Raw genomic sequence first — 111086 nt, 5'->3', positions numbered from 1 at the left:
CCGCATCCCGACAAATTCGAGATGCGGCCGTTTCGTTTTGAACGATAATCGCGTGTTCCGATTCGTTCGCCGGAGTGTGACGTTGGCTTTCCGAAATTTCTTCCCTGCACGACGCGCAACGTGGATCGTTGCGCTGGCTGCCTGCGCGCACGCAGGCGCGGCCTGGTCCGCCGATGCGACCGCACCTGTCGCCGGTACGCGTCCGGCGGTCACGAGCTTGAGCGGCGGCGGGTCGCCGGCGGCATCGGCCGCGGTCGCGTCCGACGCGGCCGCGCAAGGCAACGTCGCCGAGCTGACGCAGATGCTGCACGACGGCCGGATCGTCGAGATGCGTACGACGTACAACGGGAGCTACGGCGCAAGCCTGATGTTCGATCCGCGCGAGATGACGTATTACGTCGCGCTGTTCCAGGACAAGAACCTGTGGCGCGTGATCCGTTCGCAGGAAAAGAATCGCGCGGAGATGGTGTACGCGAATTTCGTCCAGCAGACCGCCCAGCTTGCCGATATCGAGATCCGCCGGACCGAGTTGCAGGCACAGAAGGCATTTCTCGAACGCGTGATCGCGCTGCAGGCGAATCGTGCGCAGCAGTTGCAGGCCGACCTCAGTGTCGCGCGCAGCCAGCAGGCCGAAGTCGCGCAGCGGCAAAAGTCGGCGCAGGAGCAGGCCCAGGCGCTGCAGGTCGAGAAGCGGGCGGCGCAGTTGCAGTTGCGCGATCTGCAGGAGCAGGTGCGGCAGCTCGAGCGGCAGACCGAGACGGGGCTGCCCGTGCACAAGTAACGATTCGTCGAACGGACGGAGCGGGACGAGCGAAAACCCGGCGAAGCGACCTTCGCCGGGTTTTTTATTGCGCGGCGGTCAGTGCGCGAACGCGTCCGGCACGTCGGTCACGCGGCGGTGCGACAGTTGCGACGTCCAGTCGAAGCCGGCCGCGCCCGGGTGCGCCGGGCGAGCCGGCTGCGTGGCGCGCAGCGCGTTCGCCATGGCGATCAGCGTGGCCGGATCGTCGAGCGAGTCGCGCGTATCGCGCGTATCCGCCATGCGCGGCGGCTGGCCGGACCGCTCGTGAGCGTCGATGTCGGTCGCGCCGCGCGGGCGCGGCGCATGCACGATCGGCGGATGTGTCGCGAGCCGTGGCACGACCTGGGTGCGGGGCGGCGCCTCCGTCGTGCGCCGGTCGGTTGCCCGACGTGGCGAGGCAGGGACGCCGTGCCGTACGTCGGCCGTCGCTTGCGGATGAAGCGGTGCCGGGCGAAGCGCGACGCGGTGCGTGGCGGGTGGCGGCTCGCTCGTGCTTGCGACAGGCGTCGCCACGTCGCGCTGCGGGATGGCGCGCGTCAGCGCACCCGTCAACGCACCCGGTCGAGCCGCGGCGACATGGATGGTGCCAGCCGATCTCGTGACGTGATCGGGCGCACCGCCGGCCGCTTGAATCGCATCCGCGGAACCGAACCCCGGAGGTGGCTCGTACGTGCCGATCAGCCAGCCGATGACGCCGAGTGCGCCGATGCTCCAGCAGGCGGCATACGTCGCGCGCCGGTCGCGACGGCGGCGCGCCGGGGGGCGCCAGCGTCCGGCGGCGACCGCAGCCGGCGCGACGGGCGTACCGATCGGAGCGGGCGCCGATGTTGCCGCGGGCCACGGCTTCCATTGGCACGCGCGGTGCGGCCGGTCGACATCGATGCAGGACGTCGTCAGCGTCGCGACGCAGTTCCTGCCGGGCCGTGCGTCGGAAGCATCGGGGAATCGCCATTCGCGACCGAACGGCGGGACGTCATCGAGCGGGTGGATGCGAGGGCAGGCGAGCGCGCCTTCGACCGGGACAAGGGGCGATGGGGTCATGAAAGGGGTGTGCCGCGCGACACGGGCGACCGTGCCGGTGCGGCGCGGAAATGTCGTCGCAACGTGACATTGTGGTCAGCCGGCGAAGGCAGGTCGATCAGATCAATCTGATTCTTGTGTCCGTTTAGGGGCGACTTGTACGAGACGGATGCCGCGACGGCCGTGGCCGGGGCACTACAAGGCAAATGTCGGCCTGGCGTGGCATGATTCGCGAATCATGCCGGCGGCGTGTCGTTGCGCGTCGCGCCACCGGCGGGCAGCGATGCCCGGGCGCGCGGGCCCACCGTGTGCGTCGCGCATCGTCGGATTCATGGGGTGCGGTATTCGCGCCATCCAGCTGAGCGAGAAAACATGTCTACAGCGTCCCCTGCCATCGCGCAGGAATCGAAAGTCCGCACCGTCTTCCGGGTCGTCAGCGGCAACTTCCTGGAAATGTACGATTTCATGGTCTACGGGTATTACGCGTCGGCCATCGCGAAAACGTACTTTCCGAGCGGCAACGCGTTCGCGTCGCTGATGCTGTCGCTGTCGGTATTCGGCGCGGGCTTCCTGATGCGGCCGGTCGGCGCGATCGTGCTCGGCGCGTACATCGACCATCACGGCCGCCGCAAGGGGCTGATCCTGACGCTTGGGTTGATGGCGATCGGCACGCTCACGGTGGCCGCGATCCCGGGCTATGCGACGATCGGCGTGCTCGCGCCGGTGCTCGTGCTGCTCGGCCGGCTGCTGCAGGGCTTCTCGGCGGGCGTCGAGCTCGGCGGCGTGTCGGTCTATCTGTCGGAGATCGCGACGAAGGGGCACAAGGGGTTCTATACGTCGTGGCAGTCGGGCAGCCAGCAGGTGGCCGTCGTGTTCGCCGCGTTCGTCGGTGTCGTGCTGAACCGCGCGCTGCCGGCCGAGGAAATGACCACGTGGGGCTGGCGCATTCCGTTTCTGATCGGCTGCCTGATCGTGCCGTTCCTGTTCCTGATCCGCCGGTCGCTGAAGGAGACCGACGAATTCCTTGCGAAGCGTCACCGTCCGACGATGGGCGAGATCATGCGTTCGATGCTCGACAACTGGGGCGTCGTGGTGGCCGGCATGGGGATGGTGATCATGACGACGGTGTCGTTCTACATGATTACCGCTTATACGCCGACCTTCGGCAAGGAAGTGCTGCACCTGTCATCGCTCGACGCGCTCGTCGTGACCGTCTGCGTCGGAATCTCGAATCTCGTGTGGCTGCCGCTGTCCGGGGCGCTGTCCGACCGCGTCGGCCGCCGCCCGGTCCTGATCGCGTTCACCGTGCTGACGCTGGTGTCGGCTTACCCGGCCGTGCAGTGGCTCGTCGGCGATCCGTCGTTCCTGCGCCTGCTCGCGGTCGAGCTGTGGCTGTCGTTCCTGTACGCGTCCTACAACGGGGCGATGGTCGTCGCGCTCACCGAAGTGATGCCGGCCGACGTGCGTACGGCCGGCTTCTCGCTTGCCTACAGCCTCGCAACGACGATCGGCGGGTTCACGCCGGCGATCTCGACGCTGCTGATCCACCAGACGGGCAACAAGGCGGCGCCGGGACTGTGGTTGAGCGTGGCCGCGATCTGCGGCCTGATCGCGACGCTCGTGCTGTACCGCACGGCCGACGCGCGCAACCAGTACAAGTCGGCCTGACGGCGACCGGCATGGCGCGCGGCATCGGCCGCGCATCACATCGAGAAAGGGGGCGCGATGCGCTCCCTTTCTCGTTTGCGGTCAGGCTTCGCGGAGCAGGCCGGCCACCGCGGCCGCCACGTCGGCCCACGCGCTCGGCGCCGGCTGGCGGACGATGCGGGCGTGCGCATACCACGGGCAGTCGTCGCCGGTGAACCAGCGCCAGTCGGCCGCGAACGGCAGCATGACCCACAGCGGCTTGCCGAGCGCGCCCGCGAGGTGCGCGACAGCCGTGTCGATCGTGACGACGCCGTCGAGGCGCTCGATCAGCGCGGCCGTATCGGCAAAATCGTTCAGCCGGCCGTCGAGACGATGCACGCGCGGATGCGCGTCGACGCGCGCCCGTTCGTCGTCGTCGAGCGCGGGCTGCAGCACGATCCAGTCGATGTCCGGCAGCGCGAGCAGCGGCGCGAGCGCGTCGAACGGCATCGAGCGGTTTTCCTGCGCCTGCCGGCGCCCGGACCATGCGAGCCCGAACTTGCGTTTCGACTGCCCGCCGAGCGAGCCGCGAAAGCGCCGGCGGGCGCCGTCGGGTGCGTCGAGGTAGCGCGAGCCGACGATGTCTTCCGGTTGAAGCCCGAGCAGGAACGGCAGGCTCATCAGCGTGCAGGCGACGTCCGCGGCGGGCGGCTTCGCGGCGCCTTGCGGGACGAGCGTCACGCGCCAGCGCGACGCGGCCGGCGCCAGCAGCGCGACGAGTTCCGGCTGGACTTCGAGCACGACGCGCGCGCAGCGAGCGCGGGCCAGCGGCACGAAGCGGACGAACTGCAGCGTGTCGCCGAACCCCTGTTCCGCGCGGATCAGCAGCGCGCGCGAGGCGATCGGCTCGCCCTGCCAGCGCGGCAGCGCGCCGAGCGGCGTCGCGCCGGGCGTCTCGTGGCGCGCTTCGTAGGCGGGCAGGCCGCGCGTGAAGTCGCGCAGCGTCAGCAGCGTGACCGCACGGTGCAGCCGCGCGAGCGTGAGATCGGGCGCGACGCGCAGCGCCTGCTCGAATGCGCGCAGCGCCATCTCGTGCGCGCCGAGCGCGTGATGCGCGTTGCCGAGATTCAGCCATGCGAGCCCGAACGACGGATCGAGCCCGACGGCGCGCTCGTAGTACGGCAGCGCGTCGCGGTGGCGCCCCTGTGCGCAGAGCGCGTTCGCGAGCCCGAACAGCGCGAGCGGAAACGGCGGGTGCAGCGCGAGCGCGGCTTCGAATGCCGCGGCCGCCTCGGCATGCCGGCCGACCGCATCGAACGTGTTGCCGAGGTTGAAATGGGCGGCGACGAAACGGGGCTGCGCGGCGATCGCGGCCTGGAAGTGCGCGATCGCATCGTCGGCGCGCCCCATCGCGCTCAGCGCCATCCCGAGGTTGTTGTGCGCACCCGCATGCCCCGGCCGGAGCTCGAGCGCGCGACCGAACGCGGCGAGCGCGTCGTCGTGGCGGCCGAGCGCGTTCAGCGCGTTGCCGAGATTGTTGTGGATCGACGCGTCGTCGGGCGTGAGCCGCAGCGCGCGGCCGAACGCGTCGATCGCATCGTCGTGACGGTGCAGCGCCGCATACGCGTTGCCGAGGTTGTAATGCGCGAGCGGAAATTCGGGCGCGAGCGTGAGCGCGTTGCGAAACCGGTCGATCGCTTCGTCGACGCGGCCGAGCGCTTTCAGTGCGTTGCCGAGATTGAGCTGCAGCGCGGCATCGTCCGGACGCAGTGCGACGGCGCGACCGACGAGATCGGCTGCTTCGGCATGCTGGCCCTGCTGGTGCCGCAGTACGCCGAACAGGTGCAGCGCGTCGGCGTCGGCAGGGTTGGAGGCGAGCGCGTCGCGATAGCCGTGCTCGGCCTCGGCGAGGCGGCCCGCGCGGTGTGCGGCGTACGCCCGGTCGAATGCGGAATCCATGAGGCTAAAACTGGCGGAAAGCGCGTATTTTCCCACACCGCGCGACGGGGCCGCGTATCGGCCGGTTGGCATATGGCCCCGTCACGCGGAGCGGCGTAGACTTGCAGAGTCGCGTGTCATCGAGGTTTCCATGGCTGACACATTGCCCGATATCCCGCCCGTGCTGATCGTCGGCGCGGGGCCGACCGGCCTTGCCGCGGCGATGAGCCTCGCGCGGGCCCGCGTGCCGGTGCGCATCATCGACCGTCTCGTCGCGCCCGCGCCGTTTTCGCGTGCGATCGGCATCCAGGCGCGTACGCTCGAGCTGCTGGAGCAGCATCGCGCGGTCGAACCGTTTCTCGCGCTCGGCCATCGCGCGCATGCGGCCGAGCTGCATGCCGATGGCCGCGTGATCGCTCGGCTCGATTTCGATCCGCTGCAAACGCGTTATCCGTATCTGATGTTTCTCGACCAGAGCGTCACCGAGCGGCTGCTCGCCGAGCATCTGGCCGGAATGGGCGTGACCGTCGAACGCGGTACGACGCTGACGGCATGCGACGCGGGCGGCACGTCGCTCGACGTGACGCTGCACCGCGCCGACGGTCGCGACGAGTCGTTCGCCCCGTCGTACCTGATTGCGGCCGACGGCGCGCACAGCACGGTCAGGCATCTGCTCGGCCTGGGCTTTGCCGGGCATGCATTCGAGCAGACGTTCCTGCTGGCCGATTTCGCGGCGATACCCGACTGGCCGGACGAGGAGATCCACCTGTTCACGACGCCCGCCGGCATCGCGGGCCTGTTTCCGATGGGGGGCGGACGTTACCGGCTCGTCGCCGACCGGCCGCCCCGCAGCGACGCGTCGCCCGGCGCGCCGGCTCCGTCGCTCGAGGAGTGCGACGCGATCATTCGTGCGCGCGTCGGCGCATCGATCTCGCCAAGCGATCTCGCGTGGTCGTCGTATTTCCACCTGCACAGCCGGATGGTCGACCGGCTGCGTCACGGCCGCGTATTCTTCGCGGGCGACGCCGCGCACGTCCACAGCCCGGCCGGCGCGCAGGGCATGAACACCGGCATCCAGGAGGCGTTCAACCTCGGCTGGAAGCTCGCACGCGTCCTCGGCGCAGGCGCGCCGGAGCGGTTGCTCGACACGTATCACGCGGAGCGCCATCCGATCGAGCGCGACGTGTTGCGGCAGACCGGTTTCGTCACGCAGGTCGTCGAAGCCGAGCGCGGCGCGATGAAGCTGCTGCGCGATCACGTCGTGCCGCTGCTGGCGTCGTTCGGGCCGATGCGCGACGCGGTCAGGCGCACGGTGAGCGAGCTCGGCGTGCAGTACCGGAAGAGTCCGCTCACGCTCGAGCGCGTGCTCGACGGCGGCCCGCGCGCGGGCGAGCGTGCGCCCGACGCACTCGTGCACGTGCTCGACGGGCCGCTCGGCCGCGCGCCCGGCACGGCGCGGCTATACGATCTTCACGATCCGGCGAGCTTCACGCTGTTGCTGCTGGAAGAGCCGGTGGATACCGAGGCCGGCGAGGTGCCGTCGATCCCGGCCGATGCGCGGGCGCTCGTGCAGGGGCTCGAACGGATCATGCCGGAGGCGGTACGCGTGTGGCGTGTCGCCGACGCCGAAGGCGACGGGGTGGCGGGCCTCGCGCAGGAGTACGGCCGCTCGCGGCCGTCGTTCTATCTGCTGCGGCCCGACGGCTATGTGGCCGCGCGCGGGCGCACGGCAACCGACGCGAACGCGCTGCTGCGCCACTGCGAAAGCTGGTTCGCGGGCATGTCGGTGTCCGCGTAGCCGCGCGTTCAGGCGGGCACCGCGGCAGGAACGAGCGATGCGCGATGTGCGGCGATCGCATCGCGCACGATCGGCGCGGCGCGCTGTCCGGCCGCGCTCGACGGATCGTCGAGCGCGGCGAACAACGCGCGACGCATGCGCGGCTCCCAGAAGCGCCGGATATGCTCGGCGATGCCGGTCAGCGCTTCGTCTCGATCGGGCATCGATTCGAAGAAGGCGCCGATCTGGTTGGCCATGTCGATCAGGTGGTCGTGGTCCATGGCTGCCTCACTTGCCTGTCGTCGCGGCGGCCGGCGCGGCGGCGCGGCGCTCGAGCAGGTCGAGCTGCTCCGTGTTGAAGCGCGCATACGCGCGCTGCCAGTCGGACGGCTGCGCAACCGGCAGCACCTGCACGGCCGTGACCTTGTATTCGGGGCAGTTGGTCGCCCAGTCGGAGCTGTCCGTCGTGATCACGTTCGCGCCCGATTCGGGGAAGTGGAACGTGGTGTACACGACGCCCGGCTGCATGCGCTCCGTCACGAGCGCGCGCAGCACCGTCTGTCCCGCGCGCGATTCGATGCCGACCCAGTCGCCGGTGCGGATTCCGCGATCCTGTGCGTCGTGCGGATGGATCTCGAGGCGATCCTCTTCGTGCCACCGCACGTTCTCGGTCCGGCGCGTCTGCGCGCCGACGTTGTATTGCGACAGGATGCGGCCGGTCGTCAGGATCAGCGGATAGCGCTGCGTGACCTTCTCCGGCGTCGGAATGAACTTGGTGATCACGAACCGGCCCTTGCCGCGCACGAACTGGTCGATGTGCATGGTCGGCGTGCCTTCCGGCGCGTGTTCGTTGCACGGCCACTGGATGCTGCCGAGCGCGTCGAGCTTCTCGTACGACACGCCCGAGAAGGTCGGCGTGAGCCGTGCGATCTCGTCCATGATTTCCGACGGATGCGAGTAGTGCATGTCGTAGCCGAGCGCCCGCGACAGCAGCAGCGTGACTTCCCAGTCCGCGTAGCCGGCGAGCGGCGGCATCACCTTGCGCACGCGCGAGATGCGGCGCTCCGCGTTCGTGAACGTGCCGTCCTTCTCGAGGAAGGTCGAGCCCGGCAGCAGCACGTGCGCGTATTTGGCCGTCTCGTTCAGGAAGATGTCCTGCACGACGATGCATTCCATCGCCGACAGCGCGGCCGCCACGTGCTGTGTGTTCGGGTCCGACTGCACGATGTCCTCGCCCTGGCAGTAGAGCCCCTTGAAGCTGCCGTCGAGCGCCGCGTCGAACATGTTCGGGATGCGCAGCCCGGGCTCCGGCTGCAGCGTGGCCGACCAGGCTGCTTCGAACTGCGCGCGCACGGCGGCGTCGCCGATGTGGCGGTAGCCGGGCAGTTCGTGCGGGAACGAGCCCATGTCGCACGAACCCTGCACGTTGTTCTGGCCGCGCAGCGGATTGACGCCGACGCCTTCGCGGCCGACGTTGCCGGTCGCCATCGCGAGGTTCGCGATGCCCATCACCGTCGTCGAGCCCTGTGCGTGTTCGGTGACGCCCAGGCCGTAATAGATCGCGGCGTTGCCGCCTGTCGCGTAGAGGCGCGCGGCCTCGCGCACCCGCTCGGCCGGCACGCCCGTCACGTCCGCGGTCGCCTCGGGCGAATTGTCGGGCTGCGCGACGAAGTCGCGCCATTGCTCGAACGCGCGCGTGTCGCAGCGCTCGGCGACGAACGCGTCGGCCACCAACCCTTCGGTGACGATCACGTGCGCCAGCGCATTGACGATCGCGACGTTGGTGCCCGGGCGCAACTGCAGGTGATGCGTGGCCTTCACGTGCGGGCCGTCGACGACGTCGATGCGGCGCGGGTCGATCACGATCAGCTTCGCGCCTTCGCGCACGCGCCGCTTCAGCCGCGAGCCGAATACCGGGTGCCCGTCGGTCGGGTTCGCGCCCATCACGACGATCACGTCGGCCTGGCCGACCGATGCGAACGTCTGCGTGCCGGCCGATTCGCCGAGCGTCGTCTTGAGGCCATAGCCGGTCGGCGAGTGGCACACGCGTGCGCAGGTATCGACGTTGTTGTTGCCGAACGCGGCGCGCACGAGCTTCTGCACGAGATAGGTTTCCTCGTTCGTGCAGCGCGACGACGTGATGCCGCCGATCGAATCGCGGCCGTACTTCTGCTGCAGCTTGCGGAATTGCGTCGCCGCGTAGGTGAGGGCTTCGTCCCAGCTCACTTCGCGCCACGGGTCGGTGATCTTCTCGCGGATCATCGGCTTCGTGATGCGGTCCTTGTGCGTCGCGTAGCCCCACGCGAAGCGTCCCTTCACGCATGCGTGGCCTTCGTTCGCGAGGCCGTTCTTGTGCGGCGTCATGCGCACGACCTGCGTGCCCTTCATCTCGGCCTTGAACGAGCAGCCGACGCCGCAGTACGCGCAGGTCGTGACGACCGAGTGTTCGGCCTGGCCGAGCTGCACGACGGATTTTTCCTGCAGCGTGGCGGTCGGGCACGCGGCGACACACGCACCGCACGACACGCATTCCGACGCCATGAACGATTCGCTTTCGCCGGCGGCGACGCGCGATTCGAAGCCGCGCGCGGCGATCGTCAGCGCGAACGTGCCCTGCGTTTCCTCGCACGCGCGCACGCAGCGGTTGCAGACGATGCATTTGGACGGGTCGTACGTGAAGTACGGGTTCGATTCGTCCTTCGTGTCCTTCAGGTGATTCGCGCCGTCAAAGCCGTAGCGCACTTCGCGCAGGCCGACCACGCCCGCCATGTCCTGCAGCTCGCAGTCGCCGTTGGCCGGGCAGGTGAGGCAGTCGAGCGGGTGGTCGGAGATGTACAACTCCATCACGTTGCGGCGCAGCGACTGCAGCCGGTCCGATTGCGTGCGCACCTTCATCCCGGCTTCGGCGGGCGTCGTGCACGACGCCGGATAACCGCGCCGGCCCTCGATTTCGACGAGGCACAGGCGGCACGAGCCGAACGGTTCGAGCGAGTCGGTCGCGCACAGCTTCGGCACGTTGATGCCGGCTTCGATCGCCGCGCGCATCACCGACGTGCCGGCCGGCACCGTCACCGGCTGGCCGTCGATTTCGAGCGTGACGTCGGTATCGGCATGCCGTTGCGGCGTGCCGTAGTCGGTTTCGTCGAACGGATCGCGGGCGCGCGCCTGGGCGGCGCTCTTGCACGCGCATTGGCCCGAGCCGCAGCCGCCTTGGCGGACGTTGTTCGTGTCGAGGGACATGCAGGGCTCCTTCTGGGTCAGGCCGCGGCCTTGACCGGACCCGACGCGGCATCCTTGCCGGCGGCGAGCCCGAAATCTTCGGGGAAATGGTCGAGCGCGGACAGCACCGGGTACGGCGTCATGCCGCCCATCGCGCACAGCGAGCCGGCGAGCATCGTGTCGCACAGGTCGCGCAGCAGCGTGACCTGGCGCTCCGACGTATCGCCGTCGCGGATCCGTGCGATCGTCTCGACGCCGCGCGTCGAACCGATCCGGCAGGGCGTGCACTTGCCGCACGATTCGATCGCGCAGAACTTCATCGCGTATTCGGCCAGCTCGGCGAGATTCGACGTGTCGTCGTGCAGCACGATGCCGCCGTGGCCGACGACCGCGCCGATCGCCGTGTATGCCTCGTAATCGAGCGGCACGTCCCACTGGTGGTCGGGCAGGTAGGTGCCGAGCGGGCCGCCGACCTGCGCGGCGCGTGCCGCCCGGCCGGTGGCCGTGCCGCCGCCGAAGTCGAACAGCAGCTCGCGCAGCGTGACGCCGAACGCAAGCTCGACGAGGCCGCCGCGGCGGATGTTGCCTGCCAGCTGGAACGGCAGCGTGCCGCGCGAGCGGCCCATCCCGTAGTCGCGATAGAACGCGGCGCCGCGCGCGAAGATCACGGGCGCCGTCGCGAGCGTGATCACGTTGTTGATGACGGTCGGCTGGCCGAACAGGCCGGCGAGCGCGGGCAGCGGCGGCTTCGCGCGCACGACGCCGCGCTTGCCCTCGAGCGATTCGAGCAGCGCCGTTTCCTCGCCGCATACGTACGAGCCTGCGCCTTTCGCGACGTGCAGTTCGAACGCATGCGCGGAGCCGAGCACGTGTTCGCCGAGCCAGCCGGCTTCACGCGCGCGGACGATCGCCGCTTCGAGCGTGGCGATCGCGTGCGGGTATTCGCTGCGCACGTAGATGTAGCCAACCGTCGCGCCGGTGGCGACGCCCGCGATGATCATCCCTTCGATCAGGCAGTACGGGTCGCATTCCATCAGCAGGCGGTCGGAGAACGTGCCCGAATCGCCTTCGTCCGCGTTGCAGACGATGTATTTCTGCGCGGCGCGCGCTTGCCGCACGGTACGCCATTTGATGCCGGCCGGGAACGCCGCGCCGCCGCGGCCGCGCAGCCCCGACTCGATCAGCGTTTCGCATGCGGCATCGCCGCCGAGCGCCAGGACGTTCTTCAGGCCGACGAGGCCTTCGTGTCGCAGGTAGTCGTCGATCGACAGCGGATCGGTCAGGCCGATGCGCGCGAACGTGAGCCGCTGCTGGCGTGCGAGATAGGGCAGCGCGTCGACGAGGCCGACGCCGCTCGGATGCGTGCCGCCTTCGAGCCAGTTGGCGTCGAACAGGGCCGGCACGTCGGCGGCCGACAGGTTGGCATAGCCGACACGGCCGGCGGCCGTACCGACCTCGACGAGCGGCTCGAGCCACAGCAGCCCGCGCGAACCGTTGCGGACCAGTTCGATCGCGACGCCGCGCCGCTCCGCTTCGGCCACGATCGCGACGGCGAGCGCGTCGGCGCCGAGCGCCAGCGCGGACGAATCGCGCGGAACGTAGATGCGGGTGGTCATGCGGCCTCCGTCGTGTGGGCGACCGCGTCGGCCAGCAGGGCGTCGAACTTCTCCGGCGTGACCTTGGCGTGAAGTACCCCGTTGACCGTCATCGACGGCGATTGCGCGCACAGTCCGAGGCAGTAGACCGATTCGAGCGCGACGTCGGCCGGCGCGTGGGCCGCGGCGGCATCGCCGTGCGCCGCGTCGAACCGGCAGCCCGTGCGGGCTTGCGCGTGGGCGGCGAGCGTTTCGCAGCCCATGCTGCGGCACGCTTCGGCACGGCACATCTGGATCGTCACGCGGGCGGGCGGCGCGGTGCGGAAGTGGTGGTAGTAGGTCAGCACGCCGTGCACTTCCGCGCGCGACAGGTTCAGCGCCTTGGCGAGCGGCGCGACGCAGCCCGGCGGCACGTAGCCCGCGTCGTCCTGGATCGCGTGCAGGATCGCGACGAGCGAGCGGCCGGCGCGCGCATGGCGCTCGACGAGCGCGTCGGCCGCGGGGGAATTCGGGGACATCGCTTATGCTCCTCCAAAGTCTCATATGCGCTCGCAGTTCATATAGTGCGCATCGGGACTTCGTTCTGATTGATTTTGACCAACGATAAGCGGAAGATCTCGCCGTCGCAATAGGAAATCGGAGTGCATAATTGATTCGGATCGAATGCGACGCGTATCTGACCGTACGCGACACGGAAGGCCGCTCGGCCAGTCTGTCTGACGTCGCTCCGCTGCTGGAACTCGTGGCCGACACGGGCAGCATCGCGCAGGCCGCGCAAGCCAAGGGGCTGTCGTACCGGCATGCGTGGGGCATGCTGCGCGCGCTGGAGTCGTGTATCGGCGGGGAATTGATCGACACCGCGCGCGGCAAGGGTTCGACGTTGTCGGCGCTCGGGCAGGCGGTCGTCGATGCGCAGCGTCTGGCGCGCAGCCGCCTCGACGGAAACCTGCGCACGCTGGCGGCCGAGGTGGCCAGCGAGCTGAACCGGCGGCTCGCGCAGCGCGACGGCGCCGTGCGCATTCATGCGTCGCACGGCTACGCGGTGGCGACGCTCGTCTCCGCGCTCGTCGATGCGCAGGCGGCCGTCGACATCAAGTATCGCGAGAGCATCGAGGCCGTGCAGGCGCTCGCGCGCGGCGAATGCGACCTCGCCGGCTTCCATTTGCCGCGCGGCGCGTTTCGCGCGCAGTGCGCGCAGATCTACCGGCCCTGGCTCGACGACACGCGCCACGTGCTGATCCATCTGACGCGTCGCCAACAGGGGTTGTTCGTTGCGCGCGGCAATCCGAAGCAGGTCCGCGGGCTGGCTGATCTGGCACGCAACGACATCCGCTTCGTCAACCGCCAGCCGGGGTCCGGCACGCGCATGCTGCTGGATCTCGCGTTGCGCGCGATCGGCATCGACCCGGAGCGCATCGACGGCTACGCGTCGGCCGAACTCACGCATTCGGCGATCGCCGCGTTCGTCGCGAGCGGAATGGCCGATCTCGGCTTCGGCGTCGAGCCGGCCGCGCGTCACTTCGGGCTCGACTTCATCCCGATCGTCGACGAGGACTATTACTTCGCATGCGACCGCGCGCGGCTCGATGCGCGGCCGCTCGCCGACGTGCTGGCGCTGCTGCGCGACGCGCGTTTCGTCGAGCGCGTCGCGCATCTCGACGGGTACGACCCGGCCGCGTGCGGTGCGCTGGAGCGGATCGCGACCGGGCTGGCCGGCAGCGACGGCACGAGCATGCCGGACGGCAATACCCGGTAACGGGAACGCGATCGGACCGCGCTGCAGCAGTAGGGGATTTGCGCTACGCTTGCCGCTTGATCAACGTTCCAACAAGCACGCCGTTCAGGCGTCATCCCGCCATGAAATTTTCCGTTCCCCTTACCGCGGCAGCGTTGACCGCGGGGCTGCTGGTCGTCGCGTCGCCGTTTGCGTTCGCGCAGAATTCCCCGGGTGTGCCCGGCGGGATCCTGAGCGAACAGTTTCGCCTGAACGAACATCCGCAGATGCCGTTCGCGGCGTCGGCGCCGTCGCAGAAATACCAGAGCGGCAAGAAGTCGTCGTTGCGCCGCAAGGGCGACCTGGGCGACCCGAACGGCTGCAACCTGAAGTGCCCGATGGACACCCAGTAGCACGCGGGCAGGCGCTTCTACGCCGGAGGGCGGCGCTTGCCGCCTGCGCAGCGGTTTTCCAACGGACAGACGACTGCGCACGTTCCGGCCCGATCCTGCCTTGCTCGAGCCCCGCGAAGCCGGCCGCTTCGCGGGGCTCGGTCTTTTTCGGCGAACCTTGACGCAGTCGGGACGAACGAGGCGCCGTTCGCCCGCCTTGTCGCGCCGTCAGGGTGCTAGGGTTAACCCGTAAATCAGGAAGGATGTGTTCCTGAAACCTGCCTTATTCTTAAGCATTTGCCTACATAAACTTCGGTTTGTCGGCGCTGAACACGGTGTTCACCGCTCAATCAGACAAAATCTGGAGGTAGGTCATCATGAAGTCGCTCGTTCAAGCCATTGTCGTTGCTGCTGCACTCGTTGCCCCGGTCGTGTCGTTCGCCCAGTCGGGCTCGACGATCACCCGTGCGCAGGTTCGTGCCGAACTGGTTCAACTCCAGCGGGCCGGTTACAACTCCGCCCGCGGTGAAGATCCGCATTATCCGGAAGCGATCCAGGCCGCCACGGCGCGTATCGCGGAGCAGCAGCGTGCACTGGCACAAGCACAAGGTGTCGACGCCAGCGGCTACGGTGCGCAGGCGCAGGGCGCGTCGGCGTCGGGGTCGCGCGCGATGGGCGTGCGCCCGGCCAGCGCGGAAGAAATGAAGTCGCTGTATCGCGGCAGCTGAGCCGCACATGTCCGGTGCGGGCCGGCATAGGTGCCGCTGCGTCGTTCCGAAGCCCGACCACCGGGCAGCCGCTGCCCGACGCAACCGACGATGGCGCGGCCGCGGCAGCGCATCCGTCACCTCCTGCCGCCGCCACGGCGGCGGCATTCCGCCCGGCCCGCCCGTGGCTGGGCGCTTTTTCGCAAGGAGCGGGGCGTGTGCGTTTCGCCGGAAACAAAAAACCCCGCGGAGCAACGCTCGGCGGGGTCTTCGTTGCGAAACGTGGCGAACGTTTCGCGCGTATTTGGTGGAGGCGGCGGGAATCGAACCCGCGTCCAGAAGCGCTCCACGACTAGTTCTACATGTTTAGTCCAGTCTTTTGATTTAACCGCAGCGACGCGGACGAACACGCTGCACTACGGCGATTCGCTAGATTTTCGACCCTGGCGTCGCGACGCCGACAGGGCTTAACTGACGTAAATGACCTCTGGCGGTATTGCTACCGGTCTTGCGACACTAGCCCGTCAGTGAACTAGGCAGAGGACGGCGGCCCTTAGGCTGCCAGTGCGAACGTATCGTCGTTTGCAGTTACGATTTTCCCATTGATTAACGAGGTGACGGGTCCTCGACATGCCCTAGCCGCTTCACAACCCCTGTCGAAACCAGGTCGCCCCCGCGGATAAGATCAAACATTATAGCCCAACATCGCGCAGCAGGTCCCGCAGTTCCTGTGTCGTGTCGACGAGGTGCTGGGCCTGCCAGTCGGCCGGCGCGATGCCGTCGCCGCAATAGCCGTACGCGGCTGCCACGGTAGCCATGCCGGCGGCGCTGCCGGCCTGAATGTCGCGCAGGTCGTCGCCGACGTAGACGATGCGCGCGGGCGCGAGCGTCAGCTGGCCGGCCGCATGCAGCAGCGGGGCCGGATGCGGCTTCGGGTGCGGCGTTGTGTCGCCCCCGACGACGCAGGCGGCGCGCGGCGCGAGGCCGAGCAGGTCGACGAGCGGTGCCGTGAGCCGCATCGCCTTGTTCGTCACGATGCCCCAGCGCACGCCGCGCGCATCGAGCTCGTCGAGCACGTCGCCGATGCCGGGGAACAGTGTCGTCTGCACGCAGAGATCGGCCGCGTAGTTGGCCAGGAACTCGTCGCGCATCGCTTCGTAGCCGGGGGTGTGCGGATCGATGCCGAACGCGCCACCGAGCAGCCCGCGCGCGCCGGCCGAGGCGAGCGGCCTCAACACGTCGAGTGACGTTTCGGGCAGCCCGCGCTCGCGCTGCATCTTGTTGACGGCCGCCGCGAGGTCGGGCGCCGTGTCGGCGAGCGTGCCGTCCAGATCGAACAGGACCGCATCGCAGTGCAGCAGGCGCGGTGCGTCTGCGATCCGCGCGGTCGAAAGGGGAGTCGTCATGCCGATGGGAAGGTCACGCGCCGCGGCGGCACGCGACGAGGTAGTTGATGTCGGTGTCGTTCGACAGCGCGAAGCGCTTGCCGATCGGGTGATACGTGATGCCCTTGATCTCGACGATGTGCAGATCCGTTGCACGCACGAAGCCGGCCAGTTCCGACGGGCGGATGAAGCGCGCGTAATCGTGCGTACCCTTCGGCAGCATTTGCGCGATGTATTCCGCGCCGATCACGGCGAACAGGTAGGACTTCAGGTTGCGGTTCAGCGTCGAGAAGAATACCCAGCCACCCGGTTTCACGAGCGTCGCGCACGCGGCCACGATGTCGCTGGGCGACGGCACGTGCTCGAGCATTTCCATGCACGTGACGACGTCGTAGGTACCCGGTTCGCGCGCGGCGATCGCTTCGGCGGCGATCGCCTCGTAATCGACCGAAATGCCGCTTTCGAGGCTGTGCAGGTCGGCCACGCCGAGCGCCTCGGTCGACAGGTCGATGCCTTTCACCTGGGCGCCGAGCCCGGCCATCGATTCGGACAGGATGCCGCCGCCGCAGCCGATGTCGAGTGCACGTTTGCCGGCCAGGTGCGCATGCGCGTCGATCCAGCCGAGCCTGACCGGGTTCAGGTCGTGCAGCGGCTTGAATTCGGCATTCGGATCCCACCATCGGTGGGCGAGGTCGCTGAATTTCTGGAGTTCGTGCGGATCGGCGTTGGTCATGTCGGCAAACGGGCTACGAGAGGAGGGCGGTGCTTCGGTGCGTCAGCCCCGAGTATATAAGCGGGCGGACGACGAGGCCAGCGAGCGCCTGGACGGGCGTCAATGAAAAAGCCCCGCCGGAGCGGGGCTTTGAAGCAGTCGAAAACCGCGGCTTAGTTTGCCGGAACGGTCGTCTTCTGCACTTGCTGCGTACCGACCACTTCGACTTCCACGCGGCGGTCCGGTGCGAGGCAAGCGATGAGTTGCTTGCGGTTCTTCTGGTTGCAGCCCGTCGTGACCGGGTTGCGCTTGCCCTTGCCTTCCGTGTAGATCTTGTTGGCCGGCACACCCTTGCTGACCAGGTACGACTTCACGGCTTGCGCACGGCGCAGCGACAGACGGTCGTTGTACTTGTCCGAACCGATGCGGTCCGTGTAGCCCGTTGCGACGACCACTTCCGTGTTCATGCCTTCGATCTTCGAAGCCAGTTCGTCCAGCTTTTGCTTGCCCAGCGGCTTGAGCGTTGCCTTGTCGAAGTCGAACAGTGCGTCAGCTTGATACGTGATCTTCTGGCTCGTGATGGCCGGAGCGACCGGAGCGACCGGCGGCTGCGGTGCCTGGGCGACCAGTGCGCCATCGCACTTCGCGTTGGCGGTGGCCGGCGTCCAGAACGCATCGCGCCAGCAGAGCTCGTTCGTACCGTTCATCCACACCCATTCGCCCGTGCCGTTCACCCAGTTGTCATTGACGGCTTGACGCGACGCCGGCACCGACTGTGCCGAAGCGGATGCAGCCATAACTGCGGTAGCTGCAATGAACGCGAGCTTTGAAAGTTTATTCATATTTCTCCTCTCGAAATTGAGATTACCGCAGGTTTACTGCGAGCCTGTTGACGGTGACAAGTCATACATTGCTCGAAGTATAACATTGGTGCGGCACAAAAAACGCGGCACCGCTCTGTGTAGACTTCGAGCAGCGTCTAACTTTCAGTGCGTTGGCATTTTGCCATATCGTTCCCTTCCTACGAAAAAAAATCCTCCCCACCCCAAGATCGCTTCAACTTTGTGGTGCATGCGCAACACCGGCCTGCCGTAACTTTTAGAGATTGTCAAGAGCGTGGCGGCGAAATTGCGCGAATGCGTGCGGCTGTTTACTCGTGCGCGGGAAACGCGCGGCGATCGCCTGCGACGTCCGGTCGCGCGCGATTTCGGCGGATCCATGCGACTGCGGTTTTTGCTGTTTACATATAGAGGGGGAAGCGAATTGGCGGCTGATGGGCGCATGTTAGAATCTCGCGTTGCGTTGCGCATGCAGCGCCCACGCGAAAGGCGTTCGCCGTCTTCGCTCCGAAACGATACGGATACATGGATCAATTCGCCAAAGAGACCCTGCCCACCTCCCTAGAGGAGGAAATGCGCCGTTCGTATCTCGATTACGCGATGAGCGTGATCGTCGGACGTGCCCTCCCGGATGTCCGCGATGGCCTGAAGCCCGTGCACCGGCGCGTATTGTTCGCGATGCACGAACTGAACAACGACTGGAACCGCGCGTACAAGAAGTCGGCGCGTATCGTCGGTGACGTGATCGGTAAATACCACCCTCACGGCGATGCCGCGGTCTACGACACGATCGTGCGGATGGCGCAGGACTTCTCGCTGCGCTACATGCTGATCGACGGGCAGGGCAACTTCGGCTCGATCGACGGCGACAATGCCGCGGCGATGCGTTACACCGAAATTCGCATGGCGAAGATCGGTCACGAGCTGCTCGCCGACATCGACAAGGAAACCGTCGATTTCGAGCCGAACTACGACGGCAACGAAATGCAGCCGTCGGTCCTGCCGTCGCGCATTCCGAACCTGCTGATCAACGGCTCGTCGGGCATCGCGGTCGGTATGGCGACCAACATCCCGCCGCACAACCTGAACGAAGTCGTCGATGCGTGCCAGCACCTGCTCGGCAACCCGGAAGCGACGATCGACGAGCTGATCGAGATCATCCCGGCGCCGGATTTCCCGACGGCCGGCATCATCTACGGCGTCGCCGGCGTGCGCGACGGCTACCGCACCGGGCGCGGCCGCGTCGTGATGCGTGCGGCCACGCACTTCGAGGAAATCGATCGCGGCCAGCGGATGGCGATCATCGTCGACGAGTTGCCGTACCAGGTGAACAAGCGCTCGCTGCTCGAGCGGATCGCCGAGCTCGTCAACGAGAAGAAGCTCGAAGGCATTTCCGACATCCGCGACGAGTCCGACAAGAGCGGCATGCGTGTCGTGATCGAGCTCAAGCGCGGCGAAGTGCCGGAAGTGGTGCTGAACAACCTGTACAAGGCGACGCAGCTGCAGGACACGTTCGGCATGAACATGGTCGCGCTCGTCGACGGCCAGCCGAAGCTGCTGAACCTGAAGGAAATCCTGCAGTGCTTCCTGTCGCACCGACGCGAAGTGCTGACGCGCCGCACGATCTACGAACTGCGCAAGGCCCGCGAACGCGGCCACGTGCTCGAAGGTCTCGCGGTCGCGCTCGCGAACATCGACGAGTTCATCGCGATCATCAAGGCCGCGCCGACGCCGCCGATCGCGAAGCAGGAACTGATGGCCAAGCCGTGGGATTCGTCGCTCGTGCGCGAGATGCTGACGCGCGCCGAGAGCGAGAACGCGGCGGCCGGCGGCCGTTCCGCGTACCGTCCGGAAGGCCTGAACCCGGCGTTCGGGATGCAGGCCGACGGGCTGTACCGCCTGTCCGACACGCAGGCGCAGGAAATCCTGCAGATGCGCCTGCAGCGCCTGACCGGCCTCGAGCAGGACAAGATCATCGGCGAGTACCGCGACGTGATGGCACAGATCGCCGACCTGCTGGACATCCTCGCGCGCCCCGAGCGGATCACGACGATGATCGGCGAGGAACTGACCGCGGTGAAGGCCGAATTCGGCGACGCGCGCCGCTCGAGGATCGAACTGAACGCGACCGAGCTGAACACCGAGGATCTGATCACGCCGCAGGACATGGTCGTCACGATGTCGCATGCGGGCTACGTGAAGTCGCAGCCGCTGTCCGAGTACCGTGCGCAGAAGCGCGGCGGCCGCGGCAAGCAGGCGACGCAGATGAAGGAAGACGACTGGATCGAGACGCTGTTCATCGCGAACACGCACGACTACATCCTGTGCTTCTCGAACCGCGGCCGCGTGTACTGGGTCAAGGTCTACGAAGTGCCGCAGGGCTCGCGCAACTCGCGCGGGCGCCCGATCGTCAACATGTTCCCGCTGCAGGAAGGCGAGAAGATCAACGTCGTGCTGCCGGTCAAGGAATTCTCGGCCGACAAGTTCATCTTCATGGCGACGTCGCTCGGCACCGTGAAGAAGACGCCGCTCGAGGCATTCAGCCGCCCGATGAAGAAGGGCATCATCGCGGTCGGCCTCGACGACGGCGATTACCTGATCGGTGCGTCGATCACCGACGGCGCGCACGACGTGATGCTGTTCTCCGACGCCGGCAAGGCCGTGCGTTTCGACGAGAACGACGTGCGTCCGATGGGGCGCGAGGCGCGCGGCGTGCGCGGCATGCAGCTCGAGGACGGGCAGCAGGTCATCGCGATGCTGGTCGCGGGCAGCGAGGAGCAGACCGTGCTCACCGCGACCGAAAACGGCTACGGCAAGCGCACGCCGATCACCGAGTACACGCGCCATGGCCGCGGTACGAAGGGTATGATCGCGATCCAGACGTCCGAGCGCAACGGCAAGGTCGTGGCGGCCACGCTCGTCGACGCCGAGGATCAGATCATGCTGATCACGACGGCGGGCGTGTTGATTCGCACCCGTGTTTCCGAGATACGCGAGATGGGACGCGCCACGCAAGGTGTTACACTCATCAGTCTCGATGAGGGTACCAAGCTCTCTGGCCTGCAGCAGATCGCGGAGGCCGAAGAGGGAGAGGGCGAGGCCGACGAGGCGTCGGACGGCGAAGCCTGAAGAACGGATGAGACTCTGGCCGCCGCGGGCGAAAAGCGCCGCGGCCGGCGAGCAACCATTCATATTTCCAAAAGGGAGTGATGATGCAAAAGCAATTCAAGCAACTGGTCCTGCTGGCCGCACTGGTGCCGACGTTCGCGATGGCGCAGGCGCTGTCGAATTCCGCACCGGCTGCTCCGGCGGCAGCTGCGCCGATCGACGCCGACAAGAAGGCAGCGATCAAGGATCTGCTCGACGCGATCGACGCGCCGAAGCTCGTGTCGGCAATCGGCAACAGCGCCGAAATGCAGGCCAAGCAACTCGTGCCGGCCATCCTGTCGGACGCGCTGTCGGAAAACAAGACGCTGAACGACAAGCAGAAGCAGGCTGCCGTTCCGACGCTGCAGAAGAACGCGGTGCCGAAGCTGGTCGACGGCGCAGGCAAGGTGTTCGGCACGCAGCAGTTCCAGAGCGACGCGATGTCGGCTCAATACGACGCGTACGCGAAGTACTACAGCACGTCGGAGATCAAGGATCTGACGACGTTCTACAAGAGCCCGACGGGCCGCAAGTTCATCCAGGTCCAGGATCAGGTCGGTCGCGACGTGGTCAACGGCCTGATGCAGAAGTACATGCCGCAAGCGATCCAGGCAACGCGTACGCAGGCTGACAAGGAAGTCGCAGCAGTCAAGCCGGGCAAGTAAGCCGTCCGGGCGCGCCCCCGGCCGTCCGGCCGGGTTTGGCGGGAGCCTGACGACAGTGCGATAATGGCCGTTTGCGCGCGAGCGCAAGCGGCCATTTCTTTTCTGGCGCGTTCTGCCGGCGGCGAGCCGGTCGCGTCCCTCCCGAGGTTTTCACGATGCGCGTCTTTAATTTCTCCGCCGGCCCTGCGGCGATGCCCGAGGAAGTGCTGCGGCAAGCCGCCGACGAAATGCTCGACTGGCACGGCAGCGGCATGAGCGTGATGGAGATGAGCCATCGCGGCAAGGAGTTCATGTCGATCCACGAGGCCGCGCTGACCGACCTGCGCGATCTGCTCGGCGTGCCCGCGAGCCACCGGATCCTGTTCCTGCAGGGCGGCGGCATCGCGGAAAACGCGATCGTGCCGATGAACCTGCTCGGCTCGCGCAAGACGGCCGACTTCGTCGTGACGGGTTCGTGGTCGCAGAAATCGTTCGGCGAGGCGAAGAAGTTCTGCACGCCGCATCTTGCCGCGACCGGCAAGACGGAGGACGGCTTCACGCGTGCGCCCACGCGCGCCGAATGGCAGTTGTCGGACGATCCGGCCTACGTGCACCTGTGCACCAACGAGACGATCGACGGCGTCGAGACGTTCGAGATTCCCGATCTCGGCGACGTGCCGCTGGTCGCGGATGTCTCGTCGCACATCCTGTCGCGCCCGATGGACGTCGCGAAGTACGGCGTGCTGTTCGGCGGTGCGCAGAAGAACATCGGGATGGCCGGCGTGACGGTCGTGATCGTGCGCGAGGATCTGCTCGATCGCGCGCTGTCGATCTGCCCGTCCGCGTTCGAATGGAAGACCATCGCCGCGAACAACTCGCTGTACAACACGCCGCCCACCTACGCGATCTACATCGCGGGCCTCGTGTTCCAGTGGCTGAAGCGGCAGGGCGGCCTCGAAGCGATCGAGGCCCGCAATATCGAAAAGGCGAAGCTGCTCTACGACACGATCGACGCGAGCAGTTTCTATCTGAACAAGGTCGAGCCGGCAGCACGTTCGCGGATGAACGTGCCGTTTTTCCTGGCCGACGAAACGCGCAACGAAGACTTCCTTGCCGGCGCAAAGGCGCGCGGGCTGCTGCAGCTGAAGGGCCACAAGTCCGTCGGCGGCATGCGGGCGTCGATCTACAACGCGGTGCCGCTCGAGGGCGTGAAGGCGCTCGTCGAGTACATGAAGGACTTCGAGCAGCGCGGCGCCTGACGGCGGCGCTGTTCAAACAGCACGGCAAAACGCATGGACGACGAACTGAATTCCCGCCTGAAACCGCTGCGCGACCGCATCGACGCGATCGACGCGCAGCTGATCGCGCTCCTGAACCAGCGCGCCGCGGTGGCGCTCGAGGTGGGCGAGGTCAAGAAGCATTTCAACGCGCCGGTGTTCCGGCCGGAGCGCGAGCTGCAGGTGATCGCACGGCTGCAGGACATGAGCGCCGGGCCGCTCGCGAGCGAGCACATCAGCGCCATCTGGCGCGAGATCATGGCGGCGAGCCGCGCGCTCGAGCAGACGATCCACGTCGCGTTTCTCGGGCCGGTCGGCACGTATAGCGAACAGGCGATGTTCGAGTATTTCGGCCAGTCGATCGAAGGGCTGCCGTGTCCGTCGATCGACGAGGTGTTCCGCTCGGTCGAGGCCGGCGCGTCCGCGTTCGGCATCGCACCGGTCGAGAATTCGACCGAAGGCGCCGTGTCGCGCACGCTCGACCTGCTGCTGCAGACCCAACTGCTGATCAGCGGCGAGCTCGCGCTGCCGATCCATCACAACCTGCTGACGCAGAGCGGCACGCTCGACGGCGTGAAGCGTGTTTGCGCGCATGCGCAGGCGCTCGCGCAGTGCCAGCAGTGGCTCGCGGCGAATGCGCCGCAGCTCGAGCGGCAGGCGGTGGCGAGCAACGCGGAGGCCGCGCGCCTCGCGGCGGCCGATCCGACCGTTGCCGCGATCGCGGGCGACCGTGCGGCCGCGCATTACGGCCTGCAGATCGCGTTCTCGCTGATCCAGGACGATCCGCACAATCGCACGCGCTTCGTGATCGTCGGCAAGCAGCCGGCCGGCCCGAGCGGTCACGACCAGACGTCGCTGATCGTGTCGGTGAAGAACGAGCCGGGCGCCGTGTTCAAGCTGCTCGAGCCGCTCGCGCGGCACGGCGTGTCGATGACGCGCTTCGAGTCGCGTCCGGCGCGCGTCGGCACGTGGGAGTACTACTTCTACATCGACATCGAAGGGCACCGCGACGATGCGGCGGTGGCGGCCGCGCTGACGGAACTCGGCCAGAAGGCCGCGTTCCTGAAGATACTCGGTTCGTATCCGCGCGCACGCTGATACGCGGCGGCCCAGCGCCTGCTCGTGCAGGCGTGGCGGGCGGGCAGGGCAGGCCGGTCGGCGCTGTCGAAGGCGGGTTCGGGCGGTATCCGGCGCAGGTTGCGCCGGGTGCGGGCCCGTGGCCCGGAATCTGGAATTCCGCGTGCGGGGCGTCGTTTCGCGCGCGTAACTTGGCTCTTGTCGTGTCAGGCTTTGCATTCAACAAACTGGTCATCTTCGGCGTCGGCCTGATCGGCGGATCGCTGGCCCGCGCGCTGCGCGAGCGCGCGCCGGGCGGCGCGGGCGAGATCGTCGGCGTGGGCCGCTCGCGCGCATCGGTCGAGCGCGCGCTGTCGCTCGGCGTGATCGATCGCGCGGCGGCGCTCGACGACGACGCGCAGTTGCGCGACGCGCTCGCCGGCGCCGATCTCGTCTTGCTGGCCGCGCCCGTCGCGCAAACCGGCCCGTTGCTCGCGCGCATCGCGCCGTGGCTCGACGGCGCGACGATCGTCACCGATGCGGGCAGCACCAAGTCCGATGTCGTCGCGGCTGCGCGCGACACGCTCGGCGCGCGGATCGCGCAGTTCGTGCCGGGCCATCCGATCGCGGGGCGCGAGTCGAGCGGCGTCGAGGCCGCGTTGCCGGATCTGTACGTCGGCCGCAACGTCGTGCTGTGCCCGCTGCCGGAGAACGCGCCCGAAGCGGTGGCCCGGATCGACGCGATGTGGCGCGCGACCGGCGCCGACGTGCGCACGATGAGCACCGAACAGCACGATCGCGTCTTTGCGTCGATCAGCCATCTGCCGCACGTGCTGTCGTTCGCGCTCGTCGAGCAGATTCTCGGCGAGGCCGACGCGGAACTGAAATTCTCGTACGCGGCCGGCGGTTTCCGCGATTTCACGCGCATCGCGGCGTCGAGCCCGGAAATGTGGCGCGACGTGTGCGTCGCGAACCGCGCGGCGCTGCTCGACGAACTCGACGGCTACACGCGCGTGCTCACGCGGCTGCGCGCGGCGATCGACGCCGGCGACGGCGCGGCGCTCGAAGCCGTATTCACGCGCTCGCGCGCCGCACGCAAGGCATGGCAGGAACGCGGCGGCGCGCCCGCTGCCGAACCGGTCAAGAAATAACAGGACGATTCCCATGGACTACCTCGATCTCGGCCCGTACTCCAGCGCATCGGGCACCGTGCGCCTGCCCGGCTCGAAGAGCATTTCGAACCGCGTGCTGCTGCTCGCGGCGCTCGCCGAAGGCGACACGACGATCACCAACCTGCTCGACTCCGACGACACGCGCGTGATGCTCGACGCACTCGGCAAGCTCGGCGTGAAGCTCGCGCGCGACGGCGACACCTGTGTCGTCACCGGCACGCGCGGCGCGTTCACCGCGAAGACGGCCGACCTGTTCCTCGGCAACGCGGGCACGGCCGTCCGGCCGCTGACCGCGGCGCTCGCGGTGAACGGCGGCGACTATCGCGTGCACGGCGTGCCGCGCATGCACGAGCGGCCGATCGGCGATCTCGTCGACGGTCTGCGCCAGATCGGCGCGCAGATCGACTACGAATTGAACGAAGGCTACCCGCCGCTTCGGATCAAATCCGCGACGATCTCGGTCGACGCGCCGATCCGCGTGCGCGGCGACGTGTCGAGCCAGTTCCTCACCGCGCTCCTGATGACGCTGCCGCTCGTGAAGGCGAAGGACGGCCACACCGTCGTCGAAGTCGACGGCGAGCTGATCTCGAAGCCGTACATCGACATCACGATCCGGCTGATGGCGCGCTTCGGCGTGACCGTCGAGCGCGACGGCTGGCAGCGTTTCGTGGTACCGGCCGGCGTCCGCTACCGCTCGCCGGGGCGGATCATGGTCGAGGGCGATGCGTCGTCCGCGTCGTACTTTCTCGCGGCCGGCGCGCTGGGCGGCGGGCCGCTGCGGGTCGAGGGCGTGGGGCGCGCGAGCATCCAGGGCGACGTCGGCTTCGCGAATGCGCTGATGCAGATGGGCGCGAACGTGACGATGGGCGACGACTGGATCGACGTGCGCGGCATCGGCCACGATCACGGCAAGCTCGAACCGATCGACATGGACTTCAACCTGATTCCGGACGCGGCGATGACGATCGCGGTCGCGGCGCTGTTTGCGAACGGCACGAGTACGCTGCGCAACATCGCGAGCTGGCGCGTGAAGGAGACCGACCGCATCGCCGCGATGGCGACCGAGCTGCGCAAGGTCGGCGCGACTGTCGAGGAAGGCCCCGACTATCTCGTCGTCACGCCGCCGGAAAAGCTCACGCCGAACGCGGCGATCGATACGTACGACGATCACCGGATGGCGATGTGCTTCTCGCTCGTCAGCCTGGGCGGCGTGCCCGTGCGGATCAACGATCCGAAGTGCGTCGGCAAGACGTTCCCCGACTATTTCGACCGCTTCGCCGCGCTCGCCAAAGCCTGACCGATTGTTCCGATGAAATCGACCCGACCTTTTCACCCGACTCCCGTCATCACGATCGACGGCCCGACCGCTTCCGGCAAGGGCACCGTCGCGGCGCTCGTGGCCGCGCACCTCGGCTTTCACCTGCTCGACAGCGGCGCGCTGTACCGGCTCGCGGCGCTCGCGAGCGTGCGCTACGGCATCGCCGCGGAGGACATCGACGCGCTGGTGAAGCTGATCGACGACCTGCACATCACGTTCCGTGAAGGTTGCGCGCAGCTCGACGGCGTGGACGTGTCGAACGACATTCGTGCCGAAGCGGTCGGCAACCGCGCGTCGGCCATCGCCGTGCACGGCCCCGTGCGCACCGCGCTCGTCGCGCGCCAGCGCGCGTTCCGCAAGACGCCGGGCCTCGTGGCGGACGGGCGCGACATGGGCACGGTGATCTTCCCGGACGCCGTGCTGAAGGTGTTCCTGACGGCCAGCGCGGAGGCGCGCGCGGCCAGGCGGCATAAGCAATTGATGCAAAAAGGTTTTTCTGCTAATATAGATGACTTGCTCCGGGATCTTCGTGAACGTGACGCGCGCGACAGCAATCGCGCGGCCGCGCCGCTGAAGCCTGCGGCAGATGCCAAGCTGCTCGATACGTCGGCACTTTCGGTCGATGAAGCGGTCGACCAGGTGCTGCAGTGGTACCGGGCGCTCGGCCAGCCAGCCTGAGAAGGCGGGCAGCGGTAGGTGCTTCGCGTCGCAAGCGCGGAGCGTGTTTCGAACCCTTAACCCCGTGTGGTCCTCGATCTGGCCCTTTCAGCCTGCCATTCCGGCCGGCGTGGCACAGCGAGCCATGCACAATCAGATTTTTATGTCCGACCTGCAAACCTCCAACCCGAATACCGAATCCTTTGCGGCTCTGTTCGAAGAGTCGCTGACCCGCCAAGACATGCGCGCCGGCGAAGTGATCTCCGCCGAAGTCGTGCGCGTCGACCACAACTTCGTGGTCGTCAATGCAGGCCTGAAGTCCGAGGCTTACATTCCGATCGAGGAATTCCTGAACGATCAGGGCGAGGTTGAGGTGCAGTCGGGCGATTTCGTGTCCGTCGCGATCGACGCACTCGAAAACGGCTACGGCGACACGATCCTGTCGCGCGACAAGGCGAAGCGCCTTGCATCGTGGCTGTCGCTGGAAAAGGCGCTCGACAACAACGAGCTCGTCACCGGCACCATCACCGGCAAGGTGAAGGGCGGCATGACCGTGATGGTCAACGGCATCCGCGCGTTCCTGCCGGGTTCGCTGGTCGACACGCGTCCGGTCAAGGACACGACCCCGTACGAAGGCAAGACGCTCGAGTTCCGCGTGATCAAGCTCGATCGCAAGCGTAACAACGTCGTGCTGTCGCGTCGTGCAGTGATCGAGGCAACGCAAGGCGAAGAGCGCGCGAAGCTGCTCGAGACGCTGAAGGAAGGCGCGATCGTCAACGGCGTGGTCAAGAACATCACCGACTACGGCGCGTTCGTCGACCTCGGCGGCATCGACGGCCTGCTGCACATCACCGACATCGCATGGCGTCGTGTGCGTCACCCGAGCGAAGTCCTGTCGGTTGGCCAGGAAGTCACCGCGAAGATCCTCAAGTTCGACCAAGAGAAGAACCGCGTCTCGCTGGGCATCAAGCAACTGGGCGACGATCCGTGGGAAGGCATCTCGCGCCGTTACCCGTCGGGCACGCGCCTGTTCGGCAAGGTCACGAACATCACCGACTACGGCGCATTCGTCGAAGTGGAATCGGGCATCGAAGGCCTCGTCCACGTGTCGGAAATGGACTGGACCAACAAGAACGTTGCGCCGTCGAAGGTTGTCCAGCTGGGCGACGAAGTCGAAGTCATGGTCCTCGAGATCGACGAAGACCGTCGTCGTATCAGCCTCGGCATGAAGCAGTGCAAGCCGAATCCGTGGGATGACTTCAGCCGCAACTTCAAGAAGGGCGACAAGATCACGGGCGCAATCAAGTCGATCACCGACTTCGGCGTGTTCATCGGTCTGCCGGGCGGCATCGACGGCCTGGTCCACCTGTCGGACCTGTCGTGGAGCGAAGCCGGCGAAGAAGCCGTTCGCAAGTACAAGAAGGGCGACGAAGTCGAAGCCATCGTGCTCGGTATCGACGTCGAGAAGGAGCGCATTTCGCTCGGCATCAAGCAACTCGAAGGCGACCCGTTCAGCAACTACGTTGCAATGAACGACAAGGGCTCGATCGTCGACGGCGTCGTGAAGACGGTCGATGCGAAGGGTGCGGTCGTCACGCTGACGGGCGACGTCGAAGGCTACCTGCGCGCATCGGAAATCTCGCAGGATCGCGTCGAAGACGCACGCAACGTGCTGAAGGAAGGCGACAAGGTCAACGCGATGGTGATCAACATCGATCGCAAGTCGCGCGGCATCAACCTGTCGATCAAGGCGAAGGATTCGGCCGAACAACAGGAAGCGATCCGCGGCCTGCAGTCGGACTCCAGCGCTGCTGCGACCGGTACGACCAACCTCGGCGCGCTGCTGAAGGCGAAGCTCGACGGCCAGAACCAGTAAGCCTTACGAGGTCTGCTGAAGTATGACCAAATCCGAGTTGGTCGCGCAGCTGGCATCGCGATTTCCGCAACTTGTCCTCAAGGATGCGGATTTCGCGGTGAAAACGATGCTCGATGCGATGTCCGACGCCCTGGCGAAAGGGCATCGCATTGAAATTCGGGGTTTCGGCAGCTTTGGCCTCAATCGTCGCCCGGCGCGCGTCGGACGCAACCCGAAGTCGGGGGAGAAAGTGCAGGTGCCCGAGAAGTTCGTGCCGCACTTCAAGCCCGGCAAGGAATTGCGCGAACGCGTCGACGGCCGCGCCGGTGAACCGCTGAAGGCTGACGATCCGGACGACGAGCGTTGAGCGTCGTTCGGTGCGCCCGGAACCTGTCCGGCGAAGGCTGAAAAGAAAAGCGCCCCTTGCGGGCGCTTTTTTCATTTCCGGCCACCGACGCGCAACCCGGCGCACAGGATCTGCGCAGCCGCGGAAACGCTTCCTTTACAATACGGGTCGATTCGGTGCGACGAAGGGGAGTCGCGCGCCGCGGCAAACCTCAACAAAGAGAGGGCTTCATGAAGTTTATCGTCTGGCTGATCCGGGTATTGGTGTTCGTCCTGCTGCTGGTGCTCGCGCTGGCCAATACACAAACCGCGACGCTGAATTTCGTTGCCGGCTACGCCTGGCAAGCGCCGCTGATCCTGATCGGCCTGGCATTCTTCGCCGTGGGGCTGCTGGCCGGCCTGCTGTCCGCGCTGCCTTCGATCTTCCGGCTGCGCCTCGAGAACGGGCGTTTGAAGCGCGATCTGCGTGCGGCGCGCGAAACGCCCGCCGTCATCGATCAGCCGCCGATGCCGCCCGTCATTTAACACGGACGCCGCGCGATCATCGCGCGGTTTTCGTCTCTGCTTCGATATTTCGCATGGATCTGGATTTCTGGTGGTTGCTCGCGATTCCGGTCGCGTTCGCGCTCGGGTGGGCGGCGTCCCGCTATGACCTGAAGAATCTCCTGTCGGAGAGCGCCAACCTGCCGCGCTCGTATTTTCGCGGCCTGAATTTTCTGTTGAACGAACAACCCGACAAGGCGATCGATGCGTTCATCGAGGTCGCCAAGCTCGATCCCGAGACGGTCGAGCTGCACTTCGCCCTCGGCAACCTGTTTCGCCGTCGCGGCGAGACCGACCGCGCGATCCGCGTGCATCAGAACCTGCTGAGCCGCACCGACCTGCCCGTCAACGAGCGCGACCACGCGCTGTACGAGCTGGGGCAGGATTTCCTGAAAGCCGGCTTGCTGGATCGCGCCGAGGAGGCGTTCCACAAGCTCGCGGACGGCGACTACGCACTGGGCGCCCAGCGGGCGCTGCTGACGATCTACGAGATCGAGAAGGACTGGAACAAGTCGATCGATACGGCAAAACGCATCGAATCGATGAGCGACAAGCCGCTCAGCACGGAAATTGCGCAGTTTCACTGCGAGCTCGCGCAGGACGCGCTGCAGCGCAAGAATGCCGCCGCGGCGGCCGAACAATTGCGCCTTGCGCTGACCGTGAATCCGCAGAACGTCCGTGCGACGGTCCTGTCCGGCGACGCGGCGGAAGCGGCGGGCGACCACGCGGCTGCGATCGAGCACTGGAAGCGCGTCGAGGCGCAGAACCCGGCGTATCTGCCGCTCGTCGCCGACAAGCTGATGAAGGCGTACGTCGCGCTCGGCAGGAACGTCGAAGGCGCCGAGCTGCTGATGGGGTACGTCGATCGCTATCCGTCGAACGACCTGCTCGACATCGCCTATCAGCATATCGCCGGGTTGCGCGGCCAGGATGCGGCGCACACGCTCGCGCGCACGCAGATGGAAAAGTCGCCGAACCTGTCGGGGATGCTGCACCTGCTCGATGCACAGATCGCGGCGGCCGACGAACCGCGCCGTAAGGAACTTGAAATGATGCGTGCGCTGATCAAGCAGCGTACGAAAAATCTGCCACGGTATACGTGCCAGAATTGCGGTTTCCGGGCACGGCTCTTCTATTGGCAGTGCCCCGGATGCAGCGGCTGGGAAACCTATGCGCCGCGCCGCGTCGAACCTGCGATGCCGGGCTGATCCCGGCATGCGGGGCCAACGCGCTGCGGTTGCCGCCGGGCTCGTCCCGGCGGCCAAGTTAGTCAATTACCGGGAAGTACCGGAACATCTATGAAAATCACCATCATCGGCACCGGCTACGTCGGCCTCGTCACGGGCGCCTGCCTCGCGGAGATCGGTCACGACGTCTTCTGCCTCGACGTCGATCCGCGCAAGATCGACATCCTGAACAACGGCGGGATGCCGATTCACGAACCGGGGCTGCTGGACATCATCGCGCGCAACCGCACGGCCGGGCGCCTGCGTTTCTCGACCGACATCGAGGCGAGCGTCGCGCACGGCGAGATCCAGTTCATCGCGGTCGGCACGCCGCCCGACGAGGACGGCTCGGCCGACCTGCAATACGTGCTCGAGGCCGCGCGCAACATCGGCCGCCACATGACGGGTTTCAAGGTGATCGTCGACAAGTCGACGGTGCCGGTCGGCACCGCGCAGCGCGTGCGCGGCGTGGTCGACGACGCGCTTGCCGCGCGCGGGCTCGCGGGCAGCGTCGCGCATCGCTTCTCGGTCGTATCGAACCCGGAATTCCTGAAGGAAGGCGCCGCGGTCGAGGACTTCATGCGTCCGGACCGGATCATCATCGGCGTCGACGACGATGAAACCGGCACGATCGCGCGCGAGAAGATGAAGAAGCTCTACGCGCCGTTCAACCGCAACCACGAGCGCACGATTTACATGGACGTGCGTTCGGCCGAATTCGCGAAGTATGCGGCGAACGCGATGCTCGCGACGCGCATCTCGTTCATGAACGAGATGTCGAATCTCGCCGACAAGGTCGGCGCCGACATCGAGGCCGTGCGCCGCGGGATCGGCTCCGATCCGCGCATCGGCTATCACTTCCTGTACGCAGGCGTCGGCTACGGCGGCTCGTGCTTCCCGAAGGACGTGCAGGCGCTGATCCGCACCGCGGGCGAGAACGGCCAGCCGCTGCGCATCCTGGAGGCCGTCGAGGCCGCCAACCATGCGCAGAAGGATGTGCTGATCGGCAAGATCGAGCAGCGCTTCGGCGCCGACCTGACGGGCCGCGAGTTCGCGGTCTGGGGCCTCGCGTTCAAGCCAAACACCGACGACATGCGCGAGGCGCCGAGCCGCCGCTTGATCGCCGCGCTGCTCGAACGCGGTGCGACGGTGCGCGCGTATGATCCGGTGGCGGTCGATGAAGCGCGGCGCGTGTTCGCGCTGGATCTCGGCGACGATGCGGACGCACTGGCGCGGCTGCATCTCGTCGACACGCAGGACGTTGCGGTCACGGGCGCCGACGCACTGGTGATCGTTACCGAATGGAAGGAATTCCGCAGCCCCGATTTCACGCGCCTGAAGGCCGAACTGAAGGCGCCGGTGATCTTCGACGGGCGCAACCTGTACGAGCCGGATGCGATGGCCGAGCTGGGCATCGACTACTACGCGATCGGCCGGCCGTATGTCGATCCCCAGTCGTCCTCCCGTGGCTGAACGTACGATGAATACTCTTCGCGAAGTCGTTCCGGTGCCGCGCGAGCAGCTCGCGCGCTCGCGTGTGCTCGTCGTCGGCGACGTGATGCTCGACCGTTACTGGTTCGGCAACGTCGATCGCATTTCGCCTGAAGCGCCGGTGCCGGTCGTGCACGTGCAGCGTCAGGAGGAGCGGCTCGGCGGCGCGGCCAACGTCGCGCGCAATGCCGTGACGCTCGGCGGCCAGGCCGGGCTGCTGTGCGTCGTCGGTTGCGACGAACCCGGCGAGCGGATCGTCGAGCTGCTCGGCAGCAGCGGCGTGACGCCGCATCTCGAGCGCGATCCGGCCCTGCCGACCACGATCAAGCTGCGCGTGCTCGCGCGCCAGCAGCAACTGCTGCGCGTCGACTTCGAGGCGATGCCGACGCACGAGGTGCTGCTCGCGGGGCTCGCACGTTTCGACGTGCTGCTGCCGCAGCACGACGTCGTGCTGATGTCGGATTACGCCAAAGGCGGCCTCACGCACGTCACGACGATGATCGAGAAGGCGCGCGCGGCCGGCAAGGCGGTGCTGGTCGACCCGAAGGGCGACGACTGGGCGCGCTATCGCGGCGCATCGCTGATCACGCCGAATCGCGCGGAACTGCGCGAGGTCGTCGGGCAGTGGAAATCGGAAGACGACCTGCGCGCGCGCGTCGCGAATCTGCGCGCGGAGCTCGACATCGACGCGCTGCTGCTCACGCGTTCGGAAGAGGGAATGACGCTTTTTTCCGCGGGCGGCGAACTGCATGCGCCGGCGCTCGCGCGCGAAGTGTTCGACGTATCGGGCGCGGGTGACACGGTGATCGCGACGGTCGCGACGATGCTCGGCGCCGGTGTGCCGCTCGTCGACGCCGTGGTGCTCGCGAATCGCGCGGCAGGCATCGTGGTCGGCAAGCTCGGCACGGCCACGGTGGATTACGACGAACTGTTTCACTGAGCGCATCCGGCGGCGCGACGAGCGCGCCGCGCGGGTGGCTCGCACTTTTCAGGCAGGACGATCATGACCCTCATCGTCACCGGCGCGGCCGGTTTTATCGGCGCGAACATCGTCAAGGCGCTCAACGAGCGTGGCGAGACGCGCATCATCGCGGTCGACAACCTGACGCGCGCGGACAAGTTCCGCAATCTCGTCGATTGCGAGATCGACGACTATCTCGACAAGACCGAATTCGTCGAACGCTTCGCGCGCGGCGATTTCGGCAAGGTGCGCGCGGTGTTCCACGAAGGCGCCTGTTCGGACACGATGGAAACCGACGGCCGTTACATGATGGACAACAATTTCCGCTACAGCCGCGCGGTGCTCGATACCTGCCTCGCGCAGGGCACGCAGTTCCTGTACGCATCGTCGGCCGCGATCTACGGCGGCTCGACGCGTTTCGTCGAGACGCGCGACGTCGAGGCGCCGCTGAACGTGTACGGCTACTCGAAGTTCCTGTTCGACCAGGTGATCCGCCGCGTGCTGCCGAGCGCGAAGAGCCAGATCGCGGGCTTCCGCTATTTCAACGTGTACGGCCCGCGCGAGACGCACAAGGGCCGCATGGCGTCGGTCGCGTTCCACAACTTCAACCAGTTCCGCGCGGAAGGCAAGGTGAAGCTGTTCGGCGAGTACAACGGTTATGCACCGGGCGAGCAGACGCGCGATTTCGTGTCGGTCGAGGACGTGACGAAGGTGAACCTGTTCTTCTTCGATCATCCGGAGAAGTCGGGCATCTTCAATCTCGGCACGGGCCGCGCGCAGCCGTTCAACGATATCGCGTCGACGGTCGTCAACACGCTGCGCGCGCTGGACAACCAGCCGCCGCTGACGCTTGCGCAGCAGGTCGAGCAGGGGTTGATCGAATACGTGCCGTTCCCCGATGCGCTGCGCGGCAAGTACCAGTGCTTCACGCAGGCCGATCAGACGAAACTGCGCGCGGCCGGCTACGACGCACCGTTCCTGACCGTGCAGGAAGGCGTCGACCGCTACGTGCGTTGGCTATCCGGCCAGGTTTAAACCGGCGCGTTGCATCGATAGACTGGGTCTCACGGTCGGCAGCCGCCGGCCGTTTTTCTTCGGAGATCCAGCACATGATCAGAAAATGGTTTGCCGCAGCGGTCATGCTCGGCGCAGTGGCGTCGGCCTGGGCGGCCGTCGACGTCAACACCGCGAACGAGGATGCGCTCGTCGGCATCAAGGGCATCGGCCCGGCGAGGGCGAAGGCGATTCTCGACGAGCGCGGCGCACGCGGTCCGTTCAGGAATGCCGACGATCTCGCCACGCGCGTGAAGGGCATGGGCGGGCACACCGTCGAGCGGCTTCAGCAGGAAGGGTTGACGATCGGTGCGGCGGCCGGCACGAGCGCCACGCCGTCGGCCGCGGCCAAACCGGCGGCCGCGAAGCCTGCCGCCGCGCCGGCCCGCACCGCGCAGAAATAACGCATCGAGCAACCGACAAAGCGCTCCTTCAGCCGCCGTCGTCGCGACGGCTTCCCGCGGCATGCCGCGGGTTTTTTGCGTGGTGACGCGTGCGCGGCGAGCGCGAATCGGGCGGCACGCGTATTCCATCGTCGCAATGGGGTTGCCGGCGCGCGGGCCGGTGCTGGTTTACAATCGATCGGTTGATCGGCCTCGCACTCACGGTATACCCATGGCTTACAAAACTATCGAAGACACGATCGGCAATACGCCGCTCGTGCAACTGGTCCGCCTGCCGGACGACGAAATTCGCGCCCGCAACAACGTGCTGCTCGCGAAGCTCGAGGGCAACAATCCGGCCGGTTCCGTGAAGGATCGCCCGGCGCTGTCGATGATCAGCAAGGCCGAAGCGCGCGGGCGCATCAAGCCGGGCGATACGCTGATCGAGGCGACGAGCGGCAACACGGGCATCGCGCTCGCGATGGCCGCGGCCATCCGCGGCTACAAGATGGTGCTGATCATGCCGGAGGATCTGTCGGTCGAGCGCCGCCAGAGCATGGCGGCCTACGGTGCCGAAATCATCCTGACGCCGGTGAAGGGCGGAATGGAGCTGGCGCGCGACCTCGCGGAGCAGATGCAGCGCGAAGGCAAGGGCGTGATCCTCGACCAGTTCGGCAATCCCGACAATCCCATCGCGCACTACGAAGGAACGGGGCCGGAGATCTGGCGCGATACCGAGGGGCGCATCACGCACTTCGTGTCCGCGATGGGCACGACGGGCACGATCATGGGCACGTCGCGCTACCTGAAGGAACAGAATCCGGCGATCGAGATCATCGGTGCGCAGCCGGAAGACGGCTCGCGTATTCCGGGCATTCGCAAGTGGCCGGAAGCGTACATGCCGACCATCTTCGATCGCAGCCGCATCGATCGCGTCGAGAGCGTGAGCCAGGCTGCGTCGGAAACGATGACGCGCCGGCTCGCGGCGGTCGAAGGCATTTTCGCGGGCATTTCGTCGGGCGGCGCATGTGAAGTCGCGATGCGCATCGCGCGTCAGGTCGAGAACGCGACGATCGTGTTCATCGTCTGCGATCGCGGCGACCGCTACCTGTCCACGGGCGTGTTTCCCGCCTGACGGAGAGCGGGGCGCGATTCGCGCATCGATAAAAAAGCGCCGCGTTCTGAGAACTGCGGCGCTTTTTCTTTGGGCGGCCAGCGCTTACTGCGGCTGCTCGTCGGCAGCGGCCGGTGGCAGCGCGCCAGTCGCCTCCATCTGCGCTTTCACGGCTTCGCCGAGCTGGTACACGGTGAGTGCGTAGAAGAAGCTGCGGTTGTAGCGCGTGAGCACATAGAAGTTCTTCAGGCCGAGCATGTATTCGGTCGCGCGCCCCGGCGACGGCAGGTCGACCACGGTCACCGGCGTGCCGGCCTCGGTCGTGATGTTGACCGACGGCTCGTTCAGCGTCATGCCCGCGCGCAGCAGTTGCGACAGCGCCCAGTGCGGTTCGGGTTGGCCGTCGGCGGCGGCCTGTGCGATGCCCAGGCTGCCCGTGTCGGGCGTGATCTGCCAGACCACCGGGCGGTCGGTTTCCCAGCCGTGCTGCTTCAGGTAGTTCGCGACGCTGCCGATCGCATCGACAGGACTGCTGCGCAGATCGACATGGCCCGTGCCGTCGAAGTCGACCGCATATTCGCGGATGCTGCTCGGCAGGAATTGCGGAATCCCGATCGCGCCGGTGTACGAACCAAGCACCGTGGTCGGGTCGAGCTGGTTGTCGCGGGTCCAGACCAGGAAGTCCTCGAGGTTCTTGCGGAACGTGGCCTGGCGGCTGTCGCGATTCGGCGTGTCCGGGTAGTCGAACGTCAGTGTGGTCAGCGCGTCGAGCACGCGGAAATTGCCCATGTAGCGGCCGTAGATGGTCTCGACGCCGATGATGCCGACGATCACCTCGGGCGGCACGCCGAACTGCTCGGACGCGCGTTGCAGCGCGGCCTGGTTCGCCTTCCAGAACTTCACGCCCGCGTTGATGCGGATCGGCTCGATGAAGCGCGAGCGATAGACGCGCCAGTTCTTGACCGTCGGCGCCGGCGCCGGCTTCACGAGCTTGACGGCCGTTGCCGAATAGCTGATGCGCGAGAACAGCGCATGCAGGCTCGTCGAATCGAAGCCGTTGCGGCTCACCATCTCGTCGATGAACGCGTCGACCTTCGCGTTGTTCGCGTAACGCTGCGGAACGATTTCCTCTTCGAAGGTCTGGCCTTGCGGTGTCGGCTGCTGCGGCTGGCCCTGGGCGACGAGCGTGCCGGGCTTCGCCGGCTGCGTCTGCGCCGCGACAGGCGCGGTGCCGAGGGCCGTGGCGATGGCAGCGACGACGAGCGGCGCGCGAACACGGAACAGCGCGGAGAGAAGGACGGCAGGCTTGCTGGAATTCATGTCGAAGCGGGCGGACAGGGCGATTGTGTTCGGCGCAGTATACCCGACGCATCCGGCGCGCCGGGCCGAAGCGGGCCCCCGTTGTGGTAAGTTAGCGGCGAATTCGCGGCAGACGATGGACATCATTGAGGGAGACCTGCGGCGTACCGTGCGCCGCGGATGACAGCTTATGGCAACCGCTTTCTACACGCACCCCGATTGCATGCTGCACGAAATGGGGGAATGGCATCCGGAATGTCCGGCCCGCCTGTCGGCGATCCAGGATCAGCTGATTGCGAGCCGCATCGACGACCTGATCGTGCACGAGACCGCACCGTTTGCGAGCGAGGTCGCGCTGGGCCGCGTGCATACGCAGGCGCACATCGACTACATCCGCGGCATGACGCCGGTCGACGGCTACGTCGAGATCGATCCCGATACGCTGATGAATCGCGACACGTGGCGCGCGGCACTGCGCGCGGCCGGCGCCGCGATCGCGGCGACCGACGCGGTGATCGAAGGCCGCTATGCGAATGCGTTCTGCGGCGTCCGTCCACCCGGTCACCATGCGGAGCCCGCGCGCGCGATGGGCTTTTGCTTCTTCAACAACGTCGCGATCGCCGCGCGGCATGCGCTCGACGTACACGGCATCGAGCGGGTCGCGATCGTCGATTTCGACGTGCACCACGGCAACGGCACCGAGGCCGCGTTCGCGAACGACGAGCGCGTGCTGATGTGCAGCTTCTTCCAGCATCCGCTGTATCCGTTCTCGGGCGTCGATCATCAGGCGCCGAACATGGTCAACCTGCCGATGCCCGCGCGCAGCAACGGGATGGCGATCCGCGAAGCCGTCGACATGTTCTGGCTGCCGCGCCTCGACGCGTTCAAGCCGCAGATGCTGTTCGTGTCGGCCGGCTTCGACGCGCATCGCGAGGACGACATCGGCAATCTCGGCCTCGTCGAGGCCGACTTCGAGTGGCTGACCGCGCAGATCGTCGACGTGGCGCGCCGCCATGCGCAGGGCCGCATCGTCAGCTGCCTCGAAGGCGGCTACAACCTGTCCGCGCTCGGGCGCAGCGTCGTCGCGCACCTGCGCGTGCTGGCCGGGATCTGACGCTCGCTCGACCGGCCGGGCCGGGCGCGCTCAGCGCACCGGCACGCGCGCGTGAATCCACGCGATCAGCGCGTCGATCACGCGATCGCGCTCGAGATCGTTCATCGTTTCGTGGAAGCCGCCTTCGTACAGCGTCAGCGTGCGGTCCGGCGAGCCGACGTGCGCGCCGAACGCGCGGCTGCCGTCGGGTTCGGTCAGCTTGTCGTCGGTGCCGTGATAGACGAGCACCGGTACGCGCAGCGCGCCGCGACCGTGTTCGATGCGCGTCATCGCGTCGAGAATCTCCGCGCCGGTGCGGGCGGGCACCGCGCCGTGATGCACGAGCGGATCGGCGCGGTTGGCCGCGACGATGGCCGGATCGCGCGACAGCAGGGCCGCATCGATCCTGATCGCGGGGAAAGTGGGCCACACGCGGCTGATGACGCGGCTGACCGCGAGCATCCAGCGCGGCACGTCGCGCCCCGGCGCGAGCGCCGGACTCGACAGCACGAGGCCCGTCAGCGCGTGACCGCGGGCCGGTGCACGTTCGATCGCGTAGAGCGCCGCGACCGCGCCGCCCATGCTGTGCCCCATCAGGAACAGCGGCGCGTCGCCACGCGCGGCTTCGGCGACCAGCGCATCCGCATCGTTCAGGTAGTCGTCGAAGCGGTCCGCCCACGCGCGCTTGCCGGGCGACTGGCCATGCCCGCGCAGATCGATCGCCAGCACGTCGATGCCGGCCGCGTTCAGCCGGCCGGCGAGCGCGGCATAGCGGCCCGCATGTTCGGCGAGGCCGTGCACCAGCGCGATCGTCGCGCGCGACGGCGCGGTGCCGTCGCCGGCCGGCCAGCGGTACGACGCCAGTTCGACCCCGTCCGCGGTACGCAGCCGGCCCATCTTCGGCGCGGGCGCTGGAGGTGCCGATGCCGCGGTGTCGGCTGCGTCGGCCGGCGTGGTGGTGGTGCTCATCTGGCGTGTCCCCTGTTCGTTGGCATGCGTGTTCCGGATCATAGTCGCGGCATTCTCGCGATGGCCCAGCGGGGTTCCTCTAATTTCGTCCGGTTATGAAAAGATCGAAATCGATTATTAAGGGGAATGAGGGGTTTGCGGTAAAATCGTCGGTTATTCCAGATGCATCGGCGGCCGACTGGCGGGCCAACTCGCCGGCCGGCCGCCGTTTTGTTTACATGATCGAATTACGCAATCTCTCGCAGCGTTTCCCCGGCCCGGGCGGCTGGGTCGAAGCGCTGCGCAACGTCAACCTGACGATCCCGCAAGGCGAGGTGTTCGGCATCATCGGCCGAAGCGGCGCCGGCAAGAGCACGCTCGTGCGCACCATCAACCTGCTCACGCGGCCGACCGAAGGCAACGTCGTCGTCGGCGGGCGCGATCTGATGCTGCTGTCGGCGAGCGCGCTGCGCGAGGCGCGCCGCGAGATCGGCATGATCTTCCAGCACTTCAACCTGCTGTCGTCGCGCACGGTGTTCGACAACGTCGCGCTGCCGCTCGAGCTGGCCGGCGCGAGCCGTGCCGACATCGAGGCGGCCGTGCTGCCGCTGCTCGACCTCGTCGGGCTGTCCGCACAGAAGGATCGCTATCCGGCGCAGATCAGCGGCGGGCAGAAGCAGCGCGTCGGTATCGCCCGCGCGCTCGCGAGCAAGCCCAAGGTGCTGCTGTCGGACGAAGCGACCTCCGCGCTCGATCCCGAGACGACGCGCTCGATCCTCGACCTGCTCAAGCGCATCAACCGCGAACTCGGCCTGACGATCGTGCTGATCACGCACCAGATGGAAGTGATCAAGCAGGTCTGCGATCGCGTGGCGGTGCTCGATGCGGGGCGCGTGGTCGAGGAAGGCCGCGTGATCGACGTGTTCCTGCAGCCGCATCACGAAGTGACGCGCGCGCTGATCGGCGACGTGATCGCGCAGGAACTGCCGCCCGCGCTGAAGGCGCGCGTGGCCGAGCGGCTGAAGACGGGCAGCGGGCATCTGCTGCGGCTCGCATTCACGGGCTCGGGTGTCGACCAGCCGATCCTGTCGGAGACGATCCGCCGGTACGAACTCGATTTCAACATCCTGCATGGCCAGATCGACGAGATCCAGGGGCAGGCATTCGGTTCGCTCGCGGTGCTCGCCGGCGGCGAGCCGGGCAAGGTCGGGCAGGCGCTCGCGTTCCTGCGCGAGCAAGGTGTGGTGGTAGAGGAGCTTTCGTATGTTGAGTGAGATGTTCGATATGTTCGTGCAGTCGTTCTGGGAGACGCTGATCATGGTCGGCATCTCCGGGGCGGTCGGCGCGCTCGTCGGCCTGCCGCTCGGCGTGCTGCTCTACCTGACCGACCGCCAGGGCGTGCTGCAGAACCTCGCGGTGAATCGCGTGCTCGGCGGCATCGTGAACGCGGTCCGCTCGACGCCGTTCATCATCCTGCTGGTCGCGGTGATTCCGTTCACGCGGCTCGTCACCGGTTCGTCGATCGGCACGGCCGCGGCGGTCGTGCCGCTGACGCTCGCGGCCGCGCCGTTCATCGCGCGTCTCGTCGAAACGGCGCTGCGCGAAGTCGACCGCGGGCTGATCGAGGCCGCGCAATCGATGGGCGCGACCACGTCGCAGATCGTGTTCAAGGTGCTGTTGCCCGAATCGCTGCCGGGCGTCGTCGCCGGTCTGACGATCACGTTCGTGTCGCTGGTCGGCTATTCGGCGATGGCCGGTGCGATCGGCGGCGGCGGGCTCGGCGATCTCGGGATCCGCTACGGCTACCAGCGTTATCTGCCGGAAGTGATGTGGACGGTCGTCGCGATCCTGATCGTGTTCGTGCAGATCGTGCAATCGTTCGGCGACTGGCTGGTGCGCCGGCTGAGCCACAAATAAGACCACACCGATCCGATAGGGGAGAGACGATGCAACGACGCTTCATGCTGAAATTCGCGGCGGCGCTGGGTGCGGCCGCGCTGTTCGCGGGCGCGCACGCGCAGGCCGAAACCATCAAGGTAGGCGTGACGGGCGGCCCGCACGCGCAAATCATGGAAGTGGTCAAGAAAGTCGCGGCGAAGGAGGGGCTCGAGATCCGCATCGTCGAATTCTCCGATTACGTGCAGCCGAACGCCGCGCTCGCGTCGGGCGACCTCGACGCGAACAGCTATCAGCACGATCCGTATCTGCAGGCGCAGGTGAAGGATCGCGGCTACAAGCTGATCAAGGTCGCGGATACCGTCACGTTCCCGATGGGCATCTATTCGAAGCGCGTGAAGTCGCTGGCCGAGCTGAAGCCGGGCGCGCGCGTCGCGGTGCCGAACGATCCGACCAACGGCGGCCGCGCGCTGCTGTTGCTGCAGAAGCAGGGACTGCTGAAGCTGCGCGCGGATGCGGGGCTGAAGGCCACGCCGCTCGATATCGTCGACAATCCGCGCAAGCTGAAGATCGTCGAACTCGACGCGGCGCAGATTCCGCGTTCGCTCGGCGACGTCGACGCGGCCGCGATCAACACCAACTACGCGATGGAAGCGGGGTTGAAACCGAAGCAGGACGCGATCGCGATCGAGGGCCCGAGCGGCCCGTACGCGAACATCCTCGCGATCCGCGAGGCCGACCGGAACAAGCCGTGGGTCGCCAGGCTGATCGCGGCCTATCACTCGGCCGACGTGAAGCAGTTCATCGAAGGCAAGTTCGGCGGCGCGGTCATCGCCGCCTGGTAACGGCCGGAGCACGGACGCCCGGCGGGATTAGAGTCGATGATCGAAAACCCGGGCTTTGCGTCCGGGTTTTTTCTCTTTTAAAATAGAACGACCGTTCGCTATCATTGGCGCGTCGCCGAGAAGCGGTATCCTCGACAACCATGATGGTTGGATCCCGCCTGGCCGCGCAGTCATGAGGCCTCGCTATAAAATGGCCTCTGGTCGTATTCGTAACTTTGGAGCGTGTGCATGAAAATCCTGGTGCCAGTGAAAAGAGTGGTCGATTACAACGTGAAGGTCCGCGTGAAGTCGGACAACACGGGCGTCGACATCGCGAACGTGAAGATGTCGATGAACCCGTTCGACGAAATCGCCGTTGAAGAAGCCGTGCGCCTGAAGGAAGCGGGCGTCGCGACCGAAGTGATCGCGGTGTCGGTGGGCGTCACGCAGGCGCAGGAAACGCTGCGTACGGCACTCGCGATCGGCGCGGATCGCGCGATCCTCGTCGAATCGAACGACAGCGTCGAGCCGCTGGCCGTCGCGAAGATTCTGAAGGCGCTGGTCGACAAGGAGCAGCCGCAGCTGGTGATCCTCGGCAAGCAGGCGATCGACGACGATTCGAACCAGACCGGCCAGATGCTGGCCGCACTCGCAGGCCTGCCGCAAGCGACGTTCGCGTCGAAGGTGACGATCGCCGACGGCCGTGCGACGGTTGCACGCGAAGTCGACGGCGGCGCGGAAACGCTGTCGCTGACGCTGCCGGCGGTCGTGACGACCGACCTGCGCCTGAACGAGCCGCGCTACGTGACGCTGCCGAACATCATGAAGGCGAAGAAGAAGCCGCTCGAAACGGTGAAGCCGGAAGACCTCGGCGTGGACGTCACGCCGCGTCTGAAGACGCTGAAGGTGGCCGAGCCGCCGAAGCGCGCGGCCGGCGTGAAGGTGCCGGACGTGAAGACGCTGGTCGAGAAGCTGAAGACCGAAGCCAAGGTGCTGTAAGAGGGAGCGCAAAGAAATGACGATTCTGGTGATTGCAGAACACGACAACGCGTCGATCAAGGCCGCGACGCTGAACACGGTGGCGGCGGCCGCGAAGATCGGCGGCGACATCCACGTGCTGGTCGCGGGCCACAACGCGCAAGCGGCTGCCGATGCGGCTGCGAAGATCGCAGGTGTGTCGAAGGTGCTGCTGGCCGACGCGCCGCAACTGGCCGAAGGCCTGGCGGAAAACGTCGAAGCGACCGCGCTGAACATCGCGAAGGATTACTCGCACATCCTCGCGCCGGCGACGGCCTACGGCAAGAACGTCGCGCCGCGCATCGCCGCGAAGCTGGACGTCGCGCAGATCTCGGACATCACGGCGGTCGATTCGGCCGACACGTTCGAGCGCCCGATCTACGCGGGCAACGCGATCGCGACGGTGCAGTCGAGCGACCCGATCAAGGTCATCACGGTGCGTGCGACGGGTTTCGATCCGGTGGCAGCGGAAGGCGGCAGCGCGGCGGTCGAGAAGATCGAAGCGGCGGCCGACGCCGGCAAGTCGCAGTTCGTGAGCCGCGAAGTGACGAAGCTGGACCGTCCGGAACTGACGTCGGCGAGCATCATCGTGTCGGGCGGCCGCGGTCTGGGTAGCGGCGAGAACTACACGAAAGTGCTGGAGCCGCTGGCCGACAAGCTGTCGGCGGCACTCGGCGCATCGCGCGCGGCAGTCGACGCCGGCTACGTGCCGAACGACTACCAGGTCGGCCAGACCGGCAAGATCGTCGCGCCGCAGCTGTACATCGCGGTCGGCATCTCGGGAGCGATCCAGCATCTGGCCGGCATGAAGGATTCGAAGGTGATCGTCGCGATCAACAAGGATCCCGAAGCACCGATCTTCAGCGTGGCCGATTACGGCCTCGTCGGCGATCTGTTCTCGCTCGTGCCGGAGCTCGTGAACGAACTCGGCTGACACGGCGTGACGCTTCGGCGGTAAGCACGGCAGAAGGGGCGCGATGAGCGCCCCTTTTTGTTGCGTCATCGCTGAAGAGTGGCGGGTGTCGTTCGCCGAGAGGGTGCGCGATCGTACCGCGCCATGCGGAACGCATCGTCGGCCACGCGCGACTGGCAGCGCCGATTCGCTCGACGGGCGACAACTGCATGCCCCCGTTGCCTGAAGCCTCGTGCCGAGCCGCCGCTCGCAGTCGTACTTGCGCTCGCCGAAGTGACAAAGGCGCCCTCGGGCGCCTTTGTCAGTGCTGCGACCGGCCCGCATCGCCGCGAGCCGGTCCGATTCAAGCGTAAGCCGGGCGCGTCTGGCCGGGCACGTCCTTCAGGTAGCGATGCACCGACAGGTCGTCGGCCTGGATCGCCGGCTTCTTGCCCGAGATCAGGTCGGCGAGCAGTTGGCCCGACCCGCACGACATCGTCCAGCCGAGCGTGCCGTGGCCGGTGTTCAGGAACAGGTTCGACACCGGCGTGCGGCCGACGATCGGCGTGCCGTCCGGCGTCATCGGGCGCAGGCCGGTCCAGAACGTGGCCTTCGACGTGTCGCCACCGCCCGGGAACAGGTCGTTCACGCACATTTCGAGCGTTTCGCGGCGCGCCGCGCGCAGGTTCTTGTCGAAGCCGACGATCTCGGCCATGCCGCCCACGCGGATGCGCTGGTCGAAACGCGTGATCGCGATCTTGTACGTTTCGTCGAGCACCGTCGATACGGGGGCGGCCGCCTCGTTGACGATCGGCGCGGTGATCGAATAGCCCTTCAGCGGATAGACGGGAATCTTCATCAGGTTCGCGATGAAGTTCGTCGAGTACGAGCCGAGCGCGACGACGTATGCATCGGCGCGCACCGTCTCGCTGCCGCACTGCACGCCGGCGATCTTGCCGCCGGCGATCGCGAGCGCGTCGATCGGCGTGTTGTAGCGGAATTTCACGCCGAGCGATTCGGCGAGCGCGGCGAGGCGCGTCGTGAACAGCTGGCAATCGCCGGTTTCGTCGCCCGGCAGGCGCAGGCCGCCCGTCAGCTTGTGCGAGACGGCGGCGAGGGCCGGCTCGGCGTGCTTGAGCTCGACCGGCGACAGCAGTTCGAACGGCACGTTCGCTTCCTGCAGCACCGCGATGTCCTTCGCCGCGCCGTCGAGCTGCTGCTGCGTGCGGAACAGTTGCAGCGTGCCGCCCGTGCGACCTTCGTACTGGATGCCGGTGTCGGCGCGCAACGCCTGCAGGCAATCGCGGCTGTATTCGGCGAGGCGCACCATGCGGCCCTTGTTGACCGCATAGCGTTCGGCCGTGCAGTTGCGCAGCATCTGCCACATCCACTGGAGCTGGAAGCGCGTGCCGTCGAGGCGGATCGCGAGCGGCGCGTGCTTCTCGAACATCCACTTGACGGCCTTCAGCGGCACGCCGGGCGCGGCCCACGGCGCGGCATAGCCGGGCGAGATCTGGCCTGCGTTCGCGAAGCTCGTCTCGAGCGCCGGGCCGGCTTCCCGGTCGATCACCGTGACTTCATGGCCGGCGCGCGCGAGGTAATACGCGCTTGCCACGCCCACCACACCGCTGCCCAGAATGACGACTCGCATAGCTGCTCCAGATCGAAGGAATCAGGTCGAGGCCGGACGCACCCGCGGCTCCGTGTAACCTCTAGCTGATCTAGTTTTTTGCGCTATGGTATTGTCGAATGTGTAGGTTTTGTTATCGTATTTTTTCGGTTTTCAGCAGAAACAAATGAGAACGCAACGTCAGCCCGTACGCTCGCTCGACAAGCTCGACCGGCGCATCCTGAAACTGCTTCAGGACGATGGCCGGATGGCGATGAAAGATCTCGCGGAACAGGTCGGACTGACCGTCACGCCGTGCATCGAGCGCGTGCGGCGCATGGAGCGCGACGGCGTGATCACCGGCTATCACGCGCGGGTCGACCCGGGCCAGTTGGGGGCCGCGCTGCTGGTGTTCGTCGAGATCACGCTCGGCCACAAGGGCGGCAACATGTTCGAGCAATTCCGCCGGGAAGTGATGAAGATCGACGAGGTGCTCGAATGCCATCTCGTGTCCGGCGATTTCGACTACCTGATCAAGGCGCGGATCGGCGAGATGGCCGACTACCGGAAACTGCTCGGCGACATCCTGCTGCAGTTGCCCGGCGCCGTGCAGTCGAAGAGCTATGTCGTGATGGAGGAAATCAAGGAGACCCTGACGATCTCCGTCGGCGAGTGACGTGCCGGCGGCCCGTGTGTCGGGCCCTTTATCCCGCCCTTGGCATGCTGCGCCCAATACTGTATAAATGTACAGTATTGGGCGCAGGCGAATGGGTGGGCACATGGACGATCGGTCCGACAACGAATTTCCGGTAGCGCCGCCCGTGCCCCGCAAGGGGCGCGGTGCGGTCGACAACCTGCAGGGGCGATACGAAATCGCGCAGCGCGAAGCGGTGGACGACGGCTGGACGCACGAGTCCGACGATGCCGATTTCCCCGCACCGCTGCGTACGCAGGTATTCGAGGAACGGGCGAAGAGCATCCTGACGCGCAACCAGTCGCCCGATATTCCGTTCAGCGTGTCGCTCAATCCGTATCGCGGCTGCGAGCACGGTTGTATCTACTGCTTCGCGCGGCCGACGCACAGCTATCTCGGGCTGTCGCCCGGGCTCGATTTCGAAAGTCGCATCTACGCGAAGGTGAACGCGGCCGAACTGCTGGAGCGCGAGATCTCGCGCAAGCGCTACGTACCCGAGCCGATCGCGCTCGGGGTCAACACCGACGCATACCAACCGGTCGAGCGCGACCTGCGCATCACGCGCAGCGTGATCCAGGTGATGCACGATCGTGGGCTGCCGTTCGCGGCGATCACGAAATCGTCGCTGATCGAGCGCGATCTCGACCTGCTCGCGCCGATGGCCGAACGCGGGCAGGTCATGGCGGCGGTCACGATCACGACGCTCGATGCCGAGCTCGCGCGCACGCTGGAGCCGCGCGCGGCCACCCCGGCGCGGCGGTTGCGCACGATCCGCGCGCTGCGCGAGGCGGGCGTGCCGGTCGGCGTGAGCATCGCACCCGTGATTCCGTTCGTCACCGAGCCCGACATGGAGCGCGTGCTGGAGGCGTGCGCGGAAGCCGGTGCCACGCATGCGAGCTACATCATCCTGCGGTTGCCGTGGGAGGTCTCGCCGCTGTTCAAGCACTGGCTTGCCGCGCATTTTCCCGATCGTGCGGAGCGCGTGATGAACCGCGTGCGCGACATGCGCGGCGGCAAGGATTACGACTCGGATTTCTCGAAACGAATGAAGGGCGAGGGGATCTGGGCCGACCTCTTGCGGCAGCGCTTTCGCCAGGCCGTCAAGCGCCTCGGGTTGAACGAGCGCACGAACGGCATTCTCGACCTGTCGCGGTTCAGCGGTGCGCCGGCTGCCGAGGTGCCGGCGCCGCGTGTTGCGGTTCGTGCCGCCGGCGCGAAGTCGCGCGACGACATGCAATTGAACCTGTTCTGACCGGCGAGCGGTGCGGTTGCCGGTGTGCCGTATTGGCCACGCTTACTGCGAAATCTGCTTGGCCGCTTCGACCTGCGATTCGAAGTACGTCTGGAACGACAGTGCAAGTGCGGTCATCAGCAGGAACGCGCCGATCAGCAGCGAGAAGATCACGACGAAGATCACGGTCCAGCCCGACTGGCTGTGCTTGCCGGTGTCCGCATTGAATTGCGCATCCCATTTTTCGTCGGGGCGCAGCCCGTAGACGAGTGCGGCGAGGAATGCCGCCAGCAGCGAGATGGCGCCGGGTACCGCGAGCCACCAGCCGAGGCCGGCGCTGCGCTGGGTGGCGGCGAGCAGGAGGAAGCCCGGGATACCGACGATCGTCGCGAGCAGGTGCGCCCAGCCGTACACGTCGCGAAAGCCGTACAGATAGAAGCGGTGCGCGCCGATCGATCCGAGCAGGAATGCGAGGGCGGCGGTGAGCGTCTTGGAGCGGAAGCGGCGGGGCGATGCAGTGCTGCTGGACATGGATGGCGGCGTATTGTCGTTGGCATGGGCGGGGCCGGCAGGCCCGCGCGGGCGCGCGGCCCGGCACGCATTCTACGATGCCCGGTCGGGCCGGGTCATCCGCCGCCTGCGTCAAGGTGCCGCATAGGTGACGCGGTAGATCGCGCCCGCATAATCGTCGCTGACGAGCAGCGAGCCGTCGGGCAGCGGCAGTACATCGGCCGGGCGTCCCCATACGGTGCCGTCGGGGCGCAGCCAGCCTGTGACGAACGGCATCTGGCGTGCGTGGCTGCCGTCGGCCGAGACGACGACGCGCATCACGCGGTAGCCGACCTTCGTGCTCCGGTTCCACGAGCCGTGTTCGGCAATGAAGACGTTATTGCGATACGGCGCCGGAAACATCGATCCGGTATAGAAGCGCATCCCGAGCGCCGCGACGTGCGCGCCGAGTTTCAGGACGGGCGGCACATAACGGCGGCAGACGTCGGCGCCGCCGAATTCGGGGTCGGGCGTATCGCCGCCGTGGCAGTATGGGAAGCCGAAGTCGAGGCCGGCGCGCGGCGCACGGTTCAGCTTGTCGTCGGGCACGTCGTCGCCCATCATGTCGCGCCCGTTGTCGGTGAACCACAGCTCGCCCGAATCGGGATGCCATGCAAAGCCGACCGTATTGCGTATGCCGCGGGCGACCACTTCGCGCCCGCTGCCGTCGGCGTTCATCCGCGCGATGATCGCGTAGCGGCCGCGATCGGCAAGGCAGACGTTGCACGGCGCGCCGGTCGGCACGTACAGCTTGCCGTCGGGGCCGAACGCGATGAATTTCCAGCCGTGATGGTGGTCGGTCGGCAACGCGTCGGTCACGACGACCGGTGCGGGCGGTCTGGCGAGCCGGTCGTCGATATGATCGAGGCGCACGATGCGCGACACGGCGGATATATAGAGGGCGCCATCGCGATAGGCGACGCCGACCGGCATGTCGAGCCCGGACGCGATCACGTAGCTTGCCGTGATCCGACCCTCGCGCATCACGAATGCATGGACCCGGCCATCCCGTGTGCCGACATACAGAATGCCGCGCGGCGACCACGCCATTTCGCGTGCGGCCGGTACGGCGTCGGTCAGCACGTCCACATGAAAGCCGGGCGGCACGATGAGCTCGTTCACCGACAGCGGCGCGGCAAGCACCGGTGCGGACACGACGCAGGCAAGGGCGGCAAGCAGCGCCGCGAATGGACGTGGGGCGCGGCGTATCGGGGCGGCGCGAAAGGGCGGCATGACGGTCGGGAACGTCCTGGATACGACGATTGTAGGCCCGGCGGACGGGCCGTCCGCGGTTTTTTGCGCGTAAGTGTTTGTTGTACCTCTGGTTTCCGGCTATAATCGCGTGTTTCAGTAGTTTCGAACCCGGTTTTCCCGAAGGACATCATATGGTTATCATCCGTCTGGCTCGTGGCGGCTCGAAGAAGCGCCCGTTCTACAACATCGTTGCTACCGATTCGCGCAACCGTCGTGACGGCCGCTTCATCGAGCGCGTCGGCTTCTACAACCCGGTCGCCACGAAGGGCGAATCGCTGCGTATCGCTCAGGATCGCCTGACGTACTGGCAAGGCGTTGGCGCGCAACTGTCGCCGACCGTCCAGCGTCTCGTGAAGGAAGCGCAAAAGGCGCAACCGGCTGCCTGACATGGCACGGTGTGCCGGTCGTGCCGGCTGTGAGGTGCATTGATGGCGGGTCACGATTCCGGTAATGCAAGGCGCGGGCGTGCGTCATTCGGCGCATTCGTCCGCAAGCCGGTCGAGCGCGACACGATCGCGAACGCCGGCCAGGCTGCCGAACAAGGCGGTCCTGAAGCGACGCAAGCCTGGCCCGACGATGCCGTCGAGGTCGGGGCAGTGGTCGACGCCTACGGCCTGAAAGGCTGGATCAAGGTGGCGACGCATGCCGATGCCGGTCGCGGTGGCGACGCGCTGCTCAACGCGCGTCGCTGGTGGCTGGAACGCGGTGCGGAGCGGCTTTCCGTCCGCATCATGCAGTCGAAGACGCACAGCGACACGGTCGTTGCGCAACCCGCGGGCGTCAGCGACCGCGATGCTGCGCTGTCCATGCGCGGCTTTCGCGTGTTCGTGCGCCGGGAAGATTTCCCGGCACTGGCCGCGGACGAATTCTATTGGGTCGACCTGATCGGTCTCGATGTCGTCAACGAGCAATCGGTGGCGCTCGGGAAGGTGAGCGGGATGATCGACAACGGCGTGCATTCGATCATGCGTGTCGAGTATCCGGCAACCGGCAAAGACGGTCAGCCGACCACCGACGAGCGGTTGATTCCGTTCGTCGGCGTATACGTCAAAACGGTGGATCAGGCGGCGCGTCGCATCGTCGTCGACTGGGAAGCCGATTACTGAAATGAACCAGGTTCCCGAGCGCGCGGTGCAGTTCGACGTCGTCACGCTCTTTCCCGAGATGTTCCGTGCGCTGACCGACTGGGGAATCACCAGCCGGGCCGTCAAGCAGGGGCGCTTCGGGCTGCGCACCTGGAACCCGCGTGATTTCACGACGGACAACTACCGCACGGTCGACGATCGTCCGTACGGCGGCGGTCCGGGCATGGTGATGCTGGCCAGGCCGCTCGAAGCCGCGATCGACGCCGCGAAAGCGGCGCAGGCGGAGCAGGGTATCGCGAGTACGCGGGTCGTGATGATGTCGCCGCAAGGCGCGCCGCTCACGCATGAGCGTGCGGTGCGGATGGCGCAGGAACCCGGCGTCGTCGTGCTGTGCGGCCGTTACGAGGCGATCGACCAGCGCCTGCTCGATCGTTGCGTCGACGAGGAAATCAGCCTCGGCGATTTCGTGCTGTCGGGCGGCGAGCTGCCGGCGATGGCGATGATGGATGCCGTCGTGCGCCTGTTGCCCGGCGTGCTGAACGATGCGCAGTCGGCGGTGCAGGACAGCTTCGCCGACGGGCTGCTCGACTGTCCGCATTACACGCGCCCCGAGGAGTATGAGGGGGTGCGCGTGCCGGACGTGCTGCTCGGCGGGCATCATGCCGAGATCGAGAAGTGGCGGCGCCAGGAAGCATTGAGGAATACACTGCGGAAGCGGCCGGACCTGATCGTCCGGGCGCGCCGCGAGAAGTTGCTGAGCCGGGCCGACGAGGCGTGGCTTGCGAACCTCGCACGCGAAGCGAAGGACGCCTCCTGAGGCGGTTTCGCGGGCGGGAAATGGCGGTGCCGTGCATGCGTGCGCGGCGCCTGATGTGAATCCATCCTCTATCGGGGCCGGGCCTGGAAGCAGGCGGGTGCAAACGCCGACAAGATGGCATAAGGAGTCAGTAATGAATCTGATCGCAAAACTTGAGCAGGAAGAGATCGAGCGCGCGCTCGCCGGCAAGACGATTCCCGATTTCGCCCCGGGCGACACGGTGATCGTGAACGTGAACGTGGTTGAAGGTAACCGCAAGCGCGTTCAGGCGTACGAAGGCGTCGTGATCGCAAAGCGCAACCGTGGCCTGAACTCGAACTTCATCGTCCGCAAGATCTCGTCGGGCGAAGGCGTCGAGCGTACGTTCCAGACGTACTCGCCGCTGCTGGCGAGCATCGTCGTGAAGCGTCGCGGCGATGTGCGTCGTGCGAAGCTGTACTACCTGCGCGAGCGTTCGGGCAAGTCGGCTCGTATCAAGGAAAAGCTGGTGTCGAAGGATCGCGCCGCAGCAGCTTCCCAAGAGTAAGAGCTGTAAGGAAAAAGCACCCAACCGGGTGCTTTTTTCATTCTGGCGCGACAATATGCTCGATACGACACGAACCCGAGAGCCCCATTGAATCGCCGCCCCATCATCGATCCCGAAGTATTGCCGGTCGAAGGCACCGGTGCCGGCCTGCCTGTCATCGATGCCCGGCTGATGACGCCGTCCGGCCTGCGCGAACGTTTCGCGCGCACGCTCGAATGGAGCGTCGAGCCCGGCGAGGCGAGACTGCAGGAAGGCATCGATCCGCGTAGCGCGGCCGTCCTCGTGCCGCTCGTCGTCCGCGAGTCCGGCCTCACCGTGCTGCTGACGCAACGCGCCGATCACCTGAACGACCACGCCGGACAGATCAGCTTTCCCGGCGGCCGCCGCGAGCCGTACGATCGCGACGCGATCGCCACTGCGTTACGCGAGGCAAAGGAGGAGATCGGGCTGGCCGCCGAGCGTGTCGAGATTCTCGGTGCGCTGCCCGACTACCTGACCGGCACGGGTTTCTGCGTGACGCCGGTGGTCGGCCTCGTGCATCCGCCGTTCACCGTGCAGGCAGACACGTTCGAAGTGGCCGAGATTTTCGAAGTGCCGCTCGCGTTCGTGATGGATCCCGCGAACCATCAGGTCCGCGTGTTCCGGTGGGAAGGCGGCGAGCGTCGTTTTTTTGCCATGCCCTACCCGAATGGCGAAGCGGGCGGGCATTACTTCATCTGGGGCGCAACTGCCGGCATGTTTCGCAATCTGTATCGCTTCTTGGCCGCCGGCTAGGCGGGCGCGCCGGGCGGTGCGTGCGAGCGGCTGCCGGGCAACCGCGCCGGCAGCCATGCGCGGCTGACGCTGTGCTATCGTTATGCAAAAAATGACATAACTCCGAAGACGGCGCCACGCATGACTTTCTTTTCGGTTCTCCTCGCCCTCATCATCGAACAGGTCCGCGCGTTGTCGCCGAGCAATCCGGTGTTCGCGCTGTTCCAGTTTCATGCGGAAACCGTCGCGCATGGCCTCGACGCCGGCAAGCAGAAGCACGGCCTGCTCGCATGGCTGGCGGTCGTGCTGCCGTGGGTGCTGATCGTCGCGCTGATCTATTTCCTGCTGTACAAGGTGAGCTTCGTGCTCGCGTTCATCTGGAACGTCGTGGTCGTGTATTTCACGCTCGGCTTCCGTCAGTTCAGCCACTACTTCACCGATATCCATCTCGCGCTCAACAACGACGACGTGCCGCGCGCGCGCGAAATTCTGCACGAGTGGACGGGCATCGACACGGTCGACATGCCGGTCGGCGAAATCGTTCGCCATACGCTGATTCATGCGGTCGTCGCGTCGCATCGCCACGTATTCGGCGTGTTCTTCTGGTACGTGCTGCCGATCGGCCCGGCCGGCGCCGTGCTGTACCGAATTTCCGAATACCTGGCGCGCAGCTGGTCGACGCCGGGCGACGATCGTACGGCCGCATTCTCGACGTTCGCGCAGCGCGCGTTCTTCGTGATCGACTGGATTCCGTCGCGGCTGACGGCGCTCGGTTTCGCGATCGTCGGCAATTTCGAGGATGCGATCTACGCGTGGCGCAATCACACGCGCCAGTGGCCCGACCCGAACGACGGCGTATTGCTGGCCGCCGGCAGCGGAGCGCTTGGCGCGCGTCTCGCCGGGCCGCTCGCGGAACCGTCGAGCCTCGACGCGCTGGCGGTCGGCGACAGCGGTCCGTTGACGGTTGGCGACGATTGCACGCCGCGCACGCTGCAGTCGGCGGTCGGCCTCGTATGGCGCGCGGTGATCCTGTGGATGATCCTGCTGCTGATGTTGACGCTCGCCGTCTGGGTATCGTGACGGGGTAGCGCAGGACCCGATGAAAGCAAAGGCCGGCTGGATGCCGGCCTTTTTTGCTGTGCGGTCAGTCGTCGCGGGGATCGCGCACGGCGCCGCATTGCCAGCACGCGGTGAATTGCGCTTCGAGCGCTTCGCCGCACTGCCGGCAGCGCCAGGGTGCCGCGCCGGCCGACGGGCCGTGCGACGCGGCATCGAGCAGCCGGCGGGCGAGCGCGTCGTCGCGTTCGTCGTCGAGCCACAGCTCGGGCGTACATGCATCGGCGGGCAGGCCGCCGAGCGCGCCGGTCGCGTAGCAGTTGTGTAGCTCGCAACCGATGCCGGCCACCTGGAGCACGTTGGCCCAATGCTGCGCGGTCGCGAGGTCGGGTGCCTTGAAACGCATCGCGGCTCCTGTCGATGAGGGCCGGCCTGGCGCCGGCAGGCCGTCGCGCGTGGCGCGATCAGCGTACGATCTGGCTCGCCTCGTGCACGAGCTGCGCGTAGAGCGCGTGCCGCGACGGCGCGATGCGGCCGTCGGCGACGGCTTCGAGGATCGCGCAGCCGGGCTCGTGCAGATGATGGCAATTATAGAAACGGCAGTCCGCGAGCAGCGGCCGGAATTCCGGAAACGCGCGCTCGAGGCGGCCTTCGGTCAGGTGGTAGAGGCCGAATTCCTGGAAGCCCGGCGAATCGATCAGCGCACCGCCGCCTTCCAGCGGGTACAGGCGCGTGAACGTCGTCGTGTGACGGCCGCTGTTGAGCGCGGCCGAAATCTCGCGGGTCGCGGCTTCCGCGTCGGGCACGAGCAGGTTCACGAGCGTCGACTTGCCCATCCCGGACTGGCCGAGGAGGATCGTCGAATGCCCGGCGAGGTACGGCATCAACTGCGCGCGCGCGTCGTCCGGCGCGCCTTTCACCGACAGCTCGAGCACGTCGTAGCCGAGTGCGCGGTACGGCGCGAGGCGCTCGCGTGCGACCGGCAGCGCGGCCTCGACGTCGATCTTGTTCAGCACGACGAGCGGCTTCAGCTCGTTCGCTTCGGCGGCGATCAGCGCGCGGCCGAGCAGGTCCTCGCTGAAATAGGGTTCGGTCGCGAGCACGATCAGCAACTGGTCGAGGTTCGCCGCGAACAGCTTCGACTTGAACTGGTCGGAGCGATACAGCAGGTTGCGCCGCTCGCCGATCTCCACGATCACGCCCTGGTCGGCCGACGCGAGTTCGTACGAGACGCGGTCGCCGACCGCGATGTCGCTCTTCTTGCCGCGCGGAAAGCATTGCAGCATCGGGCCGCCGTCGTCGGGTGCGACGATGTAGTGGCGGCCGTGCGCCGCGATCACGCGGCCTTCGGCCCGTTGCGCGCCGGACGCGCGCGGGGCCGGCTTGCGGGAGGTCGGCCGGCTCATGCGTGCTGCAGCAGGCGGTCGATCCGCTGCGACGCGGGCGGATGCGAGTAGTAGAAGGCCGTGTAGACGGGGTCGGGCGTCAGCGTCGACGCGTTGTCCTCGTAGAGTTTCACGAGCGCGCTGACGAGATCCTGCGCGTCGGTCTGGCTGGCCGCGAACGCGTCGGCCTCGAATTCGTGCTTGCGCGACGTGAGGCTGCTGAACGGCGTCGCGAAGAACAGGAAGACCGGGATCGCAAGGAAGAACAGGACGAGCGCGGCGCCCGCGTTGCTCGAGTCGAGCGACGGCGTGACGCCGAGCCCCGTATAGAACCACGTGCGTTGCGCGAGCCAGCCGAGCAGCGCGAGCAGCACGACGCTCAGCACGAACGACACGAGCATCCGCTTCATCACGTGGCGGCGCTTGAAATGGCCGAGTTCGTGCGCGAGCACGGCTTCGATCTCCTGGCCGGACAGGCGCGCGAGCAGCGTGTCGAAGAAGACGATCCGCTTCGATGCGCCGAAGCCCGTGAAGTACGCGTTGCCGTGCGCGGAGCGGCGGCTGCCGTCCATCACGAACAGGCCCTTCGCCGCGAAGCCGCAGCGCTTCATCAATGACTCGATGCGCGCGCGCAGCGCGTCGTCCTTCAGCGGCTCGAACTTGTTGAAGAGCGGCGCGATGAACGTCGGGTAGATGAGCAGCACGAGCATCTGGAACGCGACCCACACGATCCAGGTCCACAGCCACCACAGGCTGCCGGCCTGGGTCATCAGCCACAGCACGACGAACAGCAGCGGCAGGCCGAGCGCGGCGCCGAGCAGCGCATTTTTCAGCATGTCGGTGAAGAACAGGCGCTTGGTCATCCGGTTGAAGCCGAAGCGCTGCTCGATGCCGAACTGGCGGTAATACTCGAACGGCACGTCGATCACGCTGGTGATCACGAGCACCGCGGCGACGAGGGCGACCTGCTGCCCGTAGCCGCGGCCGAGCCAGCCGGTTAGCAGCGTGTCGAGCGCGCCGACGCCGCCGAGCAGCGTGAGGCCGACCAGCACGGCCGCGCTGACGACGATCTCGAGCATCGTGAGCCGGGTGCGCTCGACCGTGTAGTCGGCCGCGCGCTGGTGGGCGGTCAGCGGGATGGTGGCGCTGAATTGCGCGGGCACGCCGTTGCGGTGCGCGGCGACGAAGCGGATCTGCCGCGACGCGAGCCACAGCTTGGTGACGACCATCGCGAGGACGGCGAACGCGAACAGCAGGGTGAACGAAAAGGGTGACATCGAAGGCGCCAAAGGGTTCTATGCGAGAATTATATGTTCTTGCGGACCGGCCCCGCTGATGCGATGCCGCCGCCCGGGCGGTGCCGCATCGGCGATGCCCGCTCCGCCATTTTCCAGGATGAATCATGACCGATACCGCCGCTTCCGCCAGCCAGCCCGCGCTCGTGCGCAACGAGTTGAACCTCGTCTGGCTCGACATGGAGATGACGGGCCTCGACCCGGATAACGACCGCATCATCGAGATCGCGGTCGTCGTGACCAATTCCACGCTCGACATCGCCGTCGAGGGCCCGGTATTCGCGATCCACCAGAGCGACGAGACGCTCGCGAAGATGGACGACTGGAACAAGTCGACGCATGGCCGCTCGGGCCTGATCGACCGCGTGCGCGCCTCGACCGTGACCGAGGCGGAGGCCGCCGCGCAGTTGCAGGCGTTCCTCGCGCAGTACGTGCCGCCCGGCAAGTCGCCGATGTGCGGCAACTCGATTTGCCAGGACCGCCGCTTCATGGCGCGCTGGATGCCGGAATTCGAGCGATTCTTCCACTACCGCAACCTCGACGTCAGCACGCTCAAGGAGCTCTGCCGCCGGTGGCAGCCGGCCATCTACAAGGGGTTCCAGAAGCGGGCGATGCACACGGCGCTCGCGGACATCCACGAGTCGATCGACGAGCTGAAGTATTACCGCGAGCATTTCCTGATTCCGGCCGCGTCGGTGTCGGCAGGCGAGTCCGCGCCGGCCGCCTGAGCGGGCCGGCACGCGCGCAGCGCCCGGCAAACGCGTTCAGCGCCGCGCGCTTTTCGGCCGGAACGCCGCGACCACCGCGGCGTCGGTCTCGATATACGGGCCGCCGATCAGGTCGATGCAGTAGGGCACCGCCGCGAAGATGCCGGGCACGGTCGACTTGCCGTCGGCGTCGCGCAGCCCTTCCAGCGTTTCCCGGATCGACTTCGGCTGGCCGGGCAGGTTGATGATCAGCGCCGCATGGTCGGCCGTTTCGCGGATCACCGCGACTTGCCGCGACAGGATCGCGGTCGGCACGAAATTCAGGCTGATCTGCCGCATCTGTTCGCCGAATCCCGGCATTTCCTTCGTCGCCACGGCCAGCGTGGCTTCCGGCGTCACGTCGCGGCGTGCGGGGCCGGTGCCGCCCGTCGTCAGCACGAGGTCGCAGCCGGCGACGTCGACGAGCTCGGTCAGCGTGGCCGAGATCGTCGGCGCGTCGTCCTGGATCAGGCGCGTTTGCGCGCGCCACGGCGAAACCAGCGCGCCGGCAAGCCATTCCTGCAGCGCCGGAATGCCCTTGTCCTCGTAGACCCCCGTGCTCGCGCGGTCGCTGATCGACACGAGGCCGACCAGGAGCTCGTCCGGGTGGTTACGCTTCGTCGTCATGGTCGTCTCCGGCATCGTCGGCCGCTTCGTCGTCGCTGTCGGACGCGCCGCCCGCCGCCTTGATCCACTGGAACAGCTCGCGGAAATAGCGCGGCGGCTTGCCTTGCTGCGCTTCCTTGCGTGCGTTGCGGATCAGCGTGCGGCCTTCCTGGATGTCGGCGTCGGGGTGCTGGCGCAGGAATTCGGTCAGCGCGTCGTCGCTCGCGAGCAACTGTTCGCGCGTGCGCTCGATCCAGTGCAGGCGGGCCGTCGCGGCCTTGTTCACGCCGCGTTGCGCGTCGAGCGCGGTGCGCAGCGCGGCCGTTTCTTCGTCGGTCAGCGAGCGCATCACGCGGCCGACGTACTGGAGCTGGCGGCGCTTGCCTTCGTGATCGGTGATCCGGCGCGCCTCGCGCACCGCGTCCGCGAGGTCTTCCGGCATCGGCATGCGCTTGAGCGCGTCCTTCGGCAGGTCGACGAGCGCCTGGCCGAGTTCCTGCAGCGCGTGCATTTCGCGCTTCAACTGGGATTTGCTGGGGCGATCGTAGCCATTGTCGTCGTCCTCGACGGCAGGTTCGATCGGCTGGATTCGGGTTTTGCGTGTCATGGGCCGCATTGTATCGCGGCGCGGACACCCCAAGCTTGTCTGTGTCCGGCCCCGGACCTTGCTATGATCGCGGGATACGCAACATTTTGACCATGCGGGCGCCCGCCCGCCACCGGATACCAAGACGATGGCAGCCAATCTCGACGTACAAGCGCGCTATTTCCCGCACACGCAGGACCAGCTCAAGGAAATCGCATCGGACATCCTTCGCCATGCGAAGGCGCTCGGCGCGACGGACGCCGCGACCGAAATCTCCGAGGGCGACGGCCTGTCGGTGTCGGTGCGCCGCGGCGAAGTGGAAACGATCGAGCACAACCGCGACAAGATGGTCGGCGTGACCGTGTTCATCGGCAAGAAGCGCGGCAACGCGAGCACGTCGGATTTCTCGCCGGCCGCGATCAAGGATACCGTCGCCGCCGCCTACAACATCGCGCGCTTCACCGCCGAGGACGAGGCGGCCGGCCTCGCCGAGGCCGAGCTGCTCGAAACCGACCCGCGCGACCTCGATCTGTACCACCCGTGGGCGCTGAGCGCCGACGAGGCCGTCGAGTTCGCCCGCCGCGCGGAAGACGCCGCGTTCGCGGTCAGCCCGCAGATCCGCAATTCGGAAGGCGCAAGCGTGTCGGCGCAGCACTCGCAGTTCGTGCTCGCGACATCGCGCGGCTTCCTCGCCGGCTATCCGTACTCGCGCCACTACATCGCGTGCGCGCCGATCGCGGGCAGCGGCCGTCACATGCAGCGCGACGACTGGTATTCGTCGAAGCGCAGCGCGATCGATCTCGCCGCGCCGGAAGCGGTGGGCCGTTACGCGGCCGAACGCGCGCTCGCGCGAATGGGCGCGCGCCGTCTCGACACGCGCAAGGTGCCCGTGCTGTTCGAGGCGCCGCTCGCGGCCGGCCTGCTCGGCGCATTCGTGCAGGCGGTGAGCGGCGGCGCGCTGTATCGCAAGACGTCGTTTCTCGTCGACAGTCTCGGCAAGCCGGTGTTCGCGCCGCACGTCCAGGTGGTCGAGGATCCGCACGTGCCGCGCGCGATGGGCAGCGCGCCGTTCGACGAGGAAGGCGTGCGCACGCGCGCGCGCAGCGTCGTGAAGGACGGCGTCGTCGAAGGCTATTTCCTGTCGACCTATTCGGCACGCAAGCTCGGCACGCAAACCACCGGCAACGCGGGCGGCTCGCACAACCTCGCGCTGCGCAGCTCGAACACGCAGCCGGGCGACGACTTCGACGCGATGCTGAAGAAGCTCGGCACGGGCCTGCTGCTGACCGAGCTGATGGGGCAGGGCGTGAACTACGTGACGGGCGACTATTCGCGCGGCGCGGCTGGCTTCTGGGTGGAGAACGGCGTGATCCAGTATCCGGTCGAGGAAATCACCGTCGCCAGCACGCTGCAGGAGATGTTCCGCCATATCGTTGCGATCGGTGCGGATTCGATCGTGCGCGGCACGAAGGAAACCGGCTCGGTGCTGATCGAGCAGATGACGATCGCAGGGCAGTAAGCCATGCGCGGCGCAGGCCGCCAGGAAACGAAAAAGCCCGACCGGCGCAAACCGGTCGGGCTTTTTTCATCGCGCGCGCAAGCCGTCAGCCGCGCTTGCGCGTGTAGACGACGAACGCATAGCCGAACGTGTTCGGCGCGGCAGCCTGATGCGCGTCGCGCGAGATTTCCTGCCAGTGCGCGGCGTCGGGCGCCGGAAACGACGCGTCGCCCTCGAAGTCGGCGTCGATCTCGGTGACGATCAGCTTGTCGGCGAGCGTCAGGCCTTCCGCATAGAGTTGCGCACCGCCGAGCAGGAATGCCTCCGGCACGCCGTCGCGCGCGGCGAGCGCCAGCGCGTCGGCGAGCGACGTGACGGTGTCACAGCCTTCGAAACGTCGCGTGGCGTCGCGCGTGACGACGATATTGCGGCGCCCCGGCAGAGGCCGGCCGATCGACTCGTGGGTCTTGCGGCCCATCACGATCGGCGCGCCCATCGTCGTGCGCTTGAAGAACGCGAGATCCTCGGGAAGTTTCCAGGGCAACTGGTTGTCGCGGCCGATGATGCCGTTGCGGGCACGCGCGACGATCAGGGTCAACGTCGTCATGAAGGTGGGGGAGGAAGGAAAACGGAATGGGGCCGATTTTACCGGAACGGCGGCGCGCACCGGATGCCCCGGGCTCACATGCGCGCCGGCACTGCTCGTGCGGTGCGCCGTGCGCCGCGACGCGTGATGCCTCCGCGTCGCGACGAGCGTCCGAATAAAAAGAGTGCCCGCCGGGGGACGGAGCACCAAAACCCGTTGTATCGCCGATCGGCGATACCGGTTCCGATCGATGGCATCCCGTTCGACCGGATCGTCATTTCAATATGCAATCCTGATTGATCGGAGCGAATGAGGCTCACGGGTGCGTATCGGCTTGCGCGCTGCGCGCCGGCGCATGCCGCATCTCGGCCGGTTGCGGCGCCGGGAGCGGCATCGGCAGGTGGGGCGGCGGGATCTCGTCCCACAGCGTCACGGAGGCTTTGCCGGCCGATAGTGGTTGCGGTGCCGACACGGTGACGATGCCGAGCCCGTTGCCGTGCTGCATGCTTGGCGCATCGGCGGCAAGCAGCATGGCGCGCTCCGACCGCATGTCTTCGTCCGCGCATGCCGGTGCGGGCGGGCCGGCGGCCGAGAGCACAAGCATCATCGACGCGAAAGAAAGTAAACGATGTTTTCGCATGGTGAATGCCTCCGATCGTTTCCGTATTCAGCGAAATGCATGCCACCGTACCGGGACCGTTGACGCCATTGCGATTCGTGCTCGAGCGTTGCGAATAGTGAGCGAAAACGCTCGAAAATGTTTCAGGCGTGAAACGAGGGGGCTCGGGAATACTGCTGATTCAACCGATACGCTTCAAGGATGAAAATCGGCGCGTGTGTTGATGACGAAACCCTTTGCTGCGCATGTGCTATGTGCAGAGGATTGATGTGCATCGACCTCCTGAGCGATTCGGCCGCATCGCCATCGGCACTGAAACGGGTTTGTCGTATTCGGTGCCTATAACCAAGCTGTGTTGATCAAAAAAACTGGACGCGAGATAAGCGCCATCATGCGAGGCCATGTCGTTGCCGCGCATCGGCATGGCGAATCGAGCCACCTTGGGCTGACCCGATTCGATCCTTTTGCACGTGACCTGACGCGTGCGGCAATCGTTAGACGGTTGATGAACGGGGTGAGCATATGGGAGCCGATCAGCGGCACGTGATCTACTATTCGCGCGAACCGAACGACGCGTTGCGCGGCCATTTCGACGAATGCGGCTGGCGCGTCGATCTTGCCGAGACCGTGCGCGACGTGCGGCGCGTCGTGCAGCACGGCGTGGCGACCGCCGGCCTGCTCGATTTCTCGCCGGGCTTCAAGCCGTCGGATCTGCGCGAACTCGAATCCTGCCTGAGCATCCACCACATCGGCTGGATCGCGGCGACGCGGCGCGGCCAGTTGCAGGACGCGACGCTGCGCCATCTCATTCGCGACTATTGCTTCGACTACCTGACGATGCCGTACGAAACGGCACGAATCGTCGAGACCGTCGGCCATGCGCACGGCATGGTCGCACTGACCGATCCCGTTGCGCCGCCCGTCGGCGCCGGGCGCAGCGAAGGCGAGATGGTCGGCACCTGCGATGCGATGCTCGGGCTCTTCAGGACGATCCGCCGTGTCGCGGCGACCGACGCGCCGGTGTTCATCTCCGGCGAGTCGGGCACGGGCAAGGAGCTGACGGCGGTCGCGATTCACGAGCGTTCGTCGCGCGCGCACGAGCCGTTCATCGCGATCAATTGCGGGGCGATACCGCCGACGCTGCTGCAGGCCGAACTGTTCGGCTATGAACGCGGCGCGTTCACCGGCGCGAACCAGCGCAAGATCGGCCGCGTCGAGGCGGCCAACGGCGGCACGCTGTTTCTCGACGAGATCGGCGATCTGCCGCTCGAAAGCCAGGCGAGCCTGTTGCGCTTTCTGCAGGAAGGCAAGATCGAACGGCTCGGCGCGCACGTGTCGGTGCCGGTCGACGTACGCGTGATCTGCGCGACGCACGTGGACATGGAAGCGGCGCTGCGCGAAGGGCGCTTTCGCGAGGACCTGTTTCACCGGCTGTGCGTGCTGAAGATCGAGGAGCCGCCGCTGCGCGCGCGCGGCAAGGACATCGAGGTGCTCGCGCGCCACATGCTCGAGCGCTTCAAGGGCGATGCGCATCGCCGCCTGCGCGGTTTTTCGCCTGACGCGGTCGCGTCGCTGTACGGCTATTCGTGGCCGGGCAACGTGCGCGAGCTGATCAACCGCGTGCGCCGCGCGATCGTGATGTCGGAAGGCCGGATGATCACGGCGGCCGATCTCGAACTGAACGACTATGCGATGCTCGCGCCGGTGTCGTTGCTGGAGGCGCGCGAGGCGGCCGAGCGGCAGGCGATCGAGCAGGCGCTGCTGCGCCATCGCGGCCGTTTTGCGGATGCGGCGCGCGAACTGGGCGTCTCGCGCGTCACGCTCTACCGGCTGATGTGCGCGCACGGCATGCGCGACCGCGGCGACACGCTGGGAGGGTTTTCGGCACCGTTGCCGGAGCTGCCGCGGCACGCTTGCTAAAATTGGCGGGTACGGCCGCCCTCGCGGCCGAAGGAACCCGCATGAAACAGTATCTCGATCTCGTTCGTACCATTCTCGATACCGGCACCTGGCAGGAGAACCGCACGGGGATCCGCACCATCAGCATGCCGGGCGCGATGCTGCGCTTCGACCTGCAGCAAGGCTTCCCGGCCGTGACGACCAAGAAGCTCGCGTTCAAGTCCGCGATCGGCGAGCTGGTCGGCTTCCTGCGCGCGTCGCGCAGCGCGGCCGATTTCCGTGCGCTCGGCTGCAAGGTGTGGGATGCGAACGCGAACGAGAACGCGCAGTGGCTGGCTAACCCGTATCGCCAGGGCGTCGACGATCTCGGCGACGTATACGGCGTGCAATGGCGCCAGTGGCCGGGCTACAAGGTTCTCGACGCGAGCGCCGACGCGCAGATCGCCGATGCGACGCGTCGCGGCTTCCGGATCGTCACGCGGTTCGACGAGGACGGCGCGCCGAAGGTGCTGCTGTACAAGGCGATCGATCAACTGCGCCAGTGCCTCGACACGATCATGGAGAACCCGTCCGATCGCCGCATCCTGTTTCATGCGTGGAATCCGGCCGTGCTCGACCAGATCGCGCTGCCCGCGTGCCATCTGCTGTACCAGTTCCTGCCGAACGCGACGAAGCGCGAGATCTCGCTGTGCCTGTACATCCGCAGCAACGACGTCGGCCTCGGCACGCCGTTCAACCTGACGGAAGGGGCCGCGCTGCTGTCGCTCGTCGGCCGGCTGACGGGCTACACGCCGCGCTGGTTCACGTACTTCATCGGCGACGCGCACATCTACGAGAACCAGCTCGACATGCTGCAGCAGCAGCTCACGCGCGAGCCGTACGAAAGCCCGCGGCTCGAGATTGCCGAGCGCGTGCCCGAGTACGCGAAGACGGGTGTCTATGCACCTGAATGGCTGGAGCAGGTCGAGCCGTCCGATTTCTCGCTCGTCGGCTACCGGCACCATGAGCCGTTGACCGCACCGATGGCGGTCTGATCGCGCGGCCCGGCGCCGCGCGGTTTCATCGATGCGCATCCAAAAAAGCCCGACCGGCTGATACCGGTCGGGCTTTTTGTTTCATGTTTGCGGCACTTACTGTCGATGCCGCTCTTCGTGGCCGCCCGGCGGCGGGTTGCTCGGGTGCGGCGACTCGACGTGCGGCGCCGGCTGCGGCCGTGGTTCCATCCGCGGGGCGGGCATCGACGGACGCGGTTCCATGCGCGGCGCCGGTTGCGGATGCGGCTCCATGCGCGGCGCCTGCGGCTGCGGACGCGGCATGTCGTGCACGGCAGGCGCCGGCGGACGGTACTCGTTCACGCGCGGCGGCGCGACTTCGCGATGCGGCGCCGGCTGAGCGAAGTCCGGGCGCGGTTGCGGCGCGGGGGCGGCCCGTTCCGATTGCGGCAGCGGCTGCGTGTGCCGGGCTGGCGTCGGGAAATCGGGGCGCGGACGCGGTTGCGGAATCTGCGCGGTATGGTCGGGCTGCGGCTGCGGCTGCGGCTGCGTGCGCGGCGCGTCGTTGCGGCCGCCGGGCTGTGCACTCTGCGGTGCCGGCGCGCCGCCCGGATGCGGCACCGCGGCGCTGCGCACCGGCGGCAGCGCATTCTGTCCCGCCGCGTGCAGCGCGGTGGGTGGCGCGGCGCGTTGACGTTCCATCGGCGTGTGCGGCTGCATCCACGCGGGCGACGGCGTGTTGGCTGCGTGCGCATTCCCGGCCCCCGACGGCACGTCGTTCGCGCCCGGCGGATGGGGGACGCCGTTGCCGGGCGCGAACGCCTGATGCGGCATCGGGTTGCCGGGGGCCTGCGGCGTACCGCCATTGGCGAAACGCGGCGCGTTGGGGCTTTCGCCGTTCGCCGGCCGCGCGACATTCGGCATGCCCGGCATCGGTGCGCCCGGCCGACCCGCCTGCTCGCCGGGCGGCTGGCCTTCGCGCGGCGCGCGGGCCGGCTGCACGACCGGACCGTGCGGATTCACGAGCTGCACGTTGTGCATTGCCCAGGCGCCGCCGCCCGGCTTGCCCGCGACCCGGACCGGGCGAGCCGTGTAGTCGGCCGGCACGTTCGTCTTCACGACGGGCGCGCCGGCGCCCGGTACGCGCCCGCCTTGCTGCGCGAGGTGCGCGGCGGCCTGGTCGCGATACGCGGCCGGCACGGCCGGATTGCGCGTCGCGACGTACGGGTGCTGCGCGATCGCCGCCGGCGGGCGATAGCTGGCCGTGCGCAGGCCGCCGGTGAAGCTCTGGCGCACCGGCGCGATGCCGGGCGTGCCGGGCACGACGTGCGCGTTGCGCCATTGCTGCGGATCCACGTGCTGCGAGAAGTGCGCGACCGGCTGGCCGTGCACGAACGCGGACGCCGGCACGGCCGTGATCGCGTGCGGCGCGCGGAAGTTCACGTACGTCTTGTTGATGTTGGTGATATTGGTGATGTTCGTCACGTTCACGGTCTTGTTCACGTTGACGTTGTTCACCACGATGTTGCGATTGACGCGGTCGTAGTAGTGCGGGCTCCAGCCGCCCCAGCTGGGGTGCCACGGCTCGCCCGGGCCGAGCGCGAACCATGCGCAGCCTGCCGCGGCGACGCCGCCGACCGTGAGCGCGACGCTCCAGTCGGACCCGCCGCCGCCGCCGCCCACGAACGCGACGAGCGCCGGCGCGTAGACGGGCGGCTGGCTGACGACCATCGGGCCCGGCACCCATGCCCAGCTGTCGTCCACGTAAGCCCAGCGGCCGTAGTGATACGGCGCGAAGCCCCACGGCGCGTCGTCGACCCAGGTCCAGCCCCACGGCGCCTGCCAGATCCAGTGACCGTCGTGATACGGCGCCCAGTCGGCCGGCGTGTCGTTCGGCACCCAGACGGCGCCGTAATTGGGGGTTTCGCGCCACGTGCCGTTCGCGTCGAGATCCTGGTAGCCGGGCATGTCGCGGGACACGTAGCGGGCCGACACCGAGCGTTCTTCGGCCGCGTCGCGGCTCGCGGCCCACTGGTCGAGCGGGTCGGGGCCCGGTGCGGCCGATTGCTGCGCGACCTGCAGGTCGGTGCCGGTGAACACGACCTGCTGCCCGGGCGACAGCGGGTACTGTCCGTTGCTGCCGTAGACGGTCGCGCTGCCGCTGCGCACCGTCACCGTCGTGCTCGCGCCGTTCGGGGCGACGTCGACGCGATAGTCGCCGGGGGCCGTGATGCCGAGCGCGAGGTTCGGCGTGTCGATCTCGTACGATCCGCCGGGCGGCAGCGCGCGCACGTGCGTCGACACGGTGCCGAGCCCCACTTTCAACTGCGTCGTCGTGTCGTCGAGGTTCAGCACCGACAGGCTCGTCGATTCGCCGAGCCGCACCGCGGTCGAGCCGATGTGCAGCTCCGAGCGCGCGCCGGCATCGTTCCAGAGCTGGTCGCCGGTGGTCAGCGGCCGGTTCACCGCCGCATACGACCAGGTATCGGTGCCGGCCGGTTCGGTCGTCACGGCGCCCGACAGGTAATTGAGCCGCGCGACGCGGCCGGGCGGGTCGCCGCCCGATTGCCGTGCCGCGGCCGTATTCGGCGGCGCGTCGGCCGATTGCGCGAAGACGGGCGGCAGCGCCGCCAGCGCGACGAACGCGAGCAGCGTGTAGCGGGCGGTGCGCTTGAGCGTGAACAGGGTGGCCATGGTGAGCGTCATCGTTGTGATCGCGGCGCGTCGATTCGTGCCGTCCAGTTCACAATATCCGCTTGGCCTGTTTCAAGGCACGGTGTTTTGTAAGTCGAATGGCACGCGATGTAACAAAACCTGTCCATCGCGCGCCGTTGTCGTGCCGCTGCAATGCCGGCGTCAAGCGGACGTAAGCCACGCGTCGAAAACCTGCTGCCCGGGCACCGTGACGCGCAGCACGCGCGGGCGGGCGGTGCGCTCGATCCAGCCCTGTGCGCAGAAGCTTTCGAGCAGCGCCGCGCCGAGTGCGCCGCCGAGATGCGAGCGCCGCTCGCTCCAGTCGAGACAGCCGCACGCAAAGCGGCGTCGGCGCGTGCGCTGCTGCGCGACGTCGATGCCCCATTGCGCGAGTGCCTGCGTGCCGAGCTCGGTGGTCTCGATCGCGTCGCCGTCGGCGAGCAGCCAGCCGCGCGCGGTGAGCCCGTCGAAGATACGCACCGCCAGCTCGCCGGCCATATGGTCGTAGCAGGTACGTGCATAGCGCAGCTCGGCCGGGACCGTGCGCGACGGCGGCGGAACCGGGCGATGCGGCGCGGCCGCGCGGGCGACGTTCGCGAGCGCTTCGAGCGCGGCGGCGATGTCGGCCGACGCGATGCGGTAGTAGCGATGCCGGCCGCGCACGTCGAGCGCCAGCAGGCCGCCCTCGGTCAGGCGGGCGAGGTGCGCGCTGGCGGCGGACGGCGACAGTCCCGCGATCATCGTCAGTTCGCCGGCCGGTCGCGCGCTGCCGTCCATCAGCACCCACAGCATCGCGGCGCGGCCGGGATCGGCGATCAGTGCGGCGATGCGGCTCAGGCCCGGAAAATGGTGGTCGTCTTGATCGGTCATCGTCGTGTCTCGTCGAGCGGGATGAGCGGTAGTGTAGTCGGTGCGGGCATTCGATGTTTCGCTTCCGGATGAAATGTCGGATGCACCGGCGCCGTCCCGGCGCGGACCGGCCTGCGGGCCGTCGCGGGGTACGCGTAGAATGGCCGCGAGCGGCGGCAGCGGGCCGCCGCATGTGACGCGATGCAACGATGAAGACGATTTTCTGTATGTTGGCCGCCGCGCTGGTGTGCGCGGCCTGTGCGTCCGGCGGCGGCGCGGGCGCGACCGGCGAACGCGGCGGCAGTATCGAGATGTACGGGACGATCGATCAGGGCATCACGGTGCGCCGCTGACCGGCGCCGATCCGCGGGCGAGCCGGCATGACTGCCGGAGCCCCGTCACGCGGGGCTTGCCGCGACGCGTTGCCGCACTGCAACGTATAATGGCCCGATCACAGCGCCCCCGCCGCCTGGAGCCAGAACAATGCCCCCATCGTCCCCCGTGCCGGCCGCCCTCGACCGCACCGAAACCGTATTCCGCTTCCTTGCCGAGCCTTCGTCCGTGAACTTCGGCGGCAAGGTGCATGGCGGCGCGCTGATGAAGTGGATCGACGAGGTCGCGTATGCATGTGCGGCCGTCTGGTCGAGCCGCTATTGCGTGACGGTCAGCGTCGGCAACATCCGTTTCCAGCGTCCGATCCTGGTCGGCAATCTGGTCGAGCTGAAGGCGCGCGTCGTCGCGACGGGCCGCACCAGCATGCACATCCACGTGTCGGTGCACGCCGGCGATCCGAAGGGCGGCGTGCTGCGTCAGACGACCGATTGCCTCGTCGTGTTCGTCGCGGTCGACGAGAACGGCAATCCGGTGCCGGTGCCGCCGTTCGTGCCCGAAACCGACGAGCAGCGGGTGCTCGCGAAATATGCGGCCGACGTGCGGGCCGCGCTCGACAAGATCGTCGAGATGAAGCCGGAAGAAGTCGCGAAGGGCACCGTCTGAGTGCCGCGGGCGCCGCGCTCGTCGCGCGGCGCCCGTCGTCCTGCCGTTACCGCGTCCCGATCATCTGCTCGGGGCGCACCCATGCATCGAATTCCGCCTCGGTCAGGTAGCCGAGCGCGAGCGCGGCCGCCTTCAGCGTCGTGCCTTCCTTGTGCGCCTTCTTCGCGATCTGCGCGGACTTGTCGTAGCCGATGTGCGGATTGAGCGCCGTCACGAGCATCAGCGATTCGTTCAGCAGCAGGTCGATCCGCGCGCGGTTCGGCTCGATGCCCACCGCGCAGTGATCGTTGAAGCTCTGCGCGCCGTCGGCGAGCAGCCGCACCGACTGCAGCACGTTGTGCGCGATCATCGGCCGGAACACGTTCAGCTCGAAATTGCCGCTCGCGCCGCCGACGTTGACCGCGACGTCGTTGCCGAACACCTGGCAGCACAGCATCGTCACGGCTTCCGACTGCGTCGGGTTCACCTTGCCCGGCATGATCGAGCTGCCCGGCTCGTTTTCCGGAATCGACAGTTCGCCGAGCCCGCAGCGCGGCCCGCTCGCGAGCCAGCGCACGTCGTTCGCGATCTTCATCAGGCCGGCCGCGACCGTCTTCAGCGCGCCGTGCGCGAAGACGAGCGCATCGGCGGCGGCCATCACCTCGAACTTGCTCGGCGCCGTCACGAACGGCAGCTTCGCGAGCCGGCCGATTTCGTCGGCCACGCGCACCGCGAACTCCGGATGCGCATTCAGCCCCGTGCCGACCGCGGTGCCGCCGAGCGCGAGCTCGTACAGGTGCGGCAGCGCCGATTCGACGTGACGGATGCCCTGGTCGAGCTGCGCGACATAGCCGGAGAACTCCTGGCCGAGCGTGAGCGGCGTGGCGTCCTGCAGGTGCGTGCGGCCGATCTTCACGATGTCGGCGAACGCCTTCGATTTCGCGTCGAGCGTCGCGCGCAGCGTACGCAGCGCCGGCAGCAGGTGATTGACGATCGCGTACGCGGCCGCGACGTGCATCGCGGTCGGGAACACGTCGTTCGACGACTGGCCGCGGTTCACGTCGTCGTTCGGATGAACCTTGCGCGCTTCGCCGCGCTCGCCGCCCATCAGCTCGCTCGCGCGATTCGCGATCACCTCGTTGAGGTTCATGTTGGTCTGCGTGCCGGAGCCCGTCTGCCACACCGCGAGCGGGAATTCGCGCGGATGCTTGCCGGCGATGATCTCGTCGGCGGCTTCGATGATCGCGCGCGCCTTGTCGTCGGCGAGCACGCCGAGCGACTGGTTGACGGCCGCCGCGGCGCGCTTGACGATCGCGAGCGCGTGGATCAGCTCGGGCGACTGCTTCTCCGTCGAGATCCGGAAATTCTGCAGCGAGCGCTCGGTCTGCGCGCCCCAGAGCCGGTCGGCCGGCACGGCGATCTCGCCGAACGTGTCGCGTTCCATCCGAACTGCTTCATTCATGATGCACTCCTCCGGGAAAGGGGAAAGGCCGCGCGACGTCGCGCGGCGTCAGGCGTAATCAGCGTATCGTGAGTCAGTCGCGCCGCTCGCGCGGCGTCTCGGGGTGTTAGACCGACAAGCATAGCGCCGGCCGCGATTTCGCGTCGTGTGACGCCGGGGGCCCGTTCCTAGCGCGCCGCCGCGATGAGCGAGGCGGTCTTGCGGTGAAAGCGCCATGCCATCAGCGCGGCGACGCTCGCGAGCCCGGCCGCGAGCCCCCACCACAGGCCGCGCGCGCCCAGACCCGCGTGGAATGCGAACCAGTAGCCGGTCGGGAAGCCGATGCCCCAGTAGCCGAAGGTCGCCGCGAGCATCGGGATGCGCGTGTCCTTCAGGCCGCGCAGCGCACCGGACCCGACGGTCTGCATCCCGTCGACGATCTGGAACACCGCGGCGATGCCGAGCAGCGACGCGGCGAGCGACACCGTGGCCGCGTTGGCGGGGTCGTCGAGGTGCAGGTACAGGCCGACGATCGTATGCGGCGCGACGATCATCACGAGGCCCGACAGCGACATGAAGCCGACGCCGAGCGCGAGCGCGACGAAGCCCGCGTGCCGCGCGGCGACGGGCGAGCCCGCGCCGATCCAGTAGCCGACGCGAACATTGGCCGCCTGGCCGATCGCGAGCGGCACCATGAACGATACCGACGCGACGTTCAGCGCGATCTGGTGCGCGGCGAGCGACGTCGCGCCCAGCACGCCGACCGTCAGGCCGGTGGCGAGGAACAGCGTCGATTCGACTCCGTACGTGATCGCGACCGGCCAGCCGATGCCGATCAGCTCGCCCATCACGGGCAGCTTCGGGCGCGCGGCGGTCACGAAATGACGGAAGCGCTGCCGGCCGTGCAGCAGCCAGATGAGGGCGAGTGCGGTGAGCCAGATCGTGATCGTCGTCGCGACGGCCGAGCCGAGAAAGCCGAGGCGCGGCAGCCCGAATGCGCCGTGGATCAGCCCGTAGTTCAGCACGCCGTTGACGCCGACGCCGCCGATCGACACCCACAACAGCCGTCGCGCGGCGCCGATCGCCGGCAGGAACGCGCGCATCAGCCCGACGCCGATCAGGCTGCCGAGCGCCGCGAAGCGCAGGATGCCCGTGTATTCGCCGACGTGATGCGCGAGCAGCGGTGGCTCGTGGAACATCAGCAGGATCGGTTCGGCGAGCGACAGCGCGACGATGGCCGGAATCGCGAGCAGCACGGACAGCGCGAAGCCCGTCCAGTAGATGTGCGGCACGCGATGCTCGGCCCGCGCGCCGCGCGCATGCGCGACGCTCACGCTGACCGACGACAGCACGCCTTGCAGGATCGTCACGATGACGAAGAAGAAGTTCGCGCCGAGCCCGCCGGCGGCGAGCGAATCGGGGCCGAGCGAACCGAGCAGCACCGTGTCGGTGACGCTCATCGCCATCTGGGACAGTTGCGCGATCGCGAGCGGGGCGGCGAGGCGCGCGGTATCGGCGGCATGACTGGACAGGGACGGCGGCGCGACGGCCGTCCGCGTAAGACCGGAATGCGACATGGAATGGGCGCTCGCACGGGTGCGGGCCCGCGCGCGATGTATTTATTTTGAGAGACGGCTAGCTTACGGCTTTATTCGTACCGTGTCGAACGCGCGCGCCGATGGCCATGTCAGGGGCAGGGGAACCCTCCAGGGCCCTATGCCTCGCGTACCGCGATGCGCGTGTCGCCGAACAGCACGACCTGGCCCGCGCGAATCTTGCAGGTCTTGCGAAGTTCGACCGCGCCGTCGACTTTCACGGCGCCGGACGCGACGATCAGCTTCGCGGTGCCGCCGCTGTCCGCGAGGCCGGTGATCTTGAGAAGGTTGTGCAGCTCGACGTATTCGCCGGTCAGCGTGAAATCCAGATTGGGCATGACGAGGAAGGTGCGCGACGCGCAGGAGGAAACGCTCCGCATCATACGGCACCGCGGGCGGGCACGCGAGCGCGGCCGGCCGCCGGCGGATGTAAAGGACTGTGAGCGATTCGTCAGCAAATGAAACGGTGGGTAACAGTCTGAGAGATCGGCGAACCGGTCGCGCCGGCCGCCGGTCTTCTGTCGTACCTGCCGCGTGTTGCGGCGGGGGACGCGACGGGCCGCATCACGGCGGTTCGAGCGCACAACTTCTCGAGGAGAATTGCCATGTCCAAGATTCGTACGATGCTGATCGGTGCCGCGCTGACGGCGTTCGCCACTTCGGCCGCATTCGCCCAGACGGGCACGACGGCGCAAGGTGCCGCCGGTGCCGGCGTGCAGGCGCAGACGCCGGCGGCAGGGGCCGGCGCAGGCGTGCAGGGCGGCGCAGGCGCGAACGCGTCGGGCAATGCGGCGGGCGGTGCGACCGATGCGGTCGGCGCGGCAGCCGATGGCGCGAAGGATACGACGTCGTCGGCCGTCCATTCGACCAAGAAGCATACGAAGCATGCGGCGAAATCGGCCAAGGGCCATGCGGGTTCGGCCAAGGCGAAGGCCGACGAGGCGGCCGAAGGCGGTGCATCGGTCGGCGCGCAGGGCGGTGCGTCGGCCCAGGGCGCCACGCAGTAAGCGGCGCCCGGCGCCGTCGCGACGCTCGCCTTCCGAGGGCGCGTCGCGACGGGCGATCGTCCGAAGGCCCGGTTCGCTTTATGCGAACCGGGCCGTTTTCGTGGGGGATGCGTTCAGCGGGACGGGCGCGCGGTCACGGCCGGCGCGGGCCTTGCCCTTGTCCCTGCCCCTGGGCCGGCCGCACGGCGGCCGGTGTGAACACGCTGCGCAGCCACGCGGCGAGCCGCGCGAACACGTCGTACGGTTCCTCGACGAAGATCTCCGGCTTCAGCAGCCGCAGGTATTCCATGATCTGCTGCGCCTCCTGCTTCTGGAACGAGCCGTGCGCGAGGCCGAGCCGCAGCAGCCCGCGCAGCTCGCCGAGCTTGTCGCGCGCGGTGCTGCCGACGCTCATCTCGCACGCGAGCTTGGCCTCGTAGATCCGCTGTCGCAGCGATTCCGCGAGCCGCCACGCAGGCGTCTGCATCACTTCCTCGAGCGTCTGGATGTCTTGCGCCGCGCCCTTGATCTGCGACGCGAGCGGGTCGATCAGCGACGCGTCGCCCTGCGCTTCGGCGACGATCGCCTTCGCCCAGTCGCGGCATGCCTTCGCGAGTTCGTCGGGCGTCCATTCGGAGCGCGACGCGAAGCCGAAGCCGAATTCGCCGGCCTGTCGCATCAGGATCGCGACGACGTCCGGAAATTCCTTGTCGAGCGTGCGCTTGGCCCACGCGTACTGGCCGCCCTGCAGCATCCGCTGCACGGCGTGCTCGGTCAGCGGCACCATGTTGTCGAGCAGCTTGGCGCGCAGGAAATCCTCGAACGACGGCGTCGCGAATTGCGGGTCGAGTTTCAGCGACACGCGGACGAACGCGTCGTAGTCCTTGCGCAGGGACTCGAGTGTGTCGTCCTTGAGGGAAAGCGTGATCTGGCCCATGAATCGTCTCGATGGCGGCCCGCGCAAGCCGGCGCCGGCGCGGCGCACCGGGGCGGGCGCGGCATCGACGGACCGGTGCGCGCCGAGGCCGGTGGCGGGTCTTCACCCGCTATATCGGCGCGCCGGGCGGAAACTTGAGCGCGGTCGGCCGAGCGCGTGCTCAGGCCGGCAGCCAGTGCGGGAGGACGACCCCTTGCCACAGGAAGAACACCACGAGCCCGGCGGCGATCGTCACGAGCGGGCGGCGGGTCGCGGCCGACACGAGCACGGCCGCGAGCGCGCCGACGAGCTGCGGATTGCGCCAGGTCAGCTCGGCCGTGCCGCCGTGCGGCGAGACCGTCATCGGCACGATGATCGCGGTCAGCACGGTGACCGGCACGAAGCCGAGCGCGGTCCGCACGAGCGGCGGGAACGTCAGCCGCTCGCCGAACAGGAACAGCGTCGAGCGGATCGCGTACGTGATGACGGCCATGCCGAGGATCAACAGTGCGTAGCTCACGATGCGGCCTCCGGGCGCGAGCCGGCACGCGTGCGATCGTGCAGCAGCGTGAGCGCCACCCCGATCGCGACGCCGGCGGCGACCGCGCCGAGCAGCCCGAGCTTGTACGGCCAGCCCTGCCAGAAGTACGCGAGCGTGCCGGCCGTGGCGGCCGCCGCGAAATAGCGCAGCGTGCCGAGCTGCGGGACGACGATCGCGATGAAGGTCGCCGCCATCGCGAAATCGAGGCCGAGCGACTGCAAGCCCGGGAACGCCGCGCCGAAGCCGATGCCCGCGAGCGTCCAGACCTGCCAGTTCAGGTACATCGCGAGCCCCGAGCCGAAAAAGTAGTGGGGGCCGATCGTGCCGGGCGGGTAGTGCCGGTAGTGTCCGTATGCGACCGCGAACACCTCGTCGGTCATCAACGCGCCGAGCGTCGCGCGCCAGCGCAGCGGCAGATGCGCGACGTAGGGCGCGAGCGTCGCGCTGTACAGCAGGTGGCGCAGGTTCACGATCAGTGTCGTGGCGAGCACGACGACGAAACTCGCGCTGCCGGCGATCAGGCCGAGCGCGATGAACTGCGCGGAGCCCGCGAACACGGCGAGCGACATCAGTGCGCCGTGCCATGCGGCGAGCGGGCCGCCGCCGATAAGCGTGCCGAAAATCACGCCGAACGGTGCGGCGCCGACCATCATCGGAATCGTGTCGCGCGCGCCGTCGAGCCATTCGTTGAGCGGGCGGCGCGGGGGTGATGCGGGTGTCTTGTTCAAGAAGCGCTCCTCCATGCGCTGGAGGATAGCGGGCCGATGGCGGGCCGGCTTGTATGTTCTTGCGCTCGCCGCGCCGGTGCCTGAGTTCGAATGCCGGTGGCGCGGGTCGCGGCGTGGCGGACGGCCGCGGGAAGCCGCGCGTCAGCTCGCCTGCCAGCGCCCGGGCGGCACGCCGAACATCCGTTTGAAATGCCGGGTGAAATGGCTCTGGTCGACGAAGCCGCTGGCCGCCGCGACTTCGGCGACGGGCACGCCCGCGCGCAGCGGCGCCAGCGCACGCTGCAGCCGCAGCTGGTTGCGCCACGCATGCGGCGGCATGCCGGTCGTTCGCGTGAACAGGCGCGCCGCGTGAAACGGCGACAGGCCCGCCGCCTGCGCGACGTCGTCGAGCGTCACCGTGGACATCAGGTCGGCGGCGAGCCGTTCGCGCATCGCGTCGACGCGCGGTTCGTCGGCCGCGAGCCGCACCGGCTGCGGCCGCGCGTCGGCGTGGCGCGCGATCAGCGTCGACAGCGCGTCGAGCATCGCGGTTTCGGCGGCGAGCGGATCGTAGACGCGCGGCGCGCCGGTGGCCGGGGCGCCGGCCGCTGGTTCTCCGGCCGTCCGATCATCGGTCGGCTGCCGCGGCGCCTGCGCACGCGATGACAGCGCGGGCTCGCTGCCGGCTTCCAGCATCCGGTGCGCCCGCGTGAGCCGGGCCGCGAGATCGGGGTCGCGGATCACGTCGGGGGCAAACCACGGCGCATCCTGCGGGCGGCCCGCGATTGCGCTGGCGAGGCCGCGGATGAATTCGACCGGCATGTAGCTGACGCGATAGCACCAGCCCTCGTCGGTCGCACGCGAGCCCGTGTGCACTTCGCCGGGATTGATCACGGGCACGGTGCCGGTTTCGGCGACATGGCCGGTCCCGCGATAGGTGAAGCGTTCCGCGCCTTCGAGAATCACGGGGATCGTGTATGCGTCGTGCCAGTGGGGCGCGAACGTGTGATCGCGATAGGTGGCCGTGAGCAGATCCGCGTTCGGCACGAGCGGCGTGCGCCAGTAGCGTGCGGAATCGGGAAGGCGGGTGACGGGCATGATCGGGCGCGGGAGCGGTCGAACCGACAGTGTATCGCTCGCGCGCCCGGCGAGTGCGGGCTTACTTGAGCGGAATCGTCGTGCCGGCCGGCATCGGCACCGCGGTCACCGCGTTCTTCGGGCTGCCGCTGACGATACGGTCGCTGTAGGTCAGGTAGACGATCGTGTTGCGTTTCTTGTCGACCACGCGCACGACGTGCAGCGTCTTGAAGATGAACGACATGCGTTCGCTGAAGACGTCGGTCTGCTGCTTGAGCGGTTCCTTGAAGCTGATCGGGCCGACCTGCCGGCACGCGATCGACGCTTCGCTCGGATCCTCGGCGACGCCGAGCGTGCCCTTGATCCCGCCGGTGCGGGCGCGCGACACGTAGCAGGTCACGCCATTCACGACCGGATCGTCATAGGCCTCGACGACCACGCGGTCGGAGCCCGTGACGCGGAAATGGGTGTTGACGCTGCCGACTTCCTCCGCACGCGCGAACGGGGCCGCGGCGAATGCGCAGAGCAGGAGGGCAACGGGGGTGAGACGGGGGAGGCGATGCTTCATCGACGGAACCGGATGCGAATGCGGGACGGAAACTCTAGCATGCGCATGACCGGGCCACGAGAAGCAAAAGGAAGGATAGGTGGCCGGAAAAACAAAAGGCCCGTCGAATGACGGGCCTTTCGCTATCTGGCTCCCCGACCTGGGCTCGAACCAGGGACCTACGGATTAACAGTCCGGCGCTCTACCGACTGAGCTATCGGGGAATAAATCGGTACATCTGCGTGTTGTCTGTTCCAACAAAAAACCCGTCCACTTTCAACGGGCCTTTGCGTTTTTGGCTCCCCGACCTGGGCTCGAACCAGGGACCTACGGATTAACAGTCCGGCGCTCTACCGACTGAGCTATCGGGGAACAAACAAGCAACAGCAGAGAAACGAGATTGTATGGAGTGTTCGCTAACCTGTCAACACTTTGGAGCCGCGGCGCATAAAAATTTTTTGCGGCCGCCGCGCGATCAGCGCTCGAGCAGGTGCAGCTTGTCCTGCACGTCCTTCCACTCGTCCGCGTCGGCCGGCGCCGGCTTGGTCTTCGTGATCGACGGCCAGTTCTTCGCCAGCTCGGCGTTCAACGCGGTGAACTGCTGCTGGTCGCCCGGAACGTCTTCTTCGGCATAGATCGCATTGGTCGGGCACTCGGCGACGCACACGGCGCAGTCGATGCACTCGTCCGGATCGATGGCGAGAAAGTTGGGACCTTCACGGAAGCAATCCACCGGGCACACATCCACGCAATCCGTGTACTTGCACTTGATGCAGCCTTCGGTCACAACGTGAGTCATTAAAACGCTCCTGCTTGGCGGTATATATGGGGTGGCGTTTGCGCCAAAAGCGGCATTGTAACTGAAGCGCAAAACCCGCATGACGTGGTCGGCTATCCGGCTTATATCGTTTCGTGATTAGTTTATGGGATGCGCAACGCGGATACCCGCACACCGGGCACCGGCGCGACGCCGCAGGGCGGCGGGGCGGTTTCACGATGGTCCGGCCCGCATTCGGGTAACATGATCGACAGACCGGGCGGCGCGCGGTGCGCCGGGGCCCGGTCACGATATTGGCGGTACCGTCATCATGATCATCACTTCGCTGCTGGACACGGATCTCTACAAGTTCACGATGATGCAGGTCGTCCTGCATCACTTCCCCGCTGCCAACGTCGAATACCGTTTCCGGTGCCGCACGCCCGGCGTCGATCTCGTGCCGTACATCGACGAGATTCGCGACGAGGTGCGCGGCCTGTGCTCGCTGCGCTTTTCCGACGTCGAACTCGACTACCTGCGGCGGATGCGCTTCATCAAGAGCGACTTCGTCGACTTCCTCGCGCTGTTCCACCTGAACGAGAAATACATCTCGGTCACGCCGTCGCCGAAGGGCAACGGCGAGATCGACATCGTGATCGAGGGGCCGTGGCTGCATACGATCCTGTTCGAGATCCCGGTGCTCGCGATCGTCAACGAAGTCTATTTCCGCAACACGCAGCGCGAGCCCGACTATCGAGAAGGCCGCGAACGGCTGCGCGAGAAGATCAAGCTGCTCGGCGCGAAGCCCGAATTCGCCGACTGCAAGATCGCCGACTACGGCACGCGCCGACGCTTCTCGAAGGTCTGGCACGAGGAAGTCGCGCTCACGCTGCGCGACGGGCTCGGCCCGCAGTTCGCGGGCACGAGCAACGTGCTGTACGCGATGAAGCACGGCATCACGCCGCTCGGCACGATGGCGCACGAGTACCTGCAGGCGTGCCAGGCACTCGGCCCGCGGCTGCGCGATTCGCAGATCTACGGCTTCGAGATGTGGGCGAAGGAATATCGCGGCGACCTCGGGATTGCGCTGTCGGACGTCTACGGCATGGATGCGTTCCTGAACGACTTCGACATGTACTTCTGCAAGCTGTTCGACGGCGCGCGCCACGATTCGGGCGATCCGTTCGACTGGGGCGAGCGGATGCTGCGCCATTACGAGGCGAACCGGTGCGATCCGCGCACCAAGGTGCTCGTGTTCTCGGATGCGCTCGACATCCCGAAGGTCATGCAGCTGTACGAACGGTTCCGCGGCCGCTGCAAGCTCGCGTTCGGCGTCGGCACCAACCTCACCAACGATCTCGGCTACGTGCCGCTGCAGATCGTGATCAAGATGGTTCGCTGCAACGGCCAGCCGGTCGCGAAGCTGTCCGATTCGCCGGGCAAGAGCATGTGCGACGACAAGGCGTATCTCGCGTACCTGCGGCAGGTGTTCGGCATCGCGCAGCCGGTCGAGGAAGACGCGTCGAAGTAGGCGTCGGCCGTTCGGCCGAAGGTGCGTCGCAGCAGGAGCGGCCGGTATAATCCGACGTATTGCACGCCAACGTCACGAGGACCGTTCATGGACACTTCCGCTGCCCGTCGCCAGATCCTCGCACGCATCCGCGCGGCGCAGGGGCGCGCGGCCGAACCCGATGCAGCGGAGCGCGACGGCGTCGCCGACTATCTCGCCCGTCATCCGCAGGGCCCGCGTCCGCCGGCGCCGGCCGATCTCGTCGCCGCTTTCGTCGACGAAGCGGGGCGCCTGTCCACCACGGTCGACGAAGTCGCGACACTGGCCGACGTGCCCGCCGCCGCTGCCCGCTATCTCGCCGCTCATGGCCTGCCGACGCAGGCCGTCGCATGGCGCACGCTGGCCGATTTCGACTGGGCCGGCGCCGGCCTGTCGGTCGAGTGCCGCAAGCCGCGCGACGGCGATCTCGTCGGCCTGACCGGCTGCTTCTGCGCGACCGCCGAGACGGGCTCGCTGGTATTGCTGTCCGGCCCCGACACTGACGCATCGACCGGCCTGCTGCCGGAAACCCACATCGCGATCGTGCCGGCGTCGCGCATCGTCGCCGGTCATGAAGACGCGTTCGCGCTGATTCGCGCGGAGCGCGGCGAACTGCCGCGCGCAGTCAATTTCGTGTCGGGCCCGTCGCGCACGGGCGACATCGAGCAAACGATCATTCTGGGCGCACACGGTCCGTACCGCGTGCACGCGATCGTCGTAAGGGGCGCCTGACGCGCCCGCTGCATTCACGCTCTACTCGAACAAGGAAGATCTGCATGAAACGACATGCCGCCTGGGCGGGCATGGCGTCGGGAATCGCGCTTGGCGCTGCTCCCGCGCTCGCATCGGCCGCCACGCTCGACGGTGCCTCGCTGTCCGCGCTCTGGGGCATCCCGTTCGCCGGGATCCTGCTGTCCATCGCGCTGTTCCCGCTCGTGGCCCCCGTGTTCTGGCATCACCACTTCGGCAAGATCGCGGCCGGCTGGGCAATCGTGTTCCTGGCGCCGTTCGCGGTCGCGTTCGGCGCCGGCGCCGCGTTCGGCACGCTCGTGCATGCGCTGCTCGAGGAATACATTCCGTTCATCGTGCTGCTCACCGCACTCTACACGGTCGCGGGCGGCATCTGCGTGAACGGCAATCTGCACGGCTCGCCGAAGCTCAATACCGCGATCCTCGCGCTCGGCACGCTGCTCGCGAGCGTGATGGGCACGACGGGCGCCGCGATGCTGCTGATCCGGCCGCTGCTGCGCGCCAACGACAACCGCAAGCACGTCGTGCACGTCGTGATCTTCTTCATCTTCCTCGTCGCGAACGCGGGCGGCTCGCTGTCGCCGCTCGGCGATCCGCCGCTGTTCCTCGGCTTCCTGAACGGCGTGAGCTTCTTCTGGACGACCACGCATCTCGCGCTGCCGATGCTGTTCATCTGCGTGGTACTGCTGACGCTGTTCTTCGCGCTCGATACGTACTTTTACCGGAAGGGCGGCGAGGAGCGGCCGGCCGCGCTCGATCCGACGCCCGACGGCGCGGCGCTGTCGATCGACGGCAAGATCAACTTCGTGCTGCTCGCGGCCGTGATCGCGCTCGTGCTGATGAGCGGCGTGTGGAAGCCGGGCATAACGTTCGACGTGTGGGGCACGCACGTCGCGCTGCAGAATCTCGTGCGCGACGTCGCGCTCGTGGCGGTGACGCTCGCGTCGCTCGCGCTGACGCCGCGTTCCGCGCGCGAGGGCAACGCGTTCAACTGGGCGCCGATCGAGGAAGTCGCGAAGCTGTTCGCGGGCATCTTCGTGACGATCGCGCCGGTGATCGTGATCCTGCGCGCGGGCGCAGGCGGTGCATTCGCGCAGATCGTCCACCTCGTCACGGGCCCCGACGGCAAGCCGATCGACGCGATGTACTTCTGGGCGACGGGCATCCTGTCGTCGTTTCTCGACAATGCGCCGACCTATCTCGTGTTCTTCAACCTCGCGGGCGGCGACGCGCAGGCGCTGATGACGACCGGCGCGTCGACGCTCGCGGCGATTTCCGCCGGCGCGGTATTCATGGGCGCGAACAGCTATATCGGCAACGCGCCGAACTTCATGGTGAAGGCGATCGCCGAATCGCGCGGCGTGAAGATGCCGAGCTTCTTTGCGTACGTCGGCTGGGCGCTCGTCGTGCTGATACCGGTATTCCTGCTGACGTCGTGGCTTTTCTTCACGGCGTAAGCTGACGATTTTCAACCCCGAGCGGGCGATCCACGCGGCGCATGGCGCGCCGCGATCCGTCCGCGGCATGCGGAGATGGCGATGCAGAAGATCCTGGTCGCGCGTCCGATCTTTCCGGACGTGATCGAGCGGCTCAAGCAGTATTTCGAAGTCGACTGGAACGACGGCGACGCGCTCGCGCCCGATGCGCTCGCCGCGCGTCTGGCCGACAAGGACGGCGCGCTGACGGCCGGCGACCCGGTCGGCGCGGCCACGCTCGCGGCGGCGCCGCGCCTGCGCGTCGTGGCGAACATGGCGGTCGGCTACAACAACTTCGACATGGCCGCGTTCAACGCGGCGAACGTCCTCGGCACCAACACGCCGGACGTGCTGAACGAATCGACCGCCGATTTCGGCTGGGCGCTGATGATGGCCGCCGCACGCCGGATCGCCGAATCCGAACACTGGCTGCGCGCCGGTCACTGGCAGAAGTGGGCGTACGACGGCTTCCTCGGCGCCGACATCCACGGCTCGACGCTCGGCGTCATCGGCATGGGCCGCATCGGCCAGGCGCTCGCGCGCCGCGCGCGCGGCTTCGGGATGCAGGTGATCTATCACAACCGCTCGCGGGTCGCGCCCGAGATCGAGGCCGAACTGAGTGCCGAATACGTGTCGAAGGATGCGCTGCTCGCGCGCGCCGATCATGTCGTGCTCGTGCTGCCGTACACGAAGGAGAACCATCACACGATCGGCGCGGCCGAGCTCGCGAAGATGAAACCCACGGCGACGCTGACCAACATCGCGCGCGGCGGAATCGTCGACGATGCGGCGCTGGCCGTCGCGCTGCGCGACGGGACGATCGCCGCGGCCGGTCTCGACGTGTACGAGGGCGAGCCGAGCGTGCATCCGGCGCTGCTCGAGGTGCCGAACGTCGTGCTGACGCCGCATATCGCGAGCGCGACCGAAAAGACCCGCCGCGCGATGGCGAACCTCGCCGCAGACAACCTGATCGCCGCGCTGGGCGAGGGGCCGCGTGCGGGGCAGCCGCCGAATCCGATCAACCCTGACGTGATCGGGAAGCCGCGCGCATGACGATGACGTTGTTGCTGGCGGCGGTCGTCGTGCTGGCCGTCGCGCTCGCGGTGGCGATCGTCGCGCTCGTGCGCGGCGGCGGCCGCCATGACGATGCGGCCGTGCTCGGCGACCAGATCGAGGACGCCGCGCATGCGCAGGCGCGGGCGGTCGAGCGGCTCGAACGCGAATTGCGCGGCGAGATCGTCGAAAGCGCACGCGGCTCGCGTACCGAGCTGGCCGGCAGCTTCGCCCAGTTGCAGCAGACGCTCGCCGCGCAACTGACGAGTGTGGCGACCGTGCAGAACAACCAGATCGAGGGATTCGCGCAGCAACTCGGCAAGCTCGTCGCCGGCAATGCGCAGCAGTTCGACGCGATGCGCGAGAGCCTGCAGCGGCAGGCCCAGCAGGCGCGCGAGGAACAGACGGGCGCGCTGCGGCTGTTCGGCGACACGTTGCACCGGCAGCTCACGCAACTGACCGAGGCGAACGACCGGCGGATCGGCGAAGTGCGTGCGACGCTCGAGCAACGGCTGAAGGAAATCGAGACGAATAATGCGGCCAAGCTCGAGGAGATGCGCCGCACCGTCGACGAGAAGTTGCACGCGACGCTCGAGCAGCGGCTCGGCGAATCGTTCAAGCTCGTGTCGGACCGGCTCGAGCAGGTGCATCGCGGGCTCGGCGAGATGCAGACGCTCGCGGCCGGCGTCGGCGACCTGAAGAAGGTGCTGACCAACGTGAAGACGCGCGGCACCTGGGGCGAAGTGCAGCTCGAGGCGCTGCTCGAACAGATGCTGACGCCCGACCAGTACGCGAAGAACGTCGCGACGGTGCCGAAGAGCACCGAGCGCGTCGAATTCGCGATCCGGCTGCCGGGGCGCGACGCCGGCACGCGCGACGCGTCGCCGGTGTGGCTGCCGATCGACGCGAAATTCCCGCGCGAAGACTACGAGCGGTTGATCGACGCGCAGGAGCGTGCCGATGCGCTGGCGGTCGAGGAGGCGGCGCGCGCGCTCGAAGCGCGGGTGCGGATGGAAGCGCGCACGATCGCCGAGAAGTACGTCGCGCCGCCGCACACGACCGATTTCGCGCTGCTGTTCCTGCCGACCGAAGGGCTCTATGCGGAGATCCTGCGCCGCCCGGGGCTGACCGACCTGCTGCAGCGCGACTATCGCGTGACGGTCGCGGGGCCGACCACGCTCACCGCGTTGCTGAACAGCTTGCAGATGGGGTTCCGCACGCTCGCGATCGAGCAGCGCTCGAGCGAGGTATGGCAGGTGCTCGGTGCGGTCAAGACGGAGTTCGGCAAGTTCGGCGACGTGCTCGCGCGTACGAAGGCGCAGCTCGAAACGGTCACGCGCTCGATCGAGTCCGCCGAGCAGCGCACGCGCGTGATGAGCCGCAAGCTGAAGCAGGTCGAGGCGCTGCCGGGCGACACGGCGGCCGGGCTGCTCGGCGCGGAAGGGGCCGAAGGCGCCGATGCGGACGATGCGTGACGCGCGTGGCCGGTAGCCGTCGGACGAGAAAACGGGCGCCGCGGCGCCCGTTTCCTTTGCGGCGATACCCGGCGCGGCCGGCCCGCGCTCAATGCGCGGCGAGCGTGTCCAGTGCGTCGCCCGTCACGCGCACGATGCGCCACTCCGGCAGCACGGTCGCGCCCATCTTCTCGTAGAAATCGATCGCCGGCTGGTTCCAGTCGAGGACCGACCATTCGAAGCGCCCGCAACGACGCTCGACGGCGAGTGCCGCGAGATGGCGCAGCATCGCGGTGCCCAGGCCCGTGCCGCGCTGCGACGGCTGCACGTACAGATCCTCGAGGTAGAGCCCGCGGCGGCCGAGGAACGTCGAATAGTTGTGGAAGAACAGCGCGTACGCGACGATCGCGCCGTCGCGTTCGGCCACCAGCGCTTCGGCAGCCGGGTGCGCGCCGAACAGTGCGTCGGCGAGATCGGCCTCGGTCGCGACGAACAGCGCGGTGAGCTTTTCGAACTCGGCCAGTTCGCGCATCAGCGCGAGGATCGCGCCGACGTCGCGCGCTTCGGCCGCGCGGATCAGCGGCGTGCCGCTCACGCTTCCTCCGGCGGATCGGACAGCACGATCTCGATGCCGCCGAAACGCGACGCGACCCAGTTGTACGCGTGGCACGCGATCCACAGCAGCACGAAACCGAGGATTGCGTTCAGCAGCAGCGCGCTCAGGATCGTGCTCAGTTCGACCATCCCGTAGCGGATATACGCGACCAGAATGCCGAGCAGCACGATCGGCACGCTGAACGTCAGGTAGACGAGAATCAGCGCTTTCGCGGTCTGCCCCGCGGCGATCGACGAGATTTGTTTCTTCATGTGTGGATTGCCCCCGTAGAGATATACCGATTGGAATTCAGGCCAGGCCGTCGAGCGGCAGGATGTCGACCGGGGCGCCCGCGTCGACTGCCGCGGTATCGTGGCCCAGGACGATGAAACAGTTGGCGGCGGCAAGGCCGCTCAGCGACGCGGAGCTTTGCGAGCCGGCCGGCGCGACGTGCCATTGGCCGTCGACGGCGCGCGTCGCGATGCCGCGCAGGTATTCGGTGCGGCCGGGACGCTTCTTCAGCGCATGTGTGCTGAGCGCCGTGTACATGGCCGGCGGCGGCGTCCGTGCCCCGGCCAGTGTCAGCAGCGCGGGGCGCACGATCGCAAGGAGCGTCACGGCGGACGCGACCGGATTGCCGGGCAAGCCGAAGAACAGCGCGTGGCCGGTGCCGTCGGCCGCGCGTGCGAGCGTGCCGCACGCGAGCGGCCGGCCGGGCCGCAGCGCGAGGCTCGCGAACGTCACGTCGCCGAGCCGCGCCATCACGTCGCGCGTGAAATCGGCTTCGCCGACCGAGACGCCGCCCGACGTGATGACCGCATCGGCTTGCGCGGCGATCGCGTCGCGCAAGGCGGCTTCGAGCGCGACCGGATCGTCCCGGACGATGCCGAGATCGATCGCGTCCACGTGCAGCCGTTCGAGCATCGCGATCAGCATCCCGCGATTGCTGTCGTACAGCGCGCCGCGGCCGAGCGGTTCGCCGGGCTCGCGCAACTCGTCGCCGGTCGAGAACACGGCGACGCGCACACGCCGGCGCACCGTGACGTCGGTGACGCCGAACGACGCAAGCAGGCCGAGATCGGACGGCCGCAGGATGCGGCCCGCGGCGAGCGCACAGGCGCCGCGCGCACAGGCGCCGCGCGCGAGATCCTCGCCGGCCTTGCGGCAGTTTGCGCCGCGCGCAACGTCGTGCGCGGCGAAGCGGATCGTGTCGCCATCGACGCGCACGCGTTCCTGCGGAATCACCGTGTCGCATCCGGCCGGCATCGGCGCGCCCGTCATGATGCGCACGCATGCGCCGGCTGCCACGGCGCCGTCGAACGGATGGCCGGCGAACGCGGTGCCGGCGACCGGCATCGCGACCTCGCCCTGCGGCGACGCGAGTGCGGCGGCGCCGTCGAACGCATAGCCGTCCATGGCCGAGTTGTCGTAGGCGGGGATATCGAACGGCGCGCTCACGTCGGCCGCGAGCACACGGTCGAGCGCATCGCGCAACGTGACCGTGTCGCACGCGTCGACGGGCACCGCGAAGCGGCACGCGAGCGCCTGCGCGTCGGCGAGCGACAGCGGCGCCTCGGGGTCGGGTGCGGGTCGGGAAGCGGGCGAGGATTGCGTGATCATCAGTCGGACTGCGCCGCAAGGCGTATCGGGTTCGTGGCCGGTGGCGCGAGGAGGGTGCCGGGGCGCGGGTTTCGCGTGTGGCGGGCGCCGGGCGGGAACGGCACGGCGCCGTCAGCGGCGGGCCAGCGCGGCGAGTTCCTGCCAGGAGTTGGCATTGTAAAACGCACGCTCGTCGCGAAACTCGACTTCGACCGTCTTGTGGCGTGCGTACCACGCACGTACCTTGCGGTCGCCGGCCGCGAGCCGGGCAGCCAGATCGTCGGCCAGCGACGTGCGCAGCAGTGCGAACGTCGGCTGCGGCGAGCGCGTCTGCTCGGCGTCGACGGTGATCGCCATCGCGATGTCGGCCTGTTGCGCATCGAGCGCCGCGTGCAGCCGTGCGACGAGGTCGGCGGGCAGATAGGGCGTATCGCATGGCGAGCACGCGATCAGCGGCGCGCGGGCCGCGCGCATGCCGGCGAGCAGGCCCGCGAGCGGCCCGGGGAAGTCGGAGGTTTCGTCCGCGACGATGCGCGCGCCGAACGGCGCACCGAGCTCGGCGTAGCGATCGGCATGGCGATTCGCGCTGATCAGCGTCTCGTCGACCTGCGGCGACAGCCGGCGCAGCACGTGCAGCGCGAGCGGCGTACCGTCGAGCAGTTGCAGGCCCTTGTCGACGCCGTCCATGCGGGTGGCGCGCCCGCCTGCGAGCAGCAGGCCGGCGATCGACGGAGAGGCGGGGGCGGGCATCGTGTGCGGGCGGAAACGGGGGTGTCAGCCGCCGATATACGACATTTCGACGCGCTTGCCGGCGCCGTCGGGCGCGCTAGCGGCCGATGCGCTGCCGCGCAGTTGCGAATAGCGGTCGGTGCGCGCCTGCCAGATCCGGGCGATCGCGGTCGCGATCTCGGCATCGCTCGCGCCGCCGCGCACGAGCGCACGCAGGTCGTGGCCGGCCGACGCGAACAGGCACAGGTACAGCTTGCCTTCGGTCGACAGCCGCGCGCGCGTGCAGTCGCCGCAGAAGGCCTGCGTGACGCTCGAGATCACGCCGATCTCGCCGCGGCCGTCCGCATAGCCCCAGCGCTGCGCGGTTTCGGCCGCCGTGTGCGGCTCGAGCGGCACGAGCGGGAAGTGTTCGGCGATCCGTGCGACGACGTCCGCCGACGGCAGCACCTCGGTCATGTTCCAGCCGTTCGACGTGCCGACGTCCATGTATTCGATGAAGCGCAGGATCACGCCGGTGCCGCGGAACCGCTCGGCCATCGGCAGGATCTCGCCGTCGTTGGTGCCGCGCTTCACGACCATGTTGACCTTGACCGGCGCGAGGCCCGCGGCCTGCGCGGCGAAGATGCCGTCGAGCACGTCGGCGCTCGCGAACTCGGCGTCGTTCATGCGCTTGAACAGCGTATCGTCGAGCGCATCGAGGCTGACCGTGACGCGCGTGAGCCCGGCATCCTTCAGCGCACGCGCCTTGCGCGCGAGCAGCGAGCCGTTGGTCGTCAGCGTCAGGTCGAGCGGGCGGCCGGCGTGCGTCGTCAGGCGCGCGAGGCGCTCGATCAGGAATTCGAGGTTCTTGCGCAGCAGCGGCTCGCCGCCCGTGATACGGATCTTCTCGACGCCGTGGGCGACGAACAGTCGCGCCACGCGTTCGATTTCCTCGTGCGTGAGCAGCGCGCTGTGCGGCAGGAACGGGTAGTCCTTGTCGAAGACCGCGCGCGGCATGCAATACACGCAGCGGAAGTTGCAGCGGTCCGTCACCGAAATGCGCAGGTCGCGCAGTGGCCTGGCGAACGTGTCGGCCAGCGTGCCGTCGGGAGCATGCGCGACACCGGAGACGTCCGGCATCCCGCTGACGTCGGCGAGAGGAATGATGCGTCGGGACATGTTGGAAGAAGTGCGAACCAGACATCTATTCTAGCCGCAACCGGCCGGCGGGGCCGGTGGGCGGAAACCCGCAGCGCCGAGACGTGAAAAAGCCCGCCGGAGGCGGGCTTTTCCTGGTCGGGCGACGCGCCGTCAGTGGTGCGTCGTTTCGACTTGCTGCATCGGCGTCGTATCGACCGGCGGCAGCGGCTTGCGTTCGCGCGGCACGCGAACCGGGCGCGGGAGCCGCGACGCGGCTTCCTGCGCGGCGGCGAACTTGTCGGCGTCCGTATTCACCCAGACGAGACCGGCCTGCTCCAGCACGACATCCAGGCTCGCCGATGCGGGCGCGGCTGCCGATTGTGCGGGGGCGGGTGCCGGTGCGGCGACGGCCTCGGCCGGCGCGGTTTCGACAGGCGCGGCCTCGACAGGCGCGGCCTCGACAGGCGACGCGACCGCCACCGGCGCGGCTTCGATCGCCACGGCGGCCGGTGCGACTTGCTCGACCGGTGCGGCCTGCGGCGCCTCGACGGCGGCCGGAGCGGCCGCGGGCACTTCGAACGCATCGGTCGGCGACACCGCGACCGGTGCCGGGCCCGCTTCCGCGACCGCCGGTGCGACCGGTGCCGGTTCTGCTGCCTGCACGGCGACGACAGGCTCGACCGCGGCGGCCGGCGCTGCTTCGGCGTGTGCCGGTGCCGGCTGCGCTTCGACGGCGGCCGGTTCGGCATGCTGCTCGGCGACGGCCTCGACGGCGACCGCACTGGCCACGGCCGCGACGACGGCCGGTGCGGCCGTGTGGGCCGGTTCGGCTGCGACCGGTGCGGCCGGCGCCGGCGTCACGGCTTGCGCTGCGACTTCGCCTTCGGCGCCTTGCTCGGCCTGCTCGACAGCTGCGCCGTCTTCCTCGCGCTCGCGACGACCGCCACGGCGGCCGCGACGACGACGGCGACGTTCTTCGCCGTCACGTGCGCCGGCTTCCGCATCGGCTGCCAGTTCCGCGCCGGGCAGGGCTTCTGCTGCGGCCTTGTCGGTTTCCGGTTCCGGATGGTTTTCACCGCGCGTGACGGTTTCGAGCGTGGCCGCATGCTGGGTCGGCTTGCGGCGTTCGCCGCGCTCGCGACGCTCGCCGCGTTCCTGGCGCTCGCCACGGCCGGCTGCTTCGACGCCTTCCGGCTGTTCGGCACGCTCGCGCGGTTCGCGGTTCTCACGCGGCTCGCGACCTTCGCGCGGGCCACGGCCCTCGCGACCCTCACGGTTCTCGCGACCTTCGCGGCTTTCGCGGCCTTCCCGCAGCTCACGGCCCTCGCGCGGCTCACGGCCTTCACGCGGCTCACGGCCTTCACGCGGTTCGCGCACTTCCTTGCCTTCGCGTTCCTGGCGTTGCGGCCGGCCTGCGGCTGCCTGGTCGCGGCCGCCCTGTGCCTGCTGGGCGCCGCCGCGGCGGTTGCGATTGCGATCGCCGCCGCGCTGTTCGGTCTTTTCGGTGCGCTCGCGGGCCGGACGGGTTGCCTGCTCCTTCGCCGGTGCCGGCGCGGCAACGGGTGCGGGCGCCGGGGCCGGCGAGACACCGAACAGGCCCTTCAGCCAGCCGATGAAGCCGCCGCTCGTGGCCGCGACGGGCGCGGGTGCCGGAACCGGCTCCACCGGGCGCTGCGGCGCCGGGCTCGGGGCCGGACGCTCGGGGGTGATGCCCTTGACCGCGGCTTCCTGCTTCGGCTTCACTTCCGCCGCACGCTTGCTGTAGCCGGTTTCCGACTCGAGCTCGCGGGCCGCTTCCTCGGCCATCTTCCAGGAGGCGCGCGGATCGTCGAGGCGCGCGTCGTCGTGACGCAGGCGCTCGAGCTTGTAGTGCGGCGTATCGAGGTGCTTGTTCGGGATCAGCACGATGCCGACCTTGAAGCGCGACTCGATCTTGTTGATTTCCTGGCGCTTTTCGTTCAACAGGAAGGCGGTTACCTCGACCGGCACCTGGCAGTGGATCGCCGCGGTGTTTTCCTTCATCGCTTCTTCCTGAATGATCCGCAGGACCTGCAGCGCGGACGATTCGGTATCGCGGATGTGGCCGGTGCCGTTGCAGCGCGGGCACGTCACGTGGCTGCCTTCCGACAGGGCCGGGCGCAGGCGCTGGCGCGACAGTTCCATCAGGCCGAAGCGGGAAATCTTGCCCATCTGCACGCGCGCACGGTCGTGCTTGAGCGCGTCCTTCAGGCGTTGCTCGACTTCGCGCTGGCTCTTCGCCGATTCCATGTCGATGAAATCGATCACGATCAGGCCGCCGAGGTCGCGCAGGCGCAGCTGGCGGGCGACTTCGTCGGCCGCTTCGAGGTTCGTGCGGGTGGCCGTTTCCTCGATGTCCGCGCCCTTGGTCGCGCGGGCCGAGTTCACGTCGATCGCGACGAGCGCTTCGGTGTGGTCGATCACGATCGCGCCACCGGACGGCAGCGGCACCGTGCGCGAGTACGCGGTTTCGATCTGGTGCTCGATCTGGAAGCGGGAGAACAGCGGCACGTCGTCGTGATAGCGCTTCACTTTCGCGACGTTGTCCGGCATCACGATGTCCATGAACGCGCGGGCCTGATCGTGGATTTCATTCGTGTCGATCAGGATTTCGCCGATATCCGGCTGGAAATAGTCCCGGATCGCGCGGATCACGAGGCTCGATTCCAGATAGATCAGCATCGGCTGGCCGGCGTTGCCGCTTTGCGAGGCGGCCTCGATCGCCCGCCACAGTTGCAGCAGGTAGTTCAGGTCCCACTGCAGTTCCTCGGCGCTGCGGCCGATGCCCGCGGTACGGGCGATCATGCTCATGCCGTCCGGAATCTGCAGTTGCGCCATCGTTTCGCGCAGTTCCTGGCGCTCGTCGCCTTCGATCCGGCGCGACACGCCGCCGCCGCGCGGATTGTTCGGCATCAGCACGAGGTAGCGGCCGGCGAGCGAGATGAAGGTGGTGAGGGCGGCGCCCTTGTTGCCACGTTCTTCCTTCTCGACCTGGACGATCAGCTCCTGGCCTTCGCGCAGCGCATCCTGGATGCGCGCGGAGCGCATGTCGATGCCTTCCTTGAAGTACTGGCGGGCGACTTCCTTGAACGGCAGGAAGCCGTGGCGGTCTTCGCCGTAGTTGACGAAGCACGCTTCGAGCGACGGCTCGATACGGGTGATGACCCCTTTGTAGATATTGCCTTTGCGCTGTTCGCGCCCGGCGGTTTCGATGTCGATGTCGATGAGCTTTTGCCCATCGACGATGGCGACGCGCAGCTCCTCCTGCTGCGTCGCATTGAACAGCATGCGTTTCATGAACGGCTCCAGGCGGCTCCGCTGCCGGCGCCTCGCGATTGTCAGGCGCGAGGGCGGGAACGACGGCAGGCCGCACCTTGTTGTGTTGTCACGAGCACGCTGGAGCGGGAACGCTGGCGGGGAGAATTGCCTGAAGAGGCGCTTGGGCCCCCGAAAGACGGGGCCGGCGGCCATAGGGCACCTGCGAATACGGCTTCAAAGCACGGCGTTCACACACCGCACGCTGCAAAAGCGCGCTAAGCCTCATCCGGGCATTGCCACGGGCGCGCGCAATGCGTCGCGCGCGCCGACGGGCGGCAGATGCTGCGGCTTGGGCCGCAGCGGGGAGTATCGAATCCAGCCCGACTTTCCCGCTTGGGGTGTACTTCCCTGGTTTGACGTCGCCAAGCCCCGCACGCTTCGCGGGGCCAAATCGGGCGCAACGCCGTAATTTTCGCAACCGGCAGCCTGCGGACGCACTGCGCGCCGTCGGGCTGCCGATCAAATTCTTTTCAACCAACTTTCCGTTACCGCGGCGCCTTGCCGACCGAATCCGCCTGTGGGCGCGATCCTTGCCGACGGGCGGCGCCGTGCGTGCAACTTGCTGCTTCTCTTCGATTAGGGGCGAGCAGCGGACCCCCGGCGCAAGTAAAATAGCGGTTTGCGCTTGCGCCTTGCCCGATTCAGCCGGGGCCGGCCGGTCAGGCCACCCACAACCTCAGGCTGGGCAAAATTATATTCAGTATGAATGAGTTAGGCAAAATATCCCAGAATTCGGTCGCAAGCGGCCAGGTCTCGATGATCGAGATCGACGAAAACTCGGCCGGTCAGCGGATCGACAATTTCCTGTTGCGCGTCTGTAAAGGCGTGCCGAAAAGCCATATTTACCGGATCCTCCGCAGCGGCGAAGTGCGCGTGAACAAGGGCCGGATCGACGCGCAGTACCGGCTCGAACTGGGCGACGTCGTCCGCGTGCCGCCGGTGCGCGTGGCGGCGGCCGACCTCGCGCGCGCCGACACGCCCGTCGTGCCGCCCGCGCATTTCGACGTGCTGTACGAGGACGACGCGATGCTCGTCATCGACAAGCCGGCCGGGGTCGCGGTTCACGGCGGCAGCGGTGTTGCGTTCGGCGTGATCGAGCAGATGCGCGAGGCACGCCCGCGCGCGAAGTTCCTCGAACTGGTGCACCGGCTCGACCGCGAGACGTCCGGGATCCTGATGCTCGCGAAGAAGCGCACGGCGCTCGTGGGCCTGCACGAGCAGATTCGCGAGAACCGGATGGACAAGCGCTATTTCGCGTGCGCGCACGGCGAATGGCAGCCCGACTGGGGGCGCCGCCGCGCGGTGAAGGCGCCGCTGTTCAAGTATTCGACCGCGGAAGGGGAGCGCCGCGTGCGCGTGCAGGACGACGGGCTGCCGTCGCATACGGTGTTCAATCTCGTCGACCGCTGGCCCGACTACGTGCTCGTCGAAGCGGAACTCAAAACGGGTCGGACCCATCAGATCCGGGTGCACCTCGCGCATCTCGGCCTGCCGATCGCCGGCGACGCCAAGTATGGCGATTTCGCACTGAACAAGGCGCTGGCGCGCGCGAATGCGCAGCCGTCGCTGAAACGGATGTTCCTGCATGCGCACCGCCTCAAGCTCGCTCATCCGCTGACCGGCGAGGCGCTGCAGTTCGATGCACCGCTGCCGGCCGAATGCCGGCGCTTCCTCGACCAACTCAGCGCATTGCGCGATACCGCCTGAACCGCATGGCTCGACAGCAATTTGACCTGATCGTCTTCGACTGGGACGGCACGCTGATGGATTCGACCGCGCACATCGCGCACAGCATCCAGGCCGCATGCCGCGATCTCGGCCTGCCCACGCCGTCCGACGAGGCTTCCCGCTACGTGATCGGCCTCGGCCTGCGCGATGCGCTGCAGATCGCGGCGCCGACCCTCGATCCGTCCGACTACGCGCGGCTCGCCGAGCGCTACCGCTATCACTATCTGCTCGACGATCAGCGCATCGAGCTGTTCGCCGGCGTGCGCGAGCTGCTCGCCGAGCTGCGTGACACCGGTTATCTGCTCGCCGTCGCGACCGGCAAGGGGCGGGTCGGGCTGAACCGCGTGCTCGACCAGTCGAAGCTGACGAGCTGGTTCGACGCGACGCGCTGCGCGGACGAAACGTTCTCGAAGCCGCATCCGGCGATGCTGCACGAGTTGTCGCGGGAATTGGGGCAGGACCTGTCGCGCACCGTGATGATCGGCGACACCACGCACGACCTGCAGATGGCCGCGAGCGCCGGCGCGGCCGGTGTCGGCGTCGCGTACGGCGCGCACACGGCCGATGCGCTCGCGGCGCTCACGCCGCGCTTCGTCGCGCCGGATGTCGCCGCGCTGGCCGCCTGGCTGCGGGAGCACGCATGAGCGCGGCGCCGGACGCCGTGCGCGTGTGCGCGTCGGACGCGCTGGCCGACGGCGGCGCCGGCGTGCGCGTCGACGCGACGCTGCGCGGCGAGCAGGCCGTCGTGTTCTTCGTGCGCTACGAGGGCCGCGCCTACGGGTACCTGAACCGCTGCGCGCATGTGCCGATGGAGCTCGACTGGGCCGAAGGGCAGTTTTTCGAGTCGTCGGGCCTCTATCTGATGTGCGCGACGCACGGTGCGATCTATGCGCCGGATACCGGCAAGTGCGTCGGCGGCCCGTGCCGCGGCGGCCGCCTGCGCCCGGTCGAGGTCGACGAGCGCGACACGCCCGACGGCCGTGCGGTATTCTGGGTGCCCGATGCCGATCTGCATCCCGCTACTCCCGCCACGACCGACTGACGACACCACTGCATGGCCGACCAACCGAATTCCCCGGATTCCTCCTCCCGTCCCGACAGCCGTGAACCGAACTGGGAGCGTGCGGCGCTCGAGCGGATCGCGCTCGCGGCCGTCAAGGAGCAGCGCGCGGCACGGCGCTGGAAGATCTTCTTCCGCTTCGCGTTCCTCGGCGTGTTCGTGCTGCTCGCGTTCGCGCTGATCGATTTCTCGAGCGATTCGAAGTTCTCGTCGAGCGGGCGGCATACGGCGCTCGTGACGATCGACGGCGAGATCGCGGCCGGCGTCAACGCGAACGCCGACGACATCAACACGGCGCTCGACGCCGCGTTCGACGACGACGGCACGGTCGGCGTCGTGCTGCGGATCAACAGCCCGGGCGGCAGCCCGGTGCAAGCCGGCATGGTCTACGACGAGATCCGGCGGCTGCGCAAGAAGTATCCGGACAAGCCACTGTACGTGGTCGTGACCGACATGTGCGCCTCGGGCGGGTATTACATCGCGTCGGCCGCCGACAAGATCTTCGTCGACAAGGCGAGCATCGTCGGGTCGATCGGCGTGCTGATGGACGGCTTCGGCTTCACCGGGCTGATGGGCAAGCTCGGGGTCGAGCGGCGCCTGCATACGTCGGGCGAAAACAAGGGCTTCTACGATCCGTTCTCGCCGGAAACGCCGAAGATGGACGCGCATGCGCAGGAACTGCTCGACCAGGTGCATGCGCAGTTCATCAAGGCCGTGAAGGATGGCCGCGGCAAGCGGCTGCACGAGACGCCCGACATGTTCTCGGGCCTGTTCTGGACCGGCGAGAAGAGCGTCGAGCTCGGGCTCGCCGACGGCTACGGCACGACCGACACGGTCGCGCGCGACGTGCTGAAGGCGCCGGATCTCGTCGACTACACGGTGAAGGAAAGCCTGACGAACCGCGTCGCGCGCAAGTTCGGCGCGGCCGTCGGAGGTGCCGCGATGAAGGCGCTGACGGCCGGCGGCGCGTCGGTCGGCCTGCGCTGACGGCTGACGGCTGACGGCCCACGGCAACTGGCGGGCTGCGACGGCCCGCCTTTCATGCAGCGAGCCGATCGCCGGTTGCGGATCAGTTCGCGAGCAGCAGGAAGATCGCGGGGCGTTTGTGCAGATTCGGCGGCGGCGCCTTTTTCCAGTCCGCCACCGTGCGGCTTGCGATCGTCTCGGTCGCCAGGGTCAGATCGGCCGCGACGCAGATCTGCGTCGACGGCGCGCAGGTCGCGACCAGCGTGTCGAGCATCGCGTGATTCCGGTACGGCGTTTCGATGAAGATCTGCGTCTGGCGCGCCTTGCGCGACAGTTGCTCGAGTTCGCGCAGGCGTTTCGCGCGCGCGGCCGCATCGACCGGCAGATAGCCGTTGAACGCGAAGCTTTGGCCGTTCAGGCCCGACGCCATCAGCGCGAGCAGGATCGAACTCGGTCCGACCAGCGGCACGACCTTCGCGCCGCGCTCGTGCGCGCGGCGCACCAGCAGCGCGCCCGGGTCGGCAACGGCCGGGCAGCCGGCCTCCGACACGAGGCCGGCGTCCGCACCGGCCAGCACGGGGGCGAGCAGCCGGTCGATGGCGCCGGCCGGCGTATTGACGTTCAGCTCGCTGATCTCGATTTCCTGGATCGGGCGCGTCGTGCCGATCTTCTTCAGAAACGCGCGCGTCGTTTTCGCATTCTCGCCGATGTAATAGCCGAGCGTGCCGGCGCGCGCCTGCACGGCGGCGGGCAGCACGGCGGCGAGCATCGATTCGTCGCCCTCGCCGAGCGTGTTCGGGACGAGATAAAGCGTGCCGGCGGTCATGCGCGGTCTCCACGAGTGGTTGCAAACAGCGGGTAGCCGGCGGCGCGCAGCATCCGCGTGAGGGCGATCAGCGGCAGGCCGACGAGTGCGGTCGGGTCGTCCGAATCGATCGCGTCGAGCAGCGCGATGCCGAGGCCTTCGGATTTCGCGCTGCCGGCCACGTCGTACGGCGTTTCCGCGCGCAGGTAGGCGTCGAGTTCCGCCTCGGGCAGCGAGCGAAAGCGCACGTGCGTGACGATGTCCTCGACCTGTGCGTCGTCCGTCCGGCTGTCGTACAGGCAGAGCGCGCTGTGGAATTCGACTTCGCGGCCCTGCATCGACACGAGCTGCGCGAGCGCCCGCTCGTGCGTGCCGGGCTTGCCGATCTGGTGTCCGTCGAAGGTCGCGACCTGATCCGACCCGATCACGAGCACGCCGTCCGGCGCGTCGATCGTCGCGGCCACCGCGCGTGCCTTCGCGCCGGCCAGACGCAGCGCGGTCGCGGCCGGCGTTTCGCCGGCGAGCGGGGTTTCGTCGAGGTCGGGCGACACGACGTCGAACGGCACGCCGAGGCGCTCGAGGAGCGCACGGCGGTAGCGGGAACTGGAAGCAAGAATCAGCCGCGGCGGGCGGCAAGCGGTATCCGGCATGGTCGGTTGGGTCGGTGAGTCGTCAGGTGTGGCGCGGCGTTGCGCGGACGCAAGCTTAAGTGATTGACCGCAAAAGGTAAAACAGGTATGCTTTCCCGCTTTTCGTCGGCAGGCTTCCGTTGTGGCGGCGCCTGCCGGGTCTTCGGAAGTAAAGTACGTCATCCTTCGATGAGCCGTACGCGAGCGGTACCAAGCCGGATCCCGCAAGTCAGCCTGTAGGCAGGAGCGCACATGAACACTTCTTCTGGCAAACCTGCGGCGGCGCTCGATCCGCACGCGGTCGACCTGTTCGAGTTTGCCCGCAGCGGGCGGCAGGCAGCCGGCGCGGTGCACCTCGCGCAACTGCCGCGCATGTTAAACGAAGTGCCGGCGGACGCGCCAGACCGCGACACGGTGTTCACGTGGCAGGCGGAAGGGTTCACGCAGAAGGAGTTGCAGGACGACGGCACCGACGGGCAGCAGCCGTATCTGCGCCTCGCGGTGCACGGCCATGCGTGGCTCACGTGCCAGCGCTGCATGACGCCGTACGACCAGACGTTTGACGTCGACATGACGTACCGGATCGTCGCGACCGAAGAAGAAGCTGAAGAATTTCCGCTCGACGACGATGAAGCCGATGTGATCGTGGGCTCACGCCAGTTCGATCTCGTCGACTTGATCGAAGAGGAATTGCTGCTTTCGTTGCCGCTCGTGCCCAAGCACGAGGTTTGCCCGGCAGTTCACGAAAGCCTCGTGTCGGGTGCGAGCGGTCCTTCGGAAGACGCGGACGACGAGTCCGCCGAAGACGAGGACGAAGGCAAACGGCCGAATCCGTTCGCGGCGCTGGAAGCGTTGAAGAAGGACGGTGACGGCACCAAGAAACACTAAGCAGTTGTGGCGCGGGAAGGCGTAAGGGCTTTGGGCCAGGGTAGTTAAGCGCCGGATCGGGCTGTGTTAGAATCCGGAAAATTATTTAGGAGTTAGTCATGGCAGTCCAGCAAAACAAGAAGTCGCCGTCGAAGCGCGGCATGCATCGTTCGCACGATTTCCTGACGGCAGCGCCGCTGGCAGTCGAGCCGAGCACGGGTGAAGTGCACCTGCGTCACCACGTCAGCCCGAACGGCTACTATCGCGGCAAGAAAGTCGTCAAGACGAAGAACGACTAAGCGTCAAGTCACGCGTTGCGCGCTACGCTCGCCGTTCGCGTGACAACTGGTTCGCTTGACACTTTCCTGGCTCAACAAAAAGGCGGCATTCAACTGCCGCTTTTTTGTGCCTGAAATTCGTCGCATTCCATGACCGTAAAGCTCACAATCGATTGCATGGGAGGCGACCACGGCCCGTCCGTGACCGTTCCCGCGGCAGTCAAGTTCGTCCGCGCGCATCCCGATGCGCATCTGATGCTCGTCGGCATCGAAAGCGCGATTCGCGCTCAGCTGAAGAAGCTGAAAGCCCTCGACGATCCCGCGTTGACCATCGTGCCCGCCACCGAAATCGTGGCGATGGACGACCCTGTCGAAGTGGCGCTGCGCAAGAAGAAGGATTCTTCGATGCGCGTCGCGCTCAACAACGTCAAGGAAGGCGCGGCGCAGGCCTGCATCTCCGCCGGCAATACCGGCGCGCTGATGGCCGTTTCCCGTTATGTCCTCAAGACGCTGCCCGGCATCGAGCGGCCCGCGATCGCGTTCGCGCTGCCGAACCCGACCGGCTACACGATGATGCTGGACCTCGGTGCGAACGTCGACTGCGAGCCGCAGCACCTGCTGCAGTTCGCGGAGATGGGGCACGCGCTCGTGGCCGCGCTCGAAGGCAAGGAGCGCCCGACGATCGGCCTGCTGAACATCGGCGAGGAGGTCATCAAGGGCAACGAGACGATCAAGCGCGCGGGCGAGCTGCTGCGCGCCAGTACGCTCAACTTCCGCGGCAACGTGGAAGGCAACGACATCTACAAGGGCACCGTCGACGTGATCGTGTGCGACGGCTTCGTCGGCAACGTCGCGCTGAAGACGTCCGAGGGGCTCGCGCAGATGCTGTCGGACATCATTCGCGAGGAGTTCGGCCGTTCGCTGATGTCGAAGCTGATGGCGGTGCTCGCGCTGCCCGTGCTGATGCGCTTCAAGAAACGCGTCGATCACCGCCAGTACAACGGCGCGGCGCTGCTGGGGCTGAAGAGCCTCGTGATCAAGAGCCACGGTTCGGCCGACGCCTACGCGTTTGAGTGGGCGATCAAACGCGGGTATGATGCCGTCAAAAACGGGGTGCTGGAGCGCCTCGCGCGCGCGATGGCGGATAATTCAGTGTCGCTCGGCGACGGCGAACACGACGCGGGCGGCGCGGGCCATGCAAGCCCGGCCGCAGGCCATCACGCCGAACCTTCCGCTGCGCAATCCTCTAAAGCATAAATGGCCCAATCGACTCTCTATTCCCGCGTGCTCGGCACGGGCAGTTATCTGCCGCCCGACCGCGTCACGAACCAGCAGTTGACCGATCGTCTTGCGAAGGAAGGCATCGAGACCAGCGATGAATGGATCGTGGCGCGCACGGGCATCCATGCGCGCCATTTCGCCGCACCCGACGTCACGACGAGCGATCTCGCGCTCGAGGCGTCGCGTCGTGCGATCGAGGCGGCCGGTGTCGATCCGCAGTCGATCGACCTGATCATCGTCGCGACTTCGACCCCCGATTTCGTGTTCCCGAGCACCGCGTGCCTGCTGCAGAACAAGCTCGGCATCAAGAACGGCGGCGCGGCATTCGACGTGCAGGCCGTGTGTTCGGGCTTCGCGTATGCGATGGCGACGGCCGACAGCTTCATTCGCAGCGGTCAGCACCGGACGGCGCTCGTGGTCGGCGCGGAGACGTTCTCGCGCATTCTCGACTTCAAGGACCGCACGACCTGCGTGCTGTTCGGCGACGGCGCGGGCGCGGTGATCCTGTCCGCGTCGGAAGAGCCGGGCGTGCTCGGCAGCGCGCTGCATGCGGACGGCAGCTACTCGAACATCCTCTGCACGCCGGGCAACGTCAATCGCGGCGTGATCGACGGCAGCGCGTTCCTGCACATGGACGGGCAGGCCGTGTTCAAGCTCGCGGTCAACGTGCTCGAAAAGGTCGCGATCGAGGCGCTCGCGAAGGCGAATCTCGCGCCCGAGCAAATCGACTGGCTGATTCCGCACCAGGCCAACATCCGCATCATGACCAGCACCTGCCGCAAGCTCGGCCTGCCGCAGGAGCGCATGGTCGTGACGGTCGACCAGCACGGCAACACGTCGGCCGCGTCGATTCCGCTGGCGCTCGACGCCGCGGTGCGCGACGGCCGCATCCAGCGTGGCCAGCACGTGCTGATCGAAGGCGTCGGCGGCGGCTTCACCTGGGGTGCGTCGGTCTTCCGCTTCTGATCCGCGGCGCGCGACAAGCCGCGCGCGGATCCCATCGGCGCGCCGTCCGTGCGCGCCGTCCGAATCGATTCAATTGGGGACGATATGAAATTTGCATTCGTTTTTCCGGGGCAGGGCTCGCAGGCGATCGGCATGCTCAATGCATTCGCCGATCTGGCCGTCGTGCGCGAGACGCTCCAGGAGGCGTCCGATGCACTCCATCAGGATCTCGGCAAGCTGATCGCCGAAGGGCCGGCCGACGAGCTGAACCTGACCACCAACACGCAGCCCGTGATGCTGACCGCGGCGTACGCGTGCTACCGCGCGTGGCAGCAGGCGGGCGGCCCGGCGCCGTCGATCGTCGCCGGCCACAGCCTCGGCGAATACACGGCGCTCGTCGCGGCCGGCGCGCTCGCGTTCAAGGACGCGGTGCCGCTGGTGCGCTTTCGCGCGCAGGCGATGCAGACGGCCGTGCCGGTCGGCCAGGGCGGCATGGCCGCGATCCTGGGCCTCGACGACGACACGGTGCGCGCGGTGTGCGCCGAAGCCGCGGAAGCGGGCGTCGTCGAAGCGGTGAACTTCAATGCGCCCGCGCAGGTCGTGATCGCGGGCAGCAAGGCCGCGGTCGAAAAGGCATGCGAAATCGCGAAGGCGAAGGGCGCGAAGCGCGCGCTGCCGCTGCCGGTGTCGGCGCCGTTCCACTCGTCGCTGCTCAAGCCGGCGTCGGACCAGTTGCGCGACTATCTCGCGAACGTCGACGTGAAGGCGCCGCAGATTCCGGTCGTCAACAACATCGACGTCGCGGTGGTCAGCGATCCGGTCGCGATCAAGGACGCGCTGGTGCGCCAGGCCGCGGGCCCGGTGCGCTGGGTGGAGTGCGTGCAGCACATCGCGGGCACGGGCGTCACGCACGTGATCGAATGCGGGCCGGGCAAGGTGCTGGCAGGCCTGACGAAACGCATCGACGGCAACTTGGTCGGCGCGTCGGTGTTCGATCCGGCTTCGCTCGACGAAGCATTGAAGCTCGTGACCGCCTGACGCGGCGCCTTTTTCCAAGCAACGGATATTCGATTCATGGACAAGACTCTCGATAAACAGGTCGCGATCGTGACCGGCGCGTCGCGCGGCATCGGCCGGGCGATCGCGCTCGAACTCGCGCGCCTGGGCGCGACGGTGATCGGCACGGCGACGAGCGAATCGGGCGCCGCCGCGATCACCGCGGCGTTCGCGGAAGCGGGCGTCACGGGCCGCGGCGCGGTGCTGAACGTCAACGACGCGGCCGCCGCCGAGGCGCTGATCGATGCGGCCGTGAAGGAATTCGGCGCGCTGAACGTGCTCGTCAACAACGCGGGCATCACGCAGGACCAGCTCGCGATGCGGATGAAGGACGAGGATTGGGACGCGGTGATCGACACCAACCTGAAGTCGGTGTTCCGCCTGTCGCGCGCGGTGCTGCGCCCGATGATGAAGGTGCGCGGCGGCCGTATCATCAACATCACGTCGGTGGTCGGCTCGGCCGGCAATCCGGGTCAGGTCAACTACGCGGCCGCGAAGGCCGGCGTCGCGGGCATGACGCGTGCGCTCGCGCGCGAAATCGGCAGCCGCGGCATCACGGTGAACTGCGTGGCGCCGGGCTTCATCGACACCGACATGACCAAGACGCTGCCGGAAGAACAGCAGGCCGCGCTCAAGACCCAGATTCCGCTCGGCCGTCTCGGCAGCCCGGAGGACATCGCCCATGCCGTCGCGTTCCTCGCGTCGCCGCAGGCCGGCTACATCACCGGCACGACGCTGCACGTGAACGGCGGCATGTACATGTCGTAACGGTTTTCGTTTACCATCCGCGCCGTATCCCGTTTTTCAGGCGGACCGGCGCTTGATCGACCATCAAGCCAACGCGCGTTTTGGCGTCAGCAAACCTGATAAAATGCGCGCACTTGTAAATCTGAACTTTCCCTCGGAGGGGTAATGGACAACATCGAACAACGTGTCAAGAAGATCGTCGCTGAGCAACTGGGCGTCGCGGAAGCCGAGATCAAGAACGAAGCTTCGTTCGTGAACGACCTGGGCGCGGACTCGCTCGACACGGTCGAACTGGTGATGGCGCTCGAAGACGAGTTCGGCATGGAAATCCCGGACGAAGAAGCAGAGAAGATCACGACCGTTCAGCAAGCGATCGACTACGCTCGCGCAAACGTCAAGGCGTAAGCGCCTTTCGCGCTTGTCCGCCACGTCGCCGCGATCTTCGCGATTGACGCGCCATCCTGCCGGCTTCGCGCCGGACGGACTAACAGCCACAGGGCTCGCAGGGCTGGTTCCTGTGGCCACTGTGGCTTTTGTTTTTGTCATCCAATAATGGAAAAGAGGTTACCGTGAGCCGCCGTCGTGTTGTCGTTACAGGCCTGGGGCTGATTTCGCCTGTTGGCAATAATGTTGCCGACGGCTGGGCCAATCTCGTCGCCGGCAAGTCCGGTATCGCCACCGTCACGAAGTTCGATGCGTCGAACCTCGCCTGCCATTTCGCGGGCGAAGTGAAGGGTTTCAGCGCCGAGGAGTACATCCCGGCGAAGGAAGCCCGGAACATGGATACGTTCATCCATTATGGCATCGCCGCCGGCGTCCAGGCCATGCGGGACAGCGGGCTGGAAGTGACCGAAGCCAACGCCGAACGCATCGGCGTGCTGGTCGGTTCCGGCATCGGCGGCCTGCCGATGATCGAAGACACGCACCAGACCTACGTCGATCGCGGCGCGCGCCGGATTTCGCCGTTCTTCGTGCCGGGTTCGATCATCAACATGATCTCGGGTCACCTGAGCATCATGTTCGGCCTGAAGGGCCCGAACCTCGCGGCCGTCACGGCCTGCACGACCGGCCTGCACAGCATCGGCCTCGCCGCGCGCCTGATCCAGGCCGGCGACGCCGACGTGATGGTCGCGGGCGGCGCCGAATCGACGGTGTCGCCGCTCGGTATCGGCGGTTTCGCCGCGGCGCGCGCGCTGTCGACCCGCAACGACGATCCGGCTACCGCATCGCGGCCGTGGGACAAGGACCGCGACGGTTTCGTGCTGGGCGAGGGGGCGGGCGTGATGGTGCTCGAGGAGTACGAATCGGCGAAGGCACGCGGTGCGAAGATCTATGCGGAAGTCTCCGGCTTCGGCATGACGGGCGATGCGTACCACATGACCGCGCCGAACATGGACGGCCCGCGCCGTTGCATGGTCGCGGCGTTGCGCGACGCCGGCGTGAACCCGGATGAAGTTCAGTACCTGAACGCGCATGGCACGTCCACGCCGCTGGGCGACAAGAACGAGTCCGACGCGGTGAAGGCGGCCTTCGGCGAGCACGCGTACAAGATGGTGGTCAACTCGACGAAGTCGATGACGGGTCACCTGCTGGGTGGCGCGGGCGGCCTCGAGTCGGTGTTCACGGTGCTGGCGCTGCACAACAACGTGTCGCCGCCGACCATCAACATCTTCAACCAGGACCCCGAGTGCGATCTCGATTACTGCGCGAACACCGCACGTGACATGAAGATCGACGTGGCCGTGAAGAACAACTTCGGCTTCGGCGGCACCAACGGCACGCTGGTGTTCAAGCGCGTCTGACGTCGAATCGCTTGACGAGTCCATTCGATGCTCCGGCCGGGCGTCCGCAGCGCTTTGCGTTGCGGGCCTCGGCCGTGTCGTATTTCGTGCTGGCCGCGTTCGTCGCGTCGGCTGCCGCGTCGGCGTACCTGTTCTGGGCGCCGCGCGCGGGCGCTGTCGCCGGCGCAGGCATGTCGGCCGCGACGGCGGCGCTGCTGGCCGCCTGTGCCGCGCGTGCGTGCGCCCGCCGGCTGCCGGCCGAGCTGCGGATCGATGCGTTCGGGGAGATTGCGGCGTTTGGCCGCACCGGGCGGTTGCTGGCCCGGGGCCGCGTGACGGGCCATGCGCACTGGAGCAGCCTGCTGCTGGTGCTGTCGGTCGGGCAGGGCGCCCGGCGTGCCCGGCCGCTGCTGATTCCGGCCGACGCACTCGACGCCGCGTCGTTCAGCGCGCTGTCGGTGCTGGCGAGAACGACCGGGGCGGCGGGGCGGGCATGACGGCGGCGCGGTTACGGACCGTAACCAGCGGCCGGCGCCGGAACGCTACAATAACGCTCCGCGTTGCATCCCTAGTTAACGGATTTGTCAGGTGAGTGAAAAAGAAATCGATCAGGCTCTGGTCGAGCGCGTACAGAAGGGCGACAAGGCGGCGTTCGAACTCCTGGTCTCCAAATACCACCGCAAGATCATTCGGCTGATCTCGCGCCTCGTGCGGGATCCCGCCGAGGTCGAGGATGTGGCCCAGGACGCGTTCATCAAGGCGTATCGTGCGCTGCCGCAGTTCCGCGGCGAATCGGCGTTCTATACGTGGTTGTACCGAATTGCCGTCAACACGGCGAAGAACTACCTTGCGACGCAAGGCCGCCGGGCGCCGACCTCGACCGAGGCCGATGCGGAGGAAGCGGAAACTTTCTCCGACGCAGACCAACTAAGGGATATCAACACGCCTGAGTCGATGTTGATGAGCAAGCAGATTGCCGAGACGGTCAACGCTGCAATGGCTCTGCTGCCCGAAGAACTGCGCCAGGCGATCACGCTGCGCGAGATCGAGGGCCTGAGTTACGAAGAGATCGCGGAAATGATGGGCTGTCCGATCGGGACGGTCCGGTCGCGGATCTTCCGCGCGCGCGAAGCAATCGCTGCCAAATTGCGTCCGCTGCTCGATACGCCCGAAGGCAAGCGCTGGTAAGCGCGACGGGCGGAACGACGCGGGTCGGGGTCTAGTTACGGATAGAGTCGTGAAGTCACGACGGGGTGTGCAAGATGGGGAGCATCATGGGGTCGGTCAATACGCAATCGCAAGCGTGCTCGCGCGGCGAGCGCCTTTCCGCGCTGGTCGACGGCGAAATGTTCGATGGCCCGGATCACGGGCAGTTTCTGGCTGAGCTCGACCGCGCGGATCGCGCTGCGTGGGCCCATTACCACCTGATCGGCGATGCGCTGCGCTCGGACGAGCTCGCGCTGTCGCCCGCGCTGAGCGTCGCGTTCACCGCGCGCATGTCGGCCGCGCTCGAAAGCGAGCCGCACCTGCTGGCACCGGCGGCCGCGCCGGTCGCGCGCAAGCTGCTGGCGCTGCGCCGCCGTGTCGTGCCCGCGTTCGCGGTCGCCGCCGCGGCCGCCACGCTGACGTGGATCGTCGTTCCGCAGATGCAGACGGCCGGTGCGCCGGGCGCTGTCCAGGTCGCCTCGGCAGGCGCGCCGCAGAACGGCAACCTGCAGCGCGTGACGGTTGCGCAGGCATCGGCCCAGCCGGGCCTGCAGGACGTCAACATCATTCGCGATGCCAGCCTCGACCAATACCTTGAAGCGCACCAGCAATTCGCGCAACAGCCCGTCGTCACGGGTTCGATGCCGCTGATCCGCGCTGCCGTGACCACCACGCCAGGCCAATAAACCCGATGCGGACATTGCAGTTGAATCACGCCATCTCCGGATGGAAGCGGCTGCCGGCCCTCCTGCTTTGCGCAGCCGCCCTGTTGTCCGTTCAATCCTTTCCCGCCAGCGCCCAGCAACCGGACGATCCCGTCGCGACCCGCAAGGGCGCCGCGGACTGGCTCGACCGTGTCCAGCAGGCCGCGCAACAGCAGAGCTACGAAGGGACGTTCGTCTACCAGCGCGGCGGGTACGTGCAGTCCTCGCGCATCGCGCACGTCGCGTCCCGCGACGGCGAGTTCGAGCGGATCGAGACGCTCGACGGCAAGCCGCGCAAGCTGCTGCGGCATAACGACGAGCTGTACACGTTCGTGCCCGAGCGCAAGCTGTGCGTGGTCGAGCGTCGTCAGACGCGCGACTCGTTCCCCGCGCTGCTCGGCGCGAGCGGCGAGCACGTGATGTCCGTCTACGATGCGAAGTCGCTCGGCAAGGACCGCGTGGCCGGGATCGACGCGCAGGTCGTCGAGCTCGTGCCGAAGGATGCGTACCGTTTCACGTACAAGCTGTGGGCCGACGCGCGCACCGGGCTGCTGCTGCGTTCGCAGACGCTCGACGCGAACGATCACGTGCTCGAACAGATCGCGTTCTCGCAGTTGCAGACGGGCGGCGCGAGCGGCGACAAGGCCGCGATTGCTGCCGGCATGCGCAACCTGAACGGCTGGACGGTCGTGCGCCCGCCGGTCGCGACGGTCGACATGGAAGCGCAGGGCTGGCAGCTCGCGCCGAGCGTCGCCGGCTTCCAGAAGATTCGTGAAGTGCGCCGGCCGATGGCCGCGCGCGATGCGGGCGATCCGCCGATCCCGGTCGACCAGGCGGTCTTTACCGACGGCCTCGCGACGATCTCGGTTTTCATCGAGCCGGCCGAAAAGAATACGCGCAAGGAAGGCGCGGGCAGCACCGGTGCGACGCACGTTCTCGTGAAGCGCCGCGGCGACTACTGGATCACCGTGCTCGGCGAAGTGCCGCCGGCCACGTTGCAGCAGTTCGCGTCTGCCATAGAATACAAGGCTTCCAAGTAACGCTACGGCTTCCGACATGATGAAACTCACGCTGCGCAAATGGCTCGCGGCGGCGGCGCTGTCTGCCTGCCTGCCGCTCGTGCCGCATACCGCATTCGCAGTGACGGCTCCCGCTGCCAGCCTGCCCGACTTTGCCGATCTGGTCGAAAAGGTCGGCCCGGCCGTCGTGAACATCCGGACCACGGCCAACGTGCCGACGAGCGGCCCGCGCGGGATGCTCCCGCCTGGCTTCGACAACGGCGACATGTCGGAATTCTTCCGGCGCTTCTTCGGCATTCCGCTGCCGCAGGCGCCCGGCAATGGCGGCAACCCGAAGAACGCGCCGGCACCGGACAATCCGCCCGACACCGAGCAGAACCGCGGCGTCGGCTCGGGCTTCATCGTGTCGGCCGACGGTTACGTGATGACCAACGCGCACGTCGTCGACGATGCGGACACCATCTACGTAACGTTGACCGACAAGCGCGAATTCAAGGCGAAGCTGATCGGCGTCGACGATCGCACGGACGTCGCGGTCGTCAAGATCCAGGCGTCGAACCTGCCGGTCGTCGCGATCGGCGATTCGAACAAGGTGCGCGTCGGCGAGTGGGTCGTTGCGATCGGTTCGCCGTTCGGCCTCGACAATACGGTCACCGCCGGCATCGTCAGCTCGAAGAGCCGCAACACGGGCGACTACCTGCCGTTCATCCAGACCGACGTCGCCGTGAACCCCGGCAACTCGGGCGGCCCGCTGATCAACATGCAGGGCGAGGTGATCGGCATCAACTCGCAGATCTACAGCCGCACCGGCGGTTTCATGGGTATCTCCTTCGCGATTCCGATCGACGAGGCGATGCGCGTGGCCGATCAGCTAAAGGCGACGGGCAAGGTCACGCGCGGCCGGATCGCGGTGGCGATCGGCGAGGTGACGAAGGACGTCGCCGATTCGATCGGGCTGCCGAAGGCGGAAGGCGCGCTCGTCAGCAGCGTCGAGCCGGGCGGCCCGGCCGACAAGGCCGGCATCCAGCCGGGCGACATTATCCTGAAGTTCAACGGCCGTCCGGTCGATGCGGCGTCGGACCTGCCGCGCATGGTCGGCGACACGAAGCCCGGCACGAAGGCGACGGTCAGCGTGTGGCGCAAGGGTCAGGCACGCGACCTGCCGATCACGATCGCCGAGACGCCGGCCGAGTCGACGGCGAAGGCCGAGCAGCGCAAGAACGCGCCGCAGAAGCCGCGCCAGACCAATTCGCTCGGCCTGACGGTCAGCGACCTGACGGCGGAGCAGATGAAGACGCTGAAGCTGAAGAACGGCGTGCAGATCGACGGCGTCGACGGCCCGGCCGCCCGGGCGGGCCTGCAGCGCGGCGACATCGTGCTGCGTGTCGGCGACACCGACATTACGAGCGCGAAGCAGTTCGCCGACGTGACCGCGCAGCTCGATCCGCAGAAGGCGGTCGCGGTGCTCGTGCGGCGCGGCGACAACACGCAGTTCGTGCCCGTGCGGCCGCGCCAGAAGTAACGCGCGGATGTTCACGCTCTACGGCCGCGGCTGGTGCCACCTGTGCGACGACATGCGCGACGCCCTGGCGCCGGTGGCGGCCGAATTCGGCGTCGCGGTCGACTACATCGACATCGACACCGATGCGGCGCTCGTCGCGCGTTACGACGAGGACGTGCCCGTGCTGCTGCTGGACGGCGTGGAAGTGTGTCGCCACCGGTTCGACGCCGCGCGGGTGCGCGACGCGCTGGCGGCCCGGCGCTGAATCCGGCCCGCCGCCGGCCGCCGTCGCGTCGCACGGGGCCCGATCCGGCGGGCGGCTCAGCCGGACCCCGCGCGGCGTAGCGTCCGAAATCCCGCCCGGCGTAAGCCTTTTCGGCTAAAATAAGCCGTTTTTTCACCGACTTACAAGGCGTGCTCCGCAGTCGTCGAGCGCGCCTTTTTCGCTTGATCGGCACTGAATGGATCATATTCGCAATTTCTCGATCATCGCGCACATCGACCACGGCAAGTCGACACTCGCGGATCGCATCATCCAGGTATGCGGCGGCCTCGCCGACCGTGAAATGGAAGCGCAGGTGCTCGACTCGATGGATATCGAACGCGAGCGCGGCATCACGATCAAGGCGCAGACGGCCGCGCTGACCTATCGCGCACGCGACGGCAAGGTCTACAACCTGAACCTGATCGACACGCCGGGGCACGTCGACTTCTCGTACGAGGTCAGCCGTTCGCTGTCCGCGTGCGAAGGCGCGCTGCTGGTCGTCGACGCGAGCCAGGGCGTCGAGGCGCAGACGGTCGCGAACTGCTACACGGCGATCGAGCTCGGCGTCGAGGTCGTGCCGGTGCTGAACAAGATCGACCTGCCGGCCGCGAACCCCGAGAACGCGATCGAGGAGATCGAGGACGTGATCGGCATCGACGCGACCGACGCGACGCGCTGCAGCGCGAAGACGGGCCTCGGCGTGGAAGACGTGCTCGAGTCGCTGATCGCGAAGGTGCCGCCGCCGAAGGGCGATCCGGCCGCGCCGCTGCAGGCGCTGATCATCGATTCGTGGTTCGACAACTACGTCGGCGTCGTGATGCTCGTGCGCATCGTCAACGGCACGCTGCGCCCGAAGGACAAGATCAAGATGATGGCGACCGGCGCGCAGTATCCGGTCGAGCACGTCGGCGTGTTCACGCCGAAGTCGCGCAATCTCGAATCGCTGTCGGCCGGGCAGGTGGGCTTCATCATCGCCGGCATCAAGGAGCTGACGGCCGCGAAGGTCGGCGATACCGTCACGCATGCGACCAAGCCCGCCGCCGAGCCGCTGCCGGGCTTCAAGGAAGTGAAGCCGCAGGTGTTCGCGGGCCTCTATCCGGTCGAGGCGAACCAGTACGACGCGCTGCGCGAATCGCTCGAGAAGCTGAAGCTGAACGACGCATCGCTGCAGTACGAGCCGGAAGTGTCGCAGGCGCTCGGCTTCGGCTTCCGCTGCGGCTTCCTCGGGCTGCTGCACATGGAAATCGTGCAGGAGCGGCTCGAGCGCGAATTCGACATGGATCTCATCACGACCGCGCCGACGGTCGTCTACGAGGTCGTGCAGAGCGACGGCTCGACGATCATGGTCGAGAACCCGGCGAAGATGCCGGAGCCCGGCCGCATCGCCGAAGTCCGCGAGCCGATCGTCACGGTGAACCTGTACATGCCGCAGGATTACGTCGGCTCGGTGATCACGCTGTGCGAGCAGAAGCGCGGCTCGCAGATCAACATGCAGTATCACGGTCGCCAGGTGCAGCTCACGTACGAGATCCCGATGGCCGAGATCGTGCTCGACTTCTTCGATCGCCTGAAGTCGGTGTCGCGCGGCTATGCGTCGATGGACTACGAGTTCAAGGAATACCGTTCGTCGGACGTCGTGAAGGTCGACATGCTGATCAACGGCGACAAGGTCGATGCGCTGTCGATCATCGTGCACCGGTCGCAGTCGCAATACCGCGGCCGCGAAGTCGCCGCGAAGATGCGCGAGATCATCCCGCGCCAGATGTACGACGTGGCGATCCAGGCCGCGATCGGCGCGCACATCGTCGCGCGCGAGAACATCAAGGCGCTGCGCAAGAACGTGCTCGCGAAGTGCTACGGCGGCGACATCACGCGGAAGAAGAAACTGCTCGAGAAGCAGAAAGAAGGTAAGAAACGCATGAAGCAGGTGGGTTCGGTCGAGATCCCGCAGGAGGCGTTCCTCGCGATCTTGCGCGTCGAAGACAAATAACAGGACTGATCCTTTTATGAATTTTGCGCTGATTCTTTTTGTGCTCGTCGTCGTGACGGGTGTAGCGTGGGTGCTGGACAAACTGGTGTTCCTGCCGCGGCGTCGCAAGGCGGCCGACTCGGCGATCGAGGAGTTCGATCGCCAGCAGTCGCGCATCGACAAGCGTTTCGCGGACGAAAACGCGGCGCAGACGCGTTCGAAGCTGCGTGACGAAAAGCTGCGCCAGCCGTGGTGGCTCGAGTACACGGCGAGCTTCTTCCCGGTGATCCTGGCCGTGTTCGTCGTGCGTTCGTTCGTCGTCGAGCCGTTCAAGATTCCGTCGGGCTCGATGGTACCGACGCTGCTCGTCGGCGATTTCATCCTCGTCAACAAGTTCGAGTACGGGCTGCGCCTGCCGGTCACCAACACGAAGATCACGCAGGGCAGCCCGCTGTCGCGCGGCGACGTCGTCGTGTTCCGCTATCCGAAGGACGAGTCGGTCGACTACATCAAGCGGGTGATCGGCCTGCCGGGCGATACGGTCGCGTACCAGGACAAGCAACTCACGATCAACGGCCAGCCGGTGCCCGAAACGCCGCTGCCCGATTACTTCGACGACGAGCGCCAGAATTACGCGAAGCAGTTCGAGGAAACGATCGGCAGCAAGAAGAACGCGATCCTCAACAACCCGGCCGTGCCGCCGTTCGTCATGGGCGCCTACGACTATCCGTATCGCGACAACTGCACGTACAACAGCCGCGGCGTGATCTGCAAGGTGCCGCCCGGTCACTACTTCATGATGGGCGACAACCGCGACAACAGCGCGGACAGCCGCTACTGGGGTTTCGTGCCGGACCAGAACATCGTCGGCCGCGCGTTCTTCATCTGGATGAACTTCGGCGACCTGAAGCGCATCGGTTCCTTCAACTGACCGCATTCGATTCACACGCAATACGCGGCGCACGGGCCGCGTCGCGTATTGCAGAACTACTTTAAGAACCGGCGGTAACACCGCCTCGTCACGCCTTTTCGTGTCCGGCCGTGCCGTTTCGGCCCGACCGGGCGCCCGCGTTATACTCCTGCACATGCCCCTATCCCAGTTGGAAAGCCGGCTGCGCTACGAATTTCGCAATGCGGAATTGTTGCGCCAGGCTTTGACCCATCGCAGTCACAGTGCCACGCACAACGAACGGCTCGAGTTTCTCGGCGACTCCGTTCTGAATTGCGCGGTGGCCGCCCTTTTGTTCCAGCGTTTCGGCAAGCTGGACGAAGGCGACCTGTCGCGCGTACGCGCCAATCTCGTCAAACAGCAGTCGCTGTACGAAATTGCTCAGGCCCTGAATATCTCGGACGGCCTGCGGCTGGGCGAGGGCGAGCTGCGCAGCGGCGGATTCCGTCGCCCGTCGATCCTCGCGGACGCGTTCGAAGCCATCATCGGGGCCGTGTTCCTCGATGGCGGCTTCGAAGCCGCCCAAGGGGTCATCAAGCGCCTCTATATCCCGATTCTCGACCATATCGATCCGCGCACGCTCGGCAAGGACGCGAAGACGCTGCTGCAGGAATACCTGCAGGGGCACAAGATCGCGCTGCCGACCTATACGGTCGTCGCGACGCATGGTGCGGCGCACAATCAGCAGTTCGAGGTCGAGTGCACGGTGCCGAAGCTGGACGTGAAGGTATCGGGCTCCGGCGCGAGCCGGCGCGCGGCCGAGCAGGCCGCCGCGAAGAAGGCGCTCGACGAAGTGATGGCGGCCGCGCCGATGCTGGCCGCGAAGCCGAAGCGCTCGAAAAACGCGCGCGGGTCCAAGCATG

109 protein-coding genes, 2 tRNA genes and 1 other RNA gene (1 of these 112 running past the window's edge) are annotated in these 111086 nt (G+C 67.3%); 69 read left to right on the top strand and 43 right to left on the bottom strand.

Features of this window, described 5'->3' with window-relative positions:
• Positions 1-82: 82 nt before the first annotated feature.
• The gene (locus HWX62_RS09925) at positions 83-781 is read left to right on the top strand and encodes a DUF2968 domain-containing protein (RefSeq protein ID WP_175929707.1); all 699 of its coding nucleotides are present in this window, start codon (positions 83-85) and stop codon (positions 779-781) included.
• A 78-nt stretch (positions 782-859) separates the two neighbouring features.
• Here the strand turns inward: HWX62_RS09925 and HWX62_RS33035 are convergent, their stop codons facing one another.
• The gene (locus HWX62_RS33035) at positions 860-1141 is read right to left on the bottom strand and encodes a hypothetical protein (protein ID WP_244136005.1); all 282 of its coding nucleotides are present in this window, start codon (positions 1139-1141) and stop codon (positions 860-862) included.
• Between the two features lie 1053 nt (positions 1142-2194).
• Between HWX62_RS33035 and HWX62_RS09915 the strand changes: the two genes are divergently transcribed.
• A complete protein-coding gene (locus tag HWX62_RS09915) occupies positions 2195-3490 on the top strand; it encodes an MFS transporter (RefSeq protein ID WP_175929705.1) in 1296 nt (431 codons plus the stop codon).
• Between the two features lie 81 nt (positions 3491-3571).
• On the opposite strand, the gene HWX62_RS09910 is transcribed toward HWX62_RS09915, so the two are convergent.
• On the bottom strand, positions 3572-5479 hold the full coding sequence (locus HWX62_RS09910) for a tetratricopeptide repeat protein (RefSeq protein ID WP_175929704.1): 1908 nt from the start codon (positions 5477-5479) through the stop codon (positions 3572-3574).
• A 58-nt stretch (positions 5480-5537) separates the two neighbouring features.
• Here HWX62_RS09910 and HWX62_RS09905 point away from each other — a divergent pair, with 58 nt between their 5' ends.
• A complete protein-coding gene (locus HWX62_RS09905) occupies positions 5538-7184 on the top strand; it encodes an FAD-dependent monooxygenase (protein ID WP_175929703.1) in 1647 nt (548 codons plus the stop codon).
• Positions 7185-7192: 8 nt separating this feature from the next.
• Here HWX62_RS09905 and HWX62_RS09900 read toward each other — a convergent pair whose 3' ends face one another.
• Genes HWX62_RS09900 through HWX62_RS09885 form a run of 4 tightly spaced genes read right to left on the bottom strand, consistent with a single transcriptional unit; the run spans position 7193 to position 12495 of the window.
• Positions 7193-7444: a formate dehydrogenase subunit delta gene (locus HWX62_RS09900; RefSeq protein WP_175929702.1), complete on the bottom strand. Its 252-nt coding sequence runs from the start codon at positions 7442-7444 to the stop codon at positions 7193-7195.
• Between the two features lie 7 nt (positions 7445-7451).
• The gene (fdhF, locus tag HWX62_RS09895; protein WP_175929701.1) at positions 7452-10403 is read right to left on the bottom strand and encodes a formate dehydrogenase subunit alpha; all 2952 of its coding nucleotides are present in this window, start codon (positions 10401-10403) and stop codon (positions 7452-7454) included.
• Between the two features lie 17 nt (positions 10404-10420).
• Positions 10421-11998, bottom strand: coding sequence for a formate dehydrogenase beta subunit (locus tag HWX62_RS09890; protein WP_175929700.1), 1578 nt, complete (start codon positions 11996-11998; stop codon positions 10421-10423).
• Positions 11995-12495 carry an NAD(P)H-dependent oxidoreductase subunit E gene (locus HWX62_RS09885; protein WP_175929699.1) on the bottom strand — a complete coding sequence of 167 codons (501 nt, stop codon included), beginning with the start codon at positions 12493-12495 and terminating at the stop codon, positions 11995-11997. The genes HWX62_RS09890 and HWX62_RS09885 overlap by 4 nt, the downstream gene beginning before the upstream one ends.
• 131 nt (positions 12496-12626) lie before the next feature.
• Here HWX62_RS09885 and HWX62_RS09880 point away from each other — a divergent pair, with 131 nt between their 5' ends.
• The 3 genes from HWX62_RS09880 (at position 12627) to HWX62_RS09870 (ending at position 14811) form a co-directional block, all read left to right on the top strand.
• Entirely contained in the window at positions 12627-13733 is a 1107-nt protein-coding gene (locus HWX62_RS09880; protein WP_175929698.1) for a substrate-binding domain-containing protein, read from the top strand.
• 101 nt (positions 13734-13834) lie between these two features.
• Complete coding sequence (locus HWX62_RS09875) at positions 13835-14104, top strand: hypothetical protein (RefSeq protein WP_175929697.1); 270 nt, start codon at positions 13835-13837, stop codon at positions 14102-14104.
• 356 nt (positions 14105-14460) lie between these two features.
• Positions 14461-14811 carry a DUF4148 domain-containing protein gene (locus HWX62_RS09870; protein WP_175929696.1) on the top strand — a complete coding sequence of 117 codons (351 nt, stop codon included), beginning with the start codon at positions 14461-14463 and terminating at the stop codon, positions 14809-14811.
• A 284-nt stretch (positions 14812-15095) separates the two neighbouring features.
• On the opposite strand, the gene ssrA is transcribed toward HWX62_RS09870, so the two are convergent.
• The 4 genes from ssrA to ompA form a co-directional block, all read right to left on the bottom strand.
• Positions 15096-15465: a transfer-messenger RNA gene (gene ssrA / locus HWX62_RS09865) on the bottom strand.
• Positions 15466-15482: 17 nt separating this feature from the next.
• Positions 15483-16196 carry a phosphoglycolate phosphatase gene (gene gph / locus HWX62_RS09860; RefSeq protein WP_175929695.1) on the bottom strand — a complete coding sequence of 238 codons (714 nt, stop codon included), beginning with the start codon at positions 16194-16196 and terminating at the stop codon, positions 15483-15485.
• 13 nt (positions 16197-16209) lie between these two features.
• Positions 16210-16908, bottom strand: a complete 699-nt coding sequence (ubiG, locus tag HWX62_RS09855; protein ID WP_175929694.1) for a bifunctional 2-polyprenyl-6-hydroxyphenol methylase/3-demethylubiquinol 3-O-methyltransferase UbiG — start codon at positions 16906-16908, stop codon at positions 16210-16212.
• Between the two features lie 152 nt (positions 16909-17060).
• On the bottom strand, positions 17061-17729 hold the full coding sequence (gene ompA / locus HWX62_RS09850) for an outer membrane protein OmpA (protein WP_006476579.1): 669 nt from the start codon (positions 17727-17729) through the stop codon (positions 17061-17063).
• A 522-nt stretch (positions 17730-18251) separates the two neighbouring features.
• Between ompA and gyrA the strand changes: the two genes are divergently transcribed.
• The 16 genes from gyrA to cysM all read left to right on the top strand — a co-directional run bounded on the left by gyrA (position 18252) and on the right by cysM (position 35989).
• Positions 18252-20855 carry a DNA gyrase subunit A gene (gene gyrA / locus HWX62_RS09845; protein ID WP_175985125.1) on the top strand — a complete coding sequence of 868 codons (2604 nt, stop codon included), beginning with the start codon at positions 18252-18254 and terminating at the stop codon, positions 20853-20855.
• 83 nt (positions 20856-20938) lie between these two features.
• Positions 20939-21538 carry a DUF2059 domain-containing protein gene (locus HWX62_RS09840; RefSeq protein ID WP_006486966.1) on the top strand — a complete coding sequence of 200 codons (600 nt, stop codon included), beginning with the start codon at positions 20939-20941 and terminating at the stop codon, positions 21536-21538.
• A gap of 155 nt (positions 21539-21693) precedes the next feature.
• On the top strand, positions 21694-22776 hold the full coding sequence (gene serC / locus HWX62_RS09835; RefSeq protein WP_175929692.1) for a 3-phosphoserine/phosphohydroxythreonine transaminase: 1083 nt from the start codon (positions 21694-21696) through the stop codon (positions 22774-22776).
• A gap of 33 nt (positions 22777-22809) precedes the next feature.
• A complete protein-coding gene (pheA, locus tag HWX62_RS09830; protein WP_175929691.1) occupies positions 22810-23892 on the top strand; it encodes a prephenate dehydratase in 1083 nt (360 codons plus the stop codon).
• A gap of 182 nt (positions 23893-24074) precedes the next feature.
• On the top strand, positions 24075-25001 hold the full coding sequence (locus HWX62_RS09825; protein WP_175929690.1) for a prephenate dehydrogenase/arogenate dehydrogenase family protein: 927 nt from the start codon (positions 24075-24077) through the stop codon (positions 24999-25001).
• Between the two features lie 13 nt (positions 25002-25014).
• The gene (aroA, locus tag HWX62_RS09820; protein WP_175929689.1) at positions 25015-26319 is read left to right on the top strand and encodes a 3-phosphoshikimate 1-carboxyvinyltransferase; all 1305 of its coding nucleotides are present in this window, start codon (positions 25015-25017) and stop codon (positions 26317-26319) included.
• 12 nt (positions 26320-26331) lie between these two features.
• Complete coding sequence (gene cmk, locus HWX62_RS09815) at positions 26332-27018, top strand: (d)CMP kinase (protein WP_044844836.1); 687 nt, start codon at positions 26332-26334, stop codon at positions 27016-27018.
• Positions 27019-27142: 124 nt separating this feature from the next.
• A complete protein-coding gene (gene rpsA / locus HWX62_RS09810) occupies positions 27143-28873 on the top strand; it encodes a 30S ribosomal protein S1 (protein WP_006486958.1) in 1731 nt (576 codons plus the stop codon).
• 22 nt (positions 28874-28895) lie between these two features.
• Positions 28896-29219 carry an integration host factor subunit beta gene (locus HWX62_RS09805; RefSeq protein ID WP_006486894.1) on the top strand — a complete coding sequence of 108 codons (324 nt, stop codon included), beginning with the start codon at positions 28896-28898 and terminating at the stop codon, positions 29217-29219.
• Positions 29220-29428: 209 nt separating this feature from the next.
• Entirely contained in the window at positions 29429-29722 is a 294-nt protein-coding gene (locus tag HWX62_RS09800; RefSeq protein ID WP_012328123.1) for a LapA family protein, read from the top strand.
• A gap of 53 nt (positions 29723-29775) precedes the next feature.
• Positions 29776-30948, top strand: a complete 1173-nt coding sequence (gene lapB, locus HWX62_RS09795; RefSeq protein WP_175929687.1) for a lipopolysaccharide assembly protein LapB — start codon at positions 29776-29778, stop codon at positions 30946-30948.
• Between the two features lie 90 nt (positions 30949-31038).
• Positions 31039-32439 carry a UDP-glucose/GDP-mannose dehydrogenase family protein gene (locus HWX62_RS09790; protein ID WP_175929686.1) on the top strand — a complete coding sequence of 467 codons (1401 nt, stop codon included), beginning with the start codon at positions 31039-31041 and terminating at the stop codon, positions 32437-32439.
• A 7-nt stretch (positions 32440-32446) separates the two neighbouring features.
• On the top strand, positions 32447-33397 hold the full coding sequence (rfaE1, locus tag HWX62_RS09785) for a D-glycero-beta-D-manno-heptose-7-phosphate kinase (protein WP_006486931.1): 951 nt from the start codon (positions 32447-32449) through the stop codon (positions 33395-33397).
• Positions 33398-33460: 63 nt separating this feature from the next.
• A complete protein-coding gene (gene rfaD, locus HWX62_RS09780; RefSeq protein WP_175929685.1) occupies positions 33461-34453 on the top strand; it encodes an ADP-glyceromanno-heptose 6-epimerase in 993 nt (330 codons plus the stop codon).
• Positions 34454-34527: 74 nt separating this feature from the next.
• Positions 34528-34875 carry a helix-hairpin-helix domain-containing protein gene (locus tag HWX62_RS09775; RefSeq protein WP_023475825.1) on the top strand — a complete coding sequence of 116 codons (348 nt, stop codon included), beginning with the start codon at positions 34528-34530 and terminating at the stop codon, positions 34873-34875.
• A gap of 211 nt (positions 34876-35086) precedes the next feature.
• Positions 35087-35989, top strand: a complete 903-nt coding sequence (gene cysM / locus HWX62_RS09770; protein ID WP_175929684.1) for a cysteine synthase CysM — start codon at positions 35087-35089, stop codon at positions 35987-35989.
• An 84-nt stretch (positions 35990-36073) separates the two neighbouring features.
• Here the strand turns inward: cysM and mltB are convergent, their stop codons facing one another.
• Complete coding sequence (gene mltB / locus HWX62_RS09765) at positions 36074-37414, bottom strand: lytic murein transglycosylase B (RefSeq protein WP_175929683.1); 1341 nt, start codon at positions 37412-37414, stop codon at positions 36074-36076.
• A gap of 43 nt (positions 37415-37457) precedes the next feature.
• Between mltB and HWX62_RS09760 the strand changes: the two genes are divergently transcribed.
• Positions 37458-38381, top strand: a complete 924-nt coding sequence (locus tag HWX62_RS09760; protein WP_175929682.1) for a histone deacetylase family protein — start codon at positions 37458-37460, stop codon at positions 38379-38381.
• A gap of 30 nt (positions 38382-38411) precedes the next feature.
• Here the strand turns inward: HWX62_RS09760 and HWX62_RS09755 are convergent, their stop codons facing one another.
• A complete protein-coding gene (locus HWX62_RS09755; protein WP_175929681.1) occupies positions 38412-39329 on the bottom strand; it encodes an alpha/beta hydrolase in 918 nt (305 codons plus the stop codon).
• A 218-nt stretch (positions 39330-39547) separates the two neighbouring features.
• On the opposite strand from HWX62_RS09755, the gene HWX62_RS09750 reads away from it, so the two are divergent.
• The 5 genes from HWX62_RS09750 (at position 39548) to HWX62_RS09730 (ending at position 43979) form a co-directional block, all read left to right on the top strand.
• Positions 39548-40582, top strand: a complete 1035-nt coding sequence (locus HWX62_RS09750; RefSeq protein ID WP_175929680.1) for a methionine ABC transporter ATP-binding protein — start codon at positions 39548-39550, stop codon at positions 40580-40582.
• Positions 40572-41225 (top strand): methionine ABC transporter permease, encoded by a 654-nt coding sequence (locus HWX62_RS09745; protein WP_006486982.1) that lies wholly within the window; start codon positions 40572-40574, stop codon positions 41223-41225. The genes HWX62_RS09750 and HWX62_RS09745 overlap by 11 nt, the downstream gene beginning before the upstream one ends.
• Positions 41226-41254: 29 nt before the next feature.
• On the top strand, positions 41255-42049 hold the full coding sequence (locus tag HWX62_RS09740; protein WP_175929679.1) for a MetQ/NlpA family ABC transporter substrate-binding protein: 795 nt from the start codon (positions 41255-41257) through the stop codon (positions 42047-42049).
• 228 nt (positions 42050-42277) lie between these two features.
• Positions 42278-43027 (top strand): electron transfer flavoprotein subunit beta/FixA family protein, encoded by a 750-nt coding sequence (locus HWX62_RS09735; RefSeq protein ID WP_175929678.1) that lies wholly within the window; start codon positions 42278-42280, stop codon positions 43025-43027.
• A gap of 16 nt (positions 43028-43043) precedes the next feature.
• Positions 43044-43979: an electron transfer flavoprotein subunit alpha/FixB family protein gene (locus HWX62_RS09730; RefSeq protein WP_059638223.1), complete on the top strand. Its 936-nt coding sequence runs from the start codon at positions 43044-43046 to the stop codon at positions 43977-43979.
• 322 nt (positions 43980-44301) lie between these two features.
• On the opposite strand, the gene HWX62_RS09725 is transcribed toward HWX62_RS09730, so the two are convergent.
• Positions 44302-45588 (bottom strand): D-amino acid dehydrogenase, encoded by a 1287-nt coding sequence (locus HWX62_RS09725; RefSeq protein WP_175929677.1) that lies wholly within the window; start codon positions 45586-45588, stop codon positions 44302-44304.
• 145 nt (positions 45589-45733) lie between these two features.
• On the opposite strand from HWX62_RS09725, the gene HWX62_RS09720 reads away from it, so the two are divergent.
• Both HWX62_RS09720 and HWX62_RS09715 read left to right on the top strand, forming a co-directional pair.
• Positions 45734-46222: an Lrp/AsnC ligand binding domain-containing protein gene (locus HWX62_RS09720; RefSeq protein WP_006762687.1), complete on the top strand. Its 489-nt coding sequence runs from the start codon at positions 45734-45736 to the stop codon at positions 46220-46222.
• A gap of 91 nt (positions 46223-46313) precedes the next feature.
• Positions 46314-47492, top strand: coding sequence for a PA0069 family radical SAM protein (locus HWX62_RS09715; protein ID WP_175929676.1), 1179 nt, complete (start codon positions 46314-46316; stop codon positions 47490-47492).
• Between the two features lie 42 nt (positions 47493-47534).
• On the opposite strand, the gene HWX62_RS09710 is transcribed toward HWX62_RS09715, so the two are convergent.
• Both HWX62_RS09710 and HWX62_RS09705 read right to left on the bottom strand, forming a co-directional pair.
• Positions 47535-48002 (bottom strand): TM2 domain-containing protein, encoded by a 468-nt coding sequence (locus tag HWX62_RS09710; protein ID WP_023475835.1) that lies wholly within the window; start codon positions 48000-48002, stop codon positions 47535-47537.
• 111 nt (positions 48003-48113) lie between these two features.
• The gene (locus HWX62_RS09705; protein WP_175929675.1) at positions 48114-49253 is read right to left on the bottom strand and encodes a PQQ-dependent sugar dehydrogenase; all 1140 of its coding nucleotides are present in this window, start codon (positions 49251-49253) and stop codon (positions 48114-48116) included.
• Between the two features lie 152 nt (positions 49254-49405).
• On the opposite strand from HWX62_RS09705, the gene rpsP reads away from it, so the two are divergent.
• The 6 genes from rpsP to HWX62_RS09675 all read left to right on the top strand — a co-directional run bounded on the left by rpsP (position 49406) and on the right by HWX62_RS09675 (position 53535).
• Entirely contained in the window at positions 49406-49660 is a 255-nt protein-coding gene (gene rpsP, locus HWX62_RS09700; protein ID WP_006476550.1) for a 30S ribosomal protein S16, read from the top strand.
• A 42-nt stretch (positions 49661-49702) separates the two neighbouring features.
• Positions 49703-50380 carry a ribosome maturation factor RimM gene (gene rimM / locus HWX62_RS09695; RefSeq protein ID WP_175929674.1) on the top strand — a complete coding sequence of 226 codons (678 nt, stop codon included), beginning with the start codon at positions 49703-49705 and terminating at the stop codon, positions 50378-50380.
• A gap of 1 nt (position 50381) precedes the next feature.
• On the top strand, positions 50382-51176 hold the full coding sequence (gene trmD / locus HWX62_RS09690) for a tRNA (guanosine(37)-N1)-methyltransferase TrmD (protein ID WP_175929673.1): 795 nt from the start codon (positions 50382-50384) through the stop codon (positions 51174-51176).
• Positions 51177-51309: 133 nt separating this feature from the next.
• Positions 51310-51702, top strand: coding sequence for a 50S ribosomal protein L19 (rplS, locus tag HWX62_RS09685; protein ID WP_059574047.1), 393 nt, complete (start codon positions 51310-51312; stop codon positions 51700-51702).
• Positions 51703-51789: 87 nt separating this feature from the next.
• Positions 51790-52476 (top strand): CoA pyrophosphatase, encoded by a 687-nt coding sequence (locus HWX62_RS09680; RefSeq protein ID WP_175929672.1) that lies wholly within the window; start codon positions 51790-51792, stop codon positions 52474-52476.
• Positions 52477-52596: 120 nt separating this feature from the next.
• Positions 52597-53535: a CobD/CbiB family protein gene (locus tag HWX62_RS09675; RefSeq protein ID WP_175929671.1), complete on the top strand. Its 939-nt coding sequence runs from the start codon at positions 52597-52599 to the stop codon at positions 53533-53535.
• Positions 53536-53599: 64 nt separating this feature from the next.
• Here HWX62_RS09675 and HWX62_RS09670 read toward each other — a convergent pair whose 3' ends face one another.
• The 3 genes from HWX62_RS09670 to HWX62_RS09660 are packed head-to-tail and all read right to left on the bottom strand — an operon-like array spanning position 53600 to position 56173.
• Positions 53600-53917, bottom strand: coding sequence for a hypothetical protein (locus HWX62_RS09670; RefSeq protein WP_021159739.1), 318 nt, complete (start codon positions 53915-53917; stop codon positions 53600-53602).
• 58 nt (positions 53918-53975) lie between these two features.
• Positions 53976-54917, bottom strand: a complete 942-nt coding sequence (gene rsgA, locus HWX62_RS09665) for a ribosome small subunit-dependent GTPase A (protein ID WP_175929670.1) — start codon at positions 54915-54917, stop codon at positions 53976-53978.
• A complete protein-coding gene (locus tag HWX62_RS09660; protein ID WP_175929669.1) occupies positions 54914-56173 on the bottom strand; it encodes a M48 family metallopeptidase in 1260 nt (419 codons plus the stop codon). Before HWX62_RS09660 ends, rsgA begins: the two co-directional genes overlap by 4 nt.
• A gap of 125 nt (positions 56174-56298) precedes the next feature.
• On the opposite strand from HWX62_RS09660, the gene orn reads away from it, so the two are divergent.
• A complete protein-coding gene (orn, locus tag HWX62_RS09655; RefSeq protein WP_175929668.1) occupies positions 56299-56919 on the top strand; it encodes an oligoribonuclease in 621 nt (206 codons plus the stop codon).
• Between the two features lie 36 nt (positions 56920-56955).
• Here orn and mog read toward each other — a convergent pair whose 3' ends face one another.
• Together mog and yjgA are read right to left on the bottom strand one after the other, a co-directional pair.
• Entirely contained in the window at positions 56956-57564 is a 609-nt protein-coding gene (gene mog, locus HWX62_RS09650; RefSeq protein ID WP_175929667.1) for a molybdopterin adenylyltransferase, read from the bottom strand.
• Positions 57548-58150, bottom strand: a complete 603-nt coding sequence (gene yjgA / locus HWX62_RS09645; protein WP_279610460.1) for a ribosome biogenesis factor YjgA — start codon at positions 58148-58150, stop codon at positions 57548-57550. The genes mog and yjgA overlap by 17 nt, the downstream gene beginning before the upstream one ends.
• 127 nt (positions 58151-58277) lie before the next feature.
• Between yjgA and pmbA the strand changes: the two genes are divergently transcribed.
• On the top strand, positions 58278-59648 hold the full coding sequence (gene pmbA / locus HWX62_RS09640; RefSeq protein WP_175929665.1) for a metalloprotease PmbA: 1371 nt from the start codon (positions 58278-58280) through the stop codon (positions 59646-59648).
• Between the two features lie 85 nt (positions 59649-59733).
• Here pmbA and HWX62_RS09635 read toward each other — a convergent pair whose 3' ends face one another.
• The gene (locus HWX62_RS09635; protein WP_175929664.1) at positions 59734-60234 is read right to left on the bottom strand and encodes a dihydrofolate reductase; all 501 of its coding nucleotides are present in this window, start codon (positions 60232-60234) and stop codon (positions 59734-59736) included.
• A 295-nt stretch (positions 60235-60529) separates the two neighbouring features.
• Positions 60530-60745, bottom strand: a complete 216-nt coding sequence (locus tag HWX62_RS09630) for a hypothetical protein (RefSeq protein WP_244136004.1) — start codon at positions 60743-60745, stop codon at positions 60530-60532.
• A gap of 609 nt (positions 60746-61354) precedes the next feature.
• Between HWX62_RS09630 and HWX62_RS09625 the strand changes: the two genes are divergently transcribed.
• Together HWX62_RS09625 and HWX62_RS09620 are read left to right on the top strand one after the other, a co-directional pair.
• Positions 61355-62752, top strand: coding sequence for a sigma-54 dependent transcriptional regulator (locus HWX62_RS09625; protein ID WP_175929662.1), 1398 nt, complete (start codon positions 61355-61357; stop codon positions 62750-62752).
• Positions 62753-62793: 41 nt separating this feature from the next.
• Positions 62794-63765: a thymidylate synthase gene (locus HWX62_RS09620; protein ID WP_059836744.1), complete on the top strand. Its 972-nt coding sequence runs from the start codon at positions 62794-62796 to the stop codon at positions 63763-63765.
• 96 nt (positions 63766-63861) lie between these two features.
• On the opposite strand, the gene HWX62_RS09615 is transcribed toward HWX62_RS09620, so the two are convergent.
• Positions 63862-66429, bottom strand: a complete 2568-nt coding sequence (locus tag HWX62_RS09615; RefSeq protein ID WP_244136003.1) for a DUF6600 domain-containing protein — start codon at positions 66427-66429, stop codon at positions 63862-63864.
• Between the two features lie 150 nt (positions 66430-66579).
• Positions 66580-67287: a helix-turn-helix transcriptional regulator gene (locus HWX62_RS09610; protein WP_175929661.1), complete on the bottom strand. Its 708-nt coding sequence runs from the start codon at positions 67285-67287 to the stop codon at positions 66580-66582.
• A 188-nt stretch (positions 67288-67475) separates the two neighbouring features.
• On the opposite strand from HWX62_RS09610, the gene HWX62_RS09605 reads away from it, so the two are divergent.
• Positions 67476-67619: a hypothetical protein gene (locus HWX62_RS09605; RefSeq protein ID WP_175929660.1), complete on the top strand. Its 144-nt coding sequence runs from the start codon at positions 67476-67478 to the stop codon at positions 67617-67619.
• A 130-nt stretch (positions 67620-67749) separates the two neighbouring features.
• Positions 67750-68262: an acyl-CoA thioesterase gene (locus tag HWX62_RS09600; protein ID WP_175929659.1), complete on the top strand. Its 513-nt coding sequence runs from the start codon at positions 67750-67752 to the stop codon at positions 68260-68262.
• 46 nt (positions 68263-68308) lie between these two features.
• On the opposite strand, the gene fumC is transcribed toward HWX62_RS09600, so the two are convergent.
• The 3 genes from fumC to HWX62_RS09585 all read right to left on the bottom strand — a co-directional run bounded on the left by fumC (position 68309) and on the right by HWX62_RS09585 (position 71615).
• Positions 68309-69703 (bottom strand): class II fumarate hydratase, encoded by a 1395-nt coding sequence (gene fumC / locus HWX62_RS09595; RefSeq protein WP_175929658.1) that lies wholly within the window; start codon positions 69701-69703, stop codon positions 68309-68311.
• A gap of 167 nt (positions 69704-69870) precedes the next feature.
• Entirely contained in the window at positions 69871-71259 is a 1389-nt protein-coding gene (gene norM, locus HWX62_RS09590; protein WP_175929657.1) for a multidrug efflux MATE transporter NorM, read from the bottom strand.
• Positions 71260-71396: 137 nt separating this feature from the next.
• The gene (locus HWX62_RS09585) at positions 71397-71615 is read right to left on the bottom strand and encodes an RNA-binding S4 domain-containing protein (protein ID WP_175929656.1); all 219 of its coding nucleotides are present in this window, start codon (positions 71613-71615) and stop codon (positions 71397-71399) included.
• A gap of 267 nt (positions 71616-71882) precedes the next feature.
• Between HWX62_RS09585 and HWX62_RS09580 the strand changes: the two genes are divergently transcribed.
• Positions 71883-72284: a hypothetical protein gene (locus HWX62_RS09580; protein WP_175929655.1), complete on the top strand. Its 402-nt coding sequence runs from the start codon at positions 71883-71885 to the stop codon at positions 72282-72284.
• A gap of 133 nt (positions 72285-72417) precedes the next feature.
• On the opposite strand, the gene HWX62_RS09575 is transcribed toward HWX62_RS09580, so the two are convergent.
• The 8 genes from HWX62_RS09575 to fdxA all read right to left on the bottom strand — a co-directional run bounded on the left by HWX62_RS09575 (position 72418) and on the right by fdxA (position 76850).
• Positions 72418-73200, bottom strand: coding sequence for a DUF4088 family protein (locus tag HWX62_RS09575; RefSeq protein WP_175929654.1), 783 nt, complete (start codon positions 73198-73200; stop codon positions 72418-72420).
• 160 nt (positions 73201-73360) lie between these two features.
• The gene (locus HWX62_RS09570) at positions 73361-73699 is read right to left on the bottom strand and encodes an AzlD domain-containing protein (protein ID WP_175929653.1); all 339 of its coding nucleotides are present in this window, start codon (positions 73697-73699) and stop codon (positions 73361-73363) included.
• Positions 73696-74463 carry an AzlC family ABC transporter permease gene (locus HWX62_RS09565; protein WP_175929652.1) on the bottom strand — a complete coding sequence of 256 codons (768 nt, stop codon included), beginning with the start codon at positions 74461-74463 and terminating at the stop codon, positions 73696-73698. The genes HWX62_RS09570 and HWX62_RS09565 overlap by 4 nt, the downstream gene beginning before the upstream one ends.
• A gap of 126 nt (positions 74464-74589) precedes the next feature.
• Positions 74590-75525: an AraC family transcriptional regulator gene (locus HWX62_RS09560; RefSeq protein ID WP_175929651.1), complete on the bottom strand. Its 936-nt coding sequence runs from the start codon at positions 75523-75525 to the stop codon at positions 74590-74592.
• A gap of 61 nt (positions 75526-75586) precedes the next feature.
• A complete protein-coding gene (locus HWX62_RS09555) occupies positions 75587-76072 on the bottom strand; it encodes a CreA family protein (protein ID WP_175929650.1) in 486 nt (161 codons plus the stop codon).
• A gap of 127 nt (positions 76073-76199) precedes the next feature.
• Positions 76200-76275 (bottom strand) — tRNA-Asn (locus HWX62_RS09550).
• A gap of 72 nt (positions 76276-76347) precedes the next feature.
• Positions 76348-76423, bottom strand: a tRNA-Asn gene (locus HWX62_RS09545).
• 103 nt (positions 76424-76526) lie between these two features.
• Positions 76527-76850: a ferredoxin FdxA gene (gene fdxA, locus HWX62_RS09540; RefSeq protein ID WP_009688972.1), complete on the bottom strand. Its 324-nt coding sequence runs from the start codon at positions 76848-76850 to the stop codon at positions 76527-76529.
• A gap of 289 nt (positions 76851-77139) precedes the next feature.
• Between fdxA and pncB the strand changes: the two genes are divergently transcribed.
• The 5 genes from pncB (at position 77140) to rmuC (ending at position 83110) form a co-directional block, all read left to right on the top strand.
• Positions 77140-78339, top strand: a complete 1200-nt coding sequence (gene pncB / locus HWX62_RS09535) for a nicotinate phosphoribosyltransferase (RefSeq protein ID WP_175929649.1) — start codon at positions 77140-77142, stop codon at positions 78337-78339.
• Positions 78340-78426: 87 nt separating this feature from the next.
• Complete coding sequence (locus HWX62_RS09530) at positions 78427-79089, top strand: lactate utilization protein C (RefSeq protein WP_175929648.1); 663 nt, start codon at positions 78427-78429, stop codon at positions 79087-79089.
• Positions 79090-79133: 44 nt separating this feature from the next.
• Entirely contained in the window at positions 79134-80564 is a 1431-nt protein-coding gene (locus HWX62_RS09525; RefSeq protein ID WP_175929647.1) for a sodium:proton antiporter, read from the top strand.
• Between the two features lie 81 nt (positions 80565-80645).
• Positions 80646-81635, top strand: a complete 990-nt coding sequence (locus HWX62_RS09520; RefSeq protein ID WP_175929646.1) for a D-glycerate dehydrogenase — start codon at positions 80646-80648, stop codon at positions 81633-81635.
• Positions 81632-83110: a DNA recombination protein RmuC gene (gene rmuC, locus HWX62_RS09515; protein WP_175929645.1), complete on the top strand. Its 1479-nt coding sequence runs from the start codon at positions 81632-81634 to the stop codon at positions 83108-83110. The genes HWX62_RS09520 and rmuC overlap by 4 nt, the downstream gene beginning before the upstream one ends.
• Before the next feature lie 88 nt (positions 83111-83198).
• On the opposite strand, the gene HWX62_RS09510 is transcribed toward rmuC, so the two are convergent.
• The 6 genes from HWX62_RS09510 to HWX62_RS09485 form a co-directional block, all read right to left on the bottom strand.
• Positions 83199-83684 (bottom strand): GNAT family N-acetyltransferase, encoded by a 486-nt coding sequence (locus HWX62_RS09510; protein WP_175929644.1) that lies wholly within the window; start codon positions 83682-83684, stop codon positions 83199-83201.
• On the bottom strand, positions 83681-83956 hold the full coding sequence (locus tag HWX62_RS09505; protein WP_006476519.1) for a hypothetical protein: 276 nt from the start codon (positions 83954-83956) through the stop codon (positions 83681-83683). The genes HWX62_RS09510 and HWX62_RS09505 overlap by 4 nt, the downstream gene beginning before the upstream one ends.
• A 37-nt stretch (positions 83957-83993) precedes the next feature.
• Complete coding sequence (gene glp, locus HWX62_RS09500; RefSeq protein ID WP_175985124.1) at positions 83994-85304, bottom strand: gephyrin-like molybdotransferase Glp; 1311 nt, start codon at positions 85302-85304, stop codon at positions 83994-83996.
• A gap of 111 nt (positions 85305-85415) precedes the next feature.
• The gene (gene mobA / locus HWX62_RS09495; RefSeq protein WP_175929642.1) at positions 85416-86033 is read right to left on the bottom strand and encodes a molybdenum cofactor guanylyltransferase MobA; all 618 of its coding nucleotides are present in this window, start codon (positions 86031-86033) and stop codon (positions 85416-85418) included.
• Positions 86034-86057: 24 nt separating this feature from the next.
• The gene (moaA, locus tag HWX62_RS09490; protein ID WP_175929641.1) at positions 86058-87170 is read right to left on the bottom strand and encodes a GTP 3',8-cyclase MoaA; all 1113 of its coding nucleotides are present in this window, start codon (positions 87168-87170) and stop codon (positions 86058-86060) included.
• 132 nt (positions 87171-87302) lie between these two features.
• Positions 87303-90446 carry an Rne/Rng family ribonuclease gene (locus tag HWX62_RS09485; RefSeq protein ID WP_175929640.1) on the bottom strand — a complete coding sequence of 1048 codons (3144 nt, stop codon included), beginning with the start codon at positions 90444-90446 and terminating at the stop codon, positions 87303-87305.
• 723 nt (positions 90447-91169) lie between these two features.
• On the opposite strand from HWX62_RS09485, the gene HWX62_RS09480 reads away from it, so the two are divergent.
• The 4 genes from HWX62_RS09480 to HWX62_RS09465 are packed head-to-tail and all read left to right on the top strand — an operon-like array spanning position 91170 to position 94242.
• The gene (locus HWX62_RS09480; protein WP_175929639.1) at positions 91170-92174 is read left to right on the top strand and encodes an RluA family pseudouridine synthase; all 1005 of its coding nucleotides are present in this window, start codon (positions 91170-91172) and stop codon (positions 92172-92174) included.
• A gap of 5 nt (positions 92175-92179) precedes the next feature.
• Positions 92180-92839 carry an HAD-IA family hydrolase gene (locus HWX62_RS09475; RefSeq protein WP_175929638.1) on the top strand — a complete coding sequence of 220 codons (660 nt, stop codon included), beginning with the start codon at positions 92180-92182 and terminating at the stop codon, positions 92837-92839.
• A complete protein-coding gene (locus tag HWX62_RS09470; protein ID WP_175929637.1) occupies positions 92836-93237 on the top strand; it encodes a Rieske 2Fe-2S domain-containing protein in 402 nt (133 codons plus the stop codon). The genes HWX62_RS09475 and HWX62_RS09470 overlap by 4 nt, the downstream gene beginning before the upstream one ends.
• 12 nt (positions 93238-93249) lie before the next feature.
• Positions 93250-94242 carry a S49 family peptidase gene (locus HWX62_RS09465; RefSeq protein ID WP_175929636.1) on the top strand — a complete coding sequence of 331 codons (993 nt, stop codon included), beginning with the start codon at positions 93250-93252 and terminating at the stop codon, positions 94240-94242.
• A gap of 82 nt (positions 94243-94324) precedes the next feature.
• Here HWX62_RS09465 and HWX62_RS09460 read toward each other — a convergent pair whose 3' ends face one another.
• Complete coding sequence (locus HWX62_RS09460) at positions 94325-95047, bottom strand: SAM-dependent methyltransferase (RefSeq protein ID WP_175929635.1); 723 nt, start codon at positions 95045-95047, stop codon at positions 94325-94327.
• Positions 95044-95676 carry a Maf-like protein gene (locus tag HWX62_RS09455; protein WP_175929634.1) on the bottom strand — a complete coding sequence of 211 codons (633 nt, stop codon included), beginning with the start codon at positions 95674-95676 and terminating at the stop codon, positions 95044-95046. The genes HWX62_RS09460 and HWX62_RS09455 overlap by 4 nt, the downstream gene beginning before the upstream one ends.
• Before the next feature lie 231 nt (positions 95677-95907).
• Between HWX62_RS09455 and HWX62_RS09450 the strand changes: the two genes are divergently transcribed.
• From HWX62_RS09450 to rnc, 17 genes are all read left to right on the top strand, one after another.
• Entirely contained in the window at positions 95908-96543 is a 636-nt protein-coding gene (locus HWX62_RS09450) for a DUF177 domain-containing protein (RefSeq protein WP_175929633.1), read from the top strand.
• Between the two features lie 98 nt (positions 96544-96641).
• On the top strand, positions 96642-96821 hold the full coding sequence (gene rpmF, locus HWX62_RS09445) for a 50S ribosomal protein L32 (RefSeq protein ID WP_006051932.1): 180 nt from the start codon (positions 96642-96644) through the stop codon (positions 96819-96821).
• 129 nt (positions 96822-96950) lie between these two features.
• Entirely contained in the window at positions 96951-98057 is a 1107-nt protein-coding gene (gene plsX, locus HWX62_RS09440) for a phosphate acyltransferase PlsX (protein ID WP_175929632.1), read from the top strand.
• Complete coding sequence (locus HWX62_RS09435) at positions 98058-99047, top strand: beta-ketoacyl-ACP synthase III (protein WP_006489693.1); 990 nt, start codon at positions 98058-98060, stop codon at positions 99045-99047. It begins immediately after the preceding gene.
• Positions 99048-99131: 84 nt separating this feature from the next.
• Positions 99132-100064: an ACP S-malonyltransferase gene (gene fabD, locus HWX62_RS09430; RefSeq protein WP_175929631.1), complete on the top strand. Its 933-nt coding sequence runs from the start codon at positions 99132-99134 to the stop codon at positions 100062-100064.
• A gap of 36 nt (positions 100065-100100) precedes the next feature.
• Positions 100101-100850 (top strand): 3-oxoacyl-ACP reductase FabG, encoded by a 750-nt coding sequence (gene fabG, locus HWX62_RS09425; RefSeq protein ID WP_175929630.1) that lies wholly within the window; start codon positions 100101-100103, stop codon positions 100848-100850.
• A gap of 144 nt (positions 100851-100994) precedes the next feature.
• On the top strand, positions 100995-101234 hold the full coding sequence (gene acpP / locus HWX62_RS09420; protein WP_004197638.1) for an acyl carrier protein: 240 nt from the start codon (positions 100995-100997) through the stop codon (positions 101232-101234).
• A gap of 164 nt (positions 101235-101398) precedes the next feature.
• Entirely contained in the window at positions 101399-102631 is a 1233-nt protein-coding gene (gene fabF / locus HWX62_RS09415; protein ID WP_175929629.1) for a beta-ketoacyl-ACP synthase II, read from the top strand.
• Positions 102632-102642: 11 nt separating this feature from the next.
• Positions 102643-103107, top strand: coding sequence for a hypothetical protein (locus HWX62_RS09410; protein ID WP_175929628.1), 465 nt, complete (start codon positions 102643-102645; stop codon positions 103105-103107).
• A gap of 91 nt (positions 103108-103198) precedes the next feature.
• The gene (gene rpoE, locus HWX62_RS09405; RefSeq protein ID WP_006490873.1) at positions 103199-103798 is read left to right on the top strand and encodes an RNA polymerase sigma factor RpoE; all 600 of its coding nucleotides are present in this window, start codon (positions 103199-103201) and stop codon (positions 103796-103798) included.
• 86 nt (positions 103799-103884) lie between these two features.
• Entirely contained in the window at positions 103885-104502 is a 618-nt protein-coding gene (locus tag HWX62_RS09400) for a sigma-E factor negative regulatory protein (RefSeq protein WP_175929627.1), read from the top strand.
• Between the two features lie 5 nt (positions 104503-104507).
• On the top strand, positions 104508-105560 hold the full coding sequence (locus tag HWX62_RS09395; protein ID WP_175929626.1) for a MucB/RseB C-terminal domain-containing protein: 1053 nt from the start codon (positions 104508-104510) through the stop codon (positions 105558-105560).
• A gap of 16 nt (positions 105561-105576) precedes the next feature.
• Complete coding sequence (locus HWX62_RS09390) at positions 105577-107061, top strand: DegQ family serine endoprotease (RefSeq protein ID WP_059779754.1); 1485 nt, start codon at positions 105577-105579, stop codon at positions 107059-107061.
• 7 nt (positions 107062-107068) lie between these two features.
• Positions 107069-107305, top strand: coding sequence for a glutaredoxin family protein (locus HWX62_RS09385; protein WP_175929625.1), 237 nt, complete (start codon positions 107069-107071; stop codon positions 107303-107305).
• 196 nt (positions 107306-107501) lie between these two features.
• On the top strand, positions 107502-109295 hold the full coding sequence (gene lepA, locus HWX62_RS09380; RefSeq protein ID WP_175929624.1) for a translation elongation factor 4: 1794 nt from the start codon (positions 107502-107504) through the stop codon (positions 109293-109295).
• A gap of 16 nt (positions 109296-109311) precedes the next feature.
• Positions 109312-110205, top strand: a complete 894-nt coding sequence (lepB, locus tag HWX62_RS09375) for a signal peptidase I (protein ID WP_175929623.1) — start codon at positions 109312-109314, stop codon at positions 110203-110205.
• A gap of 154 nt (positions 110206-110359) precedes the next feature.
• A protein-coding gene (gene rnc, locus HWX62_RS09370; RefSeq protein WP_175929622.1) for a ribonuclease III crosses the window boundary here: on the top strand, positions 110360-111086 show its 5' portion. It continues 500 nt past the right edge of the window; 727 of the gene's 1227 nt are visible here — the first part of the coding sequence; its start codon is at positions 110360-110362; the stop codon falls past the right edge of the window.

Origin of the sequence: Burkholderia sp. BCC0506 (assembly GCF_902833145.1) — a bacterium.
Classification (GTDB): Bacteria; Pseudomonadota; Gammaproteobacteria; order Burkholderiales; family Burkholderiaceae; genus Burkholderia.
Note: the sequence above shows the minus strand (reverse complement) of the source record. Positions and strands in the feature narration are given on the sequence as shown.

What these genes read in the sequence shown, in the direction of transcription:
- HWX62_RS09915 (WP_175929705.1), top strand. Translation starts at nt 2,195, where the DNA reads ATGTCTACAGCGTCCCCTGCCATCGCGCAGGAATCGAAAGTCCGCACC.
- HWX62_RS09910 (WP_175929704.1), bottom strand. Translation starts at nt 5,479, where the DNA reads ATGCCAACCGGCCGATACGCGGCCCCGTCGCGCGGTGTGGGAAAATAC.
- HWX62_RS09905 (WP_175929703.1), top strand. Translation starts at nt 5,538, where the DNA reads ATGGCTGACACATTGCCCGATATCCCGCCCGTGCTGATCGTCGGCGCG.
- HWX62_RS09900 (WP_175929702.1), bottom strand. Translation starts at nt 7,444, where the DNA reads ATGGACCACGACCACCTGATCGACATGGCCAACCAGATCGGCGCCTTC.
- fdhF (WP_175929701.1), bottom strand. Translation starts at nt 10,403, where the DNA reads ATGTCCCTCGACACGAACAACGTCCGCCAAGGCGGCTGCGGCTCGGGC.
- HWX62_RS09890 (WP_175929700.1), bottom strand. Translation starts at nt 11,998, where the DNA reads ATGACCACCCGCATCTACGTTCCGCGCGATTCGTCCGCGCTGGCGCTC.
- HWX62_RS09885 (WP_175929699.1), bottom strand. Translation starts at nt 12,495, where the DNA reads ATGTCCCCGAATTCCCCCGCGGCCGACGCGCTCGTCGAGCGCCATGCG.
- HWX62_RS09875 (WP_175929697.1), top strand. Translation starts at nt 13,835, where the DNA reads ATGAAATTTTCCGTTCCCCTTACCGCGGCAGCGTTGACCGCGGGGCTG.
- HWX62_RS09870 (WP_175929696.1), top strand. Translation starts at nt 14,461, where the DNA reads ATGAAGTCGCTCGTTCAAGCCATTGTCGTTGCTGCTGCACTCGTTGCC.
- gph (WP_175929695.1), bottom strand. Translation starts at nt 16,196, where the DNA reads ATGACGACTCCCCTTTCGACCGCGCGGATCGCAGACGCACCGCGCCTG.
- ubiG (WP_175929694.1), bottom strand. Translation starts at nt 16,908, where the DNA reads ATGACCAACGCCGATCCGCACGAACTCCAGAAATTCAGCGACCTCGCC.
- ompA (WP_006476579.1), bottom strand. Translation starts at nt 17,729, where the DNA reads ATGAATAAACTTTCAAAGCTCGCGTTCATTGCAGCTACCGCAGTTATG.
- gyrA (WP_175985125.1), top strand. Translation starts at nt 18,252, where the DNA reads ATGGATCAATTCGCCAAAGAGACCCTGCCCACCTCCCTAGAGGAGGAA.
- HWX62_RS09840 (WP_006486966.1), top strand. Translation starts at nt 20,939, where the DNA reads ATGCAAAAGCAATTCAAGCAACTGGTCCTGCTGGCCGCACTGGTGCCG.
- serC (WP_175929692.1), top strand. Translation starts at nt 21,694, where the DNA reads ATGCGCGTCTTTAATTTCTCCGCCGGCCCTGCGGCGATGCCCGAGGAA.
- pheA (WP_175929691.1), top strand. Translation starts at nt 22,810, where the DNA reads ATGGACGACGAACTGAATTCCCGCCTGAAACCGCTGCGCGACCGCATC.
- aroA (WP_175929689.1), top strand. Translation starts at nt 25,015, where the DNA reads ATGGACTACCTCGATCTCGGCCCGTACTCCAGCGCATCGGGCACCGTG.
- cmk (WP_044844836.1), top strand. Translation starts at nt 26,332, where the DNA reads ATGAAATCGACCCGACCTTTTCACCCGACTCCCGTCATCACGATCGAC.
- rpsA (WP_006486958.1), top strand. Translation starts at nt 27,143, where the DNA reads ATGCACAATCAGATTTTTATGTCCGACCTGCAAACCTCCAACCCGAAT.
- HWX62_RS09805 (WP_006486894.1), top strand. Translation starts at nt 28,896, where the DNA reads ATGACCAAATCCGAGTTGGTCGCGCAGCTGGCATCGCGATTTCCGCAA.
- HWX62_RS09800 (WP_012328123.1), top strand. Translation starts at nt 29,429, where the DNA reads ATGAAGTTTATCGTCTGGCTGATCCGGGTATTGGTGTTCGTCCTGCTG.
- lapB (WP_175929687.1), top strand. Translation starts at nt 29,776, where the DNA reads ATGGATCTGGATTTCTGGTGGTTGCTCGCGATTCCGGTCGCGTTCGCG.
- HWX62_RS09790 (WP_175929686.1), top strand. Translation starts at nt 31,039, where the DNA reads ATGAAAATCACCATCATCGGCACCGGCTACGTCGGCCTCGTCACGGGC.
- rfaE1 (WP_006486931.1), top strand. Translation starts at nt 32,447, where the DNA reads ATGAATACTCTTCGCGAAGTCGTTCCGGTGCCGCGCGAGCAGCTCGCG.
- rfaD (WP_175929685.1), top strand. Translation starts at nt 33,461, where the DNA reads ATGACCCTCATCGTCACCGGCGCGGCCGGTTTTATCGGCGCGAACATC.
- HWX62_RS09775 (WP_023475825.1), top strand. Translation starts at nt 34,528, where the DNA reads ATGATCAGAAAATGGTTTGCCGCAGCGGTCATGCTCGGCGCAGTGGCG.
- cysM (WP_175929684.1), top strand. Translation starts at nt 35,087, where the DNA reads ATGGCTTACAAAACTATCGAAGACACGATCGGCAATACGCCGCTCGTG.
- mltB (WP_175929683.1), bottom strand. Translation starts at nt 37,414, where the DNA reads ATGATGTCCATCGTCTGCCGCGAATTCGCCGCTAACTTACCACAACGG.
- HWX62_RS09760 (WP_175929682.1), top strand. Translation starts at nt 37,458, where the DNA reads ATGGCAACCGCTTTCTACACGCACCCCGATTGCATGCTGCACGAAATG.
- HWX62_RS09755 (WP_175929681.1), bottom strand. Translation starts at nt 39,329, where the DNA reads ATGAGCACCACCACCACGCCGGCCGACGCAGCCGACACCGCGGCATCG.
- HWX62_RS09750 (WP_175929680.1), top strand. Translation starts at nt 39,548, where the DNA reads ATGATCGAATTACGCAATCTCTCGCAGCGTTTCCCCGGCCCGGGCGGC.
- HWX62_RS09745 (WP_006486982.1), top strand. Translation starts at nt 40,572, where the DNA reads ATGTTGAGTGAGATGTTCGATATGTTCGTGCAGTCGTTCTGGGAGACG.
- HWX62_RS09740 (WP_175929679.1), top strand. Translation starts at nt 41,255, where the DNA reads ATGCAACGACGCTTCATGCTGAAATTCGCGGCGGCGCTGGGTGCGGCC.
- HWX62_RS09735 (WP_175929678.1), top strand. Translation starts at nt 42,278, where the DNA reads ATGAAAATCCTGGTGCCAGTGAAAAGAGTGGTCGATTACAACGTGAAG.
- HWX62_RS09730 (WP_059638223.1), top strand. Translation starts at nt 43,044, where the DNA reads ATGACGATTCTGGTGATTGCAGAACACGACAACGCGTCGATCAAGGCC.
- HWX62_RS09725 (WP_175929677.1), bottom strand. Translation starts at nt 45,588, where the DNA reads ATGCGAGTCGTCATTCTGGGCAGCGGTGTGGTGGGCGTGGCAAGCGCG.
- HWX62_RS09720 (WP_006762687.1), top strand. Translation starts at nt 45,734, where the DNA reads ATGAGAACGCAACGTCAGCCCGTACGCTCGCTCGACAAGCTCGACCGG.
- HWX62_RS09715 (WP_175929676.1), top strand. Translation starts at nt 46,314, where the DNA reads ATGGGTGGGCACATGGACGATCGGTCCGACAACGAATTTCCGGTAGCG.
- HWX62_RS09710 (WP_023475835.1), bottom strand. Translation starts at nt 48,002, where the DNA reads ATGTCCAGCAGCACTGCATCGCCCCGCCGCTTCCGCTCCAAGACGCTC.
- HWX62_RS09705 (WP_175929675.1), bottom strand. Translation starts at nt 49,253, where the DNA reads ATGCCGCCCTTTCGCGCCGCCCCGATACGCCGCGCCCCACGTCCATTC.
- rpsP (WP_006476550.1), top strand. Translation starts at nt 49,406, where the DNA reads ATGGTTATCATCCGTCTGGCTCGTGGCGGCTCGAAGAAGCGCCCGTTC.
- rimM (WP_175929674.1), top strand. Translation starts at nt 49,703, where the DNA reads ATGGCGGGTCACGATTCCGGTAATGCAAGGCGCGGGCGTGCGTCATTC.
- trmD (WP_175929673.1), top strand. Translation starts at nt 50,382, where the DNA reads ATGAACCAGGTTCCCGAGCGCGCGGTGCAGTTCGACGTCGTCACGCTC.
- rplS (WP_059574047.1), top strand. Translation starts at nt 51,310, where the DNA reads ATGAATCTGATCGCAAAACTTGAGCAGGAAGAGATCGAGCGCGCGCTC.
- HWX62_RS09675 (WP_175929671.1), top strand. Translation starts at nt 52,597, where the DNA reads ATGACTTTCTTTTCGGTTCTCCTCGCCCTCATCATCGAACAGGTCCGC.
- HWX62_RS09670 (WP_021159739.1), bottom strand. Translation starts at nt 53,917, where the DNA reads ATGCGTTTCAAGGCACCCGACCTCGCGACCGCGCAGCATTGGGCCAAC.
- rsgA (WP_175929670.1), bottom strand. Translation starts at nt 54,917, where the DNA reads ATGAGCCGGCCGACCTCCCGCAAGCCGGCCCCGCGCGCGTCCGGCGCG.
- HWX62_RS09660 (WP_175929669.1), bottom strand. Translation starts at nt 56,173, where the DNA reads ATGTCACCCTTTTCGTTCACCCTGCTGTTCGCGTTCGCCGTCCTCGCG.
- orn (WP_175929668.1), top strand. Translation starts at nt 56,299, where the DNA reads ATGACCGATACCGCCGCTTCCGCCAGCCAGCCCGCGCTCGTGCGCAAC.
- mog (WP_175929667.1), bottom strand. Translation starts at nt 57,564, where the DNA reads ATGACGACGAAGCGTAACCACCCGGACGAGCTCCTGGTCGGCCTCGTG.
- yjgA (WP_279610460.1), bottom strand. Translation starts at nt 58,150, where the DNA reads ATGACACGCAAAACCCGAATCCAGCCGATCGAACCTGCCGTCGAGGAC.
- pmbA (WP_175929665.1), top strand. Translation starts at nt 58,278, where the DNA reads ATGGCAGCCAATCTCGACGTACAAGCGCGCTATTTCCCGCACACGCAG.
- HWX62_RS09635 (WP_175929664.1), bottom strand. Translation starts at nt 60,234, where the DNA reads ATGACGACGTTGACCCTGATCGTCGCGCGTGCCCGCAACGGCATCATC.
- HWX62_RS09630 (WP_244136004.1), bottom strand. Translation starts at nt 60,745, where the DNA reads ATGCTGCTTGCCGCCGATGCGCCAAGCATGCAGCACGGCAACGGGCTC.
- HWX62_RS09625 (WP_175929662.1), top strand. Translation starts at nt 61,355, where the DNA reads ATGGGAGCCGATCAGCGGCACGTGATCTACTATTCGCGCGAACCGAAC.
- HWX62_RS09620 (WP_059836744.1), top strand. Translation starts at nt 62,794, where the DNA reads ATGAAACAGTATCTCGATCTCGTTCGTACCATTCTCGATACCGGCACC.
- HWX62_RS09615 (WP_244136003.1), bottom strand. Translation starts at nt 66,429, where the DNA reads ATGACGCTCACCATGGCCACCCTGTTCACGCTCAAGCGCACCGCCCGC.
- HWX62_RS09610 (WP_175929661.1), bottom strand. Translation starts at nt 67,287, where the DNA reads ATGACCGATCAAGACGACCACCATTTTCCGGGCCTGAGCCGCATCGCC.
- HWX62_RS09605 (WP_175929660.1), top strand. Translation starts at nt 67,476, where the DNA reads ATGAAGACGATTTTCTGTATGTTGGCCGCCGCGCTGGTGTGCGCGGCC.
- HWX62_RS09600 (WP_175929659.1), top strand. Translation starts at nt 67,750, where the DNA reads ATGCCCCCATCGTCCCCCGTGCCGGCCGCCCTCGACCGCACCGAAACC.
- fumC (WP_175929658.1), bottom strand. Translation starts at nt 69,703, where the DNA reads ATGAATGAAGCAGTTCGGATGGAACGCGACACGTTCGGCGAGATCGCC.
- norM (WP_175929657.1), bottom strand. Translation starts at nt 71,259, where the DNA reads ATGTCGCATTCCGGTCTTACGCGGACGGCCGTCGCGCCGCCGTCCCTG.
- HWX62_RS09585 (WP_175929656.1), bottom strand. Translation starts at nt 71,615, where the DNA reads ATGCCCAATCTGGATTTCACGCTGACCGGCGAATACGTCGAGCTGCAC.
- HWX62_RS09580 (WP_175929655.1), top strand. Translation starts at nt 71,883, where the DNA reads ATGTCCAAGATTCGTACGATGCTGATCGGTGCCGCGCTGACGGCGTTC.
- HWX62_RS09575 (WP_175929654.1), bottom strand. Translation starts at nt 73,200, where the DNA reads ATGGGCCAGATCACGCTTTCCCTCAAGGACGACACACTCGAGTCCCTG.
- HWX62_RS09565 (WP_175929652.1), bottom strand. Translation starts at nt 74,463, where the DNA reads ATGGAGGAGCGCTTCTTGAACAAGACACCCGCATCACCCCCGCGCCGC.
- HWX62_RS09560 (WP_175929651.1), bottom strand. Translation starts at nt 75,525, where the DNA reads ATGCCCGTCACCCGCCTTCCCGATTCCGCACGCTACTGGCGCACGCCG.
- HWX62_RS09555 (WP_175929650.1), bottom strand. Translation starts at nt 76,072, where the DNA reads ATGAAGCATCGCCTCCCCCGTCTCACCCCCGTTGCCCTCCTGCTCTGC.
- fdxA (WP_009688972.1), bottom strand. Translation starts at nt 76,850, where the DNA reads ATGACTCACGTTGTGACCGAAGGCTGCATCAAGTGCAAGTACACGGAT.
- pncB (WP_175929649.1), top strand. Translation starts at nt 77,140, where the DNA reads ATGATCATCACTTCGCTGCTGGACACGGATCTCTACAAGTTCACGATG.
- HWX62_RS09530 (WP_175929648.1), top strand. Translation starts at nt 78,427, where the DNA reads ATGGACACTTCCGCTGCCCGTCGCCAGATCCTCGCACGCATCCGCGCG.
- HWX62_RS09525 (WP_175929647.1), top strand. Translation starts at nt 79,134, where the DNA reads ATGAAACGACATGCCGCCTGGGCGGGCATGGCGTCGGGAATCGCGCTT.
- HWX62_RS09520 (WP_175929646.1), top strand. Translation starts at nt 80,646, where the DNA reads ATGCAGAAGATCCTGGTCGCGCGTCCGATCTTTCCGGACGTGATCGAG.
- rmuC (WP_175929645.1), top strand. Translation starts at nt 81,632, where the DNA reads ATGACGATGACGTTGTTGCTGGCGGCGGTCGTCGTGCTGGCCGTCGCG.
- HWX62_RS09505 (WP_006476519.1), bottom strand. Translation starts at nt 83,956, where the DNA reads ATGAAGAAACAAATCTCGTCGATCGCCGCGGGGCAGACCGCGAAAGCG.
- glp (WP_175985124.1), bottom strand. Translation starts at nt 85,304, where the DNA reads ATGATCACGCAATCCTCGCCCGCTTCCCGACCCGCACCCGACCCCGAG.
- mobA (WP_175929642.1), bottom strand. Translation starts at nt 86,033, where the DNA reads ATGCCCGCCCCCGCCTCTCCGTCGATCGCCGGCCTGCTGCTCGCAGGC.
- moaA (WP_175929641.1), bottom strand. Translation starts at nt 87,170, where the DNA reads ATGTCCCGACGCATCATTCCTCTCGCCGACGTCAGCGGGATGCCGGAC.
- HWX62_RS09485 (WP_175929640.1), bottom strand. Translation starts at nt 90,446, where the DNA reads ATGAAACGCATGCTGTTCAATGCGACGCAGCAGGAGGAGCTGCGCGTC.
- HWX62_RS09480 (WP_175929639.1), top strand. Translation starts at nt 91,170, where the DNA reads ATGAATGAGTTAGGCAAAATATCCCAGAATTCGGTCGCAAGCGGCCAG.
- HWX62_RS09475 (WP_175929638.1), top strand. Translation starts at nt 92,180, where the DNA reads ATGGCTCGACAGCAATTTGACCTGATCGTCTTCGACTGGGACGGCACG.
- HWX62_RS09470 (WP_175929637.1), top strand. Translation starts at nt 92,836, where the DNA reads ATGAGCGCGGCGCCGGACGCCGTGCGCGTGTGCGCGTCGGACGCGCTG.
- HWX62_RS09465 (WP_175929636.1), top strand. Translation starts at nt 93,250, where the DNA reads ATGGCCGACCAACCGAATTCCCCGGATTCCTCCTCCCGTCCCGACAGC.
- HWX62_RS09460 (WP_175929635.1), bottom strand. Translation starts at nt 95,047, where the DNA reads ATGACCGCCGGCACGCTTTATCTCGTCCCGAACACGCTCGGCGAGGGC.
- HWX62_RS09455 (WP_175929634.1), bottom strand. Translation starts at nt 95,676, where the DNA reads ATGCCGGATACCGCTTGCCGCCCGCCGCGGCTGATTCTTGCTTCCAGT.
- HWX62_RS09450 (WP_175929633.1), top strand. Translation starts at nt 95,908, where the DNA reads ATGAACACTTCTTCTGGCAAACCTGCGGCGGCGCTCGATCCGCACGCG.
- rpmF (WP_006051932.1), top strand. Translation starts at nt 96,642, where the DNA reads ATGGCAGTCCAGCAAAACAAGAAGTCGCCGTCGAAGCGCGGCATGCAT.
- plsX (WP_175929632.1), top strand. Translation starts at nt 96,951, where the DNA reads ATGACCGTAAAGCTCACAATCGATTGCATGGGAGGCGACCACGGCCCG.
- HWX62_RS09435 (WP_006489693.1), top strand. Translation starts at nt 98,058, where the DNA reads ATGGCCCAATCGACTCTCTATTCCCGCGTGCTCGGCACGGGCAGTTAT.
- fabD (WP_175929631.1), top strand. Translation starts at nt 99,132, where the DNA reads ATGAAATTTGCATTCGTTTTTCCGGGGCAGGGCTCGCAGGCGATCGGC.
- fabG (WP_175929630.1), top strand. Translation starts at nt 100,101, where the DNA reads ATGGACAAGACTCTCGATAAACAGGTCGCGATCGTGACCGGCGCGTCG.
- acpP (WP_004197638.1), top strand. Translation starts at nt 100,995, where the DNA reads ATGGACAACATCGAACAACGTGTCAAGAAGATCGTCGCTGAGCAACTG.
- HWX62_RS09400 (WP_175929627.1), top strand. Translation starts at nt 103,885, where the DNA reads ATGGGGTCGGTCAATACGCAATCGCAAGCGTGCTCGCGCGGCGAGCGC.
- HWX62_RS09395 (WP_175929626.1), top strand. Translation starts at nt 104,508, where the DNA reads ATGCGGACATTGCAGTTGAATCACGCCATCTCCGGATGGAAGCGGCTG.
- HWX62_RS09390 (WP_059779754.1), top strand. Translation starts at nt 105,577, where the DNA reads ATGATGAAACTCACGCTGCGCAAATGGCTCGCGGCGGCGGCGCTGTCT.
- HWX62_RS09385 (WP_175929625.1), top strand. Translation starts at nt 107,069, where the DNA reads ATGTTCACGCTCTACGGCCGCGGCTGGTGCCACCTGTGCGACGACATG.
- lepA (WP_175929624.1), top strand. Translation starts at nt 107,502, where the DNA reads ATGGATCATATTCGCAATTTCTCGATCATCGCGCACATCGACCACGGC.
- lepB (WP_175929623.1), top strand. Translation starts at nt 109,312, where the DNA reads ATGAATTTTGCGCTGATTCTTTTTGTGCTCGTCGTCGTGACGGGTGTA.